Raw genomic sequence first — 115,343 nt, forward strand, 5'->3', positions numbered from 1 at the left:
TGCCAGCTGCTCAACAGGCTGAAAGAGCTAGGCATGCCGGAGACGGCTGTCGCCTTGAACGTATCGCCGCGCGAATTTGCGCTCTATGACGTATCTGTCATGCTGGACCGGATTACCACTGCCTATGGCGTCAGTCGCAACCTTCTGGAAGTGGAGATCACCGAGGAAACCATTCTGGATCTGGCGGTCGCGGGTGAACAACTGACCCGGCTTGAAAATAGCGGCTATAAACTGACGGTAGATGATTTCGGCATGGGATACTCGTCCTTGGCCTATTTGATCAGCCTGAAGATTACCCGGTTGAAGATCGATCGCAGTTTCGTCACCGGGATCAGTAATTCTCCAAAGAACAAGGCGCTTGTTGTCGCCCTGGTCGGTCTCGGCCGTGCACTGGGTGTCGATATCGTGGCGGAGGGTGTGGAAACGGTGGCGGATGCCAGGACGTTGACCGAAATCGGCTGCACGATTGGCCAGGGCTATTATTTCTCCCGGCCCATGCCCGCCGATATGCTGCCCAAATGGCTCGACTTTAAAAAAAAGCAACTGAGTGAGAAAAAATCACGGCGCGCCGTGGCCTGAGGGAGGCCAGTCAGGGACATGAGCCCTTGGTTTTTCCGAGAATGCAAAGGGATAAAAACTTTAGCGAAATTGTTGCTTTTTTGTTCTGATTTTCGTCTGGCGCACTTCACTTTGCCTGCGGTCTTATCCATATTCGAACCATGGCCAGATCTCCGAAAAAATCTCCCGTCCGTAACAATGACAACCCATCGCAGGATGAGGCAGGATCGCCGTATGCCGGTGGGTTTGAAGAGGCACCGCAGGCAGCTTTTGAAGGAGCGCCCTTGAGCGGGAGTGTCGCAGATTGGGTGAAACAGCTGGAAGCCGAAGCGGAAGCGGGGGGCATCGAAAGCCAACGGGAACTCGCCTCCAAGGCTGGCAAGCATCGCAAGAAGATCGAAATCGAAGCGCGCAGGCATGCCGAAAAGATAGCGCTTGAGAAGAGCACGGGCCGCAAGACTGAGGCCGCCGACCCCGTAAAGGCCGGTCGCACTGCCAAGGCCAAGAGCGAAGACGGCGGCAGTGCCATGCGCACCTCACGCGGCGTGTCCATCGGCGCATCTTCCGACCCGGCCACGCGCGCTGCTGCCGGTCTTAATCCTGTCTCTGGCATGGACACGTCGCTTGAAGAGGCGCAGAGCCTTGCCCCCGGCGCTGTGACGGCGACCGTAGAGGCGCTGTCAGCGCTGATTGAAAGCGGCAATCCGCTGTTCAAGGGTGGTAAGATCTGGGCGCCGCATCGGCCCGCCAGGCCGGAAAAGTCCGAGGGGGGAATCCCGATCCGCATGGTGTCGGATTACGAACCGGCGGGCGATCAGCCAACGGCAATCAAGGATCTGGTGGAAGGCATCAATGCCGGGGAGCGCAGTCAGGTTCTGCTTGGGGTGACTGGTTCCGGCAAGACTTTCACCATGGCCAAGGTGATCGAGGCGACCCAGCGGCCAGCGGTGATTCTGGCGCCGAACAAGACGCTGGCGGCCCAGCTCTATTCGGAATTCAAGCATTTTTTCCCCGACAATGCGGTGGAATATTTCGTTTCCTACTACGATTACTATCAGCCGGAAGCCTATGTGCCGCGTTCGGATACGTTTATCGAGAAGGAAAGCTCGATCAACGAGCAGATCGACCGTATGCGCCATGCAGCCACCCGCGCCATCCTGGAGCGCGACGATTGCATTATCGTCGCCTCGGTGTCCTGCATCTACGGTATCGGCTCGGTCGAAACCTATACGGCGATGACCTTCCAGATGTCGGTCGGCGACCGGATCGATCAGCGGCAATTGCTGGCCGACCTCGTGGCCCAGCAATACAAGCGGCAGGACATCAATTTCGTGCGCGGCTCTTTCCGGGTGCGGGGCGATACGATTGAAATTTTCCCTGCCCACTTGGAGGATGCCGCCTGGCGGATTTCGATGTTCGGCGACGAAATCGATGCGATTACCGAATTCGATCCGCTGACCGGCCACAAGACCGGCGATATGAAGTCGGTGAAGATTTATGCCAATTCGCACTATGTCACGCCGCGCCCGACGCTGAATGGGGCGATCAAGGCGATCAAGGAGGAGTTGAAGCAGCGGCTGGCCGAGCTGGAAAAGGGCGGGCGTCTGCTGGAGGCGCAAAGGCTGGAGCAGCGCACCCGCTACGATATCGAAATGATGGAAGCGACCGGCGCCTGCGCGGGCATTGAAAACTATTCGCGCTACCTGACGGGCCGCGCACCAGGCGAACCGCCACCGACCTTGTTCGAATATATTCCCGATAATGCCTTGCTGTTCATCGATGAAAGCCATGTCTCCGTCAGCCAGATCGGCGGCATGTATCGTGGCGACTTCAGGCGCAAGGCGACGTTGGCCGAATACGGCTTCCGGCTGCCATCCTGCATGGATAACCGACCATTGCGATTTGAGGAATGGGACGCCATGCGTCCACCAACCGTTGCGGTTTCGGCGACGCCCGGCAGTTGGGAGCTGGAGCAATCGGGCGGCGTGTTTGCCGAACAGGTTATTCGCCCAACCGGCCTGATCGATCCGCCGGTCGAAGTGCGCTCCGCCAAGACCCAGGTTGATGATGTCTTGGGCGAGATCAAGGAAACCTCGCTGAAGGGCTATCGCACGCTGGTAACGGTGCTGACCAAGCGCATGGCCGAAGACCTGACGGAATATCTGCATGAGCAGGGCGTGCGGGTGCGCTATATGCATTCGGATATCGATACTCTGGAGCGTATCGAAATCCTGCGCGATCTCAGGCTCGGTGCCTTCGATGTGCTGGTTGGTATCAACCTGCTGCGCGAGGGGCTGGACATTCCTGAATGCGGCTTCGTCGCCATTCTCGATGCAGACAAGGAAGGCTTCCTGCGCTCCGAGACCTCACTGATTCAGACGATTGGCCGTGCGGCGCGTAATGTCGATGGCAAGGTCATTCTCTATGCCGATCAGATCACCGGCTCCATGCGGCGCGCCATGGACGAGACGTCGCGTCGCCGGGAAAAGCAGGTGGCTTACAATCTCGAACACGGGATCACGCCGGAATCGGTCAAGTCAAAAATTTCCGACATTCTCGATTCGGTCTACGAGCGCGACCATGTCCGTGCAGACATTTCCGGAGCGAGCGGCAAGGGCTTTGCGGCGGGCGGTCATCTGGTCGGCAACAATCTCCAGGCCCATCTTTCGGCGCTGGAAAAGCAGATGCGCGATGCCGCCGCCGATCTCGATTTCGAAACCGCAGCCCGTTTGCGCGACGAAATCAAGCGTTTGAAAGAAGTCGAACTGGCCAGCATGGGTGATCCCGGCGAAAAGGCAGCGGCCCGGGCGCAAGAGCAAGCGGTGGCAGGCCAGCCTGCTAGCGGTGCTACCGATGTTTCCCGTCAGGATTCCAGTGAAACTGGCTCCTATTTCGCCAAGCCATCCCTGGATGACATGGGTCCTGGCACGGACACGGCCAAGCCACTGTTTCGCAAGAACAGCCTGGATGAAATGACTGTTGGGCGGACGGAAAAGCCTGTTCCCGGCAAGCTTCCTGAAAAGCCGGTTCCGAAAATCGGCGATTCCAAAATCGACGATCCACGCCCCATCGTTCGCGCCAAATCTGGGGTCGGTTCCTATGAAGATGCCGGGGATCAGAAGCGCAAGACACGCACCAAGGGGAAAACTGGCAAGCCGGGACGGTGAATTAAGTTGTATTTTCCGGTCCGAAAATTCGTAAAAACAAATATATAGAGAAACGCGGTGTCTCCGTGAGGCATTAAAGGTCTCTAAATTTTGTTAGAAAACGTAAAAACCGTTGACACATCTCCAGATAGATGAAAACAGGATTCAACCGAAAAGCCCCCCTTTCGGTTGAATCCTATAGCATCGTGTAAAAACCGAAACCGGTACGATGCTATAGGATCTAGCTTGCGCGGCGGTTGTTTCCGAAATTCTGTCCCAAACCTTTGTCGATTATCTCAACGCAATTGGTCAACGCTCGCCGAGGGTGAGCGCCACACCTTCACCGCGTGGGTCGTGAGCGCCTGCCAGGCGGCCATCTGGGGCGATGGCGATAACGCCTGCCTGGCCCGCGATTGGACTTTGCGGCTCAATGGGTGCGAGCTGGTGGCCGAGATCGGCGAGACGATCGAGGACGGGCTGGCCGCAATCGGCTTCGATTTTCAAACTGTCGCGGCTGTCGGAAAACGTTTTGCCCAATAAGAACCGTGGTCCGGCCAAGGCTTGCGTGGGAGGTTGCGCATAATCGATCAGTCGTGTCAGCAGCATGGCCAGGGTCTGCGGCTGGCCGTCTGCACCTTGGGTGCCGTAGATCAGTGCCGGTTTGCCGTCGCGTAGTGCAAGTCCCGGGTTGAGGGTATAAAACGGTCTTTTTCCCGGTTGCAGGCAATTGGGGCTTTTCGGATCAAGCGAGAAGGCCGCACCCCGGTTTTGCCAGAGAATGCCGGTATCGCCAACGACAACGCCGCTGCCCCAATCGAAATAAGTGCTTTGCAAGGTGCTGACGCTTTGGCCCGCAGCGTCAGTCGCGCCGAAGAACACTGTGTCACCTGTTCGGTAGGGATGCGGCCAGTCCAGCGCCCGGTCTGGGTTGATGGCGCTGGCTGCCTGTTGCAATCGTTCTGCCGACAGCCATTCCCGCACGGGTTGATCGGCAAAGTCCGGATCGGCGATCCGGTCGCGGGTCAGGAAAGCCTGTTTCACCGCCTCAACGACCAGATGCAGATGCTGGGCGCTGCCGGGGGTGAGGGCGGACAGGTCGAAATGCTGGAGAATGCCCATGATCGCAAGAGTGGAGATCCCTTGTGTCGGCGGCGGCGGCGCGAGAAGCTCCAGCCCGCGATAGGATAGACGCGCCGGTTCCACCTGCCGCGTGCGTGTGGCTGCCAGATCGGCAAGGGTGATTGGCGACCCAACGGCCCGAAGCCCATCGGCGATACGCTGGGTGAGGGGGCCTTGGTAAAAACTGCGCGCACCATGGCTGGCAATATCCTCCAGGGAACGGGCCAGCTCAGGCTGGCGAAAGATCTCTCCCGTGGCAAAGGGTTGTCCATTGTTGAAAAACAGGTTGATGAAGCCCGGCCAGTCGGCTAGCACATCCTTGCGCATATCGAGCCAGAAGCCTTGCGAGCGGCTGACCGGAAAACCGTGTTGCGCATGATGAATGGCATCCTGCAACAGGTCGCCGAACACCTGTTTGCCACCCCAATACTCAATGGAATAGCGGTGAACGGTCTCCCAGGCATCAACAGTGGCGGCGGTGGTCAGGGTCGAAAGCGGACCGCGCAGCGGAATACTGTCACCGGTAAATTCCGGTAGCTTTGCGGCTGCCTGACCGATCCCCATAAAACAAGTCTGGCGACCTTGCCGGTCGGCCAGAATCCAGACTGAGTCGCCGCCCAGGCCGCAGAAATGCGGGTAGACGACGGCCATGGCGGCGGCCATGGCGATGGCGGCTTCCGCTGCCGTGCCGCCACGCTCCAGAACAGCCAGTCCGGCAGCGCTTGCCAGGGGATGCGGGCTGGTGACCATTCCAGAGTCAGGGCCGGAAGCAGCGTGTGTCGTGGGGGAAATGGTATGAGATGCAGAGGGCATGGGTACGTTCCGGCAAGAGGCGGGGAATAATCAACTCCAAGCCTGACACGGAACACCAAATTACCGCAATCCTGACTTTGCTTTAAACCTCGCCTCCGGCCAGGAAATACGCCATGATCCGACCCGTATTTTACCTGTCTGTTTGGCCGTGCGATTGCCCATCTGTCTGAAAGCCGATCCTTCCATGAGCGCCACTCTCGTCGTTTTCAATGCCCGCAATGGTCTCGGTGATCCCGTTGATATCGTTATTGCCGGTCATGCCATTGCCGCTATCGGCCCAGCGGCGGGTGAGGGCGTTTCAACGGAAAAACCGCGCATCGATGCTCGAGGCGGTCTGGTCCTGCCGGGCCTGGTCGATGGTCATGTACATCTGGATAAAACGCTGATCGGCATGCCGTTCATTCCCCATATTCCCGGAGGCACGGTCGCCGAGCGGATCCGGGCCGAAAAAGCGCTCCGCCGCTCGCTGCCTTTGCCGGTCGAGGTGCGTGGGGCTAAGCTGCTGGAGAAGATGGCCACCTATGGCACCGTCGCCTGCCGTAGCCATGCCGATATCGATACGGAAGTCGGGTTGGCAGGGCTAGAAGCCATATTGTCCCTGAAGCAAAGCCATGCTCATCTGGTCGATATTCAGACAGTGGCGTTTCCACAGTCCGGCGTGCTGGCCGATCCCGGCACTGCTGATCTGCTGGAGCAGGCGGTCAAGGCGGGTGCGGACCTGATCGGTGGTCTTGATCCAGCCGGGATCGACGATGACATTACCGGCCACCTGAACGCGATTTTTGCTATCGCCGGACGTCACGGCGTGGGGGTGGATCTGCATCTACACGATCCGGGCCCGCTCGGCGCGTTCGAAATCCGCCAGATCGCCAAACGGGCTTTGGCGCAGGGACTGCAAGGCAAATGCGCCGTCAGCCATGCCTATTGCCTGGGCGCTCTGGATGATATGGATTTCGGGCGCACAGCGGAAGCGCTGGCGCGCGCCGATGTGGCGATCATGACCACCGGCCCCGGCGATACCAGCATGCCGCCGATCAAGCGGCTGAAAGCTGCGGGCGTGCGGGTGTTTTCCGGCAATGACAATATCCGCGATGCCTGGTCGCCGCTCGGCAATGGCGATCTTTTGGAGCGGGCGAGCATTCTCTGCGACCGGCAGAACTTTCGCGCCGATGCCGACCTTGAACATGCTTTCGCGCTTGTCAGTACCCTCTCGGCTGAGGTTTTAGGACGCAGCAATGCGACACTCGGCAAAGGGTGTCCCGCCGATTTCATCATTCTGCCGGTTGCCTCGATTGCCGAAGCAGTGGCGGCGCGTCCGATGGAGCGTATGGTGTTCAAGGCAGGTGTGCTGGTTGCCAGCAATGGCAATCTCGTCGCCTCATGACTGTCATCCGTGCATGGGATATTGGTTGCGGGTGGGAATAGATTTCATGCAGCAGAGACGGGTGATGGGTCAGTCGGAAAGGAAAATGAAAACGCATGGCGATTGATTTCGTGTTGCGCCGCGCCAGGTTGCCATTGTCGGCGCAACCGCTGGACATCGCCTTTGAGGCGGGGCGGATCGTTGCGCTGGAAGCGGATTTCCGTTGTGATGCGCCGCAGGAGGATGCGGCAGGCCGGTTGGTCTGCGCCGGGTTGATCGAAACCCATCTGCATCTCGACAAGGCAGGGATCATCGGGCGCTGCCGGGTGTGTAGCGGAACGCTGGCGGAAGCCGTGTCGGAGACCTCGAAAGCCAAGCAGGCCTTTACCGAGGAAGATGTCTATGCCCGCGCCGCCGATGTCGTGGAACGGGCCATCGTCCAAGGCACGACCCGGATCAGGACCTTCGTGGAAGTCGATCCACGCGCCGGTTTCCGATCGTTTTCGGCGATCCGCAAGCTGAAGGCCGATTACGCCCACCTGGTCGATATCGAAATCTGCGCCTTTGCCCAGGAAGGGTTGACCAATGAGCCGGAAACCGAGCGGATGCTGGAAATCGCCCTGTCGCAAGGGGCCGATCTGGTTGGCGGCTGCCCTTACACCGATCCAAGGCCCGCCGAGCATATTTCCCGAATTTTCGAGCTCGCGCAGCGCTTCGATGTGCCTGTCGATTTTCACCTTGATTTCGATCTCGATCCTTCCGGGTCCAACCTGCCGACGGTCATTGCCCAGACGCTGGCGCGTGGCTATCAAGGCAAGGTCTCTGTCGGCCATGTCACCAAGCTTTCCGCAATTTCTCCCGACGAAGTGGAGCGGGTGGCAAAGCAATTGGCCGAGGCGGGTATTACCGTGACGGTTCTGCCTGCCACCGACCTGTTTCTGACCGGTCGGGATATCGATCATCTTTGCCCAAGGGGAGTTGCTCCGGCGCATCTTCTGGCCCGCCAGGGGGTGAATGTCACCATCTCCACCAATAATGTTCTCAACCCATTTACGCCCTTTGGCGATGTCTCGCTGATGCGCATGGCCAATCTCTACGCCAATGTTGCCCAACTGGCGACGCCTGCGGATCTGAACCAGGTCTTCGAGATGATTACCCGCTATCCGGCCCGGCTGATGGGGCTGGATGAACAGCTGAAGGTTGGGGCTGCGGCTGATCTTGTCCTTTTTGATGCCGTCTCCGGTGCCGAGGCCGTGGCGACGATTGCACCGGCGGTGACTGGTTGGAAAAACGGTGTGAAGACGTTCGAACGCAAGCCGCCGCAGCTCTATCGGTAACGTCGAAATATTTGCTCATGGTCATCTCTCCGTCATGTTTGCGTGCTGATGTCCGCCCGACTTTCTATCGGGAATTTACTTTCTATTTCAGGAGTTTGCATGCGTTTGTTGTTCCTGCCAGCTGTGGTTGCCGCCATGACCGTTTCTTGCCCGAGCCATGCCGCCGCGCCCGCCTCCTGGCCGGATACGCCTGTGTCGCGGTTGCAGGCATTGGCCGTATTGCAAACGCTGAATGCCGATCTGCTGAGCCATGACAGTGCCACGCTGACGCTGGACCGCTGGTGCAGCACCCATAAGCTGGCGGATGGAGCAAAAATCACAGCAGAGCGGGTAAAGGATGTCGACAAGCCCGCCACGGGAGAGATTCGCGCCGCCCTCAAGGTCGCGGATGGTGACAAGGTCGGCTATCGCCGGGTGCGATTGAAATGCGGCGACCGTATCCTGTCTGAAGCCGACAACTGGTATGTGCCGGCCCGGCTGACGGATGACATGAACAAGGTGCTCGACACGACGGACGGTGCGTTCGGTCGTGTGGTGCAGCCGCTGCATTTCCAGCGGCACACGATATCCGCCGAGCTTTTGTGGAAGCCATTGCCGGACGGATGGGAGATGGGCAGTGTGGTGCCACCGGCCAGCGGCGATCCCTTGTCGGTGCCTGAATATGTTCTCCAGCACAAGGCATTGCTGAGTGTGCCGGATGGAACGCCGATCAGCATGGTGGTGGAAACCTATCGCCACGACCTGCTTGATTTTGCGCCGCCGAAGCTCGATACCAACTAATGTCTCCGCTCCATGGTGAGTTTTTAGCATGTCGAATACAAATGCCCGTCTTGTCGATCATCTGGTGCTTCCGGTGGAAACGCTGGAGGCGGCGCGAAGCCGCCTGACCGCTCTTGGCTTTACAGTCGCACCGGATGGGCACCATCCCTTCGGCACGGTCAATGCTTGCCTATTCCTGGCCGATGGGATCTATCTGGAGCCATTGGCGATCAACGACCATAAGGCTGTGGACGCAGCCATTGCGAACGGCAATGTCTTCATCCGGCGTGATCGCACCTTCAGGCAGGCGTATAGTCAGGGTCTCTCGGCGATTGTCACTGCATCGCAGGACGCCAAGGCGGATCATGCGGCCTTTGTCGCGGCGGGGATGACAGGTGGCGACATGCTGGAATTTTCAAGGCCCATGCGGTTGCCGGATGGGAGCGAGACTGTTGCCCGCTTTCACCTTGCCTTTTCAGCGCGGGAGGTTGAGCCGTTCTTTCTGTTTGCCTGCGAGCGGGTCAATCCGTTGCCCGCCGACAGGACAGCGCTCGAAACCCATACCAATGGCGTCATCGGTTTGACGCGGGTGTTTTTCTATGCGCCGAAGCCAGCGCTTTATGCCAGTTGGTTACAAACCATATTGGGCGTAGCAGCCAGAGAGACCACCAATGGATTGGCCTTCGACGCCGCCAATCTGTCGATAGAAATCATTTCCGGCGAGACGAAGAACAAGGCCCTGGTGGCCGAGGCACTGGTGTTTACGGTTGCTGATCTTGAGGTGACAGCGGCGGTTCTGGCTGCTAATGGCGTTGCCCATGAGAGACTAGCGGGCGGCATTACCGTCCCGGCCGCGCCCGGACAGGGCGTTGCCTTTCTGTTTGAGGAGAATACGCCATGACCGCTTCTGCCCTGCCGAATGCAACCGTCACCATTGGCGAAGGCGCCAAGACGGTCTCCTTCTCCAACAGTGCGAAAATTTCGCTGATCTGCGGTCCCTGCCAGATGGAAAGCCGCGAGCACGCCTTCATGATGGCGGGCGGGATCAAGGAAATCTGCGACAAACTCGGCATTGGCCTTGTCTATAAATCCTCCTTCGACAAGGCAAACCGCACCTCGCTGAAGGCTGGGCGCGGGATTGGCATCGAGCAGGGGTTGGCGATCTTTGCCGATCTGAAGAAGGAATTCGGTTTTCCTGTCCTGACAGACATTCACAACGAAGACCAGTGCGCCGAAGTGGCTGAAGTGGTTGATGTGTTGCAGATCCCGGCCTTCCTGTGCCGCCAGACCGATCTTCTGATTGCTGCGGCGAAGACCGGGAGGGCGATCAATGTCAAGAAGGGTCAGTTTCTGGCGCCCTGGGACATGAAAAATGTCATGGAAAAAATTACCCTCTCGGGCAATCCCAATGTGATGCTCTGCGAGCGCGGCGCTTCCTTCGGTTATAACACGCTGGTCTCCGACATGCGCTCGCTGCCGATCATGGCAGGCATGGGTGCGCCGGTGATCTTCGATGCCACGCACTCGGTACAGCAACCGGGCGGGCAGGGCGGCTCGACCGGTGGCCAGCGCGAATTCGTGGAAACGCTGGCACGCGCTGCTGTGGCGGTTGGTGTGGCGGGCCTCTTCATCGAATCGCATCAGGACCCAGACAATGCACCGTCCGATGGCCCCAATATGGTTTACCTGAAGGACCTTGAGCGTTTGCTGGAAAAGCTGTTGGCGTTCGACGCCGTCACCAAGGCGGCCTGACCTGGACCATGTCATTGTAATTTTCAATTCATCGGCTAAGACAGGGCGAACAGAGCCTTGTTCAGCCTTTACAGCAGGGAGTGACCATGACCGCTATTACCGACATTATTGCCCGCGAGATTCTCGACAGCCGCGGCAATCCGACCGTCGAAGTCGATGTCTATCTGGAAGATGGCAGCATGGGCCGCGCTGCGGTTCCGTCGGGCGCTTCCACAGGCGCCCATGAAGCTGTCGAACTGCGCGATGGCGGCAAGCGTTATCTGGGCAAGGGCGTCGAAAAGGCGGTCGAAGCCGTCAACAGCGAAATCTATGATGCCATCGGCGGCCATGACGCTGAAAACCAGATCCAGATCGACACGATCATGCGCGAGCTGGACGGCACGCCAAACAAGTCGCGCCTCGGTGCCAACGCCATTCTCGGCGTGTCGCTGGCCGTGGCCAAGGCCGCTGCCGAAGCCTCCGGCCTGCCCCTCTATCGCTATGTCGGTGGTCCGAACGCCCGCATCCTGCCTGTGCCAATGATGAACATCATCAATGGCGGCGCGCATGCCGACAATCCAATCGACTTCCAGGAATTCATGATCATGCCTGTCGGCGCGGACAATATCCGTGATGCGGTGCGCATGGGCTCTGAGGTGTTCCATACGCTGAAGAAGGAACTCTCGGCACAGGGCTTCAACACCAATGTCGGTGATGAAGGTGGCTTCGCACCGGGCTTGAAAAGTGCGCCGGAAGCTCTTGATTTCATCATGAAATCGATTGAGAAGGCTGGCTACCGCCCAGGCGAAGACATGTATCTGGCGCTCGACTGCGCTTCGACCGAATTCTTCAAGGACGGCAAATACGTTCTGGAAGGCGAAGGCCGGACGCTGGAGCCGGAAGCCATGGCGGAATATCTGGCTGAACTGGCTGCCAAATACCCGATCATCTCCATCGAAGACGGCATGGGCGAAGACGATTGGGACGGCTGGAAATACCTGACCGACAAGATCGGTGCGACGACCCAGCTGGTCGGCGACGATCTGTTCGTCACCAACTCCGCCCGCCTGCGCGACGGTATTCGCATGGGTGTCGCAAACTCGATCCTCGTCAAGGTCAACCAGATCGGTTCGCTGTCGGAAACGCTGGATGCCGTTGAGACCGCGCACAAGGCCGCCTATACCGCCGTCATGTCGCATCGTTCCGGCGAAACCGAAGACTCGATCATTGCCGACTTGTCGGTTGCGACCAATTGCGGGCAGATCAAGACCGGCTCACTGTCGCGTTCCGACCGGCTGGCCAAGTACAACCAGCTGATCCGCATTGAGGAACTGCTTGGACCGCAGGCCGCTTATGCCGGTACGTCCATTCTGAAGGCCTGATGCCGCTGGCGGAGCCGCTCGTTCCGCAACCGCCCTTCTCTCAAGCCCGCGCCGCGCAAACGGTGCGGGCTTTTTGCATTGAGGGGATGCCGAACTTTTTCGTAACAAGGTCAATACTCGGTTAAGCAAATGGCTCTAATGTCTCTGCAAAGATGTTGTGCGTTGCAAGGCCAAATCGAGAATGTGGACACGTCACCATAAGAACCGTAAATTTGGACGCCTGGTCCTTCCTGCCGTTACCATCGCCTTTATCGGCTATTTCGGCTATCACAGCATTCATGGTGATTACGGATTGAAGGCCGGTGAGCATTTCGATGTGGTGCGGGCCGAGCGCAGCAAGGAACTGGCAGCGCTCATTCACGACCGCAAAAAGCTGGAAACTCAAGTAAAACTGCTCAGCGACGGCTCGCTTGAACGCGATATGATCGATGAAAAAGCCCGATATCAGCTGAATATGTCGCGCCCTGATGAGATCGTGATTTTCAATCGCTAGTGTGGATCACATCTTTGGCGACAATGCCCGTGATATTTAGGGGATTGTTGATTAACTGAAATCCAGTTAATTGCAAAAAATTATTAAAAATCTGGTGTTTATACGGAATGGAAGGCATGCATTTAATGCATTGCGGCCTGTCCCATTCTTGCATATGGTGTGTGCCAATCAAAAACCCTTACACAACTCAGGGAGGGATGAATGGCACCGCGCAAAAACGCGACTGCTTCAGGCCGCAAACCGGCAGCAAAGCCTGTAAAAGGTGATTTCGCTGTGGGGACGATTGAAGAATTCGACCGCGAAAAGGAGCTGAAAGCCTATCGCGAAATGCTTCTGATCCGCCGCTTCGAGGAAAAAGCCGGTCAGCTTTACGGCATGGGCTTCATCGGCGGTTTCTGTCACCTCTACATTGGCCAGGAGGCTGTCGTCGTCGGCATGCAGATGGCGCTGAAGCTCGGCGATCAAGTCATTACCGGCTATCGTGACCACGGCCATATGCTGGCCTGCGGCATGAGCGCACGCGGTGTGATGGCCGAACTGACCGGACGTCGCGGCGGCTTGTCCAAGGGCAAGGGCGGCTCCATGCACATGTTCTCCAAGGAGAAGCATTTCTACGGTGGTCACGGCATCGTCGGCGCCCAGGTGTCGCTTGGCACGGGTCTGGCCTTCGCCAACAAGTATCGTGGCAATGACAATGTCTCTCTCGCCTATTTCGGCGATGGCGCGGCCAACCAGGGCCAGGTCTATGAGAGCTTCAACATGGCGCGCCTGTGGAACCTGCCGGTGATCTATGTGATCGAGAACAACCGTTATGCCATGGGTACCTCCGTTGCCCGCGCCTCGGCGCAGACGGATTTCTCCCAGCGCGGCGTGTCCTTCAACATTCCCGGCTTCAAGGTGGATGGCATGGATGTGCGCGCCGTCAAGGCGGCTGCCGTGCAGGCGGTCGAGCATTGCCGCGCCGGCAAAGGCCCGGTCATCCTGGAAATGGAAACCTATCGCTATCGCGGTCACTCCATGTCCGACCCGGCCAAATACCGCTCCAAGGACGAAGTGCAGAAAATGCGCTCCGAGCATGACCCGATCGAACAGGTCCGGCTGCGTCTCCTGGAAAAGGGTTGGGCCAGCGAAGACGATCTCAAGCTGATCGACAAGGACGTGCGCGATATCGTCGCCGACAGCGCCGATTTCGCCCAAGCCGATCCGGAGCCGGATGCATCCGAGCTCTACACCGACATCCTGTTGTAAGCGAGAGGGAGGGTTAGCCCATGCCAATCAATATTCTCATGCCCGCCCTGTCTCCGACAATGGAGGAAGGCACGCTGTCCAAATGGCTGAAAGCCGAAGGCGATAGCGTCAAGTCCGGCGACGTGATCGCCGAAATCGAAACCGACAAGGCAACCATGGAAGTGGAAGCCGTGGATGAAGGCGTGATCGGCAAGCTGCTGATTGAAGCCGGAACCCAGAATGTCAAGGTCAACACGCCGATTGCCGTGCTGTTGCAGGATGGCGAAAGCGCCTCCGAGGTTTCGGCTCCCAAGGCTGAAGAAGCAGCGGCACCAGCCGTTCCGCAGGAAGAAAAGCCGACCGAGACCGGTTCTGCTTCCGCGCCTGTTCCGGCTCAGCCGATTTCCAGCGCTGCCAGCGATCCGTCCATTCCGGCCGGAACGGAAATGGTATCGATGACAGTGCGTGAAGCGCTGCGCGAAGCCATGGCTGAAGAAATGCGCGCCAATGACGATGTGTTCATCATCGGTGAGGAAGTGGCGGAATACCAGGGTGCCTACAAGATCACCCAGGGCCTGCTTGCCGAATTCGGCGACCGTCGCGTGGTCGATACCCCGATCACCGAGCATGGTTTTGCTGGTGTGGCCGTGGGTGCCGCCATGGCGGGTCTGCGTCCGATTGTTGAGTTCATGACCTTCAACTTCGCCATGCAGGCGATTGACCAGATCATCAACTCGGCTGCCAAGACGCTCTACATGTCCGGCGGTCAGATGGGCGCGCCCATCGTGTTCCGTGGCCCGAACGGCGCTGCGGCCCGCGTTGGTGCGCAGCACAGCCAGGATTATGCCGCATGGTATAGCCAGATCCCCGGCCTGAAGGTGATTTCGCCTTACACGGCAGCGGATGCCAAGGGCCTGCTGAAAGCGGCGATCCGCGATCCGAACCCGGTGGTCTTCCTCGAAAACGAAATCCTCTACGGTCACAGCTTTGATGTGCCGAAGCTGGATGATTTCGTTCTGCCGATTGGCAAGGCGCGCATTCATAAGTCTGGCAAGGATGTCACTGTCGTGTCCTGGAGCATTGGCATGACCTATGCGACCAAGGCTGTGGAAGAGCTGACCAAGCTTGGCATCGATGTCGAATTGATCGACCTGCGCACCATCCGTCCGATGGATCTGCCGACGGTAATCGAATCGGTCAAGAAGACCGGTCGTCTGGTCGTGGTGGAAGAAGGCTATCCGCAGTCGTCCGTGGGCGATTTCGTGGCCAACCGCATTCAGCGCGAAGCCTTCGATTACCTCGATGCGCCTGTTCTGACCGTGGCTGGCAAGGACGTGCCGATGCCTTACGCGGCCAATCTCGAAAAGCTCGCTCTGCCGAATGTCGGCGAAGTGGTCCAGGCCGTTAAATCCGTCTGCTACAAATAAGGGGAGGCGAGGCATATGCCGATCAATATCACCATGCCGGCCCTCTCTCCCACGATGGAAGAGGGCAATCTGGCCAAGTGGCTGGTCAAGGAAGGCGATACCGTCAAGTCCGGCGACGTGATCGCTGAGATTGAAACCGACAAGGCAACCATGGAAGTGGAAGCGGTCGATGAAGGCGTCGTTGCCAAGATCGTCGTTGCCGCTGGCACCGAAGGCGTCAAGGTCAATGCGCTGATCGCCATTCTCGCCGCTGAAGGCGAGGATGTCTCGGCTGCTGCGGCTGGCGGCGGTGCATCTGCTCCGGCAAAGGCTGAGGCACCCAAGGGCGAAGCTCCGAAGGCCGAAACTCCCGCTGCCAAGGCGGATGCTCCTGCTGCGGCCCCCCAGGCCGCTGCTCCGGCAGCCGCCTCCGGTGACCGTGTATTCTCGTCGCCGCTTGCCCGTCGTCTCGCCAAGGAAGCCGGTCTTGATCTTAAGGCGATTTCCGGTACCGGTCCGAAGGGCCGGGTGGTCAAGAGCGACGTCGAAAAGGCTGTCAGCACCGGTGGTGCCAAGCCTGCTGCCGCTCCGGCTGCGTCTGGCGCTGCACCTGCTCCGGTGCTGGCCAAGGGCATGTCTGACGACGCCGTGCTCAAGCTGTTTGCCGAAGGTTCCTACGAGCTTGTGCCGCATGACGGCATGCGCAAGACCATCGCCAAGCGCTTGCAGGAATCGAAGCAAACCATTCCGCATTTCTACGTCTCCGTGGATTGCGAATTGGATGCCCTGCTGGCGCTGCGCGCCCAGCTCAACACCGCCGCTCCCGAAAAGGATGGCAAGCCGGTCTACAAGCTCTCGGTCAACGATATGGTCATCAAGGCCATGGCGCTGGCGCTGCGCGATGTGCCGGATGCCAACGTTTCCTGGACGGATACCAATATGGTCAAGCACAAGCATGCCGATGTCGGCGTGGCTGTGTCGATCCCCGGCGGCCTGATCACCCCGATCATCCGCCAGGCCGAGCTGAAGAGCCTGTCCGCCATTTCCAACGAAATGAAGGATCTGGGCGCACGCGCCAAGAGCCGCAAGCTGAAGCCTGAGGAATATCAGGGCGGCACAACAGCGGTCTCCAACATGGGCATGATGGGCGTCAAGAACTTCGCCGCCGTGGTCAACCCGCCGCATGCGACCATTCTGGCCGTTGGCGCTGGTGAAGAGCGCGTTGTCGTGAAAAAGGGCGAAATGAAAATCGCCAATGTCATGACAGTGACGCTGTCCACCGACCACCGCGCGGTCGATGGAGCCTTGGGTGCTGAACTTCTCGGTGCATTCAAACGCTACATCGAAAACCCGATGGGCATGCTGGTGTAAAAGGCCTCAAGAGGATGGTGGCAGATAACCTGATGTCTCGAAGGCAGTCGATGAAGAGGTGTCTAAGGACAAGCTTCTATGCAACGATTGTTGGCGTTATCTCAGGTTTTCTCGCCTTCATTCTCTATTTGGGAAGCATATCTCCAAGGGGAGGTGAAGGTAGTGGCGCTCCTCCCCCTCAGGACCTGTTTCTGGTGTGTTTCAATTTGCTGCCAATGGCTGCTGTTGCATATGTCGTATCTTTTGCGTCGCTTCGTTTTAGCATTGGTGTCTTTCATCTCTCGATGACAGTGCTTTTTGTGGCGTTTGTTGTTGGTTTGACTGCGTTGCTTTTCGGATCTTTTGAGGCGGCAGCTTTCCGCGAAGACCTTCCGTATTTAGTAGCAATGCTTATTTCCGGAACGGTACTACTTTTTAGTCACTGGGGTTTTGTCGCTTACAAAGGCCGTCAGGGAGGGTTCAATAGATGAAAACCGTTCTCGCATACGGCGACAGTCTGACATGGGGATACGACCCAGTCGCCCTTGGCCGTCACGCCCATGAGGACCGCTGGACCAGCGTGTTGCAAAAGGCGCTTGGTCATGGTGTCAGGGTGATCGCCGAAGGTTTGAACGGGCGCACGACTGCTTATGATGATCATCTGGCGGATTGCGACCGCAATGGTGTGAGGCTGTTGCCGAGTATTCTTGAAACCCACAAGCCGCTGGATCTGGTGATCCTGATGTTGGGTACCAATGATCTGAAGCGGGGCATTCAGGGAACGGCGATTGGAGCGACAAGCGGCATCAAGCGGTTGGTCAAGCTGGTCCATCAGCATGACTGGGGTTTTGATTTCGAAGGCCCGGATGTGCTGATTGTTTCGCCGCCGCCGATCCGCGAAACCGCCAATGTGATGTTCGGAGCGATGTTCAATCATTCCATCGAGGAAGGCGGAATGCTGGCCAGCATGTACCGCGATGCGGCGGATGAACTGGGCTGTGGCTTTTTCGATGCCGGTTCGGTGGCCAAGACCACGCCGCTGGATGGCATTCATCTCGATGCTGACAATACCCGCGCCATCGGGCGCGGTCTGGAGCCGGTGGTGCGGATGATGCTGGGCCTGTGAGGGTAAGGCGCTGACAGTAGCACGGGTTGATTGGAATCAATGAATGACCATGTGGCGGGTTTAAAATGATCTTGCAACCTTGAAGGGGGAAAAGATCATGTCCAACACTCCACATGAACTGGCAGAGGAATTTCCGGAATTTGTGACCCTGATGCGGCATTTGAAGGAAACGGACGGTCATTTCGTCCGGCTGTTCGATGCCTATCACGAGATCAACCGGCAGGTTCACCGCGCTGAAACCGATATAGAGCCGCTCGACGACTTCCATATGGAAGACCTCAGGAAGAAGCGGATGCGGCTCAAGGACGAAATCTACGGGATGCTGGTTCGTCACGAACCGGAGGCCGAGACACCGGCATTATAAGCCGGTTGCGCTTCCAGTCCCGTCACGGGTTGGGCCGAAAGGCGCAACCCCAAGGAAACCGAGGAGTGGAAGCGCCCATGTCGAATGCTTATGACGTCATCATCATCGGGTCCGGCCCTGGCGGCTATGTGACTGCGATCCGTGCAGCCCAGCTTGGCCTGAAAATCGCCATTGTCGAGCGCGAGCATCTTGGCGGCATCTGCCTCAACTGGGGCTGTATCCCCACCAAGGCGCTGCTGCGGTCGGCGGAAATTCTCGATCACGCCAATCACGCCAAGAGTTATGGCCTGACGCTGAACGGCACGATGACCGCCGATGTGAAAGACGTTGTTGCCCGGTCGCGTGGTGTCTCCGCCCGCCTCAACGGCGGCGTTGCCTTTCTGATGAAGAAGAACAAGATCGATGTGATCTGGGGTGAAGCCAAGCTCACCAAGCCAAACGAAATCGTCGTCGGCGCATCGTCCAAGCCAGCCGTGCAGCCGCAAAACCCGGTTCCCAAAGGCGTGTTGGGTGAGGGCACCTATACCGCCAAGCATATTATCGTCGCCACCGGAGCCCGCCCGCGCGCGCTGCCCGGCATCGAGCCGGATGGCAAGCTGATCTGGACCTATTTCGAAGCGATGAAGCCGGATTTCATGCCGAAGTCCATCGTCGTCATGGGCTCTGGCGCCATCGGCATCGAATTCGCCTCTTTCTACCGCTCCATGGGCGTGGATGTGACGGTGGTTGAGCTGATGGCCAATATCATGCCGGTCGAGGACGTGGAAATCTCCACCATCGCCCGCAAGGCGCTGGAAAAGCGCGGCCTGAAGATCATCACCGAGGCCAAGGTTTCCAAGGTCGAAAAGGGCGCCAATTCCATCACCGCTCATGTCGAGACCAAGGATGGCAAGGTGCAGCAGATCACCGCTGACCGGCTGATTTCGGCTGTCGGCGTGCAGGGCAATATCGAAAATCTCGGTCTGGAAGCTTTGGGCGTCAAGACGGATCGCGGCTGCATCGTCATTGACGGCTATGGCAAGACCAATGTGCCGGGCCTCTATGCCATCGGCGATGTCGCAGGTCCGCCAATGTTGGCCCATAAGGCCGAACATGAAGGCGTGATCTGCATCGAGAAGATTGCCGGTCTGCCGCATGTTCATCCCATGAACAAGTCTCTGATCCCTGGCTGCACCTATTGCAATCCGCAGGTCGCCTCCGTCGGTCTCACCGAAGCCAAGGCCAAGGCCGATGGCCGCGAGATCCGCGTTGGTCGCTACAATTTCAACGCCAATGGCAAGGCCATCGCGCTTGGCGAAGACAATGGCATGATCAAGACGATCTTCGACAAGAAGACCGGCGAATTGGTCGGCGCGCATATGGTTGGCGCGGAAGTGACCGAGTTGATCCAGGGCTTCGTGGTCGCCATGAACCTGGAGACGACAGAAGAAGAGCTGATGCACACCATCTTCCCGCATCCGACCCTGTCGGAAATGATGAAGGAAAGCGTGCTTGATGCGTATGGCAAGGTGCTGAACGCCTGACCCAGCGGACAGTGACATTGCGAGACATTGCCCGGCTCGCTATATAGGGGCGGGCAACAGAGGATAGACGATGGAAAATGTGGGCTGGTTGACGGCGATCTTCGTGGGTGGTCTGGCCGGATGGCTGGCAGGCAAGTTGATGGACATGCGCTTCGGCATTTTCATGAACATCGTCATCGGCATTATCGGCTCGGTCATCGCCAATGCCATCTTCCGGCGCTTTGACATTTTCGTCGCCAGCGATTGGGTTGGCTATCTGATTACCAGCTTTATCGGTGCCTGCATTCTGCTGTTCGTCGCCAAGCTGGTGCGGAAATAAATACTTGAAAGCCGCTCATCGGCGGCAAAGGAAACACGATGGTTACCATCCTCGATAGAACCAAGCCGGACGACAAGCGCATCCGCCACCCGGAAAAGGCTCACAAGCCGGATACCGAAGTGCTGCGCAAGCCGGAATGGATCAGGGTGAAGGCTCCGACCTCCAAGGGCTATCAGGAAACTCGCGAACTGGTGCGCTCCCACAAGCTGGTCACCGTCTGCGAAGAAGCCGGCTGCCCGAATATTGGCGAGTGCTGGGAAAAGAAGCACGCCACCTTCATGATCATGGGTGAGATTTGCACCCGCGCCTGCGCCTTCTGCAATGTGGCGACCGGCAAGCCGAATGCGCTTGACCGCGAAGAGCCTGCCAATGTGGCCAAGGCCGTGCGCCAGATGGGCCTGTCGCATGTGGTCATCACGTCCGTGGACCGCGACGACCTGGCCGATGGCGGCGCTGAGCATTTCGAACAGGTAATCTGGGCGATCCGCGAAGCTTCGCCCGCTACGACCATCGAAATCCTGACCCCTGACTTTTTGAAAAAGCCCGGCGCACTGGAGCGTGTCGTTGCTGCAAAGCCAGACGTCTTCAACCACAATATGGAAACCGTTCCAGGCAATTACCTTACCGTGCGTCCGGGCGCCCGCTACTTCCACTCGGTGCGGCTGTTGCAGCGGGTCAAGGAACTCGATCCGACAATGTTCACCAAATCCGGCATCATGGTCGGCCTTGGCGAAGAGCGCAACGAAGTGCTGCAATTGATGGATGACCTGCGCACCGCAGACGTGGATTTCCTGACCATCGGCCAATATCTCCAGCCGACCCGCAAGCACCACAAGGTGGAACGCTTCGTGACGCCGGAAGAGTTCAAGTCCTATGAGGATATCGCCTATACCAAGGGCTTCCTGATGGTTGCTTCCAGCCCGCTCACCCGCTCCTCCCACCATGCCGGTGACGATTTTGCCCGGCTGAAGGCCAACCGCGAAAAGAAGCTGCTGGCGGCTGCGGAGTAGATTTCCGGTATATGATGCTTGCCGATATTGGAGCCCGTCGCTTATAAGCGTCGGGCTTTCATGCTCAAAGGGTGATGCATCATGGCCCGATATATCGACAAGCTTGACGATGCCGCTACACTGTTAAACTCGGCCAAGCGCATCTGCGTGGTCGGCTGCTCCGGCAGCGGTAAGAGCACGCTGTCGCAAATTCTGTGCGAGCGGCTGGGCCTTGATTATATCTCCATGGATCGCGACGTCTTCTGGCTACCCGGTTGGAAGCTACGGCCCAGGTCGGAAGCGATTGAACTGATGCAACGGTTTGTCGCCGGTGAGCGGTGGATTATCGACGGCAACAGCCCCGGCAGCCTGCCAGTCCGGCTGGCGCGTGCCGATATGGTCATCTGGATGCGTCCGCCGCGCCGTGTTTCGATCTACGGTGTTCTGTCGCGTTGGCTGAAACATCGCGGTACGGTCAGGCCAGAGATGGCGCCGGGATGTCCTGAAAAGATCGATTGGCCGTTTCTTCAATATGTCTGGAATTTCGAGGCGTGCGAAGTACCGCAATTTCAGACACAGTTTGAAAATGCGCGGGCCGATCTACCGGTCGTCGTTCTCAGGTCGCACCGGCAGACAAACGAGTTTTTAACGGCTTTAGACGGGTGCCAGCGGAGGTAGACATGGTGCGTTACGTGGATATGTCCGCCGCCGCCGATCTTCTTGGCAGCAGCAACAGGATCATGGTCGTCGGTTGTTCGGGAGGTGGCAAAACCACGTTGTCGCAAAAGCTCGCGTCTCGCTTTGATCTCGACTATCAATCGATTGATCGCGATGTCCGTTGGCTTCCCGGTTGGCGAGAAAGAGACAGACAGGCTCAGCGAGACATTATTGCTGAACTGGTCTCACATGAACGTTGGGTAATGGACGGAAGTAGTCCCTCTACGTTCGATTTGCGATTACCTCGGACAGATCTGGTGATCTGGGTAAAAATGTCTCGGATGGCTTGCCTTCGCGGCATCGCCGGGCGCGTCTGGCGTAACTATGGCAAAGTCCGCATTGCCATGGCCGAAGGCTGCGAAGAGCCGTTGCCTGATCGGGAATTTCTTTCTTACATCTGGAATTTCGAGCGCAAGCACGCACCGATCTTCATCCGCAATTTCGATCTTCATGGCCCGGACGTTCCGGTTCTGGTGCTGAAATCCCGCCGAGAGGTCACACGTCTTCTCGACCTCATCGGCGCTTCGGGGTAGGGCGCTTCTTCCGATTTTTATGCCGCAAACGCTGCCGCTGGTTGCCTGCTGCTGGAGAGGATCAGCAAAGTCGCTGCGGAAACGGCGGAGGCTCCCATGATATACCACGCTACGGACGCGGCGCTGCCGGTCGTTGCCACCAGCCAGGCGGTGATGATCGGGGTCATTGCGCTGCCCAGCACGCCAGCCAGCATGTAGCAGATCGACAGGCCGGTATAGCGCACGCCGGTCTCGAACAGTTCTGACAGAAAGGTGGCAATCGGTCCGAAATTGGCGGCAAAGGCTGTCATCATCAGCAGGAAGCCGAGGAGCACGCCCGGCAAACCGCCATGGTTCATCAGCCAGAACATCGGGAAGGCAAACAGGATTTCCGCAAAGATCCCGGCGAGAATGACATTCCGGCGGCCGACCCGGTCCGAAAGTGCGCCAAACAGCGGTAGAAGGACAACACAGACCGCGCAGGCGATCAGGATCATCGCCAAGACCTGCTGCTTGGGAAAATGCAGCGTCTGCGTACCATAGGACAGGCCGAATACCGCGATCAGATTGAAAGACGAGCCGATGGATAGGGTGGCGAAGCCGCCAAGCAGAACCTTTGCCCAATGCCGCCGCATGAGATCGGCGAGCGGCAGGCGCTGCGTCTCTGCCTGCTGTCTGTGGCGGGCGAATGCTGGCGTTTCGCTCACCGACATGCGCACGTAGAACCCGATGGCGACGAGCACGATGCTGATTAGAAACGCCACCCGCCAACCCCAGAGCAGGAAGCTTTGTTCCGAGAGAACCGAGGATAAGACCAGGAAGGCGGAATTGGCCAGAAACGTACCAGCGGGAACGCCGATCTGCACCCAGGACCCGTAAAGCCCACGCTTGTTTTGCGGTGCATGTTCCACCGCCAGAAGCACAGCCCCGCCCCATTCGCCACCCAGCGCCAGCCCCTGCAAAAGCCGCAGCACGACGAGGAGAACAGGCGCCCATACTCCGAGTGTTTCATAGCCGGGCAAAAGGCCGATGGCGAATGTGGCAAGACCCATCAGGCTCAACGATAGCATCAATGTCGATTTTCGCCCCAGCCTGTCGCCGAAATGGCCGAAAAGGGCTGCGCCCACCATGCGCGACAGATAGGCCGAGGCGAAGGTGCTGAAAGCCAGCAGCGTACCCACCAGCGGATCGACGCTGGGAAAGAACACCTTGTTGAACACCAGAGCCGAGGCGGTGGCGAAAATGAACAGGTCGTACCACTCGATGGTGGTGCCGATCACGCTGGCCAGCATGATCTTGCGCAGTTCCTTGCCTTGAAGAGGTTTATGGGTGGCTACGTTGTCATTGGTCGAGGGAGCGGCCATTGGCGGTTCCTTGCTAAAATAATTCGATTCTAAAACAGCTTAGCGACTTTTTGACTTTGAATGAGGGAAGGCTAGCACCTCAGGCGAGACCTTGCCAGCAACCGGAAATTTTGGTTTCAAATTGCTGTGAGTTTTTATCAGGATGTTATGTCGCGCTGCGGTTTTGAGGAATTTCCCTGTAAATTTTCCAAACCACAGGCGTGACTTCTTGATCTTACCGTTGCGCAGGATTAAGTGCGGCTTATGCCGAAGTTTGAAACCCGCCGTATTGTCCAGCACTCAGCCGATCGCATGTATGAGCTCGTCGCCGATGTCGAGCGCTATCCCGAATTCGTGCCGCTTTGCGAGGAACTTGCCGTGCAATCGCGCAAGGAGCGCGACGGCAAGACTTTGCTGATCGCCAATATGACCGTGGGCTACAAGGCGATCCGCGAGACCTTCGTTTCGCAAGTGCTGCTGAAGCCGGACGAGCGGGCTATCGATGTCAAATATCTGGAAGGCCCGTTCAAATATCTCGACAACCGCTGGCGCTTCGAAAATCTCGGCGATGGCACCTGCGCGGTGAATTTCTACATCGATTACGAGTTCAAAAGCATGATTCTCGGCGCCCTGATGGGCTCGATGTTCGACCGGGCGTTCCGGATGTTTTCCGAGGCGTTTGAGACCCGGGCCAATAAGGTTTATGGCACCGTCTGAGTGCCCGAACCTATCGGCCGCTTCTCGATGTAATGTCCGTAAAGCGTGGTGATGACGGATAGGCTAATCATCATCAGGAAAGCGCTGGATATCGTTTCCCATAATATACTGAGGACGATAGGACCGTCGCGGAGAAGATATGTTGTCACCAGAACAGGAACGGCGATGACATACAACATCACAGCGACACCGAGACAGGCGAGATTTTCCGCCCGGGTTGCATCCCAAGCCTCTCTTATTGTCATGGATGTACCAAGTGCCGCGCTTGGCAGAAGCGTCGACAGACGCGTTGCCATGGTGATAAGCCCGAAAGTCGCGACAAATGACAACAGAATGAAAAATAGGTCCAGAAATCTGATGTCGCGGGCAATAAGATTAAACAGGACGATGGGTATGGCGACCATTATCACCAACAGGCCAATCAACAAGCCTTTCAAGAAGTAGGATACGATGCGGGCACCATGAAATCGCGGCACAAGCCGTGGATATTCATCAATCAGGATAAAGCGATGCCAGGCGACCGCAATCCAAAGATAACTTACGAAGCCATACAATTCAGAAACGATAAGCATAGTCCGCAAAATTGCGTCGTTCTCAACGGTGACGAAGCCCGCATAACCAATAGTCAGGGCCTTAAGCGATAAGGCTATTGCGATAAATGGTGCCGTAATCTTTATCGCGGCGAACCAATTGTTAAATGTCAGTTTTAATGCGTGTTTGAAAAGCTTCCAAAACTTCATCCAAATTCACCTGTTAAATCGGGTGACGCAAATAAAAAGGTTAATTCAAAGGGAGCATACACTGCGGCAACACCGTACCTGTTCCAGTCTTCTATGCTGGAGATAGAGTGGCGCAATGCGCAATCAAGTCGAATGCTGCTGGATGTCTTTTAGTAAGGCGAGCGCGGTTCTTATGGTCGCTAGGCGGATCGCTTCGCGCCCATGGTTTTCATAGTGCATTTCCCGATGGCGGGCTGCGCCTGTTCGCGCCAGTGCTGCGATATGCACCAGCCCAACCGGTTTCTCGTCGCTGCCACCGCCCGGCCCAGCGATACCGGTCACAGCAACCGAAACGGAGGCGCCTGAACGGTAGAGGGCACCGTGGGCCATGGCGAGCGCCGTTTCGCGCGACACGGCACCATAGGTTTCCAGCGTTAGCGATGGCACGCCCAGCATGTCCATCTTCGCCTGGTTGGAATAGGTGACGTAGCCGCGATCCACCACGGCGGATGATCCGGCAATTTCGGTCAGCAGACCGGCGATAAGCCCGCCGGTGCAGGATTCGGCGGTGGCGATGGACAGGCCGCGTCTGGTGAAGTCTTCAATGATGGATTGGGCGGCCTTTTCCATATCATCGGGAAACAGGCTCATTGTGGCTTTCCCTGGAAAACCACCGTGGCAGTGGCAATGGCTGCAATACCTTCGCCCCGGCCGACAAAGCCGATTTTCTCGTTGGTCGTCGCTTTGACAGAGCAGCGCTCCAGCGCAATGCCGAGAATCTCGGAAAGCTTTTCGCGCATGATCTGGCGATGCGGGCCGATTTTTGGTGCTTCTGCAATCAGCGAGATGTCAGCATTCATGATTGTACCGCCCGCATCGCGCACGATGTTTGCTGCATGCTCCAGGAAGATCCGCGACGCGGCACCGCGCCATTGCGGGTCTGATGGCGGGAAATGGTCGCCGATATCGCCAGCCCCGCAGGTGGCCAGTAGCGCATCGGTCAGGGCGTGCAAGGCGACATCGGCATCGGAATGTCCGCTCAAGGCCTGGTCATGGGCAATGAAAATGCCGCAAAGCGTTACGCCATCGCCCGGCACCAGTTGGTGGACATCATAGCCATTGCCGGTGCGCACATCAGGCAAAGCGTTATGAGAGAGGCGGGCATCGGCCATTTCAAGATCCCGTTTCACGGTCAGTTTTACATTGTCAGGCGAGCCTTCCACCAGATGGACAGTTAGTCCCGCCCATTCGGCGATGGCGGCGTCATCGGTGAAATCCTCTCGTCCAGCGCTTGCGGCGTCTTCGTGAGCAGCCAGTATTTTGGCAAAGTGGAAGCTCTGCGGTGTTTGTGCTGCAAAAAGTCCGCTGCGCGCCACAGTATCGACGACTCGCGCACCCTCATCGCCACGTTTAAGCGTATCGGTCACCGGGATGGCGGGCAAGACGGCATCGGCACCGTCGTCAAGCCGGGCGATAATTCGTTGCAGCATCAGCTGATCGAAAAACGGTCGCACCGCGTCATGGATCAGCACATAATCCGGCTTTTGATTCCGCAAGGCTCTCAAGCCAGCCAGAACCGATTGCTGCCGGGTTTTGCCGCCGTGGGTGATGGTCAGAGAGGCAGCGAGCTGGGGATAGGGGGCTAGAGCATTGGCCAGCAAGGCCCCGTCATCGGGATGAATGACGACGATCAGGGTCGCCTGCGGGAGAAGATCTGCGAAGCCTAGCAGGCTATGGACAATAACAGGCTTTCCGCCGATCCGCCGATATTGCTTCGGTCCCTCGCTGGAGGCGCCAGCGCGCTCTCCCCGGCCTGCCGCGACCAATATCACCGCTGTTGACCTTGCCCCGTCCGCTTGAATATGCACCATGTCATTCCAGTGTTTGAAACAGATTTCCGCCTGTCTATCGGTGCGGTCAAAAGTTTTCCAGCATTTGCCCGAAAAATTGTCGGTATCGCTTGGAAAGAGCTTGGCAATGATCTTTTTTATGTCTAAAAATCGGGCAAATTAGTATCTTGCCCGAAAGTTAGACATTTGCAGCAACCGGATCTCCAGACAGGGTTTAGTATTGCCTCGGTTGCCATTCGCAACCGCGTCGTGCTTGCGCCGATGTCCGGCGTCACTGACCTGCCGTTTCGGCAATTGGCCTTTCGCCACGGGGCCGGGCTGGTGGTGACGGAAATGGTTGCCAGCCGCGAACTTGTGTTCAACGCGGCGGAAAGCTGGTCGCGGCTGAAGGGTGCGGGCCTTACCCCACATATGGTGCAATTGGCCGGGCGCGATCCGCATTGGATGGCGGAAGCGGCGAAAATTGCCGAGGCCAATGGTGCTGATATTATCGACATCAATATGGGGTGTCCCGCCAAGAAAGTCATTGGTGGTTATGCCGGATCGGCGCTGATGCGCGAGCCGGAGATTGCGCTGGCGATGATCGAGGCGACAGTCAAGGCCGTTTCCATACCCGTCACCGTCAAGATGCGGCTTGGCTGGGATTCCGATTCGATCAACGCGCCGGACCTGTCGCGCCGCGCGCAGGATGCCGGTGTGCAGGCAATCACTGTACATGGCCGCACCCGCATGCAGTTCTACGAAGGCCGGGCCGATTGGGATGCGATTGCCGCTGTGCGTGATGCGATTTACATTCCGTTGATTGCCAATGGTGATATCGACACCCTTGGCGATGCGCAGGAAATCCTGCGTAGGTCTGGTGCCGATGCGATTATGCTGGGGCGCGCCTGCCAGGGGCGTCCCTGGCATGCGGGTGTGCTGGCTGGCCACGCGCCGCCAAGCGCGGAGGAAATTCCAGCGATTGCCGTCGCCCATTACCGCGCCATGCTGGATCATTACGGCGCGCATGTCGGCGTTCGCCATGCGCGAAAGCATGTCGGCTGGTATCTGGAGCGGCATGGGGTGCAGCTTGATCCTGCCGAAAAGACTGGGCTTATGACATCGAAAGATCCCGACCATGTCGCCGACCGCCTGTTTGCGGCGCTGGCTGGCGCGGCACCAAACCCGCTTGAGGAGGCCGCATGAGCAATGAACCGAAACCCGGCGATAGCAATATACTGGCGATGGCTGTGCTCAACGCCATCCAGAACCCGGTGGTCATGGTCAATGGCGAGGGACATATCGTTTTTGCCAATTGGGAGGCAGAGGCGTTTTTCGGCGCCAGTGCCAGCCACCTCGCCCGCCACAAGATTTCCACCTTCATTCCGTTCGGCAGTCCGCTGCTGGAACTGATCGATCAGGTGCGGGAGCGGCGGGCACCCGTCAATGAATACCGTGTCGATCTCAGTTCTCCCCGGCTTGGCCAGGACAAGCTGGTCGATCTCTACGTCGCACCGGTCACTGTCGAGCCGGGCGCTGTCGTCGTGGTGTTTCAGGAACGCTCGATGGCCGACAAGATCGACCGTCAGCTCACCCACCGCGCTGCCGCGCGCTCCGTCACCGGCCTTGCCTCTATGCTTGCCCATGAAATCAAGAACCCGCTGTCCGGCATTCGCGGGGCGGCGCAATTGCTGGAAAGCTCCGTACCTCCAGAGGATCGCAGCCTGACCCGGCTGATCTGCGACGAGACCGATCGGATTGTCTCGCTGGTGGACCGTATGGAAATCTTTTCCGACGAGCGGCCAGTGGATCGCACCTCGATCAATATCCATTCGGTGCTGGACCATGTGAAGGCGATTGCTCAGGCAGGCTTTGCCCGGCATCTGAAGATCACCGAGAGCTACGACCCCTCGCTGCCGCCGGTGTTTGCCAACCGGGATCAATTGGTGCAGGTGTTTTTGAACCTGATCAAGAATGCCGCCGAGGCGGTGGGCGACCGGGCCGATGGCGAAATCCAGCTGACCACGGCCTATCGCCCCGGCATAAGGCTGTCGGTTGCCGGATCGCGGGAAAAGATCTCGCTGCCGCTGGAATTCTGCGTTGCCGATAATGGTCCGGGCGTGCCTTCCGACCTTCTGCCGCATCTGTTTGATCCGTTCATTACCACCAAGACCAACGGATCTGGCCTGGGCCTTGCCCTGGTTGCCAAGATCATCGGCGGCCACGGCGGTATTGTTGAATGCGACAGTCAGGGCAACCGGACACTATTCCGCGTGTTGATGCCGGTTTCCAAGGAAACGGTTGATGACGACGCTCCCTTTGCGAAATCCGTGGGAAGATCAAGATGACAGCCACTATTCTTGTTGCCGATGACGATGCTGCGATCCGCACCGTTTTGAACCAGGCGCTGAGCCGTGCTGGTTACGATGTGCGCATCACGTCGAATGCCGCAACCCTGTGGCGCTGGATTTCAGCCGGTGAGGGCGATCTTGTCGTCACCGACGTGGTCATGCCGGACGAAAACGCCTTCGATCTCCTGCCACGCATCAAGAAGGCCCGGCCCGACCTGCCCGTTTTGGTGATGAGTGCCCAGAACACCTTTATGACGGCCATCCGCGCTTCGGAAAAGGGTGCCTATGACTACCTGCCCAAACCCTTCGACCTGACCGAACTGATCGCCATTATCGGCAGGGCGCTGGCCGAGCCGAAGAAAAAGCCGGCGCGGCTGGGCGATGACATGCAGGACGGCATGCCGCTGGTTGGCCGTTCCGCCGCCATGCAGGAAATCTACCGGGTTCTGGCCCGGCTGATGCAGACCGATCTGACGCTGATGATCACTGGCGAATCCGGCACGGGCAAGGAATTGGTCGCCAAGGCGCTGCATGATTATGGCAAGCGCCGTAACGGTCCCTTCGTGGCGATCAACATGGCGGCCATTCCGCGCGACCTGATTGAATCGGAACTGTTCGGCCACGAAAAGGGTGCGTTTACCGGCGCACAGAACCGCTCCACCGGACGCTTCGAGCAGGCCGAGGGCGGTACGCTGTTTCTGGACGAGATTGGCGATATGCCGATGGATGCCCAGACCCGGCTCCTGCGTGTTCTACAGCAGGGTGAATACACCACGGTCGGCGGGCGCACGCCGATCCGCACCGATGTGCGTATCGTTGCCGCCACCAACAAGGACCTGAAACAGTCGATCAACCAGGGCCTGTTTCGCGAGGACCTTTATTACCGGCTGAACGTCGTGCCGCTGCGGCTGCCGCCGTTGCGCGACCGGGCCGAGGATATTGCCGATCTGGTGCGCCATTTCATCCAGCAGGGTGAGAAGGAAGGTCTGGATGCCAAGCGATTCGAGCAGGAAGCGCTCGAAGTGATGAAATCCTATGCCTGGCCGGGCAATGTTCGTGAGTTGGAGAACCTGGTGCGCCGGTTGATGGCGCTTTATCCACAGGATGTTATCACCCGCGAAATCATCGAGCAGGAACTACGCTCAGACATTACCGACAGCCCGCTGACCAAGGGTGGTTCGGGTGGCGGTCACATGACCATTGCCCAGGCGGTCGAGGAAAATATGCGCAGCTACTTCGCGTCCTTCGGCGATAACCTGCCGCCGCCCGGCCTTTACGACCGGGTTTTGACTGAAATGGAATATCCGCTAATTCTGGCGGCCCTGACGGCCACCCGTGGAAACCAGATCAAGGCCGCCGATCTTTTGGGTTTGAACCGAAATACGCTGCGCAAGAAAATCCGCGAATTGGGTGTTTCGGTTTACCGCAGCTCGCGTAGCGCTTGACATTCGTCTTATAAGCGTTGCAATTTCGCCACAATGCGTTGCTCAATAGCAACGGTGGAGAGCTTTGACGGTAAAGCTTGGTTGCGTGTTCCTGCGGCTTCGGTCGTGGGTCGCGGTTCTGTTTGCACCTGTATCGACAAGAGGCAGCAGGGACCTAGTTTTCCGATAACGGCCTCTCATCTTTCCGTTTGCGGAGACGAGACTGGATGAAAACGCGGCGGCCTGCGGGGCAGACCGAAGAGGAAGCAGCACTGACACTGCTGCAGGAACGCAAGTCCTCCTTTGCCTTGCCAGGCCTGATTCTGGCTGGGGGGGCGCTGGCCTGTGCCATGTTCACCCTGCCGGTCCTGCTTGGCCTCACCCCGATTGCGCCGACCTCGAATGTGCTGATCGGCTCGGTGGTCATCAATACGCTTTTCGTGCTTGGCCTGCTGTTTCTGATCGGTCGGGAAGTCAGCCGTCTTGTCAAGGCGCGGCGCCGGGGGCGGGCGGCGGCCAGGCTGCATGTGCGCATCGTCGTACTATTTTCGATCGTGGCGATCACGCCGGCGATCCTGGTGGCGATTTTCGCCAGTATTACCCTCAATGTCGGCCTGGATCGATGGTTTTCGATTCGTACTCAAGGCATCATCAATTCATCGATGAATGTGGCCCAGGCCTATATGCTGGAAAATGCCAGTTATTTGCAGGGCCAGACGATTTCCATGGCGACGGATCTGGAGCGAAACCGCCCGTTGTTCTTCCTCGACCGCACCGGTTTTATCGAGTTGATGACCCGTCAGGCCAAGGGACGCGGACTGTTGGGTGCCTTTCTGGTTCGCAAGGACGGCACGCCCATCCTTCAGGCGGATATTTCGACTGAAAAGCCGCTGCCTGCCATTCCGCAGGATGCGTTGGACAAGGCCGCTGCGGGACAGCCGACGCTGATCCCACCGGGTGTCACCAATCTGGTCGGCGGGATCATCAAGATGGATTCGCTGAGCGGCGCCTATCTCTACACCATCCGGGCCGTTGATCCAAAGGTCATGCGGGCAATGCGTGAGATGGAGGATAATACCGCTGAATATAAATCGATGGAGGCGGGGCGCACCACACTGCAAATCGCCTTTGCCGTTCTCTATCTCGGCTTTGCGCTGATCGTGCTTCTGGCTGCCATCTGGACCGCGATTGCTGTTGCCGACCGCATCGTTCGGCCGATCCGGCTGCTGATCGGCGCTGCCGACAATGTCGCGTCAGGCAATATGAATGTTGTGGTGCCTGTCAGGGTTGCCGATGGCGATGTCGGCAGCCTGTCGCGCACCTTCAACAAGATGATTTCCCAGATCCGCACCCAGCGTGATGAGATTCTGGAGGCCAAGGACGAGGTCGATGACCGCCGCCGCTTCATTGAAGCGGTGCTGTCGGGCGTGACGGCGGCGGTGATCGGCGTCGAGGATGATGGCCGGATCACCATCGTCAATCCTTCGGCGGAACTGTTTCTGGCGCGTGGTGCCGATCAATTGCTGGGCGAGAAGCTGGAAACGGTTGCTCCAGAGATCAACACGGTGTTTGCCGAAGCCGGGCTTCGCCATCGCGGTGATTTCCGCAAGCAGATCAATCTGGTGCGCAGCGGCAAGGAGCGGACCTTGTCAGTGCAGGTGACACGTGAGGAAACCCGTAACGCCACCGAATCCTACGTGATCACGCTGGATGACATCACGGATCTGGTGATTGCCCAGCGCTCCACCGCCTGGGCCGATGTGGCGCGACGGATCGCCCACGAGATCAAGAACCCGCTCACCCCAATTCAGCTCTCGGCAGAACGATTGAAGCGCCGCTTCGGCAAGCAGATCGCCAGCGAGGATCGGCAGGTTTTCGATCAGTGTACAGATACGATCGTGCGTCAGGTCGAGGATATCGGCCGGATGGTGGATGAGTTCTCGTCCTTTGCCCGGATGCCGAAGCCGACCAAGCAGCCGGCTGACCTGCGCGACGTCTTGAAGGACGCGATCTTCCTGCGGGAAATGGGCCATAGCGAGTGTGAGTTCATTCGCGACGTTGGCGAGCTTCCGCTCGAGGGGTCTTTCGATGCCCGCATGCTGGCCCAGGCGTTCGGCAATCTGATCAAGAATGCGGTGGAAGCAATCGAGGCTGTTCCCTCCGATGCTGAAAAACTGCCGGGCCGAGTATGGATCAGGGCGGCAACAGACGAAGGGCGTGACGGTTTCGTGGTGGATATCATCGATAACGGCAAGGGACTGCCGGTCGATAATCGCCATCGCATTCTGGAGCCCTATATGACGATGCGGGAGAAGGGCACGGGCCTTGGCCTCGCCATCGTCAAGAAAATCATTGAAGAGCATGGCGGTCAGCTTGAATTGCATGATGCGCCGGCAGAATTCGACGGTGGGCGTGGCGCGATGATCCGCGTTGTGCTGCCGCGACAAGCCGGGGCAGCCTCTGCCGCCACTGAAGAACATGATAAGGAAGCAGCTTATGGCCTCTGACATCCTGGTGGTTGACGACGAGGAAGACATCCGCGACATCGTCTCCGGTATCTTGAGCGACGAAGGACATGAAACCCGCACGGCGCACGATGCCGACAGCGCGCTCGCGGCGATTTCCGACCGGGCGCCCCGGCTGATCTTTCTCGATATCTGGATGCATGGCAGTCGGTTGGACGGGCTGGCCTTACTGGATGAAATCAAGGCCCGGCATCCCGACCTGCCGGTGGTGATGATTTCCGGTCATGGCAATGTCGAGACGGCGGTTTCAGCCATCAAGCGCGGCGCTTTCGACTTCATCGAAAAGCCGTTCAAGGCCGACCGGTTGATCCTGATTGCCGAGCGGGCGCTGGAAAATTCCAAGCTGAAACGCGAAGTGACCGAACTGAAACGACGCACCGGCGATGCCAATGAATTGATCGGCAGTTCGGTAGCAGTCTCGCAACTGCGCCAAACCATCGAGAAGGTCGCACCGACCAATAGCCGGATCATGATCGTCGGCCCGTCCGGTAGCGGTAAGGAGTTGGTGGCGCGGATGATCCACAAGCGCTCGGCCCGCGCCGCCGGGCCGTTCGTGACGCTGAATGCCGCAGCCATCACCCCTGACCGCATGGAAGTGGCGCTGTTCGGCACCGAAGGCGGTCCCGGCCAGTCGCGCCGCATCGGTGCGTTGGAAGAGGCGCATCGTGGTATTCTCTATCTGGATGAAGTCGGCGAAATGCCGCGCGAGACCCAGAACAAGATCCTGCGGGTGCTGGTTGACCAGCAATTCGAGCGCGTCGGTGGCAACAAGCGGGTCAAGGTCGATGTGCGGATCATTTCCTCCAGCGCCTATAATCTCGAAAGCCTGATTGCCGAGGGCCGGTTCCGCGAGGATTTGTTTCATCGCCTGGCGGTGGTGCCGGTGCGGGTTCCGCCGCTGGCTGAGCGGCGTGAGGATATTCCCTTCCTCGTGGATATGCTGATGCGCCATATCGCCGAACAGGCCGGTATCCGTCAGCGCAAGATCGGCGAGGACGCGATGGCAGTGTTGCAGGCCCATGACTGGCCGGGCAATATCCGGCAATTGCGCAACAATATCGAGCGGCTGTTGATCCTGACCCAGAACGATGGGGCCGATGTACCGATCAGCGCCGAAATGCTGCCGACGGATCTTGGTGAAATGCTGCCGAAAGTCTCCGGTCGCAGCGATTACCAGATTATGACCTTGCCGCTGCGCGAAGCCCGCGAAATGTTCGAGCGCGATTATCTGATCGCCCAGATCAACCGCTTTGGCGGCAATATTTCCCGGACGGCGGAATTTGTCGGCATGGAGCGATCGGCGCTACATCGGAAGTTGAAGTCGCTGGGCGTTTGAGCTGGCCTGGGCATTGGCTGGAAAGGGAAACCATTGCAATTCGACAATGAATTTGCTTGGGGTTTTCTCGATTGCGGAACGACTTCCGATTTGATACCAAACATGAATGATGGGCATTTGGGGAAGCCTGTCCAAAAAAATTAGAAAATTGCAACCGGCACCCCCGACCGGCAAGATAGAAAGAAGCGGCGCCATGGCGGAACGTTCTCAGAATTTGCAGGACCTATTTCTCAATACGGTTCGCAAGCAGAAGATTTCCCTCACTATTTTTCTGATCAACGGCGTGAAGCTGACCGGCGTCGTCACCTCGTTCGATAATTTCTGCGTGCTGTTGCGTCGTGATGGGCATTCCCAGCTCGTCTACAAGCACGCCATTTCGACCATCATGCCGGGCCAGCCCATGCAGATGTTCGAAAGCGAAGAAGCCGCATCATAAATTCGACAAGACTTCCTGCCGGAACAGAATGGGTTGATTTCCGTTGGACAGGCGGAACAATCCATTTTTGGCGTTTAACAACAGGACAACGGCTATAGCCAATCGAGACACCACATCCGATAGCATTATTCCCGAACAGGAAATGCACCGCGACGACATGCGCGCCGTGGTTCTTGTTCCAGTGTTGAAGCAGGCCCGTTCCAGTGAAAAGGCCTCGGCTGAGCTTGGTCCGACCACGACCCGCAGCCACGAGAGCCGGTTGGAAGAGGCCATGGGCCTTGCCCGCGCCATCGATCTGACAATCGTGCAAGGCTTGATCGTTGCCGTCAATCAGCCGCGTCCGGCGACCCTGATCGGCAGCGGTAAGATTGAGGAAATCAAGGCGCTGCTCGATAACCATGATGCTGGTCTGGTCATTGTCGACCATCCGTTGACGCCGGTGCAGCAGCGCAATCTGGAAAAGCAATGGAATGCCAAGGTCATCGATCGCACGGGTCTGATCCTGGAAATCTTCGGTCGCCGAGCCTCCACCAAGGAAGGCACGTTGCAGGTCGATCTCGCCCATCTGAATTACCAGAAGGGCCGCCTGGTGCGCAGCTGGACCCACTTGGAGCGTCAGCGCGGTGGTGCGGGTTTCATGGGCGGTCCCGGCGAAACCCAGATCGAGGCCGACCGGCGGATGTTGCAGGATCGCATCGTGCGGCTGGAACGCGAACTGGAACAGGTGGTGCGCACCCGCCAACTGCACCGCGCCAAACGCCGCAAGGTGCCGCATCCGATCGTTGCCCTTGTCGGCTATACCAATGCCGGAAAATCGACACTGTTCAATCGGATCACCGGGGCAGGCGTGTTGGCCGAGGATATGCTGTTTGCCACGCTGGACCCAACGCTTCGCCGCATGAAATTGCCACAAGGCCGCACCGTCATTCTCTCGGATACGGTTGGCTTCATCTCGGACCTGCCGACCCATCTGGTCGCAGCCTTTCGCGCTACGCTTGAAGAAGTGCTGGAAGCGGACCTGATCCTGCATGTGCGTGACATGGCCGACCCGGATAACGGCGCGCAGGCGGGTGATGTTATGCGGATTCTCTCCGACCTTGGCATTGATGAAAAAGAGCGTGACGAACGCATTATCGAGGTTTGGAATAAGATCGACAGGCTGGAGCCTGAAGCGCATCAGGCTATCGCGGAAAAGGCAACTGGCCGGCAAAACGTGATGGCTGTTTCCGCCGTGACGGGTGAGGGGGTTGACGCACTGATGGCCGAGATCGCTCAGCGGCTTTCCGGTGTGGTGACGGAAACCACGGTGATTTTGCCGCCAGATAAGCTCTCCCTGATCTCCTGGGTCTATGAGAACACCATGGTGGACAGCCGGGAGGACCGAGATGATGGCTCGGTTTCGCTCGATTTACGGCTGTCAGAGCAACAAGCCAGCGCGCTGGAGCGCAAGCTTGGCCTGATACAGCCGGTTCGCAGCGAGGATTGGAACTGAATAGCGCAGATGATCTGTGATCTATTCTCCAATCAGATTTTTCAGATCAGCGTCCCCCGCATAGCGTTCAAAGATCGACATGGCGCGGTCGCGGATTAGCGCCGGTATGATCTTTGCCCGATATGCCAGACTTTTGTCAGCGATAATGGTGTTGGCAGCTTTCTCATCGGTCAGTTCCTGGGCAATGGCCGTCGCGTCAGCCTGATGACCACCAATGAAATCGGCAATTTTCTCGGCCAGGGGTAACGCTTCTCCAAGGATATCCTTTTCATAGGAAATCCAGAGCGGCTTCACCTGTCCACTCGCCTCGCATTTCTGCCAGCTGGCGACGAATTGCGCGTACCAGACGGCTTGCGCGTCCACCAGCAGATCCAGACGTTTTTCCAAGGATAGATCCTGATAGCAGGCGGGCAGTCCATCATCGAAAAAGCCTTCACCCATGCTGTTCTGCAAGCCTCTTGCTTGCATCAGCGCGTCATCCGTGCAGATCAGGGAAATGAAGAAGTTGCGGGTGATAACGATGGGCCTGATGCCATAGAGCGCCATTTGTCGGGCAGCATAGGGCGTACAAAGCACCGGATGCTCTGCCACATATCCGACACCGTCCAGTCCATTGCGCTGCAAGGCCAGTTCGTCCAGCTCTTTTGAGCTGAGATTGGCTCCAAACAGGGAGGCGGAATAATCCGAATAGGCCATGGTCACCAGATTGGCTGAGCGCAGTCCGAGCGTTTTGCGCAGAGCATGTCCGACACTGTCTGCCGATCCCGGCGTGCCAGCCACAAGCAGGTTGAGATTTTTCGCCCTGTTAGCGGTCAATCGCGCCTGAAGGACCGTCTCGGCAAACCGACCAAGGCAGAGTTTGAGGTTTTCTGCTGCATCGTTATCGATATCGGGCAAGAAGAACGGGTGAACATGCGACAGCGCCACCGTTGCCTCCTGGAGGTCCTGCGGCGCCAGTTGAGCAAGGAACTCCGTTCCCATCCAGCATGCCGTCTGCGCATCCGGGATACAGGACAGAATTTGCATGAAATGGGCAATGTCTTCGGGCTGCGGTGACTGTCCGGGCGGCCTGGTCTTGACATGTACGTTCATGATGCGAGCTCCACAAGCGACTGGCCAGCTCAGAGGCAAGCGTGGTCGATATAATATTTATTAAAAATAATTATAAATGATAACTTGTGCGAGAATGGAGTTCTGCGACCATGTGCGCAATCGCATCCACCGATACGATTGCGCTTTTAAGGAAATCCAGTGAGTGTTTTAAAGTCAAAATCGTGGCGTGTGGTCCACGATTGGATTTTGGCTAGCCATCAGTTTTGCCGCTGCGTTCCAGCTGCTTTGCAGCCTGCCAGAGCTCCTCCATCCGCTCAAGGCTGGCATCTTCCAGCGATGATTTTTCGGCGGACAAGTATTTTTCGATATGGCCGAAGCGCCGTCTGAATTTCACATTCGTTCCGCGCAGGGCTTGCTCGGGATCGCTGCCGGTGTGTCGACCGATATTGACCAGAGCGAAAATCAGATCTCCCAACTCGTCCTTTATCTTGTCTGGTTGCCCGGTTTGGAGCGCTTCACGCAGTTCGGCGATCTCCTCCTCGATCTTGTCGAGAATGGGTTCGGCCTCAGCCCAATCGAACCCGACCTTTGCAGCCTGTTCCTGAAGCTTTACGGCCTCCGTCAGGGCCGGAAACGTTCGCTGCACTGAGCCGAGATGACCGTCTTTAAACACCTCTGCCACACCACGTGCGGCGCGGCGTTCGGCTCTTTCCTGCTTTTCCTGTTTTTTAATCGCATCCCATTGCAGCTTGACGGCGTCAGGCGTATCGGCGTCTGAGCGGGCAAACACATGCGGATGACGACGGATCATCTTTGAGGTTACCGCTTCGACCACGTCGCCGAACGAAAACAGTCCGGCCTCCTCGGCAATCCGCGCATGAAACACCACTTGCAGCAAGAGATCACCCAGTTCTTCGCAGAGATCGTCCGGATCGTTGCGCTCGATGGCGTCGGCTACTTCATAGGCTTCTTCCAGCGTATAAGGCTTGATGGTCTCGAAGGTCTGGACAATGTCCCAGGGGCAGCCGGTCTGCGGATCGCGAAGCGCCGCCATGATTTCGATCAGCCGGGCGATATCCTGTGAAGGCTGCATGGTTTTTCCTTATTCAACAAAGATCAGTTTAGCGGAATGTCGTTGCCGCTTTTGGCTGATTGATATTGGCCGGAGAGATTGCCATAGAGGCCACGGATCGTCTGAGCCTGGGTTAGCAGTTCCCCACGAATTGCATCGTCTTCCACTTCAATCATGTCGTTGATGGCGAAACTGTGCCAGAAGGCGTTCTGCTTGCGATAGCCGCCGGGCTCCAGTCCGAACACTTCCTTCAGAATTTTCAGGTCATGGGGAATGGCGAAGGCATCGCGGCTATCTTCATGGCTGAAGAAATAATAGAAATTGTCAAAACCCGCCCAGGTGATCGCCGACATGCACATGGTGCAGGGTTCGTGGGTGGAGAGGAAAATCAGCTCTGATGTCGGTGGGCGCTCGCCCAGTTCGTAAAAGCGCTTCAGCGTATGAACTTCGCCATGCCAGAGCGGGTTGTCCAACTCGTTATTGGTCTCCGCCAGCACCAGAGACAGGTCCGATTTGCGCAAGATTGCCGCGCCGAAAATCTTGTTGCCCTCGGCCACGCCTTTTTCCGTCAGCGGGATGATGTCCTGTTCGATCACGTCAAGCAATCTGGCAGTGAGATTTTGATCGGTCATGATGGGCAGCGCTCCTTGAAATCCGTCTTTGTCTTTTCGGTAAAACCGGTGGACACTTTTACCGGACAAACTCGCAGCACATTTAGCGGCAAGCGGCGGCCAAGGGAAAGCCTTCCTCTGCGTATTGATTGAAAATTGCCGGGACGGGTTGGTTTTGCTCTTATCCTCAAATGCGTTAGGATAGAAATATCGATGCCGTTGGGAAGGCAGATTCGTGTTTCTTCATAAGAGCGTTGTTTTCCCGGATAATGGCGAGATAACAAGGAATGGGTCTTTGAGCATCGAGTCTGACAAGCTGGCGGTTTTTCCGGCGTTTTTTCGCGTTTCCGGCGCGAAATTGGCTGTGTTCGGCGATGGCGACGAGGCGTTTGCCAAGGCTAGACTGATCGCCAATACGTCCGCGACCATCATTGCCTTCACTCGGGATCCAGCCCCTGCATATGCAGCCTTTCTGAAGCGTAAAACCATCGAGATCGATCCATCGCCGTTTTCTCCTGATCTGCTGGCGGGGATGAAAATGGTTTTTGCCGCGACCGGTGATGGTGCGGCGGATCGGATGATTGTTGAAGCGGCTAGGCTGCAAAAAATTCCGGCCAATGCCGTCGATCAGCCGGATTATTGCGATTTTTATACGCCGGCGTTGGTCAATCGTGCGCCGATTGCGGTGGCAATTGGCACGGAAGGTGTGGGGCCAGTGCTGGCCCAGATGATCCGCGCTGGAATTGACAGGCAATTGCCGAGGTCGCTGGGCAAGTTGGGCCGTTTGGCCAACAGCTACCGTCATGCCGTTGACCGGCTGTTGCCGCGCGGTGTGGCACGCCGTCTGTTCTGGCGTTCTTTCTTTCAAGGCGACGTGGCCGATGCAATGGAAGGTGGGGATGTGAAGGCTGCTCGTCGCCGGGCGACAAAGCTGCTTAAGTCGGCGGCCAATACCGTGCCGGAAGGTAGGATCTTTCTGGTCGGGGCAGGGCCGGGGGCGGAAGACCTGCTGACCCTGCGCGCCCATCGACTGATGATGGAAGCTGACGCGATTGTTTATGATGCTTTGGTGCCACAGGCCGTTGTCGATATGGGCCGGCGTGATGCGGACCGTATTCCAGTCGGCAAGCGCAAGGGCTGTCATTCCAAGTCGCAGAGCGAGATCAATGATCTCCTCGTGGCGCTCGGTCAGGCTGGCAAGCGTGTCGTGCGGCTGAAATCCGGTGATCCCTTGATCTTCGGTCGGGCAGGCGAGGAAATGGCGGCGCTGCGCGATGCCGGTATCGCCTATGAGATCGTGCCCGGCGTCACTTCGGCGCTGGCGGCAGCCGCAGATTTTGAATTGCCGCTGACGTTGCGCGGCGTATCTTCTTCGCTGGTCTTTACCACAGGCCATGACCTGACCGGCGATGTTCTGCCCGACTGGGCGCGGCTGGCGCTATCAGGCGCAACCGTTGCCGTCTATATGGGCCGCACGGTGGCGGCTTCCGTCGCCGAACGGCTGATTGCCGGTGGATTGGCGCAAGACACGACGGTTGCCGTGGTGGAAAATGCTGGACGCGGCGACCGCCGCCTGCTGCATGGCACGCTGCGGGAATTGCCGGGTCTGGAAGCCATGACGGAACTGACAGGGCCGGTGATGGTCATTATCGGCGATGCGGTGGCGGGTGCGAATTTCGAGCGGTCGATGCCGTTGGCGCAGGCGCGTCTTGGCCTGGCGAATGTCGATCAACAGCAGATGACGAGGGTTTGACAATGGCAGAAAAAGTCTTGACCGCCAACCGCTTGAGCGATGGCATCGCTGTCTGGCTCGATGCTTCCGGCAAATGGGTGGAAGACCTGCAATCGTCGCTGGTTGCTCGTCATGCCGAGGCTGTCGCGGCGCTGGAAGCTAGCGGCAAGCGGGACTTTACCAATAACCTCGTTGTTGACGTCGCCGTGGTCGATGTGGAAGAGCGGGATGGAAAGCTCTGGCCGCTGCGCCTGCGTGAGCGTATTCGCGCCGCAGGCCCGACCATTCCCTATGCGGATGGGCATGGTCATGCTGATCCTGATTTTGTCGCCGTCTAAAGTTTATCAGGGAAAAGTGGGACCCGGTTTTCCCGAAAGATAAACGAAAACAAAAAAGATCTAGAGTTTGTTTGGTTCAATCTGAACCTGACCGACTATAGAGCCTGAGGAAAGACATGTATCGTTACGATGAATTTGACCATGCCTTTGTTGCGGCCCGCGTGGACCAGTTTCGCGATCAGGTAGGTCGCCGCTTGTCCGGTGAGTTGGCGGAAGATGCGTTCAAGCCGCTTCGGTTGATGAACGGCGTATATTTGCAGTTGCACGCCTATATGCTGCGCGTCGCCATTCCCTATGGCACGTTGAACGCCAAGCAGATGCGGATGCTGGCCCATGTGGCGCGCAAATATGACCGTGGCTATGGTCATTTCACAACACGCCAGAACATCCAGTATAACTGGCCGAAGCTGTCGGATACGCCGGATATTCTGCAAGAGCTGGCCAGCGTCGAGATGCACGCGATCCAGACCTCCGGCAACTGTATCCGCAATGTCACCGCCGACCATTTTGCCGGTGCAGCGCAGGATGAGGTTGCCGATCCACGCCCCTACGCTGAAATCCTGCGGCAATGGTCTTCGGTCCACCCGGAGTTTTCCTTCCTGCCGCGCAAGTTCAAGATTGCCGTGACCGGGGCTGAGCGCGACCGCGCCGCCATCCAGGTGCATGATATCGGCTTGCATGTGAAGAAGGACGCGAGCGGAAATCTTGGCTTTGCCGTCTATGTCGGCGGCGGTCAGGGCAGAACGCCGATGATTGCCAAGAAGATCAAGGATTTCCTGCCCGAAGAAGACATGCTGTCCTATATCACCGCCATTGTGCGGGTTTATAATCTGCATGGTCGCCGCGACAACAAATACAAGGCGCGGATCAAGATCCTCGTGCATGAAACCGGCACGGAAGAACTGACCCGCCAGATCGATGCGGAATTCGCAAACCTGAAGGACAGTGTGCTGAAGCTGCCCGATGCCGACATTCGCGCCATTGAGAGCTATTTTGCCCTGCCTGATCTGGTTGAGCGTCCAGAGGGCTGGGAAGTTCTGGCCAAATCCAAGAAGGCGGATGACGGTTTTGCCACCTGGCTTGCGCAGAATGTCCAGCCGCACAAGCATCCCGATTACGGTATGGTGACGATTTCGCTGAAGCCGATCGGCGGCATTCCCGGCGATGCCAGCGATGCCCAGATGGATCTCGTGGCGGATCTGGCGGAGCGTTTTGGTTTTGACGAAATCCGCGTCAGCCATGAACAGAACCTGATCCTGCCGCATGTGGCGATGGCCGATCTGCCAGCGCTGTATCAGGCACTATCAGGTGCTAATCTTGCCACCGCCAATGCGGGCCTGATCACTGACATTATTGCCTGTCCCGGGCTGGATTATTGCGCACTCGCCAATGCCCGCGCCATTCCGGTAGCGCAGGCAATTTCCTCGCGCTTCGGCTCCCAGGCGCGCCAAGCGGAAATCGGTGAGCTGAAAATCAAGATTTCCGGCTGTATCAATGCCTGCGGCCATCACCATGTCGGCCATATCGGTCTGCTGGGTGTGGAAAAGAAGGGTGCGGAGCTTTACCAGATCACGCTGGGCGGATCGGGGGATGAAAACTCGTCTATCGGCGAAATCATCGGCCGCGGTTTCGAGCCAGAAAAGGTAACGGATGCGGTGGAGACGGTGGTTGATACCTATCTGGCGCTGCGGCTTGATCCGAAGGAAACCTTCCTTGAGGCTTATCGCCGTGTCGGGCCAAAGCCCTTCAAGGAAGCCCTGTATGGCGGCGCATCCGCCGAAGCCGCCTGAGGAGCGCGATCATGAGCCGTATCTGGACCGAAACCGGTTTTGCCGCACAGGACGTCTGGCTGGAGGAAACCGAAGAGCTGAAAGTGGCTGAGGGCCAGAAAGCGCTTCTGCCGCTGGACGCCTTTATCGCTGCGGCTGAAGACAGCAATGCCGTCGATCTCGGCGTGGTAATCGCGCCAGCCGATGACGTGACGAAACTGAAACCCTATCTCGACCGTATCGCCATCATTGCCGTGAAATTCCCGGCCTATAATGACGGGCGTGGCTTTAGCCATGCTTCGCTGCTGCGCGACAGGCTTGGTTATCAGGGTGAGGTGCGAGCAGTGGGTGACGTGCTGATCGATCAGGTGCCGCTGATGTTGCGCACCGGCTTCGACAGCTTTGCCGTGACCAATGCGGTGGCGCTGAAACGGCTGGAAGAGGGGCGTCTGCCGGGGATTGCCAATCATTATCAGCCAACTGCCCGGCCAGCTGCTGAGGTTGGCGGTTATAGCTGGCGCCGCCGGTCGGCTTCTTGAGGCCGGTCTACTCATAAGGAACGATGTAATGGCCTTGCTGCGCGCCTCGTCTCACTGTCGGTTGCACGCTTTTCATAATTTGGAAAGCGTGCGCTGCTGCGGTTTATGATCGCATCCACGTGTGGCCTCTGGCCATGCTTGGGATTTTACAGTAACAGGCCCGCCAAGGCGGATAATGCATGCCCGAATACGCCCTGATCCGCGGCGGTTCAATATGCGATTTGAAGGACCCGAACGCTGATGAATGCTCCTGCAAAGACCGATAATGCCGAACTGATCGTCCCGGAAGGCGTCTATGCCGAAACGGTGCTGAGCGTGACGCATTATACCGACCACTTGTTCCGCTTCCGGATGACCCGGCCTGCCGGTTTTCGTTTCCGTTCGGGCGAGTTCGCGATGATCGGCCTGATGGTGGATGGCAAGCCGCTCTACCGCGCCTATTCCATCGCCAGCCCGTCCTGGGACGAGGAACTGGAATTTTTCTCGATCAAGGTGCCGAACGGGCCGCTGACCCAGCATTTGCAACGCATCCAGCCGGGCGACCGGGTGCTGATGCGCAAGAAGCCGACCGGCACCCTGGTGCTGGACGCGCTGACGCCGGGCAAGCGGCTCTATATGTTCTCGACCGGCACCGGCATTGCACCCTTCGCCAGCCTGATCCGCGATCCGGAAACCTATGAGAAATTCGAGGAGGTCATCCTCACCCACACCTGCCGCGATGTCGCCGAGCTGAAATATGGGTTCGACCTGATTTCCGAGATCAAGGCCGATGAGATGCTGAGCGAAATCGTTGGCGACAAGCTGAAACATTACGCCACCGCCACCCGCGAAGACTATCCTTTCACGGGGCGGATCACCGACCTGATCGAAAACGGCAAGCTGTTTACTGACCTTGGCGTCCCGGCGCTGGACCCGGCCATTGACCGTGGAATGATTTGCGGCTCGACAGCGATGTTGAAGGACACCAAGGCGCTGCTGGAAAAGGCTGGGCTGACCGAAGGTGCCAACAACAAGCCAGCCGAATTCGTCATCGAGCGGGCGTTCGTCGGCTGATTTTCGGCGCTGTATCGTCGCTTCCGAGTTTCGTGCGGCAGCGTTGCTGCCGCACGAATGGATCATGGCTTGCTGCGTCTAGAGCATTGTGCGTTTCACCAAGTGTATAGACTGCATAATTTTCCGGTTCGTCCTTGGGAGAGATATCATGTCCGCAGAAAAAGTTGCTGTTGTTACGGCTGGCGGAAGCGGCATGGGTGCCGAATGCGCCAGACGTCTTGCCGCTGATGGCTACAAGGTCGCCATCCTGTCATCTTCCGGCAAGGGCGAGGCACTGGCGACTGAGCTTGGCGGTATTGGCGTAACCGGGTCCAATCAATCCAATGAAGACCTGGCGGGTCTGATCGATACCACCATGGAAACCTGGGGGCGGATCGATGTGCTGGTCAACAGTGCCGGTCACGGCCCTCGCGCCCAGATCATCGAGATCACCGACGAGCAATGGCATATGGGCATGGACGTTTATCTGATGAACGTCGTTCGTCCCGTCCGTCTCGTCACGCCGATCATGCAGGCGCAAAAATCGGGCGCGATCATCAATATTTCCACCGCCTGGGCGTTTGAACCCTCATCGATGTTCCCGACCTCGGCGGTGTTTCGCGCCGGTCTTGCGGCCTATACGAAGATTTTCGCCGATACCTATGCCGCGGACAATATTCGCATGAACAATGTTCTGCCGGGCTGGATCGACAGCCTGCCCGCAACCGAACAGCGCCGGGATGCCGTTCCGATGAAGCGATATGGCACAAGCGCGGAGATCGCCGCGACCGTCGCTTTTCTGGCGTCCGAGGGCGCAGGGTATATCACTGGTCAAAATCTTAAAGTGGATGGTGGATTGACCCGGTCGGTATGACCGGTTGGAGGGGGAGGTCCGCCTCCGCTTAAGCCTTCATTAACCATAACGCGAACTATTCCCCCTAACGCCTTAACCATAATCGCATTTTCGCCATTTTATCCCCATTTCTATTGTGGCACAGTCCTGTGTCACTTCGGGGGACTAAAATTTGACATTTATTCTTTGCAATGGCCGCGTCGCGGTCCTGATTGGTGTGTCGGTGCGATGACGGTAAAAATGGTTTTGCAGCGGCGTTCAGTTTCCGGATGTTTGCGGATGGCATGGGTTGTTCTGGCGGGCGTGGCGGTGACGTCCTGCGGCGCCAACCATGATGTGAGCAAGGTCAGCACGACCAAGAAACGCAGCAAGGAATATTTTGCCGAATCCGCCTATGGCGTGAAGGCCAGCCCCCGTGTGGTGGAAAACGGCCCTGTGCCGAAAGGCGGCGGTCGCCGTCTGGTCGGGAACCCCTACGTGGTGGCAGGCAAGGTCTATAAGCCACGCGAGAACCCCAATTACGAAGCATCCGGGCTTGCCTCATGGTATGGCTCGGCTTTCCATGGGCGCTACACGGCCAATGGCGAAGTCTATGACCAATACGGCATCTCTGCTGCCCATCCGACCATGCCGCTCCCCAGCTACGCCCGTGTTACCAATCTCGATACCGGCAGTTCGGTCATTGTTCGCGTCAACGATCGTGGCCCGTTCCACGCCAATCGCCTGATCGATCTCTCCGACAAGGCAGCCGAACTTCTTGACGTCAAGGGCCACGGCACAGCTAATGTGAAGGTCAAATATGTCGGCCCAGCCGATATGACCGGCCACGACATGCCCTATCTGATGGCATCTTATGTCCGCAAGGGTCAGCGTGTTCCCGGCGTCGATCCCTTCGGTGGTGGCCAGATCGCCAGTGGTGTGATGGTGGCGTCGAATGCGCCGCAGCAGAATTTCTTCGGCCGTTTCGCAGGCCCGGCCAGCGCGTCTGCACCGCAGCCGAAAACGGCAAAACCGGTTATTGCGCCGGCGTCAGCCTCGGCTTACGGCAGCAACTCCTATCCGGTTTCCGCCAGTGCGAATGCGCCGCGCCCGGTTCAGCGTCAGCCGGTCGCCGTATCGCGGCCAGAACCGACCCGCATTGAGCCGACCCGCGAATGGCAGGCTCCGGCCATTGCCTCCGCTGAGCCGATGCCGCAGCCGCGCAATGCTGCCAGCACCGGCGTTGCTCGCCGGGAGATGGCGCCTGTGGTCGCACCGCAGCCGGTTCGGGCTACCGCAACCCGTCAAAAGCCCGTGGCTGCACCGTCCAATGGCGGCCTGCCGCCCGGCTGGCATGTTGGCCCGGCTCCGGTAACAGCCAATGCCTATTCCAATCCCAATGAAGGTTGATCCCAACTGGCGCTGGTGAGGCTTGTTCGAGCCTTGCTCTAGTCGCTTTCAAGGGTAGACGCCTTCCTCCATAAAACCTATCCATTATAGATGCCGGTCGCGATTCTCGCTCTCCGGCATCCTATTATTGGTGAAGGATGGCGATGCATATCGGCTTGCCGGTCACAAAGCGCTTTTGGGCGTATGCTGGATCATACGATAGAAAGATTGTTGTGCTGCTTGCAGCACTTTTCTACGGAGCAAGCCTCCAGACCAGCGCCTTTGCACAAGCAGCGGCGACCGACGCGGCAACGCCCGCCGTTTACGCCACCGAGGCCAAGCAGGTCCTGCTGATCGAGGCTGAAACCGGCAGCGTGCTGTTTGAAAAGAACAGCGATCAACCGTTCACCTCTGCGTCCCTGTCCAAGATGATGGTCGCGGAAGTGGTGCTCGATGCGCTGAAATCCGGTCGCCTGACGCTGTCCCAGGACTTTCCCGTTTCCGAATTCGCCTGGCGCACCGGTGGCGCGCCGTCGCGCACGGCGACGATGTTTGCTGCCGTGCGCTCGCGCGTGCCGGTGGAGGCGCTGCTGAAGGGCGTCATGGTGCAGATGGCCAATGATGCATGTCTTATCCTTGCCGAGGGCATGGCTGGATCGGAGCAGGGTTTCGTCAAGCTTATGAATGAGCGGGCAGCAGCGCTTGGCCTGAAGGACAGCCATTTCGCTAATGCCACCGGTCTTCCCGATCCCGGCAATAAAGTAAGCTTGCGCGACATGATCACGCTGGCGCAGGCGCTGAAATCCAATTACCCGGATTTCTATGCGCTTTACGCCCAGCCGGATTTCGAATGGAACAAGATCTTCCAGCGCAATCGCAATCGGCTTCTTGGCCAATCGCCCGGCGTGGATGGCCTGGCGGCAGGGTTTGCCGACGGGGAAGGTTATTCCATCGTCGCCTCCGCGCAGCAGAATGGCGTGCGGCTCTATCTGGGCCTGGCGGGCAGCGAAAGCGACAAATCCCGGCAGGAGGATGCGGCAAAGGCACTGGCCTGGGGCTTTTCCGCCTTTGAAAAACGCCGCCTGTTCGAAGCGGGACAAGTGATCGGTGAGGCCAGCGTTTATGGCGGGGAACCGGCACAGGTGCCGCTGGTGTCGCCGCAGCCGGTTGATGTCTATCTGCCGGTTGGCGCCAGCGATAAGTTGGAAGCCAAGGTGATCTATCCCTGGCCGCTGCGCCCCGGCGTGGCGCAGGGCCAGCAGGTCGGGCATTTGAAGGTCATGCTCGGCGACAAGCTGCTGCGTGACATGCCGCTTCAGGCCGGATCGCCGTCAACGCTGGGCTCGCTGGTCAAACGCACCCGTGACGCACTGGTGGAACTGCTGTTTTCCTGGGTTTGATCCGACAGAGGTTTCCCAGGGCGCAAGCTTGCGTTACACAGCGGTTCTAGAGTTTGTCAGGGGAAAGTGGAAACCGATTTTCCCGAAAATACAAACGAAAACAAGAGTAGCTAGAGTCTGTCTGGTTCAATCTGAACCTGACAGACTCTAGAGCGTCGGACCGAAACGTGGGAACCGGTTTCCCGTCCGGAAACACTCTAAACAGGAAAGAAAGCGGATCAGTGTCGGTTGGCAGCGGATTATTTGTAACATTCGAAGGCGGCGAGGGGGCGGGCAAGTCCACCCAGATCAGGCTTTTGGCGAATGCGCTGGAGGCGCTCGGCTTTGCCGTTGTCACCAGCCGTGAACCTGGTGGCTCACCCTGCGCCGAGGCCTTGCGACATGTGCTGCTGTCGGGTGCCGCCGAGCCGTTCGGGGTGGAAATGGAAGCCATCCTGTTTGCCGCCGCCCGCAATGACCATGTCGAGGCGCGTTTGCGCCCAGCGCTACTGCGGGGCGATATGGTCCTTTGTGACCGGTTCATGGATTCCTCACGGGTCTATCAGGGCGCGACCGGCAATCTCTCTTCAGCCTTCATCGAGCGACTGCAAGCCATTGCCGTTGATGGCGTGGTGCCGGACCTGACGATCATCCTCGATCTGCCAGCCAATATTGGACTGGCGCGGGCCAAAAACCGGGCCGGGGCTTTGGGAGAAGATGCGCCGGACCGTTTCGAGAAAGAGGAAATCGCCATTCACGAACGCCGCCGCGAGGCTTTTCTGGCCATTGCGCGGGCCGAGCCTGCGCGTTGCAGAGTGGTGGATGCGCGCGCCGGGATCGAGCAGATCGCCGAGGAGATTTTTGCAGCGGTGAAACCGCTCCTGCCTCACAATGTCGGAAGGCGCTAGAATGGAAAAGCCCGGTCTTCTCGATGGTGCCATTGCGCCTTTTGCCAATGACAGGATGTTTGGCCATGGCGCTGCGGAACAGTTTTTGGCCAGTTCCTACCAATCCGGCAAGCTTCATCATGCGATCTTGATAGAAGGGCCGGAGGGGATCGGCAAGGCAACGCTGGCCTTCCGTTTCGCTCATCATGTTCTATCGCATCCCGACCCCGCCAGTGCGCCCTTTGTCATCGCCGACCCGGACCCCAATTCGCTGGTTGGGCGGCAGATTGCGTCCGGGGCCTCGCATAACCTCCTGCATATTGCCCGACCGGTGGATGAAAAGACCGGCAGGGTAAAATCCTCGATTACCGTGGAGGAAATCCGCAAGGCTGGTCATTTCTTTTCCCAGACCTCAGGTGGTGGCAATTGGCGGATCGTCATCCTCGATCCTGCCGACGACATGAACCGCAATGCGGCCAATGCCATTTTGAAAGTGCTGGAAGAGCCGCCGAAACGGTCGCTGTTTCTGGTCCTGTCCCATGCGCCCGGCAAGCTTTTGCCCACCATTCGCTCACGCTGCATGCCGCTGAAATTACAAACGCTTGGCGTGGACGATCTGGCCAGCGCGCTGGCGCATCTGGGGGTCTCGCCACCTGTGGAGCAGATGGCGGCGCTTTCTGATCTCTCCAAGGGCAGCGTGTCGCAGGCGTTGAAACTGATCAACTATGGCGGCATGGAAATCATTGCTGCCTTCAATGCTATCCTTGCCAGTGAAGGCCCGGCGGCGCGAAAGCAGATGCACAAGCTGGCTGATGCGCTGTCAGCCAAGGACAGCGACGTTATCTACCACTTCTTTATCGAGCACCTGTCCGAATTCCTGATGGACAATGCGCGGCAGGTGGCGATGGCGGGTGATCTTGCCCGGGCCGAGCGGCTATCGCGGCTTTCCAGCGCCATCATTGAAAAGCTTGGTGTGGCCGGGGCCTATAACCTCGACCGTAAGCAGACGCTGCTGGAAATTCTTGGCGAGGTCGCGGCTGTATAAGCGGTTCCTACAACGAGATCAATTTCGCCGCGACGATCACCAGAATGAGGGCGAGGATAATTCTCACTGCCTTTTCCGGCAGGCGTGGTGCGGCATAGCTGCCCAACACGATACCGGGGATGGAGCCGATCAGCAGTGAGCCCAGCAGCACCCAGTTGACATCGCCGATCACCCAATAGCCGATACCGCCGATCAGCGTCAGCGGAATGGCATGGGCAATATCTGAGCCGACAATGTCGTTGATGGTGGAGCGGGGATAGAGAAACAGCAGCACGGTCACGCCGATGGCCCCAGCACCGACCGATGTCAGCGTGACGACGGCACCCAGAACCAGGCCAAGAACGAAGGTGCCGATTGCAATGGTGCGTGGGCTTGGGCTGCGGTGGGACTTGAGCCAGTTCATTTCATATCGCACCAGCAGATCCCGAAACAGCAGGATCATCGCTGTCATCATCAGCATGATGCCGAGGCTGGTTGTCAGTAGATCAACGGAATGGGCGCTCTTGCGGTCAACGCCGCTCATCAGCCACAGGGTCAGGCCCGTCGCGGGAACGCTTCCCAACGCCAGCAGGCCGACCAGCCGCCAGCGGATATGGCCGTGGCGATGATGCACAGCGGCACCCGCCATCTTGGTCACGGCGGCATAGAGCAGATCAGTCCCTACGGCGGTTGCCGGATGAACGCCGAACAACAGCACCATCAGCGGTGTCATCAGCGACGCGCCGCCGACGCCGGTAATGCCAACCAGACACCCGACGACAAAGCCCGACAGCGACACCAGGGGGTCAAACGAAAAACCGGTCAGAACGGCACCTCCTCGGATTCGGACATGGCCGATCTAGCGAAAGCCGGGTGCAGCGGTCAAGGTGCGAGACCCTATCAAAGCGCGTGGTCGAGAAACTTGTTGTTTCGCAACGCGGCGACATGCGCTAAGAGCGGCGGACATTCCTGATCGATAAAGCGGACTTGCAAGGGCCGACCCATGAAAGATACGTTCTACATCACCACCGCCATTTCCTACCCGAACGGCAAGCCGCATATCGGCCATGCCTATGAGCTGATCGCCACGGATGCGATGGCGCGCTTCCAGCGGCTGGATGGCAAGGATGTGTTCTTCCTGACCGGCACCGACGAACATGGCCAGAAAATGCAGCAGACCGCCCGCAACGAAGGCATTGCGCCAGAGGAACTGGCGAAGCGCAATTCTGACGAATTCCGCGCCATGGGCAAGCTGCTCAATGCCTCCAACGACGATTTCATCCGCACCACGGAAGCCCGCCACCACGCCGCCAGCCAGGAAATCTGGAAGCGGATGGAGAAAAACGGCGATATCTACAAGGACAGCTATGCGGGCTGGTATTCGGTGCGCGACGAGGCCTATTACGCCGAAGACGAAACCGAAATGCGCGCCGATGGCGTTCGCTATGGGCCGCAAGGCACGCCGGTGGAATGGGTGGAGGAGGAGAGCTATTTCTTCCGACTTTCAGCCTATGAAGACAAGCTGCTGAAGCTCTACGAGGATCAGCCGGATTTCATTGGCCCCAATGAGCGCCGCAACGAGGTGCTGTCCTTCGTTAAGTCCGGTCTCAAGGACCTGTCGATGTCGCGCACCACCTTCGATTGGGGTATCAAGGTGCCCGGCGATGACAAGCATGTGATGTATGTCTGGGTTGATGCGCTGACCAATTACATCACCGCCACCGGCTATCTGACCGATGAAAATGGGCCGCGCGCCAAATACTGGCCGGCAGACGCCCATATCATCGGTAAGGATATCATTCGATTCCACGCCGTCTATTGGCCAGCTTTCCTGCTGTCGGCGGGTGTTGCGTTGCCTAAGCGAATTTTTGCCCATGGATTCGTTCTGAACAAGGGCGAGAAGATGTCAAAATCGCTCGGGAATGTGGTTGACCCCTTTGACCTGTTGCAGCAGTTCGGTCTTGATAACGTCCGTTATTTCCTGTGCCGCGAAATTTCTTTTGGGCAGGACGGCAACTGTAATGCTGAGCTTATTGCTCCGCGTATCAATGCCGATCTCGCCAACGGCATCGGCAATCTCGCCAGCCGTTCGCTGTCGATGATCGCCAAGAATCTTGACGGCAAGGTGCCGCAGCCCGGCCCTCTGACCGAGGCTGACGAGGCTATTCTCGCCACGGCGGATGAAGCGATTGCCATTTGCCGTGAGGAAATGTCTCGCCAGCAGATCCACAAGGCGGTGGGCGCGATCATGAACATCGTCAACGAAGCCGACCGCTATTTTGCCGCCCAGGCCCCTTGGGTGTTGCGCAAGACGGATGTGCCGCGCATGGAAACCGTGCTGTATGTGACGGCGGAAGTGGTGCGGCAGATCGCCATCCTGTTCCAGCCGATCATGCCCGACAGTGCGGCGAAGCTGCTTGATCTCGTGGCAATCGCGCCGGATGATCGGGTGTTCGCCAAACTGGGCAAGGCGGGTCGCCTGACGCCCGGCACGGAGCTTCCTGCCGTGTCACCGGTCTTTCCGCGCTACGTTGCCCCAGATGCAGACAAAGCAGCGGACAAAGCAGCGGACAGGGCCTGAGTGATGTTGATCGATACCCATTGCCATCTGGATTTCGCCGATTTCGAGGAAGAGCGCGACGCGCTGGTGAAGCGCGCCCATGACGCAGGCGTCAAGCAGATGGTGACGATCTCCACCCGCGTTGCCAAGCTTCCGGCCCTGTTGGCGCTGACCGAGCGCTACCCTTCGGTATTCTGCTCGGTCGGCACCCATCCCAACAACGCCAATGAAGAGCTGGAGATCGCTGCGGACGATCTGGTGCGGCTGGCCGAGACGCATGAGAAAATCGTTGCCATCGGCGAATGCGGCCTGGACTACTTCTACGACACCCAGACGCCTGAGGACCAGAAAACCGGTTTCCTGCGCCATATCGAGGCATCGCGCCGCACACAATTGCCGCTGGTAATCCATAGCCGCAGTGCCGATGACGACATGGCGCAGATCCTGCGCGATGAGACGGCCAAGGGTGTGTTTCCCTTCATTCTGCATTGCTTTTCGGCGGGCGAGGCTTTGGCTAAAACCGGGGTCGAGCTGGGCGGCTATATTTCCTTTTCTGGCATTCTGACCTTTCCGAAATCGCAGGAGCTGCGCGATATCGCCAAGGAAATTCCAATGGATCGCCTTTTGGTGGAAACCGACGCGCCTTACCTTGCGCCGAAACGCTGGCGTGGAAAACGCAACGAGCCCTCCTATGTCGTCAATACGGCAGAGGTGCTGGCCGAGGTCAAAGGTGTCAGCTACGCCGAAATCGCCGCGATCACCACGGATAATGCATTGAGACTGTTTTCGAAAATGCCAAGGCTTTGAGTGACCGATGACCTATCTCCGCCGCTTCACCATTCTGGGATGTTCATCCTCGCCGGGCGTGCCGCGGATCAATGGTGACTGGGGAGATTGCGATCCGTTAAACCCGAAAAACAGGCGCACACGCGCGTCTTTCCTGATCGAGCAGATCAGCCCGGATGGCGGCAAGACCGTGGTTCTAGTCGATACTGGCCCGGATTTTCGTGAGCAGATGATCCGTGCGGGTGTCCAATCCCTGGACGCCGTCGTCTATAGCCACGCCCATGCCGACCACTTGCATGGCATCGACGACCTGCGCGGCTATTCCTTGATGCAGCGCGGACGCATTCCGATCTATGCCGAGCCGGAGACCATGCGCCGGATAGAGACGGGGTTCGGTTACTGCCTGAAGACCCCTGATGGTAGCAATTATCCACCCATCGTGCGTCCCCATATCATCGAGGACATGGACAGTCTGATTGAGATTGATGGCGCAGGCGGGCGCATTGCGCTCATGCCGCTGGAACAGCAGCATGGCGACATTATTTCACTCGGCTTTCGCATCGGTGATGTCGCCTATTGCAGCGATGTCAGCGATTTTCCGGAAAAAACCGTGCCGCGTCTGGCTGGGCTGGATGTGCTGGTTATCGATGCCCTGCAATATAGAGAGCATCCGAGCCATTTGTCCCTGTCGCAATCGCTGGCCTGGATCGACAGGCTTGCCCCAAAGCGGGCGATATTGACCCATATGCATATTCCACTCGATTACGAGACCGTCCTGCGCGAAACGCCTGATCATGTCGAGCCGGCGTATGACCAGATGCAATTTGAGCTCACGCTGCCGGCCTGATTTCTTGAAAACGTGGCGCGGGCCAGGATAGACGATGTTGAACAAGCCCTTTCAATCTCCCAGCACGGCCAGCTTTCTCAACAATCTGAAAGCCTCCCGGCTTCAGGCGCTGCTGCGGCGGGGCGAATTGGGTCTGGTGGTGCTGGCCGCCATTATCGGCATACTCGCGGGTTTGTTGGTGTCGCTGGTCAGTTTCTTAAGCGCCAGCCTGCATTTTCTAATCTTCGGCGTTGAGGGCACGTTGAGTGGCAGCGGCATCACCGGACCCATCGTCCTGGGTGGCCCCATTATCGGCGGCATCATTCTCGGCGTCATTGTGTTCATTCTGTCCAAAACCCGTAAAAAACCGATGGTGGACCCCATCGAGGCCAACGCATTGCATGGCGGACGGCTGTCGCTGACCGACAGCATCATCGTTTGCGTGCAGAATATAATTTCGAACGGCTTCGGGGCCTCGGTCGGGCTGGAGGCCGGTTACACCCAGATCGCCTCCGGCTTTGCCTCCAAGCTCGGCGTCAAGCTGAAGCTGCGGCGCGGTGACTTACGGCTGCTGGTCGGCTGCGGGGCCGCCGGTGCGATTGCTGCGGCCTTCGATGCGCCGCTGACCGGTGCCTTCTATGCGGTTGAACTGATCATTGGCTCCTATACCGTTGTTACTCTGGCACCAGTGATTGTCTCGGCGCTGGTCGCCAAGATCGTTACCAGCCAGATCGGCGGGCAGGGGCTGTCCATCGATATCGGTGCGGTCGGCAATATTACCCCAATCGACTACCTGCCCGCCGTCATGCTCGGCATCGTCTGCGCAGGCGTTGGCATCGTGCTCATGCAGGCCGTCTCCTTCATCGAGGAAACCGCGCGCAAAAGCTTCATCTCGCAGCCCTTCAGGCCGATGATCGGCGGAATCATTATCGGCCTTCTGGCGCTGGTTTCCCCACAGGTTCTGGCCGGTGGCCACGGCGCGCTGCATATCAACCTCAATACCCAGAGCAGCCTTTATGCGCTGGTTCTGCTGTTCGTGCTGAAATCCATTGCCAGTGCCATCTCCATCGGCTCCGGCTTTCGTGGCGGCCTGTTTTTCGCCTCGCTGTTCATGGGCGCGCTGCTTGGCAAGATCTTTGCCTTTGGTGCCATGCTGTTTCCAGTTCTGACGCTGACGCCGGTGATTTATGCCGTGGTTGGCATGAGCGCCTTTGCCGCCGCTGTCATTGGTGGACCGCTGACCATGACCTTCCTGGCTCTGGAATTGACCGGCGACTTTCCGATCACCGCGCTGGTGCTTGCTTCAGTCATCACGACGTCGCTGGTTGTGCGGGTGTCGTTCGGCTATTCCTTCGCCACCTGGCGTTTTCACCTGCGCGGAGAAACCATTCGCAGCGCCCAGGATGTCGGCTGGATACGAGACCTGACGGTGGCCAAGATGATGCGCGCCGATGTCCGCACCGCCAAGCTCTCCATGGGGCTTGAGGAATTCTGCAAGCAATTTCCATTGGGCTCGACCCAGCGGGTCATCATGGTCAATGACGACGGACGCTATGCCGGTATCGTGCTTTTGCCGGAAATCTATGCCGATCCAATGGACCGCGAGGATGAGAGCCGCAGCCTGGAAACCTATCTGCGCTATACCAAGGATGTGCTTTTGCCGACCATGAACGTCAAGCAGGCCGCCGCCATCTTTGATTCGACTCAGAGCGAAGCACTGGCCGTCATGAATGATCGTGTGCAGAACCGTCCCATCGGCTTGCTGACCGAAAGCCACACGCTTCGCCGCTACAGCGAAGAACTTGACCTCAGACGCCGTGAGGTTGCAGGCGAGTTTTAACCTCTTAGGGGGCCAAGATGATGTGGTGGGATCTTCTAGGAAAGTGGTGAGCGCGCAGGGATTCGAACCCTGGACCTACTGATTAAAAGTCAGTTGCTCTACCGGCTGAGCTACGCGCTCCCGAAGCGGAGCAAATGCCCCTCTGGAAGTGCGCGGACCATATGCAGGGTGGTGTTTTCGGTCAACCCAAAAAAACAGCTTTTTTCACATTTTCACCAGAGGTTTTTATGGCTTTGGCAAAAAGGTGATTGGCACGTCATTGCCATCGGGGCTACCACACCGATTAAAATAGATACCGGGCGGTGAGGACATTGTGACGATTGCTGAAATTCCATTTCTGACAGCGCTTGTGGCCGGGACCCTGTCCTTTCTCTCGCCCTGTGTTTTGCCGCTGGTGCCGCCTTACCTCTGCTATATGGCGGGCGTCAGCGTCGAGCAGTTTCGCGGTGAAGCGGTAGCGGTTGACCGGCGGGCGCGCTCGGCGGTGATTTTTTCGGCCCTGTGTTTCACCCTGGGCTTTGCAACGGTCTTCGTGGCGCTCGGGGCGGGCGCGTCCTCCATCGGTATGATGTTGCGTCAGCATCTTGATCTCCTGTCGAAGATTGGCGGCTTGATCATCATCGTTATGGGGCTGAATTTTCTAGGCCTGTTTCGCATCGGGCTTTTGGCGCGCGAAATGCGCTTTGCAGGTGGCGGCAAGCCCGCGACCCTGACAGGGGCCTATGTGATGGGGCTAGCCTTTGCCTTTGGCTGGACGCCCTGCATCGGCCCTGTGCTGGGTGCTATTCTCGCGGTCGCCGCAGCCCGTGACACGGTCGGACAGGGGGCAGTGTTGCTGGCGGTCTATTCGCTGGGGCTTGCCATTCCGTTCTGGATCGCCGCTGGCTTTTCAGGGGCTTTCATGCGGTTTCTCACCCGGTTTCGCCGCCATCTCGGTCTGGTGGAAAAGCTCATGGGGCTGCTTCTGGTCGTAACCGGGCTTGCCTTCATCTTTGGTTTTGTGTCCGATCTGGCGATCTGGTTCCAGCAAAGCTTTCCGATCCTGTCACGGATCGGATAAGTTTTCTGTCCATCACGCCTGATCTCAGAATCGCGATTTGATCTTGTCGCGGATCATCTGCGGAAACGCGCCGAAGCCACAGCCCGGTGCGACGCCTTCGCGCATGGCAAAATGGCGCAGAGGCGACAGGTTTGAGAGAAGATGAATTCCTGCGGCGCGCACCATTTGCACCGGCAGGAAGGACGACAGCAGCGAGCGGTTTAAAAGATCGACGCTGGCGGTGCGGCTCCAGACATCCACCTTGCGGTGGCGATCGAAACGGTCGCCCAGCGTCGAGCCGAGCGGTTTTTGCGGCTCATGCCCGACCAAATCCTCCAGCGCCATGATGTCGCGCAGGCTGAGATTGAGGCCTTGCGCGCCGATGGGCGGGAAAGCGTGCGCTGCCTCGCCTATGAAGACAGCCCGGCCCTTGCCGTAGCGGTTGGCGCTCATGCCTGAAAGCGGCCAGGCCTGGGCCGGTGCCTCGACTGTGACTTGGCCCAGCAGAGACTGCATGCGCGCTTCGACCAGAGCGCTGAGATCGTCGAGCGGCAGGGACGTCAGCCGTTCCGCTTCCTCAGGCTCGACCACCCAGACCAGGCTGGAATGATTGCCTTTGAGCGGCACCTGGGTGAACGGCCCGGTTTCCGTATGAAATTCGGTCGAGACATTATTGTGGGGCAGGGTGTGGGTGAAATTCAGCACCACAGCCGTTTGCGGATAGGACCAGGTCCGCACCGCCACATTGGCCGCGCCGCGTGTCATAGAGTGCCGGCCATCGGCCCCGACCACCAGATCGCATTCGATAACCGTGTTATCGGCAAGTGTTACGCGAGCATTGTCCTGGGAGAAATCAATGGACGCAGCCTGTTGATGCAAAACGGTAAGGTTGGATTCGCGTGCCAGGGCAGCATCGAACACATCGAGAAGATCGCTGTTTTGAAAATTATAGCCGAAGGCGGCCAGCCCGATTTCAGAACTGCGAAACGCGACGGGCGGCGCGCGCAGCAGTCGCTTTGTGCCATCGATGATCTGCATGGTCGAAAGCGCTTCGCCTTGGGATTTGAGCTCTTCCCATAGGCCGAGACGGTCAAGAAAGCGGATGGATTGATCCATCAGAGCCGCGGTGCGGCGATCTTTCGGGCGGGTATCCCCGGCAACCAACGTTACCTTGCGCCCGCGTCGGGCCAGTGCCAGTGCCGCGACGGACCCAGCCAGACCTGCGCCAATTACCGTGACATCGACCGTTTCCATCGTTTTCTCCCTGCATAGGTTCATGTGCAAAATAGGGTGTCGGACGCTGAAAATCCATGGGCTTGCGTGGCGCTAGCGAATGGCATTGTGTCGCGGCATGGCGCTGGAAATCGGGTAAAGCCCGGAAGAAAGGTTGCATTTGGGGCAGATTCGGAGAATATCCCCCAACCGATCAAAGGGGTTTTTACCGGCGGATTATGAAGATTTTCAACTATAAGCGCGTACCCTATGCAGAGATGCGCGCGTTCTCCGTGCATATTCTGACAGCCTCCGGCTCGTTCCTGGCATTTTTGGGCGTCGTCGCTGCGGCGGAACATCGCTTTGTCGATATGTTCTGGTGGCTTGGCCTGGCGCTGGCTGTGGATGGCATTGACGGGCCAATTGCCCGCAAGGTCAAGGTCAAGGAAGTCCTGCCCAATTGGTCCGGCGATACGCTCGATAATATCATCGACTATGTGACCTATGTGCTGCTACCCGCTTTTGCGCTTTACCAGAGCGGTATGATCGGCCAGCCTTGGTCTTTCGTCGCTGCCGGAATGATCGTGGTGTCCAGCGCCATCTACTATGCCGATATGGGCATGAAGACCGACGAATATTTCTTCTCCGGCTTTCCAGTCGTTTGGAATATGATCGTTTTTACCCTGTTCGTCATCGATGCCTCTGCAACGACCGCGATGATTGTGGTCGGCATTTCCGTAGCGCTGACCTTCCTGCCGATCAGCTTTCTGCATCCCGTCCGGGTCAAGCGGCTGCGACCGCTTAATCTGGCGGTGTTCTTCCTGTGGTGCGGACTGGGTGGCGCGGCGTTGCTGATGCATTTCCAAACGCCGTCTTTCCTGGTCATCCCCTTCATTATTAGCGGCATTTACCTCTATGTGATTGGTGGAATTCTCCAGGCTTTTCCGTCGCTTGGCCGCAGTTGAAAACAATGCTCTGCCTTAAAAACGGGCAAGACCCAAAAAATAACCTTTCCGGTAGTTGTAAGCGGCAATAAAACCGGTATCAATACGATCAGCAATCTATACTTCACGCAGGGTCATGACGTGAAGGTGTTGAAATGGTTTAGGTATCCGTTTCGTCTCCTTGTTGTGGATGTTCGTCCCAACCGAGGCGGAGCAAGGGGGTCAAGTGTCGCATAGCAAAGAAGTAGCGCTATCTCCGCTGCTTTCGGTTCGCAGCCTGACGAAGCGATTCGGTACATTTGCCGCCTGCGATGGCATTGATCTCGACATTCTTCCCGGCGAAATCCACGCCCTCCTTGGAGAAAATGGCGCGGGGAAATCGACGCTGGTCAAAATGCTGTTTGGCGTGCTGACCCCGAGCGCTGGCGAGATCCTTTGGGATAACCAGGGTGCCGTGGAGATTGCCTCGCCTGCGCAAGCTCGCCAGCTTGGTATAGGCATGGTCTTTCAGCATTTTTCGCTGTTTGAAGCACTGACCGTGGCTGAGAACATCGCCTTGTCCTTGGATCGTTCGGTTTCGATTGGTGAAATCTCCGAGAAGGCGCGGACCTTGTCGCTGTCTTACGGTTTGCCGCTCGATCCTTCGGCCCATGTCGCGGATCTGTCGGTGGGCGAGCGTCAGCGGATCGAAATCGTCCGGGCATTGTTGCAAAATCCGAAATTGATCATTCTCGACGAGCCGACCTCGGTGCTGACCCCGCAGGAGGCGGACAAGCTGTTTGAAACGCTGGAAAAGCTGCGGGCCGAAGGGCGTTCAGTGCTCTATATCAGCCACCGGTTGGAAGAGGTGCAGCGCATTTGCGACCGTGCCACGGTTTTACGCCACGGTAAGGTGACAGGCACCTGCGATCCGCGTCAGGAAACCCCGTCCACGCTGGCGCGAATGATGGTAGGCGCGGACGTCATCGGTGTGACGCCGGATGCCGCCGCGCCAGTTGGTGCGGACCTACTCACTGTTCGCAATCTCAGCGTTGATGCACGCACGCCGTTTTCCATGGCGCTGAAGGATGTGTCGCTGAACGTTCGTGCCGGTGAAATCCTCGGACTGGCGGGCGTGGCCGGTAATGGCCAGAGCGAATTGTTTGATGTGCTGTCGGGCGAATATACCGTGCGCGACCATCAAGCCATCCAGCTATGCGGCCAACCGGTTGGGCGCTTCGGTATCAACCGGCGTCGGTTGATCGGCGCCGGGTTCGTGCCGGAAGAGCGCCATGGCCATGCCGCCGTTACCGGGCTTTCGCTGTCGGACAATCTGCTGTTGGCGCGGCATGGCTCGGATCGTGGGCGTTATGTCTCAGGTCTGTTCGGCCTGATCCGCCACAGTGCCATCAAGACCTCCACCCGACAGATTTGCGAGGCGATGGATGTGCGAAAGAGCGGTGAGGACCCTTCCGCCGGATCGCTTTCGGGCGGCAACCTGCAAAAATTCATTGTCGGGCGTGAGCTGGACCGCAAACCGGCGGTGCTGGTCGTCAACCAGCCGACCTGGGGTGTGGATGCGGGTGCGGCCAGCCGTATTCGTCAGGCGTTGATCGATCTTGCAGCGCAAGGCTCGGCGGTGGTGATCATCAGCCAGGATCTGGACGAGATTTTTGAAGTCTCGACATCGATTGCGGCGATTTCGGAGGGCAGGCTGTCGAAAGTCTATCCAAGCGGCGTGATGAACCGCGAGAAGATCGGTCTGTTGATGGGCGGCTTGCATGGTCTGGAGAATGCCGATGCGCATTGAACTGGAAAAGCGCGCCCGCGCTTCCGGGCTGTTTACGCTGGTCTCACCCTTGCTGGCGCTGGCTTTGACCCTGTTTTTCGGCGGGTTGATGTTTGCAGCGCTGGGCAAGGACCCGTTCTTTGCGCTTTACAGCTTCTTCATTGCGCCGCTGACCGAGGTCTGGTCGCTGCATGAGCTGGCGATCAAGGCGGCACCGCTGATCCTGATCGCGGTCGGACTGTCGGTCTGTTATCGTTCGAACAATTGGAATATCGGCGCGGAAGGCCAGTTCACGGTTGGGGCGATCTGCGGTTCGATCATTCCGGTGATCTTTTACGAATGGCAATCGCCGCTGCTTTTGCCGCTGATGATGGTGATGGGCATGGTTGGTGGTGCGCTTTACGCCGCCATCCCGGCGCTGTTGAAAACCCGATTCAACACCAATGAAATTCTCACCAGCCTGATGCTGGTCTATATTGCCCAGTTCATTCTGGATTATCTGGTGCGTGGGCCATGGCGCGACCCGCAAGGCTTCAATTTTCCCCAGACCCGCGAATTCGTCACGGAGGGCATTCTGCCTGCCATCTGGGAAGACTCAGGGCGTGCCCATTGGGGCTTTGTCTTTGCCCTGGTTGCGGCTGTCGGCGTCTGGTTGATGATGCGGTATACCCTCAAGGGCTTTGAAATCGTCGTGCTTGGCCAATCGGAACGGGCAGGGCGGTTTGCCGGGTTTTCCTCCAGGGGCATGGTGTGGTTTTCCATGCTGTTTTCCGGGGCGCTGGCCGGTCTTGCCGGGATTTCGGAGGTTTCTGGGTCGATCAATCATTTGCAGCCGTCGATTTCGCCCGGCTACGGCTTTACGGCGATCATTGTCGCGTTTCTGGGCAGGCTCAATCCACTCGGTATCATTATTGCCGGTTTGGTTCTGGCGCTGACCTATCTGGGCGGCGAGGGCGCGCAGCTGGCCATCGGCGTTTCGGATAAGGTGGCGCGGGTGTTTCAGGGGCTGTTGCTGTTCTTCGTGCTCTCCTGCGACACGTTGATTTATTATAGGATCAGGCTGGTGTTTTCCAAAACCCGCTCCTCCGTGGCAGAGGGTGCGAAATGATCCTCGAAGCTATTCTTCTGACGGTTATCACTGCCTCAACACCGCTGGTTATCGCTGCCCTTGGCGAGCTTGTCACTGAGCGCGCCGGTGTGCTCAATCTCGGCGTCGAAGGCATGATGGTCATGGGCGCGGTTGCCGCTTTTGCGACTGCCTATTCCACCGGATCACCGCTGCTGGGCGTGGTGGCGGGCATTGTCGCCGGGGCAGGATTTTCGCTGCTGTTTGGATTTCTGACGCTGACGCTTGTTACCAACCAGGTGGCTACCGGCTTGGCGCTGACCATTCTGGGGCTTGGCGTCTCCGGCCAGTTGGGCGAGAGTTTTGTCGGCAAGCCCGGCGTCAAGCTCCAGGCCATTGAGTTTCCGGTACTGTCGGATATTCCCGTCCTCGGCCCTCTGCTGTTTCGGCAGGATCTGATCTTTTATCTGGCGATTGTCCTTGTCATTGGCGTCCACTGGTTCCTGTTTAAAAGCCGGGCTGGGCTGATGCTGCGGGCGGTGGGCGATAGTCCCGCGTCTGCGCATACATTGGGGCTGAAAGTTATCCGCACCCGCTATCTGGCAGTGATGTTCGGCGGTGCCTGTTCCGGTCTGGCCGGGGCGCAATTGTCGCTGGTCTATACGCCGCAATGGGTGGAAAACATGTCGGCCGGGCGCGGCTGGATCGCATTGGCTCTGGTGGTGTTTGCCTCCTGGCGACCGGGGCGCGTGCTGGCGGGCGGCTATCTGTTTGGGGCCGTCACCATCGGCCAGCTGCATGCACAGGCTTTCGGCATCGGATTGCCGTCGCAGTTTTTATCAGCACTTCCTTATGCTGCGACCATTGTCGTTTTGATCGCGATTTCGCATAATCGGCGCACAACGTTGATCAATACACCCGCTTCTCTGGGAAAGCCCTTCGTTCCGGATCGCTGACCCATCGTCTTCACTCTCATGAAACCTTCACTCTCATGCAATCAGGGGAAATTATGAAAAAACTCGCACTCGTATTTGCGGCTTCCGTCGCCACGATGCTTTCCGTTGCCGGTAGCGCCAGCGCCGCCGACAAGACCAAGATCTGCTTCGTTTACGTCGGCAGCAAGACGGATGGCGGTTGGACCCAGGCTCATGAGCTGGGCCGCCAGGAATTGCAGAAGCATTTCGGCGACAAGATCGACACGCCGCTCCTGGAAAACGTGCCGGAAGGCCCGGATGCTGAACGCGCTATCGAGCGTCTGGCCCGCGAAGACTGCAAGCTGATCTTCACCACCTCCTTCGGTTTCATGGATGCCACCGTCAAGGTCGCCAAGAAATTCCCGAAAGTGAAATTCGAGCATGCGACCGGCTTCAAATCGGCTGAAAATGTTGCGACCTACAATTCGCGCTTTTACGAAGGCCGTTACATTTCCGGCGTGATTGCTGGCAAGCTGTCGAAGAAGGGTGAGGCCGGTTACATCGCCTCCTTCCCGATTCCCGAAGTGGTGATGGGCATCAATGCGTTCGAGCTTGGCGCGAAATCCGTCAATCCGAATTTCAAGATGAAGGTCATCTGGGTCAATACCTGGTTCGACCCCGGCAAGGAAGCCGATGCCGCCAAGGCGCTGCTGGACCAGGGCGTCGATATCCTGACCCAGCACACCGACACCACGGCTCCAATGCAGATCGCGCAGGAGCGCGGCATCAAGGCGTTCGGCCAGGCCTCCGACATGATCGCTGCCGGCCCAACCTCGCAGCTAACAGCCATCAAGGACACCTGGGGCGCTTATTACATCAAGCGCACGCAAGCCCTGCTGGACGGCAAATGGACCTCGGAACAGAGCTTCGACGGCCTGAAGGACGGCATCCTGACCATGGCTCCCTACACCAACATGCCTGACGATGTGAAAAAGCTGGCCGAAGACACCGAAGCCAAGATCAAGTCCGGCGAATTGCACCCCTTCACCGGTCCTGTGAACAAGCAGGACGGCACGGCTTGGCTGAAGGCTGGCGAAAAGGCTGATGACAAGACCCTGCTCGGCATGAACTTCTACGTCGAAGGCGTGGACGACAAGCTGCCGAAGTGATCTTCAGACTCGTGGAATGATTGAGAGGGCGTCTTCGGGCGCCCTTTTTCATTGCCGATCAAGGTCACGGCATGATAGCTCACGCCAAAATGACCGACTTTCGGAGATACCTGATGAGCCGCACCTGTCTTGCCGTCATTCTCGCCGCAGGCGATAGCACGCGAATGAAATCCGCGATGTCCAAGGTGCTGCATCCGGTGGCGGGCCTACCGATGATTGCCCATGTGATGCAGGCGATTGCCGCCAGCGATATTGCCGATGTGGCGCTGGTCGTCGGGCGTGATGCTGATAAGGTGACAAAAGCCGCCAGCATCAAAGGGCTCTCCGTCACACCCTTCGTGCAAACCGAGCGGCTTGGCACCGGCCATGCCGTTTTGACAGCGCGCGAGGCGCTTGCCCGAGGCTATGACGATATTCTGGTTGCCTATGGCGATGCGCCGCTGATTACTCCCGGTCCGCTGCTGGCAGCGCGTGCAGCTTTGGCTGACGGCAATGACATTGCGGTGATCGGTTTTCACACTGAAAAGCCGACCGGTTATGGCCGTCTTCTGGTCGAGGACGGTGAATTGGTCGCCATCCGCGAAGAAAAGGATGCCAGCGACGAAGAGCGCAAGGTGACCTGGTGCAATAGTGGCCTGATGGCCATCAATGGCGCGAAGGCGCTGGACCTTCTGGGGCGGATCGGCAATGCCAATGCCAAGGGTGAATATTACCTGACAGATCTGGTTGAAATCATCAGGTCTTTGGGTGGCAAGGCGGTTGCTGTCGATGCGCCGGAAGCCGAGCTTGCGGGCTGCAACAATCGCGCCGAACTGGCGGTGATCGAAAAGCTCTGGCAGGAGCGTCGGCGTCATGAACTGATGTTGTCAGGCGTGTCGATGATTGCCCCGGAAACTGTGTTTCTGGCCTATGATACTGTGCTGGCCCAGGACGTGCTGATCGAGCCGAATGTAGTGTTCGGCCCCGGCGTGACGGTGGAAAGCGGTGCAGTGATCCATGCCTTTTCGCATCTGGAAGGTGCGCATGTGGCGTCTGGTGCCACGGTTGGCCCGTTTGCGCGGCTGCGGCCGGGGGCCAATCTGGGCGAGGGCTCCAAGGTCGGCAATTTCTGCGAGGTGAAAAAGGCCGAGATTGGCGCTGGTGCAAAGATCAACCATCTCACCTATATCGGTGATGCCTTTATTGGCGCGGAAACCAACATTGGCGCAGGCACGATTACCTGCAATTACGATGGGGTGAACAAGCATGAGACCCGGATTGGTGCGAATGCCTTTATCGGCTCCAACAGCGCCCTTGTCGCCCCGGTGACGATTGGCGATGGCGCGTTTATCGCCTCTGGCAGCGTGATTACGGATGATGTGCCTGCTGACGCTTTGGCACTTGGCCGGGCGCGCCAGGAAATCAAACCGGAGCGGGCAAAAATCATCCGCGAGCGCAATATGGCGATCAAAGCATTTTCAGGAAAAGTGTGAAGCGGTTTTCCGTCCGGAAATGCGTAAAACAAAAGTGGCCATGAAAAAATCTGGTTCGTGATCACGGATATTTTCGTAACGTCACGATATCCAAATTGACCATCCCTGGAATTGAGAAATCCTCCGGAATTGGTAGGACTGACCTCGCGTGAGCGCGAGAAGGAGAATTGCATGTGCGGTATTGTCGGAATTGTCGGTGATCGGCCGGTTTCGGAACGCTTGGTGGATGCCCTGAAGCGGCTGGAATATCGGGGGTATGATTCGGCAGGCGTTGCGACGCTCGATCATGGTGTGATGAATCGCCGCCGCGCCGAGGGAAAGCTGTTCAATCTGGAAACCAAGCTTGCGCAACAGCCGCTTCCAGGCTTGATCGGCATTGCTCATACTCGCTGGGCCACGCACGGCGCGCCGAATGAAGCCAATGCCCATCCGCATTTCGTCGAAGGCGTAGCGGTCGTTCACAACGGAATTATCGAGAATTTCTCCGAGCTGCGCGACGAGCTTGTCGCTGACGGCGCTACGTTCACCAGCCAGACCGACACAGAAGTCGTCGCCCAGCTTCTTGCCCGCTTCCGCCGTCAGGGGCTGGATCATAAGGCTGCGATGCTGGCGATGCTGAACCGGATTACCGGCGCCTATGCACTGGTGGTGATGTTTGCAGATGACCCGATCCAGCTTTTTGCCGCCCGGTTCGGGCCGCCGCTGGCCATCGGCCATGGCAAGGGTGAAATGTTCCTGGGCTCCGACGCCATTGCCCTGTCGCCTTTCACCAACCAGATTACCTATCTGGTCGATGGGGATTTCGCTGTGATTGGCCATCGCAGTGCCCAGATCATGGATTTCGCGGGCAAGCCGGTCAAGCGCATCAAGCAGGTCTCGCAGGGCAGCGCCTATCTGGTCGATAAGGGCAATCATCGCCATTTCATGGAGAAAGAAATCTATGAACAGCCGGAGGTGATCTCCCATGCGCTGGCGCATTATGTCGATCTGGCTGCCCATACGGTGAAGAGCGATGTGATCGGCCTGGATTTTGCCCGCCTGCGTGGTCTGGCGATTTCGGCCTGCGGGACGGCCTATCTGGCAGGCCTGATCGGTAAATACTGGTTTGAGCGCTATGCCCGCCTGCCAGTCGAAATCGATGTCGCATCCGAATTTCGCTACCGGGAAATGCCGCTGTTGCCGGATCAGGCCGCACTGTTCATTTCGCAATCGGGCGAAACCGCCGATACGCTGGCCTCGCTGCGCTATTGCAAGGAGGCGGGGCTGAAAATCGGTGCGGTCGTCAATGTGCAGGAATCGACCATTGCCCGCGAGGCCGATGCGGTCTTTCCAATTTTGGCCGGGCCGGAGATCGGCGTTGCCTCCACCAAGGCTTTCACCTGCCAGCTCGCCGTCATGGCGTCGCTGGCGATTGCCGCCGGGAAGGCGCGGGGCCTGATCGGTGAACAGGACGAAAAGGAGATGGTGCGGCATCTGTCCGAACTGCCGCGCATCATGAGCCGGGTGGTCAACCTGATCCAGCCGCAGATGGAAAGCCTGTCGCGGGACCTGTCGAAATTCAAGGACGTGCTCTATCTCGGTCGCGGCACCAGCTATCCGCTGGCATTGGAAGGGGCGCTGAAGCTCAAGGAGATTTCCTATATTCATGCTGAGGGCTATGCCGCAGGCGAGCTGAAGCATGGCCCGATTGCGCTGATCGATGAAAACATGCCTGTTATCGTCATCGCTCCGCATGACCGGTTCTTCGAAAAGACCGTCTCGAACATGCAGGAAGTGGCGGCGCGCGGCGGCAGGATCATTTTCATCACCGATGAGAAGGGCGCGGCATCCTCCAGGCTGGAAACCATGGCGACTATCGTTCTGCCCGATGTGGCGGAAATCATCGCGCCCATGGTGTTTTCACTGCCGATCCAATTGCTCGCCTATCATACGGCGGTGTTCATGGGCACGGATGTCGATCAGCCGCGCAATCTGGCGAAATCCGTCACGGTTGAGTGATCGATTTATGCACTGCACACCTTGCCTTGGCGGGCAAGGTGCCGCACAGTTTGACCATACTGCTTCGGTGTGCGTTTATGCGGCGAAGCAGGCCATTTCATTAAAAATCGGGTCATATGTCGGATAAACCAGAACGAATTTCTTTTGCCAGCCGGCTAAGGACCAATTTCCTGACCGGCATGATCATCTGTGCGCCCTTGGCGATCACCGTCTGGCTGACCTTTACCTTCATCGATTGGGCGGATAGCTGGGTCACGCCCTATATTCCGCAGCGCTACAATCCGGAATATTACTTCAATATCGCCATTCCCGGCACCGGCCTGGTGATTGCGGTGGTCGGCATCACCATGATCGGCTTTCTGGGGCGCAATCTCGTCGGGCGATCTGTCGTCAATTTCGGGGAGTCGATCCTCAACCGGATGCCGCTGGTCCGCACCCTCTATAAAAGCCTGAAGCAGATTTTTGAAACGGTGCTGAAGGAACAGTCCAGTTCCTTCAAGAAGGTCGGGCTGATCGAGTTCCCGGCTCCCGGCACCTGGGCCATGGTGTTTATCGCAACTGAAGTGACCGGCGAAATCGCTGCCCGGCTGAACGAGGAGGGCGAGGAGATGATTGCTGTCTTCATGCCGCCGACCCCGGTGCCTACGGCTGGCTTCCTGATGTTCGTTCCCCGCAGCCGCCTGAAATTGCTGGATATGACGCCGGAAGAAGGCGCCAAGCTGCTGATTTCCGGGGGATTGGTCATGCCCGCATGGAAACCGGCTTCCGGCACGATTGCCATGCCGCCCGTCGTGGATGTCGCAACGGGAAAAACGGGGCTCTAGGCTTTCGTCAGAATGCCCGTTTGCTGTATGATCTTGTCACGATCCTGTCACGGGAAGCTTCTAATGGCCCTGATGGGGGAGCAGTGATACGGCAGACAGATATGCCGTATCCCATCAAGGCTGAGCGCTGCCCCGGTTGATGCAAAGGATCGGGATCATGGTATTTTCACGCAAGGCATTGCTTCTGGCTGCAACTGTTCTGGTCTCTTCGGCTGGTTTCGTTCTGGCGGAAGGAACGGTCAGCGCCAATGGAGTGACGATCGCCAACAAGGGCCTTGTCGCAATCGGCCGCATTCCGGCCAACGAGCGCGACAAGTTCAAGGAAACTTTCGGCTCCGGCTCCGGCATGGCAGTCGATCTGACCCAATGGAAAAAGCAGGGCGAGACCTATTCCGGTTCGCTTTGGCTCCTGCCGGATCGTGGCTACAATGTCGAAGGCACGACGGATTACAACACCCGTATCAACAAGATTGATTTTACCCTGGCGCCAGCACCGGCAGGAACCACTCTGCCAGCCGATAAGCAGCAGAAGGGCTTTGACGCAAAGCTTGCCGATACGATCCTGTTGACGGATGGCGAGGGCAAGAGCCTGACAGGCCTGGACCCGGAATCGGGTGTTCGCGCTGCGACCAAGACATTGCCAGCCTTGCCGCAAGCAACCACCGGCAAGATCTCGCTCGATCCGGAAGCCGTGGTCCTGTTGAAGGACGGCTCGATGATGATCAGCGACGAATATGGCCCCTATATCTATCATTTCTCGGCAATGGGAAAATTGATTTCCGCCACCCAGCCGCCGAAAGCCCTTCTGCCGATGCGCAAGGGTGAGCTGAACTTCTCGTCCAACAATGTTGGTGAAGGCGGCAAAAAGCCGGACCCGAAGGACCCGGATACCGGTCGCCAGAACAATCAGGGCCTGGAAGGCATGTCGCTGACGCCGGATGGCAAGTTCCTGATCGCGCTTTTGCAAACAGCGACCCGTCAGGATGGCGGCGATAGCAGCTCCACACGGATGAATACCCGCGCCCTGGTTTATGATGCAGCCGATATGGATCATCTGAAGCTGGTGCATGAATATGTCGTGCCGTTGCCGACCTTCGACAGCAAGGGCAAGGTTGCCGTGGCCGCCCAGAGCGAAATCCTGGCCTTGTCGGACAAGACCTTCCTGATGCTGGCCCGTGACAGCAATAGCGGGCAGGGCATGAAGAACGACACATCGGTCTATCGCAAGATTGATCTGGTCGATCTGTCAGCGGCCACTGACATTGCCAACAGCGAATTCGATGATGCGAAGCCGGTGGCCCCGAAGGGCGTGGTGGATGCCTCAGTCAAGGTGGCAGCGGTGACGCCGTTCATCGACATCAACGACAACAAGGACCTCGCCCGCTTCGGCCTGCACAATGGCGCGCCGAACGATGCCAACAATCTCTCCGAAAAATGGGAGGCGATGTCGGTCGCATCGGCCCTCGATCCAGCCGCTCCGGACGATTATTTCCTGTTTGTCGCCAATGACAACGACTTCCTGACCCAGGATGGCTATCAGGTCGGCGCGGCTTACAAGGCCGAAGGTGGTGCCGATGTTGATACCATGTTCCAGGTGTTCCGCGTGACACTGCCGGGCATGACTGCCAAGTAATTTACGACCAAGGTTACTTACCAATGAAACGCCGTGCATCCGAATGGGATGCACGGCGTTTCTGTTTCTGGATCATCGCACAGAAAACCGAAATCACAGTGCACGACGCAAAGATTTCGGGGCTTCGCCACCCCCTCATCCGGCTGCCGCCACCTTCTCCCCGATGGGGAGAAGAGACCGAGTTGATAGCACTGAACCTTAAATTACAGCATCGGACCGAAAAGCGGTTCTTAACTTTTGGTCTGATGTTCTATTTTACGCCTGTCTGGCGTGCAGCCAAGCCTTGAATGCGTCGACTTCGTCGGTCTGGATCGCCCCGACGCCTGCATCTGCCAGCACGGTCCAGACGCCCTCCGGATCGGCAAGGGCGCGGGTGTCGTTGAAATCGAGGCAATGAGAGACGTCGAGCGTGTTGATCCAGACGCGGATGTTTTGGCGCTCCAACTCGGCGCGAGCATGGGCGATATCGGCGAGATCCTTGAATTTCACTTCGATCATTGGTGCCTTGAGGCTCTCGATGTGGCGCAGGTCTTCGGCAAACCGGCCCTGACGGACGGGGAACATCGGCATATGCGGGATTTTTCCAAACCAGTCGGCATCGACAATGGCGAAATGGTCTGCGTCTGGATCAATGTCGGTCTTGACCAGAACTTGATCGGCAATGTTCATCCGCAGCACTGTTTCCATCACCTGCGGCAGATCACGGGTGAACTTCGTGTCGATATTGACGGTAATCCGACCGCGAGCTTCTTCAAGAATTTCCTCCAGTGTCGGAACGCATTCCTCCGTTATATCAGCCTCCGGGCCGCCCGCGCCGCTGCGCAACTTTGCCTGACGGATGACATCGAATGGCAATTCGCTGACCGTGCCGCTGCCGGTCGTTGTCCGATCCAGGGTTGCGTCGTGAATAACCACAAGATGGCCATCGGCGCTGGACTGGGTGTCGATTTCGACCATATCCACGCCTTGGGCAATTGCTGCCCGGATCGAGGCCAGCGAGTTTTCCGCCGTGCTCTTCCACAGGCCGCGATGGGCGATGGTCAGAATGGTGGGATTGGTGCGCGAGGCCATTTCGGCAATCGAGCAGGGACGGGTGGCCAAGGATTGGTGTGCGAGCGTGGACGTCTGGACAGGCATGGATTGGACTTTCGGCTGTTACAGTTTTTGAGAAATTAGATCTTGCCCATGCCTGCCGCCATCAGGTCGTCGCGCAGGATGCGACCGGCGATGATGAAGACGATGAGGGCTGGCAAAAGCAGGATGAAGGAGACGATGGCGGCCAGCGGCAGCTGCATCGAATAGGGGTCGAGATACATGTAAAGCTTGATCGGCAGGGTCTGGACCACAGGCGCGCCGACAATGAAGGATTTGTCGAATTCCTCGAAACTGCCAATGAACGACATCAACCCGCCCGCCAGCAGCCCGGGCACGGCCAGCGGCAGGATGATATGCGCGACAATGCCAACTGTTCCTGCACCCAGCGAGCGGGCCGCATGGATCAATTCGTCGGGAATGGTCTCAAGCGTTGCGGTCATCAGCCGGATCATCAGCGGCAGGGTGCCGACGATCTGGACAATGATGACGCCAGCCACCGAATAGGCAAGGCCCAGCGCCAGAAACACCTGGCCAATGCCGACCGCGACCACCAGACCGGGAATGATGACTGGCGCGAGAATGAAGATCTCCACCAGCCGTTTCAGCCGGAAGGGAAAGCGGGCCATCGCCCAGGCGGTCGGCAAGGCGATAAGTGCCGTTGCGAACGTGACCGTGAAGGCGATGCCGAGGCTGGTTGCCATCGCTTGGAGCAGGCCTTGATCACTCAGCACGCTGGCCCAGCGGCTGGCCGTATAGACTTGCGGCAGCACATGCGGCGGCTGCCAGCCATCGGCAATGCTCCAGATAAACATCAGGGCGAGCGGCAGGGCGATGGCAAGGGCCAGCGAACCGAACAGGCCAATAGTAACGAGAATGCGGTCTTCGGGTCGGAACATGCGGCGTCGTGCTGTGGCAGGCGGGGCGAGTTCAAGAACGGCCATCACGCATTCCCTCGCGCATTGCCAGCACCGATCCGGCTGGTCAGGGCATAATAGGTCAGGAGAACGATGACAGCGAACAGGCTGAGCACCATGCCCATCGCATAGACCTGCTCGAACCGTCCCTGTTTGAACTCCTGCACCATCAGGACAGAGAGTGGGCGCGCCGTTGGTGGGCCGACAATATCGGGTATGGCATAGGAGCCCATCGAGCCGATGAAGGTCAGGAGAATGGCGGCGGTAATGCCCGGCATGGCAAGCGGCACGTCCACAGCCAAAAATGTCCGAAGCCGGGATGCGCCAAGCGTGCGGGCGGCAAAGCGGATATCCTCGGGAATGGCGGCAAAGGCGCTGGTGATGATCAGCGTCATGAACGGGATCTGCTTCCAGGAATTGGCGATGATGACGCCAGCACCCAGGTCGTCGCGGACCAGTTTCGGCAGGGTAAAGCCGAGTGGGGCCAGCAGGCGGTCGAAAAAGCCACCGCGCTCGAAGACGACGATGATCATCAGACCGACGATAATGCTCGGAACGGCCATCGGCAGCTTGTAAAGCCCGCTGAACAGCTTGCGCCCGATAAAACTTTTGCGCAGCAGAAGCGCCAGCGGCACGGAGAGCGCCAGCGACACCAGAACCGGCATGACACCGTAATAGATTGAGGTGGATAGGCCGCGCAGCATGGAGGGCCGGGTGAAGATCCGCTGATACCAGCTCAGCGTAAAGCTGCCATCTTCAAGCCGGAAGCTGCCGACCAGCGCCGACAGCAGCGGCAGGCCGAAGAAGAACAGCAGATAGCCGACCCCCGGCAGGAGCAAGAGCAGGAGCTGGATCGAGCGGCGGCGAAGCAGCGATGGCATCAGGCGGCCTCCATCGACGGCTGGTCTTCGAGGACATGCACGGCATCGTGGAAAGACAGCGAGACCCGGCTACCCATCTCTATCGGTATCGCCCCGCCTGACTGGCTGATCTTGATCCTGACCGCGCCGATATCGGCGGTGTAGAGGATATTGGCACCCATGAAGGAGACGGAGGTGACGGTTGCCGATCCGTTTTCGTCGCGTTCGATACCGATATTTTCAGGTCGGACCGAAATCTGCATAGGTCCGGCAGCGGGACGGTCCAGCACCACGTTCTGACCCCAGGGGAGCAGCGCATCCATGCCGGACGCCTTGACGGAGAGAAGATTGGTCTGGCCGAGGAAGCTGGCTGTAAAGGCCGCTTTTGGCGACCGGTACAGCTCCAGCGGCGTGCCGATTTCGACAACCTGACCGCCGTTCATAACCACGATCCGGTCTGACATCGCCATGGCCTCGGCCTGGTCATGGGTGACGTAAAGGCTTGTTGCGCCGATGCGGCGATGCAGTTCGACCAGCTCGTGGCGCAGGCTGTCACGCAGTTTGGCATCGAGATTAGACAGCGGTTCGTCAAACAGCAAAAGACTTGGCTGCATGACAATGGCGCGGGCCAGCGCCACGCGTTGCTGCTGGCCGCCGGACAATTGCCGGGGCATACGGTCAACCAACGCGCCGAGATTGCAGATCTCCAGCACATGGGCGATGCGCCGCGCCCTCTCGTCTTTCTGCACATTCTTCATCTTCAGGCCAAAGCCAAGGTTTTTGGCGACCGACATATGCGGAAACAGCGCATAGGACTGGAACACCATGGCGATATCGCGGGCTTCGGGCGCGAGTTCGTCAATCCGCTTGCCCGCCAGCCGGATTTCGCCGCCGGATGCCTCGCTGATGCCCATCAGGATGCGCAGCAGCGTCGATTTTCCGCAGCCGGAGGGACCGAGAATGGTGACGAATTCACCCTTTTCGACGGTAAGCGAAACCGGATGGAGGACACGGGCTGATCCGAAGTCCTTGGTGATGTCGTTGATGTCTAGCTCACTCATCTCTCTGTCCCTCTTCGTCGGAATCGATTGGGATTACTGGTTCAGGACTTTCTCATCGAGCGCTTCGGCAAGGGCGGTTGACATGTCCCAGAAAGCTGACACCGACAGGCGGGGATAGACACTTTTCGGCAGAACGTGATCCTGGAGGGCAGTCGGGATCAGATCGTTGGTGATATCGGTGCGCGGGGAGCGGGAAGCCTTGGTTTCCAGCTTGAAGGTCTGAAACTCCTTGCTCATGGCCATATCGATCAGCAGCAGGGCGGCGGCGACATGCTTGGCATTGGCCGGGACGAACATAGCGTCACCGGAGCCGACCTGTCCCTTTTCCAGCAGCGTCAGGCGGAAGGTTTCGGGCAATTGCTTGTTGCCGAGAAAGCTCATCACCTGATCTTCCCAGACCGTCCCCATATAGAGCTGCTGGTTGTTGATCAGGTTCAGCGTATCGGCATTGCCATTGGTCAGTTCCGCAGCCTTCAGCAGGCGGCGGTAATAGTCCCAGACAGGCGTCAGGCATTCGGAGGTCATTGCCCAGTCTTCGGCTTGTTGAAGCGTTTTGCTGTAGTCGGTCAGGGCTGTGCGGCAATCGCCAGTCAGATAATTGAGCGCCACGGAATAGATGAAACCTCCACCCGATCCGCCCTTGGCTGGCAAAGTGACGCCCAGGCGCTTGGGATGGCTTTCTGCCCAGGCCAACAGTTCGTCAAAACTCTTGGGAACCTCATTCGGTTTGACGAAGGCGCTGTCATAGCCGATTGCCGTCTGGTTGAGATGCACGAGCGGAAAAGTGCCGCCATGCTGGCGTCCGAACAATGTCTGCGCCAGGACCGGATCATAGGTTGCCATGTTCGGAAGAATTTTCGTCAGTGGAATCTTACCGATGACACCTTTGGCCGAGAGTAGCGGATAGCTGCCGCCGCCAGCGAAATAAGCATCTACGGGAGAATCCTGGCCCGAGGCCTGGACCGCGATCAGCTGCTGGTTGGCCTGATCGCCGTTGACGTCGCTATAGACGACCTTGATGCCGTACTTGGCGGTGAAACTGTCGGTCAGGTTTTTCCAGGTGTCAGCGAAGCTACCGGCGTAATTATACATAGTCACCGTTCCCTCGGCTTTGGCGGCGGGAACGACGATGTCGTAGAAATTCTCCCTTGTGACCTTGGAGAGATCGAAATCAAGATTTTTCATATTGGTTTCGGCGCTCAAACACGGAGCGACAGAAGCGGCGAGCGTCAGGGCCGCGATGGCCAGGAATTTCATCTGCATTGGGGTCTCCATCAGAGCTGGATCAATTGCAGGTCTAATAATACACTTTGAGTGTAATATTTGTGACAGGCCACGAAATTTGGTTCCGCAGTCGAGTTGCGATTGCCTGACCGCGAGACGCCGGATAGATGTTCAACCATGACGACCCAAGCCAAACAGCCCTCTCGCTTTGACAGAAACCCGCTTGCCAGCGAGAACGAACGCCTGATTCTGGACATCGTCCGCCGCCACGGACCCATTGCCCGCTCAGTGATCACCACCCACACCAACCTGACGCAACAATCGGTGCATCGGTTGATTGAGGGGCTGATCGAGCGCGGTTTGCTGCGTACCGGCGCGCCGCTGAAGGGCGCACGCGGCCAGCCGAGCCCGACCATCGAGCTTGCGGTGGAATCCGTGGCGTCGCTGGGCATATCGATCAACACCGATTCGGCGATTATCTGCCTCGCGGATTTCAGCTGCGGCGTGATTGCCCAGAAGAAACTCGAGCTCCTGCCGCTCAGCCGGGAAGCCACCCTTGTTTCCTTATCACGGACCCTGGATGAGATGCTTGAGGCCCATAATCTGCCGCGCGACCGGCTGCTGGGGCTGGGTTTTGCCATGTCGGGTTTTTCCGTTGCCGATGACCGGATATTCAATGCGCCGGAACCCTTGCAGGACTGGTCGCTGATGGATCTTCGCCCGATCCTTGAACAGACGTTTCAGCTTCCCGTCTGGCAGGAGAACAATGCGACCACAGGCGCTATCGGCGAAAGCTTGCAAGGCGTTGGGCGATGGTGCCAGACCTTTGCCTACCTGTCGTTCAACTATGGCTTCGGTGGCGGGTTGATCCTCAATGGTCAGCCGTTTTACGGATTCCATGGCAATGCCGCTGAATTGTCGGGGATTTACGACCCGACCGAGGCACCTCGGCGTCCAGCCCTGCAATATTTGCTTCGGAGCCTTCAAGACCACGGCATCGAGATTGATTCCGTCGATACCCTTTACCGGACATTCGACCCAGGTTGGCCAGGCGTGGAAGCGTGGCTGGAAGCAACCATGCCACAGGTCGAACGCCTGGTGGCGGTATTGATCGCCGTGATCGATCCGCAGGCCATCGTTTTCGGCGGCCAATTGCCGCCAGCGCTGGGCGCGATGATGATCGAAAGATGCCCGATGCCCTCGCAGCGGGTTCATCGTTATGGTGTCGGGCCAAAGGAGGCCCGACTGGTGCTTAGTGAAGTGAAGGGTGATGCCGCAGTCATTGGTGCAGCGCTCCTGCCGCTCAAGATGCGGTATTTTATTTAAACCAATGCAGGTTCAAGCCTCGGCAAATTGCGGCGCTGCCCAGTTGGGGAACGGGTCGCGCATATCGCGCCAAGCACCGGGCGTGAATCGGTCAGCGGGCACCAGACAGGCGTCCAGGCGGGCGCGGATTTCGGCTTCATCCATGGGATCTGCGCCGATAAATACGAGTTCCTGGCGTCGATCACCCCAGACCGGGTCGAGATAGGGTTGCATGGCCTTGAGAAAGCCCTTGTCCTGCGGCCATTGCTGTTTGGGTACGGAGGCCCACCATAGGCCCATGCGCCCGGTGCGCACCAGCGGTCCGGCCTGGCTCAGTTCTCCGACATGATGGGGCCGGGTGGCCAGCCAGAAAAAGCCCTTGGCGCGGATCACGCCCGGCCAGTCGCTGTCGATAAAGTCCTGAAACCTCTGAGGATCGAGTGGACGGCGGGCGCGATAGACAAAGCTGCGAATGCCATATTCTTCGGTTTCAGGCACATGGTCCTTGAAACCGTGCAATTCCTTGAACCACAGTGGATGGGTTTCCGCCCGGCCAAGGTCGAACCGCCCGGTTCCCAGCACATCCTTCGGTTCAATCTGGCCGAAATCGGCCTCAATGATCCGCGCATCCGGGTTGAGGCCGACGATGATCTTGCGGGCCGCATCCAGCCGGGCAGGGCCTGCGGTTTCGGCCTTGTTGAGGACGACCACGTCGGCAAACTCGATCTGTTCGACCAGAAGGTCAACGAGCGTGCGGTTATCGTCTTCGCCCGCCGTTTCGCCCCGGTCGGAGAGGAAGTCGCTGGAGCTGTAATCACGCAATAAGTTGGCTGCATCGACCACCGTGACCATCGTATCCAGCCGCGCGATGTCGGAGAGGCTGTTGCCGTCTTCGTCACGAAACTCAAACGTGCTGGCAATCGGCAGCGGTTCGGCAATGCCGGTCGCTTCGATCAGCAGATAATCGAACCGGCCTGAAGCCGCCAGTTGCCGCACTTCCGTAAGCAGGTCTTCGCGCAGGGTGCAGCAGATGCAGCCATTGCTCATTTCCACCAATTGCTCGTCGGTTCGCGAGAGATTGGCACCGCCATCACGCACCAGGGCGGCATCGATATTCACCTCGCTCATGTCATTGACGATCACCGCGACCTTCAGCCCGGCCCGGTTGCCAAGAATATGATTGAGAACCGTGGTTTTACCGGCACCGAGAAAGCCGGACAGCACAGTCACGGGAAGCTTGTTATCCATCTTCAACTCCTTAATGTAATAACATTACATTGATGGTTCTGAAAAAGGCGAGCAGGGCGCTCGCCTTTTTGGTTGTTGCGTCTGTCAGCCCTTCAGGCAGGTGGCCATGGCGGTTGCCAGATCCGTCATCAGGGCGCGATAGAGGTCAGGGCCATCGGCCAGCCCCGTGCCAAGCGGATCGAGCGTGCCGGTGCGGGCATTGCTGCCCTCAGACACCACTTTGATCAGTTTCGGCGCAAATTGCGGCTCGGCGAAAATGCAGGCGGCGTCCAGGGATTTGATCTTGGTGTGTAACGCCGACACCCGTTCGGCACCCGGGGCTTTTTCCGGGCTGACGGTGACGGAACCGGCAACCGTCACATGATAGCGATGCTCGAAATATTGATAGGCGTCATGAAAGACGATGAACGGCTTGTCCTTGACCGGGGCCAGCATGGCGGCAATCTGCTTATCCATGGTATCCACCTGTGCCTGGAAGCGGGCAAGATTTTCCGCATAAAGCGGGGCATTGGCCTTGTCCGCAGTGCTCAAGGCGTCGGCTATGGTTGCGGCCATGGCCTTGGCATTATCAGGATCGAGCCAGATATGCATGTCATGGGCGCCATGCTCGTCGTCATGGCTATGCCCGTGGCCTTTATCGTGGTCATGCCCGGCTTCGTGCGCATCGCCATCGTCATGGGCTTCGAATGGCCCACCCTCGCGCAGGGGCAACAGTTCCACGCCCTTGGCCTCTGCCAGCGCCACCACTTTGGCCTTGCCTGCCAGCGCATCCAACGGCTTGTCGAGAAAGGTTTCTAACCCCGGCCCAACCCAGAATATCAGGTCAGCCTGTTGCAGCGCTTTGGCCTTGGAGGGCTTCAGGCTATAATCATGCGGGGAACCGGCACCTTCCACCAGAAGATGCGGCGTGCCAGCACCCTTCATGATCGCGGCGACGATGGAATTGACCGGCTTGATCGAGGCAACCACATCAGGTGCGGCGGCAGCCATGCCAGGGGCAAGCAGAAGCATGGGGATAAGGCTGAGCAGGGGCATTGTCTTCACAGGCAAGGCGGTCTCCAATTTATATAAGCCAAAGCAAGGGCGGTTCCTTGTATGGGGTATGTAATGTTATTACATTGATTGCGTAACGCTATAACGTGTGTCATAGCCGGTTGCAACACTCAATCTGTGGAGTTTCGGTATCCGTGTTGAAGGTGCTGGGTGAAAAGCCATTGGTGACATTGCGCAATGCTGGCATCAGGCGCGGCGGGCGCTGGCTGGTGCGCGGTGTCGAGCTTTCGATCCGCAAAGGCGAACTTGTCACCCTGATCGGCCCAAACGGATCGGGCAAATCGACAACAGCGAAAATGGCGCTTGGCGTGCTGAAGCCCGATGAGGGTGAGGTGGTGCGCGAGCGGCCGTTTACGGTTGGTTATGTGCCGCAAAAACTGAGCATCGACTGGACCATGCCGCTCACGGTTGACCGGCTGATGACCCTGACTGTCAAGCTGTCCAAGGCTGAGATCGAGGCTGCTTTGGATTCTGTCGGGATTGCCCATCTGCTGCGCGCCGAAGTCCAGCATCTGTCCGGTGGCGAGTTTCAGCGGGCGCTGCTGGCGCGGGCTCTTGCCCGCAAGCCGGACCTGCTGGTGCTGGATGAGCCGGTGCAGGGCGTCGATTTTGCCGGTGAAATCGCCCTTTACGAATTGATCGCCGATATCAGGCGCAAGACGGGTTGCGGCGTGCTGTTGATTTCCCACGATCTGCATATGGTGATGGCAGAGACCGATATTGTCGTCTGCCTGAATGGACATGTCTGCTGCCGTGGCACACCGGATGTCGTCAGCCAAAGCCCGGAATATCAGCGGCTTTTCGGGGCTGCTGCGGCGCGCACGCTTGCGGTCTATAATCACCGCCATGACCACACGCATCTGCCGGATGGCCGGGTCCAGCACCTCGATGGGTCGGTGACAGATCACTGCCATCCTGATGACGGCCATCATCATGGCCGGGGTGAGGAGGGCCATCATCATGGCTTGGGTGAGGAGCACCATCATCGCCATCACGATGACACGCTTGAGCTTGAAGAGAACCATCATGATCATCACCACCACGGCGAAGGGCCGTCGGTGACGTCGGGGAGGGGTGATCGTCATGATGGATGATTTCTTCGTTCGGGCATTGCTGGCCGGCGTCGGGCTGGCACTCACGGTTGGGCCGCTCGGCTGCTTCGTCATCTGGCGGCGCATGGCCTATTTCGGTGACACGATGGCACATTCCTCGTTGTTGGGCGTGGCTCTGTCACTGCTGTTTTCCGTCAATCTGACGCTCAGTGTGTTTCTGGTCGCGGCAATTGTCTCACTGCTGTTGTTGCTGTTGCAGAACCGGCGCGGGCTTTCCGCCGATGCGCTGCTGGGTATTCTCAGCCACGCGACGCTGGCGATTGGCCTTGTTTTGGTTGCCTTCATGACCTGGGTGCGGGTCGATCTGATGGCCTATCTGTTCGGGGATATTCTGGCCGTGACGCCGCAGGATATCGCCACCGTCTGGATTGGCGGGCTCGGTGTCATCCTGTGCCTTTGCCTGTTGTGGCGGCCCTTGCTGGCGGCCACCGTCAATGAAGACGTCGCCGAGGCGGAAGGCTTGAGACCGGCGCGGGCCAGGCTGATCTTCATGCTGCTGATGGCCGTGGTGATTGCCATTGCCATGAAAGTCGTCGGCATTCTGCTGATCACCGCGCTGCTGATCATTCCGGCCGCCACCGCCCGGCGGTTTTCCATGACGCCGGAAATCATGGCGGTGCTGGCGTCTGTTATCGGCGCGGTTGCCGTAGTTGGCGGCCTGTTTGGTTCACTGACTTATGACACGCCTTCCGGCCCGTCCATCGTGGTAGCCGCCCTTGTCCTGTTTATTCTCAGCTTGCTGCCGATACGCCGTTTTTCAACGGCTGCCGTGAAGAAAGGATGATCGTCTGATGTCCACACCGCAATTGACCCGCAATCAAAGCCTGGTGTTTCAGGCGCTCGAAAAGGCAGATGGCCCGCTTTCGGCCTATACGATCCTCGACAAGCTGCGCGATAGCGGCTTTCGCGCCCCGCTACAGGTGTACCGCGCCCTGGAAAAGCTGCTGGAATTCGGCCTTGTGCACCGGCTGGAAAGCCTCAACGCCTTTGTCGTCTGCTCCCATCTCCAGCATGATTGCTGCGACCACGGAACCGTGGCCTTCGCAATCTGTAGCAAATGCGGGCAGGTCAAGGAGTTTCACGATCACTCCATCGACCATCGGCTGGGAGACTGGTCGAAGGGCCAGGGCTTCAAGGCGGAGAAAACCACAATCGAAATTCGCGGCGTCTGCGCAGAGTGCCTCGTCTGAAATCACGCCTTCAGAGCGGTTTCAGTTCACTAGAGTTTGTCAGGTAAAAGTGGAAACCGGTTTTCCCGATATGACAAACGAAAACAAATGAATCTAGAGACCGTCTGGTTCAATATGAACCTGACAGTCTCTAGCAAAACGCTGCCAGTTGGCGATGTAGTTTTGCGCGGAACGTTTCAGGCCTTCCACGGCCTTTTCATCGAGAGTGCGTATGGCGCGGGCCGGTGAGCCAACAATCAGGGAGTTGTCGGGAAATTCCTTACCCTCGGTAATCAGCGCATTGGCACCGATAAGGCAGTTATTGCCGATCCTGGCACCGTTCAGCACCGTCGCCCCCATGCCCACCAGCGTGTTATTGCCCAGAATGCAGCCGTGAATGATGGCATTATGGCCGATTGTGCAGCCTCGCCCGATGGTCGTCGGAAAGCCCATATCGGTGTGAATGGTGACGTTTTCCTGCACATTGGAGCCTGCGCCAATGGTGATCGGCTCATTATCGCCCCGCAGCACCGCACCGAACCAGATGCCGACATCCTCGCCGATGATCACATTGCCGATGACCTGCGCATTGGGCGCAACCCAGTAACGGTCGGCGGAAGGCAGGTGCGGTTTCAAATCCCCGAGGGTGTAAAGTGGCATGGTGGCAGGTCCTTTTATCGATCTGCCACCGATCTTTCGGGATAAGCCTCAGAAAAGCAAGGGCTTTGAACCCGTTGGGACCGGGCGTGCATGTCCGGCCCCTACCACTGTGGATATGTCAGCGGACATACAGCACGAAGCTGCCATCGGATGCTTCGTCAGCGTAAATCACATTTTTGAGCTCAACATTTTGTGACAGCAATTGCCTGCGCAGAACCGGGTTTTCGCGAATGGCGGCCTGGACTTCGCGAGCCTCAGGGCTGGTTGGCGTCAAAGATCCGAGAAAGTCCTGAAATGTGTCATGCTTTTCGATCTCATCCGGCGTGCTGATCATGAAGCGGGGATTGTGATCTGTTGCCAGCGCCCTGTCAGCGGCAGACATGGCTGCATGGCTGATTCCAGTCATGGCGGCGGTTGCGAGAACGGCGGCAAGAGAAATTTTGGCAATGCGAGACATGGCAGTGCGAGAGTTGGCAATGCGGGACATGGGTTCACTCCTCCAGGAACAAAACCGGCGAGAAAAACTCGTTAGCCGGTGAAGGAGATCCTCGCGCTTAATCCGTTCAAATCCAATTCACCAGCGAGTGAGATTGGATTAATTCTTCGTCATGTTCGCTGAGACAGCGGACATGCGGTCTGCTCAAACTCGTTGACTCAAGGCTTATGGTTTTACCGCAGCCGCAGCTTCAACGGCAGCCGTCGTGAATGGGGAGCCACATGAAGGTGAATATTCGCTTCCGGCTGAGAATAGCGCCAGGCGCGGGCACCGTGGCAGAGCAATAGGCTCATCAATTCCTTCGTTCTTGCGCGTGGCTTGTTGATGCCGTCTGCCAGCCGCATCGCCGCCTCATGCAGTGGATTGAGGCTGGCGCGGGGATTGAAGCGAAGCGCCTGCTCGTCTGCGCTATGGTGGTCTTCGGTCTGGCCCGCATTCCGGTGGTTTTCATTGCTTGCCATGGATTACATCCTCGTACGCATTACATTTCGAGGTGAACTGACCGAGACCTGCATAGATACATATGCTGAAGCCTCGGTAAGACAGAGTGATTACTGCATTGCGGCCCAGCAGCTGACGCCTGCCTTTTTCAAGCGATTGCAGGCATTGACCGCAGACTTCTGATCATCGAAGCCGACAAACCGGGCGCGATAGACCTGAGATGCTCCTTCGCCATAGGCCATGGCGAAAGGCCGCGCACCCTTGAGGGAAATACCGCTCTTGGCACGGGCGCTTTTCAGCAGGTCCATCGCCGCTTCCTGGCTATCCGAAACACCGATCTGGACGGTCCAGCCCGAAGGTGCCGCAGTTGGGGCCTTGGTGGAGAACGTGACTGTGTTGTCGACATCGGCTGGCGGTTTGGGGCCAGATGACTTGGAGTGGCGCGACGCACTTTTGCGGGTCTGCGGCATGGGAGCCGATTCTGTTTCCAGGGCCTGGCTTGCCTCCGCTTGCTTCGCAAGGGCGGCAACCGCATCATTGGCGCCTCCTCCACCGGCATAAGCTGTTTCGCTTAGGCTACCTGTGTCATAGCGTCCGCCGGGTACGGGCACACCGGATTGAGGCAATTGGGGTGCAACGGCGGTTTCGCGGGCAACAGGCGCCATCGGCTCCGGCACGGTGCTTTGGCGGGCAATAAGCGGACTTGCGCCACCACGACGGGAGGCTTCCGGTACATAGGTTGCCATCAGCTTCCGCATCTGGTTGTCGCGCGCGGCACCTGAGGCACCGCCCAGCACCACGCCAACCACTGATTTACCATCGATCTGCAGCGAGGTCACAAGGTTGAAGCCGGAGGCATTGGTAAAGCCGGTCTTGATCCCGTCGACGCCGCGCACCGAGCCGATGAGGCGATTGTGATTGCCGATTACCTGGCGACCATAGGTGAAGCTGCGGGTGGAAAAGTAAGCGTAATATTGCGGAAAATGCTGTCTTAGCGCCATGCCCAGCCGCGCCTGATCGCGGGCCGTGGTCATCTGGCCGGAGTTTGGCAGGCCATTCGCATTGCGATAGGTGGTCCGCGACATGCCAAGTGCGCGTGCCTTGGATGTCATCATCTGGGCAAACCGGGCCTCGGAGCCGCCGAGATATTCGCCGAACGCAGTGGCCGCGTCATTGGCGGAGCGGGTGACGAGGGCCTGAATGCCTTGCTCAACGGTAAAGCTGCCGCCGGGCCTGAGGCCAAGCTTGGATGGTGGCTCGGAGGCAGCATGGGCCGACACGGGAACAGAAGAATTCAACCGGATCCGGCCTTTCTCCAGCGCTTCGAAAACCAGATACAGGGTCATCATCTTAGTGAGCGATGCGGGATAACGCAGGCTGTCGGCATCGGTGGCGCGCAAAACCTTGCCATTATTCACATCCACAACGATGTCGGCATAGCGCGATGCGGCAGCAGCCTCGGGAGCCGGAGCCACCAACGTGGCGCAGACCAGAGCCACGGTGAGAGAGACACGCATGACAGGCCGAACAATCATGTTTCGACCAAGGAGGCTAGCAACTCGCATATTCACCACTGCACTCTTTCCTGAATTCCAGCCCTGATCACGCATAGGGTCGGGGCAACATGCCCGGTCTGGTGCTATGCGTATGAATTCTTGCTTTGGCCGCCCCCCAGCGACATATTTCCTGACGCTAACACCACAGCGTTACCAAGTGGTTTATGATGAACAACAGGTTGCCGGTCCCTGCTGCATTTTTCTAAAATTTTGCCGATGCCCATAAAAATCTGCGCCAAGTCTGGACAAGGTTCGGATCTACTCACTCGACACGGTCAGTCGGGAAGCGACGAATGCTTCGACGGCGGTATCAATTTGCCGCCAGTCGGCCAATTTCTGGCGCGAGAACCGGTAAAGCACACTGAGATCGTGACCGGCGTTCAGGTCGCGCTGGCAGGTGTCGACGGCGGGGCCGTCCTGTTGCAGCCCGGCTTGATCGGGGGAAAGGCAGCGGATGGCGAAGTCCGGGCGACCCGGCCGTGGTGCCGTATAGAGAATTTCGCCGTCATAGCCGCTGCCCGCGCGAAAGCGGTGGCCGGTCAGGCCAAAGGGGCCTGGCTGCGGCGTTCCTTCGAACAATTGTTTGTAGATCGGCTCGATCCGGCCTGACATGTCGCGTGACATGGTGCTCTGGGAGATCTGGAGGAAAATCAAATCGTTCGATTGGCTGATATCGTCGAAACGTAGCCGGTCAGCCTGACTGTAGCCACGCATTTCCGGCCATGTCAGGGCCAGATCCACCCGGGCCAGGGCGCCATCCTGGCGCTGGCGTTGGAACCTTATGGCGTTGTCTTCAATGCGCAAATGATCAAGGCCAATGGTGATCGCCCGCGGTGTCGTGCTCTCGCTGCGCCGATCACTTGTCAGCGCCCGGCCAATCCAGTCACTGCCGAGAAACAGCGCCAGGGAAAAGACCAGGAGAAGGGCGAGACCCACAAAGCAAACCGTCAGCGCCCTGGTGGAAATCAGGGGCTTCTCAATGTTGGTTGTGGGTAACTTGACGGCGTGGTCCATGCTTTGACTGGCCTTCTCTTGGCTGCGCAACCGTTCCACGTCATCATGGGTGAGGCACTGGCCAACAACCTGAAAGACGGGACCCGAGTCGCGCGTAGAAGCATGGTCAGGGCATGGTTAATGGCACGTTAATGGTGCCCTTGCGCCCGTCCGCAAATTTCCAAAAAAGTGAGCCGGCTCCGTGGCAGCGGAACCGGCTCTTGGCCTTGGTCGGACGGAGATGCGGGGACGACCGGGGCCAATATCTGCCAGACGTCGTGGATGCGGTCGCGTCCTCGCCTTGGCGGTCAGTTTTTCGGAAGGGCGGCAACCGTTGGCGCGCGCCCATCCTGGATCTTCATCCATTGACCCGGATTGTCGGAGGACTGGCGTTTCAGGAACGTATATTCCGTATCCGACCAGAGCAGTACCTTGTTGCGCATGTTGTCGAGGATGAAATCACCGCGATCGGTGCGGACGGTCAGCACGGCATGGCCGTCGCCATTCGGTTGCAGCACCACGGTTATCAGCAGGTTGGATTCGTCTACGCCTTTCGCAATCAACTGACGGCGCTTGAGCAGGGCGTAATCTTCGCAGTCGCCGGCAACGGTTGGGTATTCCCACCATTCCTCGACACCGTAAAGATCCATATCGGTTTCCGGCTTGATCGTGGTGTTGACGGTGTAGTTCACGGCAAGAATGTCTTGCCAGAGCGCGGGCGTCAGCTGTTGCGGACCTCTGTCGCTGCCGGAGGGGCGGCATTCGCTGGCATAACGCTGGCAGAACTCGTAATGGCCTATCGGCTGACTGGCTCTGCCATTGATTTTCATCGAAGGCTGGCCGGCAAAAGCCGCTTGTGCGCTGGCGAATGCCACGATAGCGGCGATGATGGTGAAACCTGTTGTCGTCTTCTTGTTCGTCATTGGGTGTCTCCCCGTTATGGGAGTACAATGACAGTGATACTTTGCCGTCTGGCAAAATTGGAAGGTAGGAATAAGTACAAAATCGAAGAAAATAAGTATAAAATTAAAATAAAATTTTAGGCAATTTACTCCTGTTTTCTATGGGAATTGACAAGGCGGGCGGGGGCGAATGACGATGCCTGCATCGTAAACAGGATTGTTATCTATCTGAAAAATATTGAAAAAATACAGAAAGGCACGCCAGGAAAAGTGTGGCGTGTTGTCCCGAAAGGGCGCATCATTGTCCCGCGAGTTTAAGTTGAGGTTGATGTCGAGTGGACCCAAAAAGGGATTTATCGCCAAAAAACCGCAGGGAATACTCGAATTACTCCAAAAATGCATGGGTTTTGGTGAATGATGGATGAACAGGATTGGGATCAGGCATAAGGCTGGAAAATATACAGCGCTTTTCGCCTTGGCTGGATGAGCGAGATGACGCAGGAGATTTGGAAGGCAACAGAAAGCCGACCACGGAATCCTCTGAGCATGCTCGAAACTGCCAGGGTGAAGTGAAACCCGATGTCGCGAAAAGACAGCCACTATCAAGCGGCGGTGCGGCTTAATATGAACCTGACGGGTCCTACAGAAACTCTGTCAGGGCCTCGCGGGATTGCAGGGTGGTGAACTCGATGGCAACGCCTTCAAGGAAGTGGCGCACGACGCGGCCGCGCATGCTGCCCAGGCGCACCGCAGTGCCAAGAGGTGGGCGAATATCGATATCGATCGCCGCACCGGAAAGGGACAGGTCCATGATCCGGCAGCTATATTTACGTCCGTCATCAAAGACCAGTTCGGTGCGCGGCTGCTTTGGTGTCAGTCGGTCATGACGGCGGTCTTCCGGCAGGCCCAGTTCGTGCTTGTTGGCAATCCAGGTCAATTGAGCAGCAAGCTTTTCGCGTTTGCGCTCCGTTGCAACAATGCTGATGACAAAGCCATCATCGGTGGTCTTGATCACGGTGCCTTCGATGCGGCCGATGTGGTCGATATAGGCAATGATCCTTTCACCTGGCACGGGGCGGGCAGCGCAGATCACTCGGACGTCGCCCGGTGACATATCCACCGTCAGGCAGACATATTCATCCTCGCTCGGCACCATCAGCCGACCCTCAAGACTCACGGAGACGCGCTGAAACGCCCGCTGAACCGGGGGACGTGCTGAACCGCTATTGGGAGCCTGGTTATAGGAATACATGCAACGATTCTTCAACGCTTTGAGTCGCCTGAAATATTAGGCGCTATGCGTTAACAGAGTGTTTTGCTCTTCACCGATCTGTCCACAGATCTTCAGGGGCTAAAGCTAAAGATAGGACCTGAGAGAAATGAAACGGTCTTCTCGAAAAGACAAGCGAAAACAAAGGAAACGGTAGCCTGCCTGGTTCTATCCGAACCTGACAGGCTACCGGCTATTGGGCTTATCCTTCGATGCGCAGGGAGATGGTTTTCTTACCGTAAACCGCCTTGACCTTATGGCCATCAACTTCGATAGCGCCGAATTTTCCAGCAATCCTGGTGGCAGTGATCAACTTGATGGTCTGTCCGGCTTTCCATTGACCGTTAGGCTTGACCACCAGTTTTCCACCGTCGATGAACAGCGTCTTGCTGACAGCAAGGCTTGGCGCTTTCGTGGCTTTGGTGGAGGTAATTTCCAGGGTCGCATCCTTGCGCAGCGTCAGGGTGCCGGTCACGGTCAGAGGCGCGGAGGCAATGTCCATCGTGCCACCAGCAAGATACACATCGCCCTTGCCAAAGGCAGTCGGTGATTGCGCAACAAGGCGACCGTCCTCGATCACCGTGCCGCCGCTCCAGCTGTTGTTGGCTGACAGCGTCAGTGTGCCGCTGCCCTGCTTGGTCAGCTTGCCTTTGCCGGAAATCGGGTTTTTCCAGGTGTCGTCGGCGTTAAAGCCGCCTTTGGTACCATCCATAATAAGGGTAACATCACCGTCGAACGCACCATAACCATCGGCGGCGCGGAACAGGTCGAGACGACCCCAGCCTTCCGGATCATTGATGATTGGATAGCCAGAGGCAATTTCCGTGGTTTTCAAGACGACCCGGCGCTGATCGGCACTAAGATAGGGCAGGCGGGTTTCCAGCAGCACTTCGGCACCCTTGGGCACGCTGGGCGCCAAGGATGGATCGCCGATCTGCTTGTAGCCATAGGTCAGGCGTGGTTCGAAAAATTGCTTGTTCCAGGCGTAATCGGCATAGGCATCCGTCGATTTCGGAAGAGCATGGGCCGCCGCCAGCAGCGCCTGGCCATCTTTTGCACCGGTTTGCTTCATCAGCCATGTCTGGCTCTGCTGATAGGCTTCGCTGCGCAGCGGCGTATAGTCCGGCCGGTTGAGATTATAGGCGACGATGGCGGTGGCCAACACCCGCCCGCCCAGCACGTCGAAGGTCTGGTGCATGCCAGCGCGAATGCGGTTTTCGCCGAGCATGGCGGCGCGGGTCAGCATTTCCTGATAGCGCTGCGGCACCAGATAGGCCATCACCAGCGCATCGCGCCAGGCTTCGGCGGTATGGCCGGAGGGGAAGCCGCCGTCGGAGGCCGGTTTGTCGCTCTTGGCCAGTTCCAGTTGCGGTACGATCCGCACCTTGTCGCTGGCGCGGTAAGGACGGGCATATTTGTAATAGCGCTTGGCAGGCTCAGTTGAACCATCGGCACTGCCCGCCTCGATCAGATCGACGGCCTTGCCGAGATCTGTATTGTCCTTGGAGCCGACGCCGCGATTATTGCCCTTGTCGTCATATTTGACGGTGGTCGCGTCAGCGGGCATGCCGGTGATCGTCGTGGTCTGACGCACGCCCTGGCGCCAGGCATCGGCCAGGGGACCAAGACCATCGGTAATGCTGACATTCTTGCCCCGCCGGTCATCCAGATAGGCGGCCAGATCGCGTTCCGGCGTATGTTCGCCGGTGACCTTGATGGAATAGGCGAGATTCTGCTCATGCAATTTCGGGAGCTTCTTGACCCCATCGGTCGGGCTGCCGGGAATGCCGCTCCAGTCCGATTTGGCAATCGCCGGGCAGCCATCCTTGGCCGGTGCTTCCTGATCGGCGTCGACAAAGGGCGTACGAGGGGTCCAAAGCTCCAGGAAGCCGGACAGAACACGCACGCCGGCATTGGTCTGTGGTGTCGCATGGCAGGCATCGCCGCGCTGGTTGGTGGCGCCGGTATCCACATAGGCCATGACGCCTGCCGGTGGCGGCGCGCTATCGGCATGGCCGACACCGGCTGGAACTGGGGGCAGGGTGAGGCCATCTGCGAAGGCTGGCGTCAGCGCTGTTGCAAGTGAAAGGACAGCCGCGAAAGCGGCGATTGAAGAGAGTTTTTTCATGGATGGCCTTTCTCTTGGGCTTTGGGAACCCTGCGATAACGAGAGCTTGCCGCTGATCTGCTGCGTTTTCCGGGCTTTCGCAGCGGCGGATGTTATTCGTCAGGTTGGTAGATTAATAGCTGTAAATTTCCCGTGTCAATCTTGGGCGTAGTGGACTGAAGCCGTCTTGCTGGCGATTGCTTAAGGTCTGTGTGCAACAGTTTTCTGACAGCGGTGATCTCCTGCATTTCCTTTTGCCGATCTCTCGCTATATGCTGATGCTCACGGGTCACAAGGAATAGAGATGCATGGACGACAGGCCGAAGGGGCAATGGGACCGCGAGCCTGAAGATGGGGACGACCCGCTGGACGAGGGACTCGATCCGGCGACCAGTGGACGCGAACCGGTGTTCAACATGCCGGGCGGCATTCTTCTCGCGCTGATGCTGCTGGTGATGATCTATGCCTTGACCGGCTGGATTTTGTCTGATGAGATCTCCAATTGGATCATGGTGGAATTCGGCTTTTCGCCGGTTCGCTATGTCTATGATTTTTCCAACCAGGATCTCGCCTGGCTGTGGACACCCTTCACCTATTCACTGCTGCATGGCAGTATCGAGCATCTCGGCTTCAATGGCCTATGGCTCGCCGCCTTCGGCACGCCGGTCTGGCGCCGTATTGGGGCCGTGCGGTTCTGGTTATTCTGGCTGGCGACGTCAGCCGCTGGCGCTGTTGCGCATGTCTGCCTGAACTGGGGAGATGCAAGTCTTTTGATCGGCGCTTCCGGCGTCATCTCCGGCCTGATGGGGGCTGCCTGCCGGTTTGCCTTCGGCCCCGGACGCTCCGGCCTGCGTCTGCGCGAACAGGATGCCTTTCCACCCCGATTGAGCGTGCTTGCCAGCCTGTCCGAGCGCACGGTCCTTGTCTTCATTATCATGTTCCTAGCCGGAAATCTGATTATCGCTTTCGGGATTCCCTTGGTCGGCGATCCTGGCGCGGCCATCGCCTGGGACGCGCATTTGGGTGGCTTCACCCTAGGTTTTCTGGGGTTTGCGCTGTTTGACCGCCGCCCAATCGGGCAAAAAACGGCGGTCGATTAAAAAAAGCTGTGTCGATGCATCCAATTGGTTGCGTTCTCTAGCAAATGCAGGCAGCATTCCTGATCAGGGGGCGTCGATCCGGGAGGAGGAAAGGCGCCCAATCCTGAATGCCCGGAGATTTGCCAGGAGGAGGCGCATATGTCTGTGACAGTAAGGAATATTCTCAGCGAAAAAGGTCGTGATGTCATTACAGTCGGTCCGACGGTCAGTCTGGCCGAGGCCGCCAAGGTCTTGCATCACAATAAGATCGGTGCGGTGGTGGTTGTCGGCATGGAAAGCCGGATCGTCGGGATTTTCACGGAGCGCGATCTCGCATCGGCCATCGGTAAAGGCGGGGTCGAGGCCCTGTCCATGCCGGTATCCAAAGCCATGACCGCTAATGTGTTTCGCTGTAGTGAAGAGACCACCGTCAACCAGTTGATGGAAATGATGAGCAGCAAACGCTTCCGTCACGTACCGGTGGAAGATGGCGGCAAGTTGATTGGCATCGTCTCGATCGGTGACGTGGTCAAGCAACGCATCCGTGAGGTGGAGCTGGAGGCCGAGCACATCAAGGCCTATATCGCAGGATAAGGCCGATGTCGTGCCTGGTTTTGGGCGCGGACATTCCGCGATAAATAGCCAGTTCTCTGCGTGAATAGTGGGTCTGCCTGGTTTGTCCGGGCAGGCTTTTCTATGCGAGCGAATAAAATGTCCCCGCTGCAGCCTTGGACCGAAAACCGGTTTCCATGTTTCAGTCTGATGCTTTATCGCATCACAGCTTCCTGCATTCGGCGGATTTCAGCGATGCGGGCGATGGTTTCTTCATAGCCGCGCGCAATGCATTCACCAGCGCGGTGAAATTCCGATAGCCCAATATCGTTGACACGCGGATGCAGCGCCAGATCGGGCGGATCGCCTGCCAACCGGGCGCGGGAAATCCGATCCTGAATGATGTTGAAGGATTGCACCATCACGCCTGTCAGCCCAAGCCGATTCGGCTGTTTTACCGCGCCGGTATCCGGGCCAATTGGGCCGACCTTGTGCTTGACCACGGCGGAGCGACCATAAAGATCGTAGTGGAGGTTAACCGCCACCACCAGCGGCTGCTCGTAAGAGCGGCAGACCGACACCGGGACAGGATTGACCAATGCACCATCGACCAGCGTCCGGTTGTTGCAGCGCACCGGCTCGAAAATACCGGGCAAGGCGTAGGACGCGCGAAGCGCAGTGACCAGATTGCCGCCATCAATCCAGACTTCGTGGCCGCTCGTCAGTTCGGAGGCAACCGCCACGAAGGGCTGCGGCAGATCTTCGATGGTCAGGCCTTCCAGATGTTCCTGCATGCGTTTCGTCAGGCGCATGCCGCCCAATAAGCCGCCGCCGCCAATGGTCAGGTCGAGAAGGGCCGCGATGCGCCGGACGGTCAGGGATCTCGCAAATTGCTCCAGTTCATCCAGCTTTCCCGCCAGATAGCAGCCGCCAACCAGGGCACCGATAGAGGTTCCCGCTACCATGCCGACTTCGATGCCAGCCTCATCCAGCGCGCGCAACACCCCAATATGCGACCAGCCACGGGCCGCACCGCCGCCAAGGGCAAGTGCAATCTTAGGCTTGACGACCGGCGGCGGCAATTCGGCGACAGTGCTTGCGCCCGATGGGTTTCCTGGCTTTGCGGACCGACCGGCCCCTTGACCTCTTAAATTCCAGTTCAACATTTCCAGAACACCCTTTCGACCGAACAGTCCCCAACTGCATTGCATAAAGCCGCCGTTGGCTCAGGTCAGAAACCATACAGTGGTGCATCACGTCCGATGCACGGCGCTGCCATGCACGGCATGCTTCAAGTGCCCGTCGACGTCGTAACGCCCGCCCGCATTTACATGTCCATCAACTCTGTTTTGAGAGCATGCAGCAGATTTACTCTGCCTTCAAATGCGGTATTTCCGGGGTAGTCTGCGCCGCCTTGTTTACCAAAGCGTTTCTGTAAAGACTTTTTGATGTTTAAAATAGCAAATGTCTATTTTTGGTCCTGGCCGGCATAAACCTGCGCAGGATCGAAATGCCTGTGGTCGTCAGTAATCACCATTTTCGCCTCGCCATCGGCAAGCTGAACGGAGCGATAAAAACAGGATCTGCGTCCGGTATGGCAGGTGGCGTCATGGCCAGCCACTTCAACCTTGAGCCAAATCGCATCCTGATCGCAATCGACGCGAATTTCCTTGACGCTCTGCATGTTGCCGGAGCTTTCGCCCTTTTTCCAGAGGCTTTTGCGCGAGCGACTGTAATAATGGGCAAGGCCGGTTTCGATGGTCAGCGCCAGGGCCTCGGCATTCATATGGGCAACCATCAGCAGTTCGCCATCGCGGTGGTCGGTTACAACGGCGGTCAGCAGACCATGGGCGTCAAATTTCGGCGTCAACACGCCAGCGCCTTCCAGAATGGTCTTGTCCGTCGAAGGGGCTGCAAAGCTGATCATTTCGTCGATCCAATACAAAGGCAAAAAATAACGCACTGCGGCGAAACGGTGCGTTATTGTATTCCATCAAAACTGTCTCGCAGCAAGCGCTGAGATGATCAGCGGTTTTGCACCATGGTCATGAACCGCACCTGCTGAGGGACATCGGTTTTGAACTCACCGGTAAAGGTGGTGGTCAGTGTCGTGGAGCCGGATTTCTGAATGCCGCGCATTGCCATGCACATATGTTCTGCATCAACCATGACGGCAACGCCGCGTGGCTGAAGATACTGAACGAGAGAATCGGCAATCTGTGCCGTCATGGTTTCCTGGGTTTGCAGGCGGCGGGCGAAGAGATCGACGACGCGGGCGATTTTCGACAGGCCCAGGACTCGGCCATTCGGCAGATAAGCGACATGCGCCTTGCCGATGACAGGTAGCATGTGATGCTCGCAATGAGAGAAAAACGGGATGTCGCGCACGAGCACGATGTCGTTATAGCCGCCAACCTCTTCGAATGTCGTGCCCAGCACGTCCTCGACATTGACATTATAGCCACCGAACAGTTCGCCATAAGCTTTGGCCACACGCTTTGGCGTGTCGAGCAAGCCTTCCCGGCTCGGATCATCGCCAGCCCAGCGCAGCAATGTGCGCACAGCGTTTTCGGCTTCCTCGCGGCTGGGGCGGGACGTTTCAGGCGACATTTTTTTCACTGTGGCATCCATGCCATTACTCTCCCGGTCACTCATACTGGCAGAAGCCCTTTTCGACGATCCAGGCTTTAATTGCGTAATTCGAGCCATGATGGCAAGTCCAATCCTCGTGGGCGTGTTTCAAAGTTTTCGCCTTGATGTTTCTACACCGACATACGATGTGATATATAGAGAACCCGCACAGTCACGACATACGCCAAAACGCGACACAGTGTTGCGTAAATATGGATAATCCAACAGATCGGTTTTTGCGTATGGGCGGGCATTTGGAGCAAAGTTTGGCGATGGATGATATTTACAATACCAAAATCCTGGAATTTGCCGGCAATATCGTCCGCGTCGGCGCATTGAGCAATGCCGATGCCGTGGCTGAAAAGCACTCCCGCTTGTGTGGTTCCCGTCTCAAGGCTTTTGTAACCGTGGACGGTGAAAAAGTCACTGATTTTTCGCAGGAGTTGCGTGCCTGCGCGCTGGGTCAGGCCTCCGCATCGATCATGGCGCGCCATGTGGTGGGCGCCAGCTTTACGGAGATTCGCAAGGCCCGGGCCGATATGCTGGCCATGTTGAAAGACGGTGGTGAGGGGCCGCAGGGCCGGTTCGAGGATCTGCGCTACTTGATGCCCGTCAAGGATTACAAGGCCCGCCATGCCTCGACCATGCTGATTCTGGAGGCTCTGTGCGACTGCCTCGACCAGGTCGAGGCCCGCCAATCGGCGCTGGCTGGCTAGGATTGTCTCGCCGATGTGCCAGCACTGCGAAAACCTCGACGACGAGGAGGACGAAAGGCCGCGCCACAGAGGCCGGAATTATCACGGACCTTTTCGCAAGACACCGGACCGGCTGCTGGGCATGGGGCTGATCCGACTCTACCAGTTGACGCTTTCCAGCCTGGTCGGCAGTCATTGCCGGCATTCCCCGACTTGCTCGGAATATGGTTATGAGGCCATCGCCCGCCATGGATTGTGGAGTGGCGGCTGGCTCACCCTGTTTCGGGTCGGGCGCTGCGGCCCCGGCGGCACCTGGGGCGTGGATGATGTGCCGCAGACCCTTGGCACCCGCTTTCGGTTTTGGCAGGTCTGGAGCCTGTGGACGTTTGGACGCAAGCGTCCTTCAAGGCAGGTTTTATGACTGTACCGGAAGAATACCGTCAGGCGTCGCGCGCGCGACGATCAGGTTTCGGCGCTTCGATATCCCTGCGGAATAAGCTTTACTGAAAAGACGAATTTCAGTATTCAGCCGCTTCAATCCCGGCCATTTGCGCCGGTCATTTTTACCACCCGCATTGGTTGGCGGGACTGGATCAGGAGCCTTTAAAACATGTCCGACACCGTTTCCCTTACATTTCCCGATGGTTCCGTGCGCAGCTTTGCGGCTGGCGCGACCGGTCGTGATGTCGCCGAATCGATTTCCAAATCGCTGGCCAAGAAGGCCGTGGCCATTGCTCTCGATGGCGTTGTGCGCGATCTCGCCGACCCGGTTGTCGATGGAAAAATCGAGATCGTCACCCGCGCCGATCCGCGTGCGCTGGAACTGATCCGTCACGACACCGCCCATGTTCTCGCCGAAGCGGTGCAGGAAATGTGGCCGGGCACGCAGGTGACCATCGGTCCGGTGATCGAAAACGGTTTCTACTACGACTTTGCCAAAAACGAGCCGTTCACGCCGGAAGATCTGCCGAAGATCGAAAAGAAGATGAAGGAAATCATCCAGCGCAATCAGCCGTTCCGCAAGGAAGTCTGGTCGCGTGAAAAGGCGCGCGAAGTGTTTGCCGCCAAGGGCGAATCCTACAAGGTCGAGCTGATCGATGCCATTCCTGAAGATCAGGACATCAAGATCTATTATCAGGGCGACTGGTTCGATCCTTGCCGTGGACCGCATATGGCCTCCACCGGCCAGATCGGCACGGCCTTCAAGCTGATGAAGGTGGCCGGTGCTTATTGGCGCGGCGACAGCAACAATCCGATGCTGACGCGCATCTACGGGACGGCCTTTGCCGAGCAGGAACAGCTCGACAATTACCTGCACATCCTGGCGGAAGCCGAAAAGCGTGACCACCGCAAGCTGGGCCGTGAAATGGACCTGTTCCATTTCCAGGAAGAAGGCCCAGGCGTGGTGTTTTGGCATGGCAAGGGCTGGAAAATGTTCCAGTCGCTGACCGCCTATATGCGCCGTCGGTTGGCCAACACCTATCAGGAAGTCAACGCGCCGCAGGTGCTGGACAAGTCGCTCTGGGAAACCTCCGGCCATTGGGGCTGGTATCAGGAAAACATGTTCGCGGTGAAATCCGCCCATGCCTTTACCAATCCGAACGATCCGGAAGCTGACCAGCGCGTCTTTGCCTTGAAGCCCATGAACTGCCCCGGCCACGTGCAGATATTCAAGCATGGGTTGAAGTCTTACCGTGAACTGCCTGTTCGTCTTGCGGAATTTGGTCTTGTGCATCGCTATGAAGCATCGGGCGCTTTGCATGGCTTGATGCGTGTGCGCGGTTTCACGCAGGATGATGCGCATGTGTTCTGCACGGAAGAGCAAATGGCGGCTGAATGCCTGCGGATCAACGATCTGATCCTGTCGGTTTATGAGGATTTCGGCTTCAAGGAAGTCGTAGTCAAGCTCTCGACCCGTCCGGAAAAGCGCGTCGGCTCCGACGAACTTTGGGATCGCGCCGAAAGCGTGATGACCGAGGTGTTGAAGGCCATCGAAGAGCAGTCCGGTGGGCGCATCAAGACCGGTATTCTGCCGGGCGAGGGTGCATTCTACGGTCCGAAATTCGAATATACGCTGAAGGATGCGATTGGTCGTGAATGGCAATGCGGCACGACGCAGGTGGATTTCAACCTGCCGGAACGTTTCGGTGCCTTCTATATCGACCAGCATTCGGAAAAGACCCAACCGGTGATGATTCACCGCGCCATTTGCGGCTCGATGGAGCGGTTCCTTGGCATTCTGATCGAGAATTTTGCTGGTCACATGCCGCTGTGGTTTGCGCCCTTGCAGGTGGTGGTGGCGACCATTACCTCCGAGGCTGACGACTATGGCCGCGACGTAGCCGAACAGCTGCGCGACGCGGGTCTCGAAGTGGAAACCGATTTCCGCAACGAGAAGATCAACTACAAGGTCCGTGAGCATTCGGTCGGCAAGGTGCCTGTCATCATGGTTTGCGGTAAGCGCGAGGCGGAAGAACGCACGGTCAATATCCGCCGTCTCGGCAGCCAGGATCAGGTGTCGATGACGCTGGATGAGGCGATTGCCAGCCTAGTCGATGAAGCCACGCCACCGGATGTAAAGCGCAAGCGGGCGGCCAGGAAGCCCGCTTAAGGGTTTTTCCAAAGCAAGGGGCGGGGTGTTTTCGCCCCTTGCTGATCCCGTTAATGACTGGGCGTGTATGGCAGCGATGAATGCTGGATATTGATTTTCATATGGCCATCTGCGGTTTTGATAAAGCCCATCGTGTAATCGGCTTTGGTCACTGAGCCGTCCTTGGCGGTGAAGTAGTAATTGCCCATGGAGATTGCTGTTTTGCAGTCGTAGATGATCGCGTGGTTTTCAAACCGCACATTCGTATAGGGTGTCAGCGCAAATCCGTGGTCTTCCGCCAGCCTTCCGGTGACGAAATAGGATAGCGCGTCTTCCGGCGTATCGCGAAACTCAACTACGGAAGCCTTGGTCGGCTTGAACAGGACCGTTCCTTCCTGATAGCCGTAAGCGTCAGCTATGAATTTTGCTGCCACGGCTCTTGCGTCTTGCGCTGCCCCGATTTCGACCAATCCTTTCCCCCATCTCTCCTCTGCCTGAATCACATCGGCTTCGCTGATTGCGGCTGGGCAGTTTTCCGCCCGGCTTGCGCCTGATGACATCAAAACCGATGTCATTACAAAATTTAAAAATATAAATTTCTCTATCATATAATAATCCAATATTTGTACTGTGGAATTACATTGATAAAGATCTGGTATTTTGCTCTCGGATAATAGATGGGAAAAATGCCGAGCTTTGAATCTCAAAAAATGCTTTTAGATAGTTTGGTTTGTGAGTTGGTTGCTTGCCAATTTTTCGAGAAAAAAGGAGCGGCTATGTCAATGGTTTGATATTCAGAAGTCAATCAATTGAAAAGAAAGAGAATTTTCTGTAAGCCTGTCCAGCGACATCGTAGCCGTTATTCCCTCGCCAATTCCACGCAGGACCATCACCTTGCTCAATGCCATCGCCCATGCCGAATTGATCGCGGTCCTGACAGCTGTGACTGGGGACGAGCCTCGGGTCATGACGGTGCGCGGTGGCGATGCCCTGCCGTCTGGTCCCTTCGAGCTTGGCCATCGCAGCCTGCAAGGCGGCCTTCGGGAATGGATCGAGGATCAGACCGGGCATCCGGTCGGCTATCTGGAGCAGCTCTACACCTTTGCCGACCGGGATCGTGACACGGATATAGGCGGTGGGCGGACGATTTCGATCAGCTATCTGGGCCTGGTGCGCGAACAGGCAGCGCCCGGCGCCGGACGGCCCGGCTGGCATGGCTGGTACGAATATTTCCCCTGGGAAGACCGCCGCAATGGCCCACCGGAGAGCTTGGCTCGCATTCTCGATGCTCTTCAAGCGTGGGCAGTGGCCGATAGCAGCCGGCGCGAACATCGCCAGCGCCGGCTCGATTTTTCCTTCGGGCTGAATGGCATGGATTGGAACGAGGATCTGGTCTTGCAGCGCTATGAGCTGATGTATGAGGCGGGTCTCGTGCAGGAAGCCGGTGCTGCGGAAGCCTCAGGCCGTGCGATGGTCGGCGATCATCGCCGCATCCTGGCGACCGGCATTGCGCGCCTGCGCGCCAAGATCAAATACCGCCCTGTGGTGTTCGAGCTGATGCCGGAAAGCTTTACGCTTTCCCAGTTGCAACGCTGTGTTGAGGCGCTGGCTGGCCTGACCCTTCACAAGCCGAATTTCCGCCGTCAGATCGATCAGCAAGAGCTGATCGAGGAGACCGGCGACATGGCAAGCGAGACGGGTGGACGCCCGGCAAAACTTTTCCGCTATCGTCACGCCGTGTTGGAAGCCCGGGCCTTGTCCGGCTCGAAGCTGCCACTGTCTAGGTCATAAATCACTGATATTAAAAGATTTAATGCGGTGCAATCTTCCGTGTGGATGTGCATCAGGGGTCGTTTTGTCGTTTTCATAAAAATAATTGTCGTGCGATTGACATAAACTCCAATCGAGAATAACTCTTGGCTTGAGGATATACTCAAAATGAGTAGAAAAGGGAAAGCCAATGAATACCGCCCCTTCACTGTCAGCACTCTATAACCGGGTCGCCCGCGTTATTCCGAAGGCCGAGTGGATGTCTTTCGAGGATGATATCGCGGCGATCCTGGAACTGAAGAAGCGTCGCAATGCCGTTATCCTTGCTCATAACTACCAGACGCCGGAGATTTTCCATGGCGTTGCCGATATTGTCGGCGATAGCCTGGCCTTGGCCCGCAAGGCCATGGAGGTCGATGCGGATGTGATTGTGCTGGCGGGCGTGCATTTCATGGCCGAGACCGCCAAGCTGCTTAACCCGACAAAAACCGTGTTGATTCCCGATATGGCGGCGGGCTGTTCGCTGGCCGATTCGATCACGCCTGAGGATATTGCCCTGTTGCGTGCCGCCCATCCCGGCGTGCCTGTGATCACCTATGTCAATACGTCTGCGGCAGTGAAGGCGGCCTCCGATATCTGCTGCACTTCCGGCAATGCCAAGGCCGTAGTCGAAAGCCTTGGTGTACCGAAAGTGCTGATGATCCCGGACGAATATCTGGCCCGCAATGTGGCGCGCGAAACGAATGTCGAAATCATCGCCTGGCACGGCCATTGCGAGGTCCATGAGCTGTTCACCGCAGGCGATATTGCCGAGCTGCGTGAGGCCAATCCCGGTGTCGTCGTGCTTGCCCATCCCGAATGTCCGCCGGATGTGGTTGCGGCGGCGGATTTTGCCGGATCGACGGCGGTCATGTCGGATTATGTCGCCAGCCATAAACCGGCCCGCGTCGTGTTGCTGACGGAATGCTCGATGAGTGACAATGTCGCCGTCCATCATCCCGACGTGGATTTCGTGCGGCCCTGCAATCTCTGCCCGCATATGAAGCGGATCACGTTGGCCAATATCCGCCAGGCACTGGAGGAAAACCGTCAGGAAGTGACCGTCGATCCCGCCATTGCCGATGACGCGCGCCGGGCGGTGGAAAGGATGCTGGCAGTATGAGCACGCTGAATACCACCATAGGTGACCGGGTCATCGTGATCGGCAGCGGCTTGGCCGGCGTGGTAACGGCGCTCAGCCTTGCGCCGCAGCCTGTCACCATCGTCACTCGCGCTGCTCTCGGTGCGGAAACCTCCAGCGCCTGGGCGCAAGGCGGCATTGCCGCCAGCATGGGAACTGATGATAGTGCGGCGCTCCATGCGGCAGATACGCTTGCGGCGGGTGATGGGCTCTGCGATCCTGATATCGTCGAGATAATAACCTCCGCTGCGCCTTTGGCGATTGCCCTGCTGGAACGGTTTGGCGTCCGTTTCGACAGGAATGGCGATGGTGCGTTGGCGCTGGGCTTGGAAGCCGCCCATGGCCGTCGTCGCATTGTCCATGCCGGGGGTGACGGGTCCGGCGCGGAGATTATTCGGAGTCTTGTGGCTGCGGTGTTGGCCACGCCATCGATTTCCGTGATGAGCGGACTTCAGGTGCGCCGCCTGCTGGTCGATGCAGGCGGGATAACGGGATTGCTCTGCGCCTCGGCGTCAGGACCGGTGCAGATTGCCGCTTCGCGGGTGATTCTGGCCACCGGCGGCCTTGGCGGTCTTTACGATGCCACGACCAATCCCTCTGGCAATTACGGACAGGGCATCATGCTCGCTGCCCGCGCCGGTGCGGTTTTGTCGGATATGGAGTTTGTGCAATTTCACCCGACAGCGCTGGATGTTCCTCTCTATCCGCAGCCGCTGGTGAGCGAAGCCGTGCGCGGCGAGGGCGCTGTGCTGGTCAATGAGCGTGGCGAGCGCTTCATGGCATCCACTCCCGGAGCTGAACTTGCGCCGCGCGACGTCGTGGCGCGGGCGATCAGCGCAGAGCGGGCCAGGGGAGGCACGGTTTTCCTTGATGCCCGAAAGGCGCTCGGTCACGGTTTTTCCCGCCGGTTTCCCGCCATCGACGCTCTCTGCCGAGCGGTTGGCATCGATCCGTCGTCGCAACCCATCCCGGTGCGCCCCGCGGCCCATTATCACATGGGCGGTGTGGAGACCGATTGTTTCGGCAAAACCTCGGTTGCCGGTCTCTGGGCGGCAGGCGAGGTGGCCTGCACCGGTCTGCATGGCGCCAACCGCCTGGCCAGCAATTCGCTGCTGGAAGCGGCGGTAATGGGTATGCGGGTCGCAGAAGATGTAGCGGGCATGTCGCCCCGTCAGATAATGCCTTCCGGGTCGCAAACTGTGCCTCCTGCCGATGACATTGCGCCGGTTCGGGCGATCGTCTCGTCGCGGCTTGGCGTCTTGCGCAACGAGCGTGGCTTGCAGGCGGCAATGGCGGATCTTCTGCCACTCGTTGAAGCTGGCGGACCGGCCAGCGATCCGGCATTGGTGGCGCTGCTGGTCGCCGTGTTTGCCCATGCGCGACGCCATTGCGCGGGCGCCCATGCAAGAACCGATTTTCCGCAATCCTGCCCAGACCCTCTGCGCCAGCGGATGACGCTGGATGACGCACTGTCCCTTGCCCACGCCGCCGTTTTTCCTGCCTTGCAGCCCTTTGCCCGGAGCGCCTGACATGTTTTCTCATTCCCTGCCGCGCGTCATCGTCGAGCCGCTGGTGCGCAATGCACTCTCGGAGGATCTGGGGCTGGCCGGTGATATCACCTCCATGGCGGTCATCCCGGCCGACCATCGTTCGACGGTGCAGATTGCCAGCCGCCGGGATGGAGTGATTGCCGGACTGGATGTCAGTGCCATCGCCTTCGAACTGGTCGATCCCGGCCTGGTCATGACCCCCCATGTCAGCGATGGCGCGGCGGTCAAGGCGGGCGATGTTCTTGCAACGATTTCCGGCTCCTCCCGCAGCCTTCTGACCGGCGAGCGGGTAGCCCTGAACTTTCTCGGTCATCTCTCAGGCATCGCCACGGTGACGCGCCAAATCGTCGACGCTGTTTCCGGCACCAAGGCCGCCGTGGCCTGTACACGCAAAACCATCCCGGGCCTGCGGGCGCTGGAGAAATATGCAGTGCGGATGGGGGGCGGAATGAACCACCGCTTCGCGCTCTACGATGCCGTGTTGATCAAGGACAATCACGTGGCCATTGCTGGCAGCGTCACTCAGGCCATCCTGCGGGCGCGGGGCGGTGTCGGGCATATGGTCAAGATCGAGGTGGAAGTCGATACGCTGGATCAATTGCGTGAAGCGATGGAGATTGGCGTCGATGCCGTGCTTCTGGACAATATGACGCCGGAGCAATTGCGCGAGGCGGTGGAGATTGTCGCGGGCCGGTCGATCACCGAGGCCTCCGGCGGCATTACACCGCAAACGGCAAGGGCCGTGGCGCAAAGCGGCGTCGATTTGCTATCGGTCGGCTGGATCACCCATAGCGCGCCGGTGCTGGATATCGGCCTGGATTTTGTCGAGGCGGAATGAGGGGATTTAGTTGGTGTCGTATCCGGCTTGCTGCTGAACATTCTGCTGGCTGTCTTTCAGCAGCAGTTCGACATCGGCGTTTACCCCGGCCTTGACCTGAAATTCCTTCTGGTAGATCCGGTCCTTGTTGCGGGCAATAGCAGTGTAATTGCCTTCGGACAGAACCAGAACCGGATAGGCGCTGACGCTTTCGGCCACGGCATCGCCGGAAGAGGTCAGGATCGACCAAGCGGTATCGGCAATCGCCTCACCACCCGGTTCTGAGACCAGCTTGAAATTCATTTGGGCGGCGCGGTGCTGGAGCGTCGCCTCGGTAATCTTGCCCGCCTCGACCTTGATATCGGCGCGCACCAATGCATTGACCTCGCCATATTGCGAGACGACGTGATAGGTGCCGGAATTGAGGCTGACGAGGGTGTTGGGCTCGATATTGTCCATGATCAGGCCGCGATCATTGTCTTCAGGCCCATCGCCTGCGTAGATTTTGAATTTCAGTTTCGATGGCTTGATCCGGGTATCGGGGCCGGAAACGGCATTCAACACCATGCCGCCAGCATCCAGCACCATGACCTGCTTTTGCACCTCGCCGTCGGTAGGCACATCGAGCTTGCGGGTAACGCCCGCCCGTCCAAAGGACACGTTGACGAAATAATCCCCTGGCGCCAATTGCAGTTCCGCCGAGCCGCCCTGGCTGCTGGCGACCATCGGCAATTTGCCGTCGCTACCGGCTATCGGGCTATAGACCCGCCATTCCAGGCCTTGCTGCAAGGGCTGTCCCTCATTGTCGAGCTTTGCTTCAAACCGGATGAGCTTGGAATGGGACTGGGGGGCAGGGGCAATCGGCGTGGAAAACGCATTCAGCTTCGGCATTTTCGCCGTGCTATCCAATTGCTTGAACGATTTGAACGCATCCTCGGCCATGCCGGGTCCGGCGCTTGCCGCCAGCAGCGAGGCCGCGAGGATCAGGGGAAGACGGCAGGAAAAAGATATCATATGAATGCCCGACCGATTCAACCGCGATGATTGGCGTGTTGATCGGCTGGTACTACAATACGACCGCCAAGGCAAATTCAAGGCTTGTAATTTCCTGAGTTTTATACTCCAGTTTAACGTGTCTCGGGCTCCGAATTCCGACGCTTTCGCATGGCGGGCTTTCGCAACGACTGATGTGACTTTCTTCAAGGCTCCGCCGATCTTCAAGGAAAAGACGTTAACATGTACGAACATATCACCCTTCTCGATTATTTGGCCACCCGTCGTTCCGTTCCGGCTTTTCAGATGTGCGAGCCCGGTCCCTCCAGACTAGAGCTTGAATCTATCCTAAAGCTTTCGGTGCGCGTCCCCGACCACGGCAAGATCGCCCCCTGGCGCTTCATCGTTTATCGTGGCGATAAGCGGGTTGAAATCGGCGAGGTGCTGCTGGCCATGGCGCTGGAGAAAAAGCCCGAACTGGATGAGGAGATGATCAAGGTCGAGCGCGCCCGCTTTACCCGCGCCCCAGTGGTGATCGGGGTGATCAGCACGGCGGGACCGCATCCCAAGGTGCCGGAATGGGAGCAGGTCATGTCGGCGGGTGCCGTGTGCCTCAATCTGTTGATGGCGGCCAACGCCCATGGCTATGTGGCCAATTGGCTGTCCGAATGGTTTGCCTTCGATGAAAAAGCGTTTCCCTTGCTGGGCATCAAGCCGGGCGAGAAGGTGGCGGGCTTTATTCACATGGGGTCCACGACATTTCCGATTGTCGAGCGCCCGCGTCCGAGCATAGATGAAGTGGTCAGTTGGATGGGAGACACGGATTGATGTTTTACGAAACCAAGACCAACGCCCATGGCATGGCGCACGACCCGTTCAAGGCCGTGGTCTCGCCACGTCCTATCGGTTGGATCGGGTCAAAAGGCCGGGATGGATCGTTCAATCTTGCGCCCTATTCCTTTTTCAACGCCATTTCCGACAAGCCGAAAATGGTGATGTTTTCCTCGGCTGGCCGCAAGGACAGCCTGCGTAATGTGGAGGAAACCGGTTGTTTCACCGCCAATTTCGTCAGCAGCGACTTAGGCGAGGCAATGAACCGGTCTTCGGCACCGGCAGCTTATGGCACGAGCGAATTCGAACTTGCCGGGCTGACCCCCGTCATGGCCCGGCTGGTGGACGCACCTTATGTGGATGAAGCCTATGCCGTGCTGGAATGCAAGGTTACCGAGGTGATTTCTCCGAAGACGCTTTCGGGCGAACCCAGCGAGAATTTCGTGGTGTTCGGCGAAGTGGTCGGCATTCATCTGGCCGACAGCGCCATGCGCGATGGCCGGTTCGATGTGACGCTGGTGCAACCCCTTTCACGGCTGGGCTATCTGGACTATGCGGCGGTGACTGAAGTGTTTCAGATGGTGCGGCCCTCAAAGGCCTGATTTTTGAGGCAAGGCGGCACGGATCATCGTGACCGCTGTGCTGCTGTCGCCCATCAGGGCGCTGAAGCCTCGCTTGACCAGATCGGCTGCGGCATCGGTATCTTCCGTGCTGGAAGGCTGGACGAAGGCAGGCAGATTGGCGCTGGCGGCGGCCAGTTGCACAAGGCTGCGGCAGGTTTCCAGAACGGGCTGGGCATGGCGCGGCGTCTCGGACTGGATGGCGGTGACGACCGCTTTTTCATCCAAGCCAAGGCCAAGCAACCTTGCCGAACTGGCTGCGATGGCGGATGCCTCAAAAAAGCCGGAGGGGTTGCCGCCGAGAAGGGCAATGAATGGTGTGCTGCCATCGGCAAGTGCAGCTCTCGCTTCCTCGACCCGCAAGAGCGCATCCAGCCGCTGGCTGTCGGCGGCGGTTGCTGCATCCGTCAACATCAGCCCATCCGGCTTCAGCGCCATCAACTGAGCGAGACGGGCGGCGAAGTCATCATGGTCAAGCCGGGCGGAAAGACCAAACAGTACGGGCAGGGTGGATGATGGCGCTTTTTGCCGCCAGCTACCATACAGTGCAGTGGGCTCGTTGCCGCCAAAAACCAATGCATCTGGCGCGGCAGGTGAGGTCTGTTGTTCTGTCTTGATCAGCAATAGCGCCCCACACGGTTTTCCCTTGAAGAAAAACAAACCCAGATCCTTCCGAACTTCATGGTTAATCGACATGGTGAACCAATCTTAAACTTTTCTCGCATACCATAATTGCAATGGGTCGGGTTTTGTTTTGATTGGGGTTGTCAGTGCTTGTAAAGGCTTTCTTTCGCTGGTCAGAAACCGCAAAGGCGTGCGACCGGGCGAAGGCCGCCAATGCGCTGGGCCGAGCCTATCTCTATTCCCCGATGACCGAAGACGAACGGCGCTCCACCTATGTCGCCATGACCTATCTTCTGGACGATCCCTCACCCAAAGTGCGGCTGGCGCTGGCCGAGGCTCTGGCCTGTTCGGCTGAAGCGCCTCGCGCTATCCTAGTATCCCTATGTGAAGATCAGCCAGAGATCGCCTCGCGGGTGATACTTTGCTCGCCCGTGCTGCAAGACCGTGACCTGGTCGATCTGGCTGGACGAGGCAGCGGTATGACACGCGCCTTTATTGCCGCACGTCCACAGCTTTCCTCTGCCGTTGCCGCAGCCCTCAGCGAGATTGGCGACGTGTCGGAATGCCTGGTGCTGCTCGATAGCCCCACTGCCGCTATTTCGCCTTTCAGTCTGCTGCGACTGGCCGAGCGCCACGGCGCGCATGAGGCGGTGAGGGGCGTATTGCTGGAGCGCCTGGACTTGCCGAGCCGGGCGAGGCACCTGCTGGTTTCACAGGCCAGTCAGGCGCTTGCCGCCTCCGGCCTGCTGCGGTTTTCCCTTGGAGAAAGCAAACTCACACGACTGAACCGCGAAATTGGCGTCAGCGCAGCCGCGGTGATTGCCGGTGAGGTCGGCTTCGATGAAATTCCCGATCTGGTCGAGCAGATGCGCGTCAATGGCCAATTGACGCCCGCCTTGCTGATCGAACTGTTATGCCGGGGCAAGGTCGATTTCTTTGCCAGCGCCGTTGAATCGCTGAGTGGCTTACAGGAGCGCCGGGTTCGCTCGATTCTGGCTACGGGCCGCATGCATGCTGTGCGAGCGCTGCTTCTGTCCGCCGGTCTCGACCATACAATCGCACCGCTGTTCGTTGAGGCTGTGCTGCTTTGGCGTCACGCTGTGCAGACGGCGACCCATGGTGAGATCGGCAGCATTTGCCAACCGCTTCTCGCCAAGGGTAGCAAGCTGGCCTCTTGTGAGGCGGCGCGCCAATTGCTGGATCTGGTGGAAATCATGCTTCATCAGGACGAACGCCGACAGGCCCGCCAATATGCCGCACATCTTGTGGTCGACGCAGCCTGACCTGTTCCGGCGGGCGATTTGATTGCTGGTATGCGGGTTATTTGGTCAGCTTTTTTGCCGCCCAGGCATAGGTGTCGGTGACCACATGCACCGGGGTGGTGAACACCATCTTGATATCCTCCTTGCCGGGCAGAACCTGTTTTACACTGTTGATGGCACGGTCTGCCAGAGACCGCTTTTCAGCTTCCGGCACAGGATCGGTTGGCGTTGCTGGGACCGCTGTCACGGTCGTCTGGGGAGGTGTCACCGTCTGCTGTTGGCAAAAGGCAACGACGCTGGGGAAATTCACATTGGAATATTGCCCCAGAACATTTTCCGAATCGCGATTGCACAATTCCACCGAAACCCAGCGCTGCTCGGCAGTGGCGATATACTGGCATTGGCTGACGCTGTCATTGCATCCCAGAATGGTCATGATCACGAGTGAGGCTTGCATCGGCTCGTCCTTCCAGTCAGTAGAGTTTTATCAGTAACGCAACAAGATTGGCGCAACCAAGACCAATCGGCCCTCGGACAAAAAAATTATAATGCATAATCTGTTTTGTCTGGTTGGGTGCCTTTCAGGATCGATAGATGTCCGTGACCATTCCCCTTTTGGCAATCACCATTGAAGCGCCACGACAGCCCGACGTGATCCGCTTGCTGGATCTCTCCGATGCTTATATGGCCGCACTCTATCCGGCGGAAAGCAATCATCTTTTGGATGTCTCATCCCTGGAAAAGCCTGGTGTCCATTTTTTCGTGGCGCGCCATGAGGGGCAGGTGGTGGGTTGCGCCGCCATTGTCGAGGCTGGCGATGGCACGGCGGAGATCAAGCGGATGTTTGTCGATCCCCGATCAAGAGGGCTGTCGCTTGGCAAGACGCTGATGGCGGCATTGGAAGACCAGGCAAAAACGCTTGGCCTTGAAGCGTTGCGCCTCGAGACGGGTATTAGCCAGCCGGAGGCGATCGGTCTTTACCGAAAAGCCGGTTTTCAGGAAATTCCGCCCTTCGGCTCATACCGTCCCGATCCGCTCAGCCTTTTCATGGAAAAACGTCTGGAAAATCCAGTCGTTTGAATCGCTAAGCGCAAAAACACTTCGTTACGGTTCAAATATCCAAGTTTTCCGCAAAGGCGGCCCGCTCCTGAATAAACCGGAATCGGGCTTCCGGCTTAGTCCCCATCAATGCATCCACGGCATCACGGGTGCCTTCGAAATCGACGTCGTCGATCTCGACTTTCAGCAGCATCCGCTTGGCTGGGTCCATGGTGGTTTCCTTCAACTGCGCCGGCATCATTTCGCCGAGACCTTTGAAGCGGCCGATTTCGACTTTCTTGCCTTTGAATGTGGTTTCCATCAGTTCGGCACGGTGGGCGTCGTCGCGGGCATAAACGGTCTTTGCGCCCTGACGGATCACATAAAGCGGCGGCACGGCGAGATAGAGATGATTGCCCCGGATCAGTTCCGGCATTTCCTGATAGAAAAAGGTGATTAGCAGTGAAGCGATATGGGCGCCGTCCACATCGGCATCGGTCATGATGACGATACGCTCATAGCGCAGGTCTTCATCACGATATTTCGTCCGCGTGCCACAGCCGAGCGCCTGGATCAGGTCGGCGATCTGCTGGTTGGCCATCAGTTTTTCACGGCTGGCGCTGCCGACATTGAGGATCTTACCGCGCAAGGGCAGAATGGCCTGGTTGGAGCGATTGCGGGCCTGTTTGGCCGAGCCGCCAGCCGAATCACCCTCGACGATGAACAGTTCCGCGCCTTCGGCGGTGTTCTGGGCGCAATCCGCCAGCTTGCCGGGCAGGCGCAGCTTGCGCACTGCGGTCTTGCGGTTGACTTCCTTTTCCTTGCGCCGCCGCAGCCGTTCCTCGGCCCGCTCGATCACCCAATCGAGCAGCTTGGCGGCTTCATTCGGATTGTCGGCCAGATAATGGTCGAAAGGATCGCGCAGAGCGTTTTCGACCAGACGCTGCGCTTCTACCGTCGCCAGCTTGTCCTTGGTCTGGCCGACGAATTCCGGCTCGCGGATGAAAACCGACAGCATGCCGACCGCCGAAATCATCACGTCATCGGTGCTGATCTGCTGGGCGCGCTTATTCTGGGTCAGTTCGGCATAATTCTTCAAGCCCTTGGTCAGTGCAATGCGCAAACCGGCCTCGTGCGTGCCGCCTTCGGGCGTCGGGATGGTGTTGCAATAGGAATGAACCTGGGGATCGCCACCATACCAGGTAATGGCCCATTCCATCGCGCCATGGCCGCCGGTCTTTTCGGTTTTGCCAGCAAAAATTTCGCGGGTGACGGTAAACTCCTTGCCGAGTGTCGCGGCCAGATAATCCTTCAACCCGCCGGGGAAGTGAAATACCGCCTTATCCGGGATGTCGCCGCCGGTGGTCAGGATTGCCGGATCGCAGGACCAGCGGATTTCCACGCCGCCGAACAGATAAGCCTTGGAGCGGGCCATGCGGAAAATCCGGCCCGGATCGAATTTTGCGTGATCACCGAAGATCTGCGGATCGGGGTGAAAGCGCACCCGCGTACCACGCCGATTATGGACATCGCCCAATTCTTCCAGCCCGCCCAGCGGCACGCCACGCGAAAAACGCTGGCGATAGAGCTTGCGATTGCGTGCCACTTCCACTTCCAGCAGATCAGACAGCGCATTGACGACGGATACGCCGACCCCGTGCAAGCCGCCAGAGGTCTCATAGGCCTTGCCGTCGAACTTGCCGCCCGCATGCAGCTTGGTCATGATCACTTCAAGGGTGGATTTGCCCGGCACCTGCGGATGCAGCTCGACGGGAATGCCGCGACCATTGTCGGAAACCGTCAGGAAGCCTTCGGCATCCAGATGGACATCGATGAAATTGGCATGGCCAGCCACCGCCTCGTCCATCGAATTGTCGATCACCTCGGCAAAAAGATGGTGCAGGGCTTTTTCGTCCGTGCCGCCGATATACATGCCGGGACGCATCCGCACCGGCTCCAGCCCTTCCAGAACACGGATGGAGGACGCGCCATAATCGTCGGGATTGCCGGTGGAGGCGGGCGTGGCTGAGCCGAAAGCCACTGCCTTGGCCGGGGTTTCCGGTTGGGCGGCAGTAACAGGCGCCGTACCAGCAGCCGTCACATCGGCAGCACCTTTCTGCGTCTTCGCCGCCTCGGCAGGCGTTGACGGCAGGGCGGCGAAAAGGTCGTTGTTATCGTCCATGATCTTGTCTGTCATTTGCTTGTGGTCTTCAGCGGAGCACCGTGAAGAATTCTGTCTCGCGATAGGGCATGTGCCCGTCCGTCTCTGGCCCGTGCAGCGCAGTTTCCGGTTTGTTCCTGATTAGCGCATATTCTCAGCAACAATCAACCGATTGTGTCCACTCGCGCCCATTCCCTTTATTGCCTGTTGCGGCAAGGACGCGGGAGAATTATGTCGCACTTGGTCAAACCATGTCCATTCAGCCTATTTTCAAGGAAAACTTTTGCGTTTCTCGTGACGGCGTGGCAAGGCTGCGCCGTTAAGGAGACCTGATCCCGATGCGGATGTCCACAGTTCATTTGTTCGCCCCCGTGGTTCTGGCCGCTCTCTGCTCGGTTGCCAGCTCTTTGCCTGCAACGAGTGCGCCTGCCGTTAGCCTCAAACCTTTCAAGGACGAGCTGTTTTCCGGCCAGACCGTGTTGGAAAGCCGCGACAAGGGTGATTTCCAGACCATCGACTATCAGGAAATGCGCGACATCAACGGCCGCGACGAAATTCCTGAGCGCCGGGTCAAGGCCTCCTACGTCTCGCTCGGAGTGCGTCACCAGCAGAAGGACGAGACGCTGGATCTCGGTGATGCCGGCAAGCTGGATGTGACGAGGACCGGACCTGCGGACGGCGCAGCATTCACGGTGATTTTCATTCACGGCCGGGGCGGGGACCGCCGACTTGGAACCGATGACTACAAATTCGGTGGCAATTTCAACCGGCTGAAAAATCTCGCCAATGACAATGGCGGCACCTATTACGCACCTTCCGTGCGATCCTTCGACCAATCGGGGGTAACGCAGGTCGCGGCTCTGATCGATTATGCCTCGGCCCATTCCGGCGGCCGTCCAGTGGTGTTGTCCTGCGCGTCCATGGGCAGTTTCATCTGTTGGGGCCTGACCCGTGACGACCGAATCGTTGCGAAACTGTCCGGCATGGCCATTCTCGGCGGAGCCAGCGATCCGGATTTTACCGCCAGTGCGGCCTTCAAACGCAAGCTTCCGATGTGGTTCACCCATGGCAGCCGCGATAGTGTCTATGCCGCTGGCGACCAGATTGCGCTGTACGAACGTCTGCACCGCACCGGCTATCCAACCCGTTTCACGTTGTTTCTCACCGGTTCTCACGGCACACCGGTGCGCATGACCGATTGGCGCGCCGTGCTCAACTGGCTGATTCGCTAGAATCTGCTGTTTTGGTTTGTCATTTTTGGAAAGCAGGGGGTTAATTTTCCCTGGCAAATTCCAGACCGAGCTGCGTTGCCCCGCTCACGCAGACACGATTGCGCCCGCTGCGCTTTGCCTCGTAAAGGGCCGCGTCGGCGCGGTTCAGCAGGTCTTCCAACGAAACCGTTGCCGTAGGGCCCTCCGCTACGCCCAGACTTGCCGTTGTCACCTGGCCCCTGCCTTTGCCCAAGTGCGGGATGTTCATGCACTCGATTGCCCGGCGGATGGCTTCTGCTATTGCACAGGCGGCATCGACATCCGTATTCGGTAGCAAAACGAGCATTTCCTCGCCGCCGTAGCGGAAGGCGAAGCCTTTCTCACCGGCATTGTCGCGAATGCATTGGCTGACGGTGCGCAGACACTCATCCCCTTCCAGATGGCCGTGGACATCGTTGTAAAGTTTGAAATCATCGATATCGAGCATGATGGCGCAAACATGTGTTGCCGGTGATCTGCCTTTCCACAAGTCGGTCGCGACCTGTACCAGCGAGCGACGGTTCAGCAGGCCGCTCAGCTCATCACGGGCGGCGTTATGCTCCAACTGCTTTTGCAGTAGGCCAGCACGCAGCCTGTTGAGAAAATTCATTCGATCAGCGTGTTCGAGAAAATAGGCGCCTAGCGCCAGGAAAATCGCGATCGTGATGTAGAAACTGACCAACCCGCTATAAGTGATATCGTCGAATGAGCCGTTCAGTTTTGCGGTTTTCAACAGCACGCCGCACATCAGCGTCAGGCCAATCACCACGATATGAAACCGTGGCCGCAGCGCAATGACGAAAAACAGGAAAGCAGCCACATTGCCGTTCTGATAGACGAACATGTACGGGCTTTGGCTGTAGATTGCGACCGACATCGGCAGGAGAATACTGAGCGTGCCTATTCCCAGCGACAGAAGTTCGTAATTAAGGGCCGTGCGCCAGCGCCTTACGGCAAGCACGCTGATAATTGCGAAAGGCGTGAATATTCCGAAGCGTACGATCAGCAGTTTATCGAACACATCGGCCATCATCGTCGCGTCGCCGATGAAAACGGCGTCGTAAATAAGTGTGCCGATTACCGCCCAGAATGGTGTCAGCTTGACCCGATTGGCGACATATTCCTGAAGAAATTCCGCTTCTACGGCGGGGCTGAACCGCAACGCCTTGAAGCCTCGGGCGATTTGCCGGTCGATAGCTTCAAGAGATACGGTGGCCATTGCGGCTCTCCGGTTGACTAAGGGGAAACAAGCTTTCCGCATACGCCGAATCGGTGCTTTGGAGAAGCGCCGTTATCGAGAAACATCGGAACAATTTAAAAGTCTTGCCAATACCGATTCCGATCCGCCAGCGGCCCCGAATCTCTTTCTGTAGTTACCCCTGTAATTACAGGGTTAAAGTGTACTCTGCATGAATTAACGGCATGCTGCATTGCAACTTGCCTTTTTTGCCGCCACGTCCTTTTATAGGGTGTCTAGATGTGGAAGAGTATTGTTTATGGTTTCCCGGGTGTCGGTTGAGGCGCAAAAAAGCGACCTCCAGCTGAACAGGAACATGGAATAAGGGTGGGTTGGATCAATATGACACCAGATGTACGTCCGCTTGTTGCGGGCAATTGGAAGATGAACGGAACCCGCGACGCGCTGGATCAGATCAAGGCGATGGCCGAAGGCGTGAAAGGGCCGCTCAGCGAGACCGTGGACAGTCTGATTTGCCCGCCGGCCACCCTGCTTTACGTGGCAACCGCGCTCTGCGACGACAGCCCGCTGCTGATCGGCGCGCAGGATTGCCATCAAAATGCATCTGGCGCCCATACCGGCGATATTTCGGCGGAAATGGTCGCCGATTGCTTCGGAACCCATGTGATTGTCGGTCATTCCGAACGCCGTACCGATCACGCGGAAACCGACCATCTGGTGCGCGCCAAAGCGGTTGCGGCCCATGCGGCGGGACTGACGGCCATCATCTGCATCGGCGAGACAGCCGATCAGCGCAAAGCAGGGCAGACGCTGGATATTCTCAAGCGTCAGCTCTCCGGTTCCGTGCCGGACGAAGCGCTCGCCGAAGATACGGTCATTGCCTATGAGCCCGTCTGGGCGATCGGCACCGGCGTGACGCCAACTATCGCAGACGTGACCGAGGCCCACGCTTTCATGCGGGCCGAGTTGACGCGCAGGCTGGGCGATGAGGGTGCGAAAATGCGAATCCTCTATGGTGGTTCCGTCAAGCCGTCGAATGCACGGGAACTGATGGGCGTTGCCAATGTGGATGGTGCGCTGATTGGTGGCGCAAGCTTGAAAGCCGCTGATTTCCTTGCCATATACGGTGTCTATTCGGATTTGACAGCCTGATCTTTGTTGAAAAGGGCTTTCTTTGCGGCGGCTCCTCGTGTAGAGAGCCGCCGAATGTTGTTTTGACTTGGCCCTACGTGGGCAGGATGGATCGTCCATGCAGACCGTACTGATCGTCATTCACCTCATAATCGTGATTTCGCTTGTCGGCGTCGTGCTGATCCAGCGGTCCGAAGGCGGCGGGCTTGGGATCGGCGGCGGCTCAGGCTTCATGTCGGCACGCGGCGCGGCCAATGCCCTGACCCGGACAACGGCTATCCTGGCGACGCTGTTTTTCATCACCTCGCTCGGACTTGGCATTCTTTCGCGGTTCGAGGCAAAGCCGACCGATATTCTCAATCGTATTCCGGCTGGCCAGCAGGCCCCTTCCGGCAATATTCTTGACCAGTTGCCTGGTGCCCCTGCAACCGCTCCGGCTCCTGCTAACGGCGCTGCGACAACGCCCGCACCGGCTCAGCCCGGCGCTGTTCCGACCGGCAACTGATCGGTCTCGTTCATCTTCGCTCCGGCGGACTTAAACAGTCCGCCGGTTTTTCTTTGTGTGTATTGTCGTCGGCATGAAAAATAACGCTGGCGGAATCAGAATCGAAACGGTATCCGGTGAAGCCCATGGCGCGATATGTATTCATCACTGGCGGCGTGGTTTCCTCTCTTGGTAAGGGAATAGCGGCTGCGGCACTCGGGGCTTTGTTGCAGGCACGTGGTTATCGTGTACGGCTGCGCAAACTGGACCCCTATCTCAACGTTGACCCGGGCACCATGAGCCCGACTCAGCACGGTGAAGTCTTCGTCACCGACGACGGCGCAGAGACGGACCTTGATCTTGGCCACTACGAACGCTTCACAGGGCGCTCGGCGACCAAGACCGATAACATCACCACCGGACGGATCTACAAGAACATTATCGACAAGGAACGGCGCGGCGATTATCTCGGCGCAACGGTTCAGGTCATTCCGCATGTCACCAACGAGATCAAGGACTTCATCGTTGAGGGCAATAGCGATTACGATTTTGTGATCTGCGAAATCGGCGGCACAGTAGGCGACATCGAGGCTATGCCTTTCGTGGAAGCCATTCGTCAGCTGGGCAACGAGTTGCCACGCGGCAATGCGATCTATGTGCATTTGACGCTGATGCCTTACATTCCGGCGGCTGGCGAGTTGAAGACCAAGCCAACCCAGCATTCCGTCAAGGAATTGCAGGCCCTTGGCATTCATCCTGATATTCTGCTGGTGCGTGCGGATCGTGAGATTCCTGAGCCGGAACGTCGCAAGCTGTCGCTGTTTTGTAATGTCCGCCCGTCGGCGGTTATTCAGGCGCTGGATGTTGCCAATATCTATGACGTACCCATGGCCTACCACAAGGAAGGGCTGGACAATGAAGTCCTGGCCGCCTTTGGCATCGAACCGGCTCCCAAGCCACGCCTCGATGCCTGGGAAGAGGTTTCCAACCGCATCCGCACCCCGGAAGGCGAGGTTACCATTGCCATCGTCGGCAAATATACCGGCCTGAAGGATGCTTATAAGTCGCTGATCGAAGCGCTTCACCATGGCGGTATTGCCAACCGCGTCAAGGTCAAGCTTGAGTGGATCGAATCCGAGGTATTCGAGAAGGAAGACCCGGCTCCTTACCTCGAAAAAGTTCACGGTATTCTGGTACCGGGCGGCTTTGGTGAGCGTGGCTCTGAAGGCAAGATTCTGGCCGCCCAGTTTGCGCGTGAACGCAAGGTTCCTTACTTCGGCATCTGCTTTGGTATGCAAATGGCCGTG

At 58.0% G+C, this 115,343-nt stretch carries 107 protein-coding genes and 1 tRNA gene (2 of these 108 only partly in view); 73 read left to right on the top strand and 35 right to left on the bottom strand.

What is annotated here, in order from left to right; all coding sequences use genetic code 11:
• Positions 1–579: the 3' portion of a putative bifunctional diguanylate cyclase/phosphodiesterase gene (locus tag AVI_RS08185; protein ID WP_015915916.1), read on the top strand. Its footprint begins 1,359 nt before the window's first position; only the last 579 of its 1,938 coding nucleotides appear in the window; the start codon falls outside the window, past its left edge; it ends in the stop codon at positions 577–579.
• Between the two features lie 140 nt (positions 580–719).
• Positions 720–3,725 (top strand): excinuclease ABC subunit UvrB, encoded by a 3,006-nt coding sequence (gene uvrB / locus AVI_RS08190; protein WP_015915917.1) that lies wholly within the window; start codon positions 720–722, stop codon positions 3,723–3,725.
• 288 nt (positions 3,726–4,013) lie between these two features.
• Here uvrB and AVI_RS08195 read toward each other — a convergent pair whose 3' ends face one another.
• A complete protein-coding gene (locus AVI_RS08195) occupies positions 4,014–5,573 on the bottom strand; it encodes a gamma-glutamyltransferase family protein (protein ID WP_041696546.1) in 1,560 nt (519 codons plus the stop codon).
• Positions 5,574–5,820: 247 nt separating this feature from the next.
• Here AVI_RS08195 and AVI_RS08200 point away from each other — a divergent pair, with 247 nt between their 5' ends.
• From AVI_RS08200 to AVI_RS08285, 18 genes are all read left to right on the top strand, one after another.
• Positions 5,821–7,020: an amidohydrolase gene (locus AVI_RS08200; RefSeq protein ID WP_015915919.1), complete on the top strand. Its 1,200-nt coding sequence runs from the start codon at positions 5,821–5,823 to the stop codon at positions 7,018–7,020.
• Positions 7,021–7,115: 95 nt separating this feature from the next.
• Positions 7,116–8,336 (top strand): amidohydrolase family protein, encoded by a 1,221-nt coding sequence (locus AVI_RS08205; RefSeq protein ID WP_015915920.1) that lies wholly within the window; start codon positions 7,116–7,118, stop codon positions 8,334–8,336.
• Between the two features lie 99 nt (positions 8,337–8,435).
• Positions 8,436–9,116 carry a GntR family transcriptional regulator gene (locus AVI_RS08210; RefSeq protein WP_015915921.1) on the top strand — a complete coding sequence of 227 codons (681 nt, stop codon included), beginning with the start codon at positions 8,436–8,438 and terminating at the stop codon, positions 9,114–9,116.
• 28 nt (positions 9,117–9,144) lie between these two features.
• A complete protein-coding gene (locus tag AVI_RS08215; RefSeq protein ID WP_015915922.1) occupies positions 9,145–9,996 on the top strand; it encodes a VOC family protein in 852 nt (283 codons plus the stop codon).
• A complete protein-coding gene (gene kdsA, locus AVI_RS08220) occupies positions 9,993–10,847 on the top strand; it encodes a 3-deoxy-8-phosphooctulonate synthase (protein WP_015915923.1) in 855 nt (284 codons plus the stop codon). The genes AVI_RS08215 and kdsA overlap by 4 nt, the downstream gene beginning before the upstream one ends.
• Before the next feature lie 86 nt (positions 10,848–10,933).
• A complete protein-coding gene (gene eno, locus AVI_RS08225) occupies positions 10,934–12,208 on the top strand; it encodes a phosphopyruvate hydratase (RefSeq protein ID WP_015915924.1) in 1,275 nt (424 codons plus the stop codon).
• 181 nt (positions 12,209–12,389) lie between these two features.
• Positions 12,390–12,701 carry an FtsB family cell division protein gene (locus tag AVI_RS08230; RefSeq protein WP_015915925.1) on the top strand — a complete coding sequence of 104 codons (312 nt, stop codon included), beginning with the start codon at positions 12,390–12,392 and terminating at the stop codon, positions 12,699–12,701.
• A 201-nt stretch (positions 12,702–12,902) separates the two neighbouring features.
• Complete coding sequence (gene pdhA / locus AVI_RS08235) at positions 12,903–13,949, top strand: pyruvate dehydrogenase (acetyl-transferring) E1 component subunit alpha (protein WP_015915926.1); 1,047 nt, start codon at positions 12,903–12,905, stop codon at positions 13,947–13,949.
• A gap of 20 nt (positions 13,950–13,969) precedes the next feature.
• Complete coding sequence (locus AVI_RS08240) at positions 13,970–15,355, top strand: pyruvate dehydrogenase complex E1 component subunit beta (RefSeq protein WP_015915927.1); 1,386 nt, start codon at positions 13,970–13,972, stop codon at positions 15,353–15,355.
• A 15-nt stretch (positions 15,356–15,370) separates the two neighbouring features.
• Positions 15,371–16,705, top strand: a complete 1,335-nt coding sequence (locus AVI_RS08245; protein ID WP_015915928.1) for a pyruvate dehydrogenase complex dihydrolipoamide acetyltransferase — start codon at positions 15,371–15,373, stop codon at positions 16,703–16,705.
• A gap of 14 nt (positions 16,706–16,719) precedes the next feature.
• Entirely contained in the window at positions 16,720–17,175 is a 456-nt protein-coding gene (locus AVI_RS08250) for a hypothetical protein (RefSeq protein ID WP_041696548.1), read from the top strand.
• Positions 17,172–17,810, top strand: a complete 639-nt coding sequence (locus AVI_RS08255; RefSeq protein ID WP_015915929.1) for an SGNH/GDSL hydrolase family protein — start codon at positions 17,172–17,174, stop codon at positions 17,808–17,810. The genes AVI_RS08250 and AVI_RS08255 overlap by 4 nt, the downstream gene beginning before the upstream one ends.
• Positions 17,811–17,907: 97 nt before the next feature.
• Positions 17,908–18,174, top strand: a complete 267-nt coding sequence (locus AVI_RS08260; protein ID WP_015915930.1) for an HP1242/YdcH family protein — start codon at positions 17,908–17,910, stop codon at positions 18,172–18,174.
• Between the two features lie 77 nt (positions 18,175–18,251).
• On the top strand, positions 18,252–19,697 hold the full coding sequence (lpdA, locus tag AVI_RS08265; protein ID WP_015915931.1) for a dihydrolipoyl dehydrogenase: 1,446 nt from the start codon (positions 18,252–18,254) through the stop codon (positions 19,695–19,697).
• Between the two features lie 70 nt (positions 19,698–19,767).
• Positions 19,768–20,016 carry a GlsB/YeaQ/YmgE family stress response membrane protein gene (locus AVI_RS08270; protein ID WP_015915932.1) on the top strand — a complete coding sequence of 83 codons (249 nt, stop codon included), beginning with the start codon at positions 19,768–19,770 and terminating at the stop codon, positions 20,014–20,016.
• 38 nt (positions 20,017–20,054) lie between these two features.
• The gene (gene lipA, locus AVI_RS08275; protein ID WP_015915933.1) at positions 20,055–21,026 is read left to right on the top strand and encodes a lipoyl synthase; all 972 of its coding nucleotides are present in this window, start codon (positions 20,055–20,057) and stop codon (positions 21,024–21,026) included.
• An 81-nt stretch (positions 21,027–21,107) separates the two neighbouring features.
• Positions 21,108–21,683, top strand: coding sequence for a P-loop NTPase family protein (locus AVI_RS08280; RefSeq protein WP_015915934.1), 576 nt, complete (start codon positions 21,108–21,110; stop codon positions 21,681–21,683).
• 2 nt (positions 21,684–21,685) lie between these two features.
• Positions 21,686–22,255, top strand: coding sequence for a P-loop NTPase family protein (locus AVI_RS08285; RefSeq protein ID WP_015915935.1), 570 nt, complete (start codon positions 21,686–21,688; stop codon positions 22,253–22,255).
• Positions 22,256–22,272: 17 nt separating this feature from the next.
• On the opposite strand, the gene AVI_RS08290 is transcribed toward AVI_RS08285, so the two are convergent.
• Positions 22,273–23,598 (bottom strand): MFS transporter, encoded by a 1,326-nt coding sequence (locus AVI_RS08290; protein WP_015915936.1) that lies wholly within the window; start codon positions 23,596–23,598, stop codon positions 22,273–22,275.
• A 243-nt stretch (positions 23,599–23,841) separates the two neighbouring features.
• On the opposite strand from AVI_RS08290, the gene AVI_RS08295 reads away from it, so the two are divergent.
• Positions 23,842–24,294 (top strand): type II toxin-antitoxin system RatA family toxin, encoded by a 453-nt coding sequence (locus AVI_RS08295; RefSeq protein ID WP_015915937.1) that lies wholly within the window; start codon positions 23,842–23,844, stop codon positions 24,292–24,294.
• Here AVI_RS08295 and AVI_RS08300 read toward each other — a convergent pair.
• The 3 genes from AVI_RS08300 to AVI_RS08310 all read right to left on the bottom strand — a co-directional run bounded on the left by AVI_RS08300 (position 24,279) and on the right by AVI_RS08310 (position 26,884).
• The gene (locus AVI_RS08300; protein ID WP_015915938.1) at positions 24,279–25,034 is read right to left on the bottom strand and encodes a hypothetical protein; all 756 of its coding nucleotides are present in this window, start codon (positions 25,032–25,034) and stop codon (positions 24,279–24,281) included. The genes AVI_RS08295 and AVI_RS08300 overlap by 16 nt on opposite strands.
• Before the next feature lie 123 nt (positions 25,035–25,157).
• Positions 25,158–25,664, bottom strand: a complete 507-nt coding sequence (locus AVI_RS08305; protein ID WP_015915939.1) for a CinA family protein — start codon at positions 25,662–25,664, stop codon at positions 25,158–25,160.
• A complete protein-coding gene (locus AVI_RS08310) occupies positions 25,661–26,884 on the bottom strand; it encodes a bifunctional 2-C-methyl-D-erythritol 4-phosphate cytidylyltransferase/2-C-methyl-D-erythritol 2,4-cyclodiphosphate synthase (protein WP_015915940.1) in 1,224 nt (407 codons plus the stop codon). The genes AVI_RS08305 and AVI_RS08310 overlap by 4 nt, the downstream gene beginning before the upstream one ends.
• 165 nt (positions 26,885–27,049) lie before the next feature.
• Here AVI_RS08310 and dusB point away from each other — a divergent pair, with 165 nt between their 5' ends.
• The 7 genes from dusB to hflX all read left to right on the top strand — a co-directional run bounded on the left by dusB (position 27,050) and on the right by hflX (position 36,406).
• Complete coding sequence (gene dusB, locus AVI_RS08315; RefSeq protein ID WP_015915941.1) at positions 27,050–28,048, top strand: tRNA dihydrouridine synthase DusB; 999 nt, start codon at positions 27,050–27,052, stop codon at positions 28,046–28,048.
• Positions 28,045–29,190 carry a two-component system sensor histidine kinase NtrB gene (locus AVI_RS08320; protein WP_015915942.1) on the top strand — a complete coding sequence of 382 codons (1,146 nt, stop codon included), beginning with the start codon at positions 28,045–28,047 and terminating at the stop codon, positions 29,188–29,190. Before dusB ends, AVI_RS08320 begins: the two co-directional genes overlap by 4 nt.
• The gene (gene ntrC / locus AVI_RS08325) at positions 29,187–30,638 is read left to right on the top strand and encodes a nitrogen regulation protein NR(I) (protein WP_015915943.1); all 1,452 of its coding nucleotides are present in this window, start codon (positions 29,187–29,189) and stop codon (positions 30,636–30,638) included. Before AVI_RS08320 ends, ntrC begins: the two co-directional genes overlap by 4 nt.
• Positions 30,639–30,844: 206 nt before the next feature.
• Positions 30,845–33,124 (top strand): sensor histidine kinase NtrY-like, encoded by a 2,280-nt coding sequence (locus AVI_RS08330; RefSeq protein WP_015915944.1) that lies wholly within the window; start codon positions 30,845–30,847, stop codon positions 33,122–33,124.
• Complete coding sequence (gene ntrX / locus AVI_RS08335; RefSeq protein ID WP_015915945.1) at positions 33,114–34,478, top strand: nitrogen assimilation response regulator NtrX; 1,365 nt, start codon at positions 33,114–33,116, stop codon at positions 34,476–34,478. Before AVI_RS08330 ends, ntrX begins: the two co-directional genes overlap by 11 nt.
• A gap of 193 nt (positions 34,479–34,671) precedes the next feature.
• Complete coding sequence (gene hfq, locus AVI_RS08345) at positions 34,672–34,914, top strand: RNA chaperone Hfq (protein WP_003539403.1); 243 nt, start codon at positions 34,672–34,674, stop codon at positions 34,912–34,914.
• A gap of 142 nt (positions 34,915–35,056) precedes the next feature.
• Positions 35,057–36,406 carry a GTPase HflX gene (hflX, locus tag AVI_RS08350; RefSeq protein WP_417883615.1) on the top strand — a complete coding sequence of 450 codons (1,350 nt, stop codon included), beginning with the start codon at positions 35,057–35,059 and terminating at the stop codon, positions 36,404–36,406.
• Between the two features lie 21 nt (positions 36,407–36,427).
• Here hflX and AVI_RS08355 read toward each other — a convergent pair whose 3' ends face one another.
• The 3 genes from AVI_RS08355 to AVI_RS08365 form a co-directional block, all read right to left on the bottom strand.
• Complete coding sequence (locus AVI_RS08355) at positions 36,428–37,498, bottom strand: hypothetical protein (protein WP_015915948.1); 1,071 nt, start codon at positions 37,496–37,498, stop codon at positions 36,428–36,430.
• Between the two features lie 211 nt (positions 37,499–37,709).
• Positions 37,710–38,552, bottom strand: a complete 843-nt coding sequence (gene mazG / locus AVI_RS08360) for a nucleoside triphosphate pyrophosphohydrolase (RefSeq protein ID WP_015915949.1) — start codon at positions 38,550–38,552, stop codon at positions 37,710–37,712.
• A gap of 23 nt (positions 38,553–38,575) precedes the next feature.
• Positions 38,576–39,163, bottom strand: a complete 588-nt coding sequence (locus AVI_RS08365; protein WP_015915950.1) for a deaminase — start codon at positions 39,161–39,163, stop codon at positions 38,576–38,578.
• A 274-nt stretch (positions 39,164–39,437) separates the two neighbouring features.
• Here AVI_RS08365 and cysG point away from each other — a divergent pair, with 274 nt between their 5' ends.
• From cysG to AVI_RS08415, 10 genes are all read left to right on the top strand, one after another.
• A complete protein-coding gene (gene cysG / locus AVI_RS08370) occupies positions 39,438–40,895 on the top strand; it encodes a siroheme synthase CysG (protein WP_015915951.1) in 1,458 nt (485 codons plus the stop codon).
• Positions 40,896–40,897: 2 nt separating this feature from the next.
• Positions 40,898–41,212: a DUF2849 domain-containing protein gene (locus tag AVI_RS08375; protein WP_015915952.1), complete on the top strand. Its 315-nt coding sequence runs from the start codon at positions 40,898–40,900 to the stop codon at positions 41,210–41,212.
• Positions 41,213–41,328: 116 nt separating this feature from the next.
• Entirely contained in the window at positions 41,329–43,002 is a 1,674-nt protein-coding gene (locus AVI_RS08380; RefSeq protein ID WP_015915953.1) for a nitrite/sulfite reductase, read from the top strand.
• Positions 43,003–43,013: 11 nt separating this feature from the next.
• Entirely contained in the window at positions 43,014–43,520 is a 507-nt protein-coding gene (locus AVI_RS08385; protein ID WP_015915954.1) for a DUF934 domain-containing protein, read from the top strand.
• 240 nt (positions 43,521–43,760) lie between these two features.
• Entirely contained in the window at positions 43,761–44,573 is an 813-nt protein-coding gene (locus tag AVI_RS08390) for a ferredoxin--NADP reductase (protein WP_015915955.1), read from the top strand.
• Between the two features lie 148 nt (positions 44,574–44,721).
• Positions 44,722–45,426, top strand: coding sequence for an SDR family oxidoreductase (locus AVI_RS08395; protein ID WP_015915956.1), 705 nt, complete (start codon positions 44,722–44,724; stop codon positions 45,424–45,426).
• Positions 45,427–45,684: 258 nt separating this feature from the next.
• Positions 45,685–46,794, top strand: a complete 1,110-nt coding sequence (locus tag AVI_RS08400; RefSeq protein WP_049777169.1) for a septal ring lytic transglycosylase RlpA family protein — start codon at positions 45,685–45,687, stop codon at positions 46,792–46,794.
• Between the two features lie 212 nt (positions 46,795–47,006).
• A complete protein-coding gene (locus AVI_RS08405; protein ID WP_244427786.1) occupies positions 47,007–48,173 on the top strand; it encodes a D-alanyl-D-alanine carboxypeptidase family protein in 1,167 nt (388 codons plus the stop codon).
• A gap of 221 nt (positions 48,174–48,394) precedes the next feature.
• A complete protein-coding gene (gene tmk / locus AVI_RS08410) occupies positions 48,395–49,060 on the top strand; it encodes a dTMP kinase (RefSeq protein WP_015915959.1) in 666 nt (221 codons plus the stop codon).
• A 1-nt stretch (position 49,061) separates the two neighbouring features.
• Positions 49,062–50,084, top strand: coding sequence for a DNA polymerase III subunit delta' (locus AVI_RS08415; RefSeq protein WP_409065473.1), 1,023 nt, complete (start codon positions 49,062–49,064; stop codon positions 50,082–50,084).
• A 7-nt stretch (positions 50,085–50,091) separates the two neighbouring features.
• Here AVI_RS08415 and AVI_RS08420 read toward each other — a convergent pair whose 3' ends face one another.
• On the bottom strand, positions 50,092–50,862 hold the full coding sequence (locus AVI_RS08420; protein WP_015915961.1) for a sulfite exporter TauE/SafE family protein: 771 nt from the start codon (positions 50,860–50,862) through the stop codon (positions 50,092–50,094).
• A 204-nt stretch (positions 50,863–51,066) separates the two neighbouring features.
• Between AVI_RS08420 and metG the strand changes: the two genes are divergently transcribed.
• From metG to AVI_RS08440, 4 genes are read left to right on the top strand one after another with little or no spacing between them, the layout of a single operon-like run.
• Positions 51,067–52,644, top strand: coding sequence for a methionine--tRNA ligase (gene metG / locus AVI_RS08425; RefSeq protein WP_015915962.1), 1,578 nt, complete (start codon positions 51,067–51,069; stop codon positions 52,642–52,644).
• Positions 52,645–52,647: 3 nt separating this feature from the next.
• Positions 52,648–53,430, top strand: coding sequence for a TatD family hydrolase (locus AVI_RS08430; protein ID WP_041697940.1), 783 nt, complete (start codon positions 52,648–52,650; stop codon positions 53,428–53,430).
• Positions 53,431–53,437: 7 nt separating this feature from the next.
• Complete coding sequence (locus tag AVI_RS08435; RefSeq protein WP_015915964.1) at positions 53,438–54,256, top strand: MBL fold metallo-hydrolase; 819 nt, start codon at positions 53,438–53,440, stop codon at positions 54,254–54,256.
• Between the two features lie 34 nt (positions 54,257–54,290).
• Positions 54,291–56,075 (top strand): chloride channel protein, encoded by a 1,785-nt coding sequence (locus tag AVI_RS08440; RefSeq protein WP_015915965.1) that lies wholly within the window; start codon positions 54,291–54,293, stop codon positions 56,073–56,075.
• Between the two features lie 44 nt (positions 56,076–56,119).
• Here the strand turns inward: AVI_RS08440 and AVI_RS08445 are convergent.
• Positions 56,120–56,195, bottom strand: a tRNA-Lys gene (locus AVI_RS08445).
• A 193-nt stretch (positions 56,196–56,388) separates the two neighbouring features.
• Between AVI_RS08445 and AVI_RS08450 the strand changes: the two genes are divergently transcribed.
• Positions 56,389–57,135, top strand: coding sequence for a cytochrome c biogenesis CcdA family protein (locus tag AVI_RS08450; protein WP_015915966.1), 747 nt, complete (start codon positions 56,389–56,391; stop codon positions 57,133–57,135).
• 24 nt (positions 57,136–57,159) lie between these two features.
• Here the strand turns inward: AVI_RS08450 and AVI_RS08455 are convergent, their stop codons facing one another.
• The gene (locus AVI_RS08455) at positions 57,160–58,368 is read right to left on the bottom strand and encodes a UbiH/UbiF family hydroxylase (protein WP_015915967.1); all 1,209 of its coding nucleotides are present in this window, start codon (positions 58,366–58,368) and stop codon (positions 57,160–57,162) included.
• A 197-nt stretch (positions 58,369–58,565) separates the two neighbouring features.
• Here AVI_RS08455 and pcsA point away from each other — a divergent pair, with 197 nt between their 5' ends.
• The 9 genes from pcsA to AVI_RS08500 all read left to right on the top strand — a co-directional run bounded on the left by pcsA (position 58,566) and on the right by AVI_RS08500 (position 70,114).
• Positions 58,566–59,291: a phosphatidylcholine synthase gene (pcsA, locus tag AVI_RS08460; protein ID WP_015915968.1), complete on the top strand. Its 726-nt coding sequence runs from the start codon at positions 58,566–58,568 to the stop codon at positions 59,289–59,291.
• Between the two features lie 169 nt (positions 59,292–59,460).
• Entirely contained in the window at positions 59,461–61,059 is a 1,599-nt protein-coding gene (locus AVI_RS08465; RefSeq protein WP_015915969.1) for an ABC transporter ATP-binding protein, read from the top strand.
• The gene (locus AVI_RS08470) at positions 61,049–62,146 is read left to right on the top strand and encodes an ABC transporter permease (RefSeq protein ID WP_041696556.1); all 1,098 of its coding nucleotides are present in this window, start codon (positions 61,049–61,051) and stop codon (positions 62,144–62,146) included. Before AVI_RS08465 ends, AVI_RS08470 begins: the two co-directional genes overlap by 11 nt.
• Positions 62,143–63,060 (top strand): ABC transporter permease, encoded by a 918-nt coding sequence (locus AVI_RS08475; protein WP_015915971.1) that lies wholly within the window; start codon positions 62,143–62,145, stop codon positions 63,058–63,060. Before AVI_RS08470 ends, AVI_RS08475 begins: the two co-directional genes overlap by 4 nt.
• A 53-nt stretch (positions 63,061–63,113) precedes the next feature.
• On the top strand, positions 63,114–64,187 hold the full coding sequence (locus tag AVI_RS08480; protein WP_015915972.1) for a BMP family ABC transporter substrate-binding protein: 1,074 nt from the start codon (positions 63,114–63,116) through the stop codon (positions 64,185–64,187).
• A 113-nt stretch (positions 64,188–64,300) separates the two neighbouring features.
• Positions 64,301–65,659 (top strand): bifunctional UDP-N-acetylglucosamine diphosphorylase/glucosamine-1-phosphate N-acetyltransferase GlmU, encoded by a 1,359-nt coding sequence (gene glmU / locus AVI_RS08485; RefSeq protein ID WP_015915973.1) that lies wholly within the window; start codon positions 64,301–64,303, stop codon positions 65,657–65,659.
• A gap of 171 nt (positions 65,660–65,830) precedes the next feature.
• A complete protein-coding gene (gene glmS / locus AVI_RS08490; RefSeq protein WP_015915974.1) occupies positions 65,831–67,657 on the top strand; it encodes a glutamine--fructose-6-phosphate transaminase (isomerizing) in 1,827 nt (608 codons plus the stop codon).
• Between the two features lie 116 nt (positions 67,658–67,773).
• Positions 67,774–68,481, top strand: a complete 708-nt coding sequence (locus AVI_RS08495) for a DUF502 domain-containing protein (RefSeq protein WP_015915975.1) — start codon at positions 67,774–67,776, stop codon at positions 68,479–68,481.
• A gap of 157 nt (positions 68,482–68,638) precedes the next feature.
• Positions 68,639–70,114 (top strand): esterase-like activity of phytase family protein, encoded by a 1,476-nt coding sequence (locus tag AVI_RS08500; protein ID WP_015915976.1) that lies wholly within the window; start codon positions 68,639–68,641, stop codon positions 70,112–70,114.
• 255 nt (positions 70,115–70,369) lie between these two features.
• Here the strand turns inward: AVI_RS08500 and AVI_RS08505 are convergent, their stop codons facing one another.
• Genes AVI_RS08505 through AVI_RS08525 form a run of 5 tightly spaced genes read right to left on the bottom strand, consistent with a single transcriptional unit; the run spans position 70,370 to position 75,307 of the window.
• Complete coding sequence (locus AVI_RS08505; protein WP_041696558.1) at positions 70,370–71,251, bottom strand: glycerophosphodiester phosphodiesterase family protein; 882 nt, start codon at positions 71,249–71,251, stop codon at positions 70,370–70,372.
• A 35-nt stretch (positions 71,252–71,286) separates the two neighbouring features.
• Complete coding sequence (locus tag AVI_RS08510; RefSeq protein WP_041696560.1) at positions 71,287–72,150, bottom strand: ABC transporter permease; 864 nt, start codon at positions 72,148–72,150, stop codon at positions 71,287–71,289.
• Entirely contained in the window at positions 72,150–73,004 is an 855-nt protein-coding gene (locus AVI_RS08515) for an ABC transporter permease (RefSeq protein WP_015915979.1), read from the bottom strand. The genes AVI_RS08510 and AVI_RS08515 overlap by 1 nt, the downstream gene beginning before the upstream one ends.
• On the bottom strand, positions 73,004–74,044 hold the full coding sequence (locus tag AVI_RS08520) for an ABC transporter ATP-binding protein (RefSeq protein ID WP_015915980.1): 1,041 nt from the start codon (positions 74,042–74,044) through the stop codon (positions 73,004–73,006). Before AVI_RS08520 ends, AVI_RS08515 begins: the two co-directional genes overlap by 1 nt.
• Before the next feature lie 33 nt (positions 74,045–74,077).
• On the bottom strand, positions 74,078–75,307 hold the full coding sequence (locus AVI_RS08525; protein WP_015915981.1) for an extracellular solute-binding protein: 1,230 nt from the start codon (positions 75,305–75,307) through the stop codon (positions 74,078–74,080).
• A 138-nt stretch (positions 75,308–75,445) separates the two neighbouring features.
• Between AVI_RS08525 and AVI_RS08530 the strand changes: the two genes are divergently transcribed.
• Complete coding sequence (locus AVI_RS08530; RefSeq protein ID WP_015915982.1) at positions 75,446–76,594, top strand: ROK family transcriptional regulator; 1,149 nt, start codon at positions 75,446–75,448, stop codon at positions 76,592–76,594.
• Positions 76,595–76,606: 12 nt separating this feature from the next.
• Here the strand turns inward: AVI_RS08530 and zigA are convergent, their stop codons facing one another.
• Positions 76,607–77,821 carry a zinc metallochaperone GTPase ZigA gene (gene zigA / locus AVI_RS08535; protein ID WP_015915983.1) on the bottom strand — a complete coding sequence of 405 codons (1,215 nt, stop codon included), beginning with the start codon at positions 77,819–77,821 and terminating at the stop codon, positions 76,607–76,609.
• 84 nt (positions 77,822–77,905) lie between these two features.
• On the bottom strand, positions 77,906–78,832 hold the full coding sequence (znuA, locus tag AVI_RS08540; RefSeq protein ID WP_015915984.1) for a zinc ABC transporter substrate-binding protein ZnuA: 927 nt from the start codon (positions 78,830–78,832) through the stop codon (positions 77,906–77,908).
• A 176-nt stretch (positions 78,833–79,008) separates the two neighbouring features.
• Between znuA and AVI_RS08545 the strand changes: the two genes are divergently transcribed.
• Genes AVI_RS08545 through AVI_RS08555 form a run of 3 tightly spaced genes read left to right on the top strand, consistent with a single transcriptional unit; the run spans position 79,009 to position 81,176 of the window.
• A complete protein-coding gene (locus AVI_RS08545; RefSeq protein WP_139192393.1) occupies positions 79,009–79,968 on the top strand; it encodes an ATP-binding cassette domain-containing protein in 960 nt (319 codons plus the stop codon).
• On the top strand, positions 79,958–80,770 hold the full coding sequence (znuB, locus tag AVI_RS08550) for a zinc ABC transporter permease subunit ZnuB (protein WP_015915986.1): 813 nt from the start codon (positions 79,958–79,960) through the stop codon (positions 80,768–80,770). Before AVI_RS08545 ends, znuB begins: the two co-directional genes overlap by 11 nt.
• 7 nt (positions 80,771–80,777) lie before the next feature.
• On the top strand, positions 80,778–81,176 hold the full coding sequence (locus AVI_RS08555; protein ID WP_041696564.1) for a Fur family transcriptional regulator: 399 nt from the start codon (positions 80,778–80,780) through the stop codon (positions 81,174–81,176).
• 93 nt (positions 81,177–81,269) lie between these two features.
• Here the strand turns inward: AVI_RS08555 and AVI_RS08560 are convergent, their stop codons facing one another.
• The 8 genes from AVI_RS08560 to AVI_RS08595 form a co-directional block, all read right to left on the bottom strand.
• Entirely contained in the window at positions 81,270–81,815 is a 546-nt protein-coding gene (locus AVI_RS08560; protein ID WP_015915988.1) for a gamma carbonic anhydrase family protein, read from the bottom strand.
• Positions 81,816–81,933: 118 nt separating this feature from the next.
• Complete coding sequence (locus tag AVI_RS08565) at positions 81,934–82,302, bottom strand: hypothetical protein (protein WP_015915989.1); 369 nt, start codon at positions 82,300–82,302, stop codon at positions 81,934–81,936.
• A gap of 182 nt (positions 82,303–82,484) precedes the next feature.
• Positions 82,485–82,772 (bottom strand): hypothetical protein, encoded by a 288-nt coding sequence (locus tag AVI_RS08570; protein ID WP_015915990.1) that lies wholly within the window; start codon positions 82,770–82,772, stop codon positions 82,485–82,487.
• 90 nt (positions 82,773–82,862) lie between these two features.
• Entirely contained in the window at positions 82,863–84,287 is a 1,425-nt protein-coding gene (locus AVI_RS08575) for a D-alanyl-D-alanine carboxypeptidase (protein ID WP_234617888.1), read from the bottom strand.
• A 279-nt stretch (positions 84,288–84,566) separates the two neighbouring features.
• Positions 84,567–85,322 carry a hypothetical protein gene (locus tag AVI_RS08580; protein ID WP_015915992.1) on the bottom strand — a complete coding sequence of 252 codons (756 nt, stop codon included), beginning with the start codon at positions 85,320–85,322 and terminating at the stop codon, positions 84,567–84,569.
• Between the two features lie 287 nt (positions 85,323–85,609).
• The gene (locus tag AVI_RS08585; protein ID WP_041696566.1) at positions 85,610–86,224 is read right to left on the bottom strand and encodes a transglutaminase-like cysteine peptidase; all 615 of its coding nucleotides are present in this window, start codon (positions 86,222–86,224) and stop codon (positions 85,610–85,612) included.
• Between the two features lie 619 nt (positions 86,225–86,843).
• Positions 86,844–87,455 (bottom strand): PilZ domain-containing protein, encoded by a 612-nt coding sequence (locus tag AVI_RS08590; RefSeq protein WP_015915994.1) that lies wholly within the window; start codon positions 87,453–87,455, stop codon positions 86,844–86,846.
• Positions 87,456–87,675: 220 nt separating this feature from the next.
• Positions 87,676–89,601 (bottom strand): acid phosphatase, encoded by a 1,926-nt coding sequence (locus AVI_RS08595; protein ID WP_015915995.1) that lies wholly within the window; start codon positions 89,599–89,601, stop codon positions 87,676–87,678.
• Positions 89,602–89,888: 287 nt separating this feature from the next.
• Between AVI_RS08595 and AVI_RS08600 the strand changes: the two genes are divergently transcribed.
• Both AVI_RS08600 and AVI_RS08605 read left to right on the top strand, forming a co-directional pair.
• A complete protein-coding gene (locus AVI_RS08600) occupies positions 89,889–90,680 on the top strand; it encodes a rhomboid family intramembrane serine protease (protein ID WP_015915996.1) in 792 nt (263 codons plus the stop codon).
• 138 nt (positions 90,681–90,818) lie between these two features.
• Positions 90,819–91,253, top strand: a complete 435-nt coding sequence (locus AVI_RS08605) for a CBS domain-containing protein (RefSeq protein WP_015915997.1) — start codon at positions 90,819–90,821, stop codon at positions 91,251–91,253.
• 173 nt (positions 91,254–91,426) lie between these two features.
• Here AVI_RS08605 and AVI_RS08610 read toward each other — a convergent pair whose 3' ends face one another.
• The 3 genes from AVI_RS08610 to folE form a co-directional block, all read right to left on the bottom strand.
• Entirely contained in the window at positions 91,427–92,377 is a 951-nt protein-coding gene (locus tag AVI_RS08610; RefSeq protein ID WP_015915998.1) for a patatin-like phospholipase family protein, read from the bottom strand.
• Between the two features lie 302 nt (positions 92,378–92,679).
• Positions 92,680–93,138 carry a phosphoribosyl-AMP cyclohydrolase gene (gene hisI, locus AVI_RS08615; RefSeq protein WP_015915999.1) on the bottom strand — a complete coding sequence of 153 codons (459 nt, stop codon included), beginning with the start codon at positions 93,136–93,138 and terminating at the stop codon, positions 92,680–92,682.
• A 98-nt stretch (positions 93,139–93,236) separates the two neighbouring features.
• Positions 93,237–93,842 (bottom strand): GTP cyclohydrolase I FolE, encoded by a 606-nt coding sequence (gene folE, locus AVI_RS08620; protein WP_015916000.1) that lies wholly within the window; start codon positions 93,840–93,842, stop codon positions 93,237–93,239.
• 272 nt (positions 93,843–94,114) lie between these two features.
• On the opposite strand from folE, the gene AVI_RS08625 reads away from it, so the two are divergent.
• From AVI_RS08625 to thrS, 3 genes are all read left to right on the top strand, one after another.
• On the top strand, positions 94,115–94,558 hold the full coding sequence (locus tag AVI_RS08625; protein WP_015916001.1) for an iron-sulfur cluster assembly scaffold protein: 444 nt from the start codon (positions 94,115–94,117) through the stop codon (positions 94,556–94,558).
• A 13-nt stretch (positions 94,559–94,571) separates the two neighbouring features.
• Entirely contained in the window at positions 94,572–94,958 is a 387-nt protein-coding gene (gene yidD / locus AVI_RS08630) for a membrane protein insertion efficiency factor YidD (RefSeq protein ID WP_015916002.1), read from the top strand.
• 189 nt (positions 94,959–95,147) lie between these two features.
• Positions 95,148–97,148: a threonine--tRNA ligase gene (gene thrS / locus AVI_RS08635; RefSeq protein WP_015916003.1), complete on the top strand. Its 2,001-nt coding sequence runs from the start codon at positions 95,148–95,150 to the stop codon at positions 97,146–97,148.
• Positions 97,149–97,198: 50 nt separating this feature from the next.
• Here thrS and AVI_RS08640 read toward each other — a convergent pair whose 3' ends face one another.
• A complete protein-coding gene (locus AVI_RS08640; RefSeq protein ID WP_197436535.1) occupies positions 97,199–97,687 on the bottom strand; it encodes a hypothetical protein in 489 nt (162 codons plus the stop codon).
• Positions 97,688–98,021: 334 nt separating this feature from the next.
• On the opposite strand from AVI_RS08640, the gene AVI_RS08645 reads away from it, so the two are divergent.
• The 4 genes from AVI_RS08645 (at position 98,022) to nadC (ending at position 102,465) form a co-directional block, all read left to right on the top strand.
• Entirely contained in the window at positions 98,022–98,918 is an 897-nt protein-coding gene (locus tag AVI_RS08645) for an NUDIX hydrolase (protein WP_041696573.1), read from the top strand.
• 169 nt (positions 98,919–99,087) lie between these two features.
• Positions 99,088–100,059, top strand: coding sequence for a quinolinate synthase NadA (gene nadA, locus AVI_RS08650; protein WP_015916006.1), 972 nt, complete (start codon positions 99,088–99,090; stop codon positions 100,057–100,059).
• Complete coding sequence (locus AVI_RS08655; protein WP_015916007.1) at positions 100,056–101,606, top strand: L-aspartate oxidase; 1,551 nt, start codon at positions 100,056–100,058, stop codon at positions 101,604–101,606. The genes nadA and AVI_RS08655 overlap by 4 nt, the downstream gene beginning before the upstream one ends.
• Before the next feature lies 1 nt (position 101,607).
• The gene (gene nadC, locus AVI_RS08660) at positions 101,608–102,465 is read left to right on the top strand and encodes a carboxylating nicotinate-nucleotide diphosphorylase (RefSeq protein ID WP_015916008.1); all 858 of its coding nucleotides are present in this window, start codon (positions 101,608–101,610) and stop codon (positions 102,463–102,465) included.
• Positions 102,466–102,471: 6 nt separating this feature from the next.
• Here nadC and AVI_RS08665 read toward each other — a convergent pair whose 3' ends face one another.
• Entirely contained in the window at positions 102,472–103,458 is a 987-nt protein-coding gene (locus tag AVI_RS08665; protein ID WP_015916009.1) for a hypothetical protein, read from the bottom strand.
• A 222-nt stretch (positions 103,459–103,680) separates the two neighbouring features.
• On the opposite strand from AVI_RS08665, the gene AVI_RS08670 reads away from it, so the two are divergent.
• Both AVI_RS08670 and AVI_RS08675 read left to right on the top strand, forming a co-directional pair.
• Complete coding sequence (locus AVI_RS08670; protein ID WP_015916010.1) at positions 103,681–104,265, top strand: nitroreductase family protein; 585 nt, start codon at positions 103,681–103,683, stop codon at positions 104,263–104,265.
• Entirely contained in the window at positions 104,265–104,870 is a 606-nt protein-coding gene (locus AVI_RS08675; protein ID WP_015916011.1) for a flavin reductase family protein, read from the top strand. Before AVI_RS08670 ends, AVI_RS08675 begins: the two co-directional genes overlap by 1 nt.
• Here AVI_RS08675 and AVI_RS08680 read toward each other — a convergent pair.
• The gene (locus AVI_RS08680) at positions 104,859–105,584 is read right to left on the bottom strand and encodes a hypothetical protein (RefSeq protein ID WP_015916012.1); all 726 of its coding nucleotides are present in this window, start codon (positions 105,582–105,584) and stop codon (positions 104,859–104,861) included. The two genes, AVI_RS08675 and AVI_RS08680, sit on opposite strands and share 12 nt — an antisense overlap.
• Before the next feature lie 74 nt (positions 105,585–105,658).
• On the opposite strand from AVI_RS08680, the gene AVI_RS08685 reads away from it, so the two are divergent.
• Positions 105,659–106,795 carry a DUF2336 domain-containing protein gene (locus AVI_RS08685; protein WP_041696575.1) on the top strand — a complete coding sequence of 379 codons (1,137 nt, stop codon included), beginning with the start codon at positions 105,659–105,661 and terminating at the stop codon, positions 106,793–106,795.
• A gap of 37 nt (positions 106,796–106,832) precedes the next feature.
• Here the strand turns inward: AVI_RS08685 and AVI_RS08690 are convergent, their stop codons facing one another.
• Positions 106,833–107,231, bottom strand: a complete 399-nt coding sequence (locus AVI_RS08690) for a hypothetical protein (RefSeq protein WP_015916014.1) — start codon at positions 107,229–107,231, stop codon at positions 106,833–106,835.
• A gap of 137 nt (positions 107,232–107,368) precedes the next feature.
• Here AVI_RS08690 and AVI_RS08695 point away from each other — a divergent pair, with 137 nt between their 5' ends.
• Positions 107,369–107,854, top strand: a complete 486-nt coding sequence (locus AVI_RS08695; protein WP_015916015.1) for a GNAT family N-acetyltransferase — start codon at positions 107,369–107,371, stop codon at positions 107,852–107,854.
• 31 nt (positions 107,855–107,885) lie between these two features.
• On the opposite strand, the gene parE is transcribed toward AVI_RS08695, so the two are convergent.
• Positions 107,886–110,009 carry a DNA topoisomerase IV subunit B gene (gene parE, locus AVI_RS08700; RefSeq protein ID WP_156753141.1) on the bottom strand — a complete coding sequence of 708 codons (2,124 nt, stop codon included), beginning with the start codon at positions 110,007–110,009 and terminating at the stop codon, positions 107,886–107,888.
• A 302-nt stretch (positions 110,010–110,311) separates the two neighbouring features.
• Between parE and AVI_RS08705 the strand changes: the two genes are divergently transcribed.
• Entirely contained in the window at positions 110,312–111,205 is an 894-nt protein-coding gene (locus AVI_RS08705) for a dienelactone hydrolase family protein (RefSeq protein ID WP_015916017.1), read from the top strand.
• Positions 111,206–111,245: 40 nt separating this feature from the next.
• On the opposite strand, the gene AVI_RS08710 is transcribed toward AVI_RS08705, so the two are convergent.
• Complete coding sequence (locus AVI_RS08710; protein ID WP_015916018.1) at positions 111,246–112,442, bottom strand: GGDEF domain-containing protein; 1,197 nt, start codon at positions 112,440–112,442, stop codon at positions 111,246–111,248.
• A 360-nt stretch (positions 112,443–112,802) separates the two neighbouring features.
• Here AVI_RS08710 and tpiA point away from each other — a divergent pair, with 360 nt between their 5' ends.
• The 3 genes from tpiA to AVI_RS08725 form a co-directional block, all read left to right on the top strand.
• Positions 112,803–113,573, top strand: a complete 771-nt coding sequence (gene tpiA / locus AVI_RS08715; RefSeq protein ID WP_015916019.1) for a triose-phosphate isomerase — start codon at positions 112,803–112,805, stop codon at positions 113,571–113,573.
• 97 nt (positions 113,574–113,670) lie between these two features.
• The gene (gene secG / locus AVI_RS08720; RefSeq protein ID WP_015916020.1) at positions 113,671–114,057 is read left to right on the top strand and encodes a preprotein translocase subunit SecG; all 387 of its coding nucleotides are present in this window, start codon (positions 113,671–113,673) and stop codon (positions 114,055–114,057) included.
• Positions 114,058–114,173: 116 nt separating this feature from the next.
• Positions 114,174–115,343, top strand: partial view of a CTP synthase gene (locus tag AVI_RS08725; RefSeq protein WP_080516974.1) — the 5' portion only. The gene runs 468 nt beyond the window's last position; only the first 1,170 of its 1,638 coding nucleotides appear in the window; the start codon lies at positions 114,174–114,176; its stop codon lies beyond the right edge, outside the window.

Origin of the sequence: Allorhizobium ampelinum S4, assembly GCF_000016285.1 — a bacterium.
In the GTDB taxonomy this organism is placed as follows: Bacteria; Pseudomonadota; Alphaproteobacteria; order Rhizobiales; family Rhizobiaceae; genus Allorhizobium; species Allorhizobium ampelinum.

Excerpts from the sequence above, each read along its gene's own strand:
- uvrB (WP_015915917.1), top strand. The coding sequence starts at position 720 with ATGGCCAGATCTCCGAAAAAATCTCCCGTCCGTAACAATGACAACCCA.
- AVI_RS08195 (WP_041696546.1), bottom strand. The coding sequence starts at position 5,573 with ATGGTCACCAGCCCGCATCCCCTGGCAAGCGCTGCCGGACTGGCTGTT.
- AVI_RS08200 (WP_015915919.1), top strand. The coding sequence starts at position 5,821 with ATGAGCGCCACTCTCGTCGTTTTCAATGCCCGCAATGGTCTCGGTGAT.
- AVI_RS08205 (WP_015915920.1), top strand. The coding sequence starts at position 7,116 with ATGGCGATTGATTTCGTGTTGCGCCGCGCCAGGTTGCCATTGTCGGCG.
- AVI_RS08210 (WP_015915921.1), top strand. The coding sequence starts at position 8,436 with ATGCGTTTGTTGTTCCTGCCAGCTGTGGTTGCCGCCATGACCGTTTCT.
- AVI_RS08215 (WP_015915922.1), top strand. The coding sequence starts at position 9,145 with ATGTCGAATACAAATGCCCGTCTTGTCGATCATCTGGTGCTTCCGGTG.
- kdsA (WP_015915923.1), top strand. The coding sequence starts at position 9,993 with ATGACCGCTTCTGCCCTGCCGAATGCAACCGTCACCATTGGCGAAGGC.
- eno (WP_015915924.1), top strand. The coding sequence starts at position 10,934 with ATGACCGCTATTACCGACATTATTGCCCGCGAGATTCTCGACAGCCGC.
- AVI_RS08230 (WP_015915925.1), top strand. The coding sequence starts at position 12,390 with ATGTGGACACGTCACCATAAGAACCGTAAATTTGGACGCCTGGTCCTT.
- pdhA (WP_015915926.1), top strand. The coding sequence starts at position 12,903 with ATGGCACCGCGCAAAAACGCGACTGCTTCAGGCCGCAAACCGGCAGCA.
- AVI_RS08240 (WP_015915927.1), top strand. The coding sequence starts at position 13,970 with ATGCCAATCAATATTCTCATGCCCGCCCTGTCTCCGACAATGGAGGAA.
- AVI_RS08245 (WP_015915928.1), top strand. The coding sequence starts at position 15,371 with ATGCCGATCAATATCACCATGCCGGCCCTCTCTCCCACGATGGAAGAG.
- AVI_RS08250 (WP_041696548.1), top strand. The coding sequence starts at position 16,720 with ATGGTGGCAGATAACCTGATGTCTCGAAGGCAGTCGATGAAGAGGTGT.
- AVI_RS08255 (WP_015915929.1), top strand. The coding sequence starts at position 17,172 with ATGAAAACCGTTCTCGCATACGGCGACAGTCTGACATGGGGATACGAC.
- AVI_RS08260 (WP_015915930.1), top strand. The coding sequence starts at position 17,908 with ATGTCCAACACTCCACATGAACTGGCAGAGGAATTTCCGGAATTTGTG.
- lpdA (WP_015915931.1), top strand. The coding sequence starts at position 18,252 with ATGTCGAATGCTTATGACGTCATCATCATCGGGTCCGGCCCTGGCGGC.
- AVI_RS08270 (WP_015915932.1), top strand. The coding sequence starts at position 19,768 with ATGGAAAATGTGGGCTGGTTGACGGCGATCTTCGTGGGTGGTCTGGCC.
- lipA (WP_015915933.1), top strand. The coding sequence starts at position 20,055 with ATGGTTACCATCCTCGATAGAACCAAGCCGGACGACAAGCGCATCCGC.
- AVI_RS08280 (WP_015915934.1), top strand. The coding sequence starts at position 21,108 with ATGGCCCGATATATCGACAAGCTTGACGATGCCGCTACACTGTTAAAC.
- AVI_RS08285 (WP_015915935.1), top strand. The coding sequence starts at position 21,686 with ATGGTGCGTTACGTGGATATGTCCGCCGCCGCCGATCTTCTTGGCAGC.
- AVI_RS08290 (WP_015915936.1), bottom strand. The coding sequence starts at position 23,598 with ATGGCCGCTCCCTCGACCAATGACAACGTAGCCACCCATAAACCTCTT.
- AVI_RS08295 (WP_015915937.1), top strand. The coding sequence starts at position 23,842 with ATGCCGAAGTTTGAAACCCGCCGTATTGTCCAGCACTCAGCCGATCGC.
- AVI_RS08300 (WP_015915938.1), bottom strand. The coding sequence starts at position 25,034 with ATGAAGTTTTGGAAGCTTTTCAAACACGCATTAAAACTGACATTTAAC.
- AVI_RS08305 (WP_015915939.1), bottom strand. The coding sequence starts at position 25,664 with ATGAGCCTGTTTCCCGATGATATGGAAAAGGCCGCCCAATCCATCATT.
- AVI_RS08310 (WP_015915940.1), bottom strand. The coding sequence starts at position 26,884 with ATGGTGCATATTCAAGCGGACGGGGCAAGGTCAACAGCGGTGATATTG.
- AVI_RS08320 (WP_015915942.1), top strand. The coding sequence starts at position 28,045 with ATGAGCAATGAACCGAAACCCGGCGATAGCAATATACTGGCGATGGCT.
- ntrC (WP_015915943.1), top strand. The coding sequence starts at position 29,187 with ATGACAGCCACTATTCTTGTTGCCGATGACGATGCTGCGATCCGCACC.
- AVI_RS08330 (WP_015915944.1), top strand. The coding sequence starts at position 30,845 with ATGAAAACGCGGCGGCCTGCGGGGCAGACCGAAGAGGAAGCAGCACTG.
- ntrX (WP_015915945.1), top strand. The coding sequence starts at position 33,114 with ATGGCCTCTGACATCCTGGTGGTTGACGACGAGGAAGACATCCGCGAC.
- hfq (WP_003539403.1), top strand. The coding sequence starts at position 34,672 with ATGGCGGAACGTTCTCAGAATTTGCAGGACCTATTTCTCAATACGGTT.
- hflX (WP_417883615.1), top strand. The coding sequence starts at position 35,057 with ATGCACCGCGACGACATGCGCGCCGTGGTTCTTGTTCCAGTGTTGAAG.
- AVI_RS08355 (WP_015915948.1), bottom strand. The coding sequence starts at position 37,498 with ATGAACGTACATGTCAAGACCAGGCCGCCCGGACAGTCACCGCAGCCC.
- mazG (WP_015915949.1), bottom strand. The coding sequence starts at position 38,552 with ATGCAGCCTTCACAGGATATCGCCCGGCTGATCGAAATCATGGCGGCG.
- AVI_RS08365 (WP_015915950.1), bottom strand. The coding sequence starts at position 39,163 with ATGACCGATCAAAATCTCACTGCCAGATTGCTTGACGTGATCGAACAG.
- AVI_RS08375 (WP_015915952.1), top strand. The coding sequence starts at position 40,898 with ATGGCAGAAAAAGTCTTGACCGCCAACCGCTTGAGCGATGGCATCGCT.
- AVI_RS08380 (WP_015915953.1), top strand. The coding sequence starts at position 41,329 with ATGTATCGTTACGATGAATTTGACCATGCCTTTGTTGCGGCCCGCGTG.
- AVI_RS08385 (WP_015915954.1), top strand. The coding sequence starts at position 43,014 with ATGAGCCGTATCTGGACCGAAACCGGTTTTGCCGCACAGGACGTCTGG.
- AVI_RS08390 (WP_015915955.1), top strand. The coding sequence starts at position 43,761 with ATGAATGCTCCTGCAAAGACCGATAATGCCGAACTGATCGTCCCGGAA.
- AVI_RS08395 (WP_015915956.1), top strand. The coding sequence starts at position 44,722 with ATGTCCGCAGAAAAAGTTGCTGTTGTTACGGCTGGCGGAAGCGGCATG.
- AVI_RS08400 (WP_049777169.1), top strand. The coding sequence starts at position 45,685 with ATGGCATGGGTTGTTCTGGCGGGCGTGGCGGTGACGTCCTGCGGCGCC.
- AVI_RS08415 (WP_409065473.1), top strand. The coding sequence starts at position 49,062 with ATGGAAAAGCCCGGTCTTCTCGATGGTGCCATTGCGCCTTTTGCCAAT.
- metG (WP_015915962.1), top strand. The coding sequence starts at position 51,067 with ATGAAAGATACGTTCTACATCACCACCGCCATTTCCTACCCGAACGGC.
- AVI_RS08430 (WP_041697940.1), top strand. The coding sequence starts at position 52,648 with ATGTTGATCGATACCCATTGCCATCTGGATTTCGCCGATTTCGAGGAA.
- AVI_RS08435 (WP_015915964.1), top strand. The coding sequence starts at position 53,438 with ATGACCTATCTCCGCCGCTTCACCATTCTGGGATGTTCATCCTCGCCG.
- AVI_RS08440 (WP_015915965.1), top strand. The coding sequence starts at position 54,291 with ATGTTGAACAAGCCCTTTCAATCTCCCAGCACGGCCAGCTTTCTCAAC.
- AVI_RS08455 (WP_015915967.1), bottom strand. The coding sequence starts at position 58,368 with ATGGAAACGGTCGATGTCACGGTAATTGGCGCAGGTCTGGCTGGGTCC.
- pcsA (WP_015915968.1), top strand. The coding sequence starts at position 58,566 with ATGAAGATTTTCAACTATAAGCGCGTACCCTATGCAGAGATGCGCGCG.
- AVI_RS08465 (WP_015915969.1), top strand. The coding sequence starts at position 59,461 with ATGTTCGTCCCAACCGAGGCGGAGCAAGGGGGTCAAGTGTCGCATAGC.
- AVI_RS08470 (WP_041696556.1), top strand. The coding sequence starts at position 61,049 with ATGCGCATTGAACTGGAAAAGCGCGCCCGCGCTTCCGGGCTGTTTACG.
- AVI_RS08475 (WP_015915971.1), top strand. The coding sequence starts at position 62,143 with ATGATCCTCGAAGCTATTCTTCTGACGGTTATCACTGCCTCAACACCG.
- AVI_RS08480 (WP_015915972.1), top strand. The coding sequence starts at position 63,114 with ATGAAAAAACTCGCACTCGTATTTGCGGCTTCCGTCGCCACGATGCTT.
- glmU (WP_015915973.1), top strand. The coding sequence starts at position 64,301 with ATGAGCCGCACCTGTCTTGCCGTCATTCTCGCCGCAGGCGATAGCACG.
- glmS (WP_015915974.1), top strand. The coding sequence starts at position 65,831 with ATGTGCGGTATTGTCGGAATTGTCGGTGATCGGCCGGTTTCGGAACGC.
- AVI_RS08495 (WP_015915975.1), top strand. The coding sequence starts at position 67,774 with ATGTCGGATAAACCAGAACGAATTTCTTTTGCCAGCCGGCTAAGGACC.
- AVI_RS08500 (WP_015915976.1), top strand. The coding sequence starts at position 68,639 with ATGGTATTTTCACGCAAGGCATTGCTTCTGGCTGCAACTGTTCTGGTC.
- AVI_RS08505 (WP_041696558.1), bottom strand. The coding sequence starts at position 71,251 with ATGCCTGTCCAGACGTCCACGCTCGCACACCAATCCTTGGCCACCCGT.
- AVI_RS08510 (WP_041696560.1), bottom strand. The coding sequence starts at position 72,150 with ATGGCCGTTCTTGAACTCGCCCCGCCTGCCACAGCACGACGCCGCATG.
- AVI_RS08515 (WP_015915979.1), bottom strand. The coding sequence starts at position 73,004 with ATGCCATCGCTGCTTCGCCGCCGCTCGATCCAGCTCCTGCTCTTGCTC.
- AVI_RS08520 (WP_015915980.1), bottom strand. The coding sequence starts at position 74,044 with ATGAGTGAGCTAGACATCAACGACATCACCAAGGACTTCGGATCAGCC.
- AVI_RS08525 (WP_015915981.1), bottom strand. The coding sequence starts at position 75,307 with ATGCAGATGAAATTCCTGGCCATCGCGGCCCTGACGCTCGCCGCTTCT.
- AVI_RS08530 (WP_015915982.1), top strand. The coding sequence starts at position 75,446 with ATGACGACCCAAGCCAAACAGCCCTCTCGCTTTGACAGAAACCCGCTT.
- zigA (WP_015915983.1), bottom strand. The coding sequence starts at position 77,821 with ATGGATAACAAGCTTCCCGTGACTGTGCTGTCCGGCTTTCTCGGTGCC.
- znuA (WP_015915984.1), bottom strand. The coding sequence starts at position 78,832 with ATGCTTCTGCTTGCCCCTGGCATGGCTGCCGCCGCACCTGATGTGGTT.
- znuB (WP_015915986.1), top strand. The coding sequence starts at position 79,958 with ATGATGGATGATTTCTTCGTTCGGGCATTGCTGGCCGGCGTCGGGCTG.
- AVI_RS08555 (WP_041696564.1), top strand. The coding sequence starts at position 80,778 with ATGTCCACACCGCAATTGACCCGCAATCAAAGCCTGGTGTTTCAGGCG.
- AVI_RS08560 (WP_015915988.1), bottom strand. The coding sequence starts at position 81,815 with ATGCCACTTTACACCCTCGGGGATTTGAAACCGCACCTGCCTTCCGCC.
- AVI_RS08565 (WP_015915989.1), bottom strand. The coding sequence starts at position 82,302 with ATGTCCCGCATTGCCAACTCTCGCACTGCCATGTCTCGCATTGCCAAA.
- AVI_RS08570 (WP_015915990.1), bottom strand. The coding sequence starts at position 82,772 with ATGGCAAGCAATGAAAACCACCGGAATGCGGGCCAGACCGAAGACCAC.
- AVI_RS08575 (WP_234617888.1), bottom strand. The coding sequence starts at position 84,287 with ATGATTGTTCGGCCTGTCATGCGTGTCTCTCTCACCGTGGCTCTGGTC.
- AVI_RS08580 (WP_015915992.1), bottom strand. The coding sequence starts at position 85,322 with ATGGACCACGCCGTCAAGTTACCCACAACCAACATTGAGAAGCCCCTG.
- AVI_RS08585 (WP_041696566.1), bottom strand. The coding sequence starts at position 86,224 with ATGACGAACAAGAAGACGACAACAGGTTTCACCATCATCGCCGCTATC.
- AVI_RS08590 (WP_015915994.1), bottom strand. The coding sequence starts at position 87,455 with ATGTATTCCTATAACCAGGCTCCCAATAGCGGTTCAGCACGTCCCCCG.
- AVI_RS08595 (WP_015915995.1), bottom strand. The coding sequence starts at position 89,601 with ATGAAAAAACTCTCTTCAATCGCCGCTTTCGCGGCTGTCCTTTCACTT.
- AVI_RS08600 (WP_015915996.1), top strand. The coding sequence starts at position 89,889 with ATGGACGACAGGCCGAAGGGGCAATGGGACCGCGAGCCTGAAGATGGG.
- AVI_RS08605 (WP_015915997.1), top strand. The coding sequence starts at position 90,819 with ATGTCTGTGACAGTAAGGAATATTCTCAGCGAAAAAGGTCGTGATGTC.
- AVI_RS08610 (WP_015915998.1), bottom strand. The coding sequence starts at position 92,377 with ATGTTGAACTGGAATTTAAGAGGTCAAGGGGCCGGTCGGTCCGCAAAG.
- hisI (WP_015915999.1), bottom strand. The coding sequence starts at position 93,138 with ATGATCAGCTTTGCAGCCCCTTCGACGGACAAGACCATTCTGGAAGGC.
- folE (WP_015916000.1), bottom strand. The coding sequence starts at position 93,842 with ATGGATGCCACAGTGAAAAAAATGTCGCCTGAAACGTCCCGCCCCAGC.
- AVI_RS08625 (WP_015916001.1), top strand. The coding sequence starts at position 94,115 with ATGGATGATATTTACAATACCAAAATCCTGGAATTTGCCGGCAATATC.
- yidD (WP_015916002.1), top strand. The coding sequence starts at position 94,572 with ATGTGCCAGCACTGCGAAAACCTCGACGACGAGGAGGACGAAAGGCCG.
- thrS (WP_015916003.1), top strand. The coding sequence starts at position 95,148 with ATGTCCGACACCGTTTCCCTTACATTTCCCGATGGTTCCGTGCGCAGC.
- AVI_RS08640 (WP_197436535.1), bottom strand. The coding sequence starts at position 97,687 with ATGTCATCAGGCGCAAGCCGGGCGGAAAACTGCCCAGCCGCAATCAGC.
- nadA (WP_015916006.1), top strand. The coding sequence starts at position 99,088 with ATGAATACCGCCCCTTCACTGTCAGCACTCTATAACCGGGTCGCCCGC.
- AVI_RS08655 (WP_015916007.1), top strand. The coding sequence starts at position 100,056 with ATGAGCACGCTGAATACCACCATAGGTGACCGGGTCATCGTGATCGGC.
- nadC (WP_015916008.1), top strand. The coding sequence starts at position 101,608 with ATGTTTTCTCATTCCCTGCCGCGCGTCATCGTCGAGCCGCTGGTGCGC.
- AVI_RS08665 (WP_015916009.1), bottom strand. The coding sequence starts at position 103,458 with ATGATATCTTTTTCCTGCCGTCTTCCCCTGATCCTCGCGGCCTCGCTG.
- AVI_RS08670 (WP_015916010.1), top strand. The coding sequence starts at position 103,681 with ATGTACGAACATATCACCCTTCTCGATTATTTGGCCACCCGTCGTTCC.
- AVI_RS08675 (WP_015916011.1), top strand. The coding sequence starts at position 104,265 with ATGTTTTACGAAACCAAGACCAACGCCCATGGCATGGCGCACGACCCG.
- AVI_RS08680 (WP_015916012.1), bottom strand. The coding sequence starts at position 105,584 with ATGTCGATTAACCATGAAGTTCGGAAGGATCTGGGTTTGTTTTTCTTC.
- AVI_RS08690 (WP_015916014.1), bottom strand. The coding sequence starts at position 107,231 with ATGCAAGCCTCACTCGTGATCATGACCATTCTGGGATGCAATGACAGC.
- AVI_RS08695 (WP_015916015.1), top strand. The coding sequence starts at position 107,369 with ATGTCCGTGACCATTCCCCTTTTGGCAATCACCATTGAAGCGCCACGA.
- parE (WP_156753141.1), bottom strand. The coding sequence starts at position 110,009 with ATGACAGACAAGATCATGGACGATAACAACGACCTTTTCGCCGCCCTG.
- AVI_RS08705 (WP_015916017.1), top strand. The coding sequence starts at position 110,312 with ATGCGGATGTCCACAGTTCATTTGTTCGCCCCCGTGGTTCTGGCCGCT.
- AVI_RS08710 (WP_015916018.1), bottom strand. The coding sequence starts at position 112,442 with ATGGCCACCGTATCTCTTGAAGCTATCGACCGGCAAATCGCCCGAGGC.
- tpiA (WP_015916019.1), top strand. The coding sequence starts at position 112,803 with ATGACACCAGATGTACGTCCGCTTGTTGCGGGCAATTGGAAGATGAAC.
- secG (WP_015916020.1), top strand. The coding sequence starts at position 113,671 with ATGCAGACCGTACTGATCGTCATTCACCTCATAATCGTGATTTCGCTT.